We start from the raw sequence: 115,343 nt of genomic DNA, 5'->3' as shown, positions 1-115,343 counted from the left end.
TCCTCGAAGCTAACGAGCGAGACGTCACGGCGGGCGAGGAACTGCTCGCAGCGGGCGAGTACAGTCAGGCGCTCGTCGACCGGCTGAAGCTCTCCGCGTCGAAACTCGACAGTATCTCCGAGATGGTCAGGAGCGTCGCTCACCAGGACGACCCGCTCGAGAAGACGCTGGCCGCGCGGCGACTCGACGAGGGGCTCGATCTGTACAAGGTCGCCGTCCCCATCGGCGTCGTCGGGACCGTCTTCGAGTCGCGGCCCGACGCGCTAGTGCAGATCGCGGCGCTCTGTCTCAAATCCGGCAACGCCGTCATCCTGAAAGGCGGCAGCGAGGCGAGCCACTCCAACCGCGTCCTCTACGAACTCATCCGCGAGGCGACCGCCGAACTGCCCGACGGCTGGGCGCAGCTCGTCGAGGCACGCGAGGACGTCGACGCCCTGCTAGAGATGGACGACTCGATCGATCTCCTCATGCCACGGGGGAGCTCCGAGTTCGTCCGCTACATCCAGAACAACACGAGCATCCCCGTGCTCGGCCACACCGAAGGGATCTGTCACGTCTACGTCGACGAGGCGGCCGACCTCGAGATGGCGAGCGACGTCGCCTACGACGCGAAAGTGCAGTATCCGGCGGTCTGTAACGCCGTCGAGACGCTCCTGGTCCACGAAGACGTCGCCGAGGAGTTCCTCCCCGAGATCGCGGCGCGGTACGAACAGGCCGGCGTCGAACTGCGTGGCGACGACGCCACCCGCGAGATCGTCGAGGAGGCAGAGGCGGCCACAGAGGACGACTGGTCGACGGAATACGGCGATCTGGTCCTCTCGATCAAAGTCGTCGACTCGCTGGAAGCCGCGCTCGATCACATCACCACCTACGGCTCGAAGCACACGGAGTCGATCGTGACCGACGACGACGAGCGAGCCAGCCGGTTCATGCGCAGCCTCGACTCCGCGAGCGTCTTTCACAACGCCTCGACGCGCTTCAGCGACGGCTACCGCTTCGGTCTCGGCGCCGAGGTCGGCATCAGCACCGGAAAGATCCACGCTCGGGGTCCGGTCGGTCTCGAGGGGTTGACGACCTACAAATACCACCTCGAGGGCGATGGCCACGTCGTCGCCTCCTACGCCGGCGACGACGTGAAACCGTATCTCCACGAGGAGCTCGAAGCGGAGTGGACCCCCGGCGACCGCTCTGACGAGTAGGTCGTCCGAGCGGGCCGGGACGACCGACAGAGCCGGGCCGCGTCCTGCTGGAGTGGTCTCCGTACTCTCGTCGTCCGATCACGCTTCTCGACGAACGAGACGCGTGGGCCGCCACGCGGCTAGAAGGAGACTGCCGAGCCAAGTATTGTTCCGAGACGAGCATTGATGCCGTCGAACTGCCGAGATAGACGGTGTAGACGGGATCGAATCGCGTGGCACGCGGCAGGAAGCGTTCACCCGACGCTTCCTCCCTCCCGTCTACTGTGATCTCTCGTTCCTCGGACGCCATCGATGCTCGACTCGCCTCGACTGCAGACTCTTTGGCCTGTGAGTGCTAACGTCGTCCTATGGCCGACCTCCGTCTCGTCGTCGGACCGCAGGAACTGACTGCGACGTGGAGCGACTCGAACCCGACCGTCCGGAGTGCGATCGCCGACGCGCTCCCGATTACAGCGGATGCGACGCGGTGAGGTGACGAACTCTACTTCGAGACCCCAGTCGACGTCGCCGCCGAGGAGCCGCAGACGGTAGTTCCCGTCGGATCGGTCGCCTACTGGCCGCCGGGGAACGCACTCTGTCTGTTCTGGGGACCCACGCCCGCGAGCGACGACGACGAACCTCGTGCCGCCTCACCGGTGACCGTCGTCGCCACCGTCGACGACGTCGAACCACTGACGCGGGTCGACGGCGACGCAACCGTCTCTGTCAAACATCTCTAAACCGGTAGCCAACGACTGCACGGAGGTAGTAACCGGTGTTTTCGTCGCCGCTCACCGCGCGCTCTCGACGACAGCTTTCGATATGTTGTAAGAACGACCTCTCTCCGACAAGATCGAAAGCATCCGAGGAGAAAGCCAACGATTTCACTCGTAGGGGTAATCAGACCGTGTCTTCGGGATCGTGGTTCTCGGCCATGCGGGTCGCTTCGTTCGCGTACCGCTCTCGAGTCGCCGTCTCCTCGACGGCTTCGAGATCGTCGGTGGACACCTCCTCGGCGGCCGTCACCGACGACATGTCGAGCGCCTGTGGTGCGAGTTCGCGTCGGTAGACGCGGTCGCCCTCGAGCGTCGCATACTTGAGGATCACGAGGTCGCGGTTGTTGTAACCACGCTCGACGAGCCACACCCGAACCGTCTCCGAGGACATACCCGGCGATACGAACGGCACGCTGTTAGTGGTTCGGATCTCTCAGCCGTCCGTGCGTCCTCGTGTTCAGCCCGCGACGGACGTCCTCACTCGCGGAGGACCACGACGGGCCGGTCGGTCTCGTCAGCGACCAACTCGTAGGTTTTCCCGAAGACGCGCTGGGTGGTGGACTCTTCCGTCTCGCCCATGACGACGAGGTCGTGACTCTGGGCCGCTTCACCGATCTCGAAGGCTGGGTCGTCGGAGACGACGACGTTCGTATCGATCGCGAACTTCGAGAAGCCGGCGTCAACTAGTCTGTCGCGGAGCGACGAGAGGAGTGCCTCTTTCTCGTCTGTCTGCTCCGAATCGGTGACGTTCATGAGCGTCACATGGTGGATAACGTCTTCGTTCAGCGTCCCTACGAACTCTTCGACGGAGTCGGCGAACGTCTCGTCGCGGACGGCGATGAGCACGCGGCCGAGGTTGGTGATCGGGTTCGGAATCAACAACGCGTCCATATCTCGCTCCTCGGCGACGGTGGTCGGTGTCGTCTCGACGTCCTCGTCCATCACCAACTCGACCTCGGCGGAGGCACCGTGTTGGATGAACTGGTGTGCAAGCGAGTAGAGGACGTAGTTGGCTTCGACAGCTTGACGCTGTCGCTCTTCGGCATCCATCTCTCCCGGAGTCTTGTAGAGTCCGAGGAGGGTCACCTTACACGATGTGAACCCGCTGACGAAGGACGAAGGAAGAGGATCGGGATTGGGGAACTCGATGGGAATCAAGAGTGAGGGTGCAGACATTCTGGAAGTACCTACCGAGAGGTTCCACGTCGAACGTAAAAATAGCGACGGTTGTGCGGGTTCGACACGTGTCGGTCGCCGAGACTCACTGACGGAGGTCGTACCGACGGATGCGATCGCTTCGCACCCGTTCGGACGTCTCGCCGTGACTGTTCGGTGACGAGACCGAAGCGGATATGTCCAATTAGATCTGGATGAACTGTGAGACTTCGAAGAGTGCCCCTCTTCGCGTCGCTTGTCGCGATCTGTCGAACTAACTCTGGATGGGGCGTATCGCTAACGAGAGCATCAGTCCGTGACTCTCGGTCGAGTTACCCCACGACCGTGTGTCCGCTTACGACACTCGAGCTACTCAGGTCTGTTTCGATCGCACTCGCGCGGCGGCAGCATCGAGAGCGACACGGCGAGTAGACCGGTTTCGAGGCAATGAGGCGGCTTGGACGTGCGAACGAGGAGGGGACGTCCCTCTCCCTCGACGACGTCGTTCAGCTCTCTCACTGGTCCTCGATGTACTCAGAAATGATTGGATAAAGAGCCGAATAGAAATACGTTTCTTCTGACGAACAAGTTCACCTCGGGCGTTCGCTCGTATTAGATCGGTGATGTCAACACGAGCGGTCTCTCAGACAGTCTTTCATGAATCTTAATTAATAATATTTGCCCTGAGTGGCAGACAGCGCTACGCTTGTAATGAATGAATAGTTGACAAAAACTCGAGACGGAGAACCGAGAACGCGGATAGGTTTCGAGGGAGAGGTATACAGCTCCTACGTGCTTGTCCCGTCGAGAACTACTAAGACGGCGGAGGGCTACTATCGCTCATGTTCAACTTCGGGGTGTATCACTGGCGTCGTCGACTGCGACGTCTACTCGTCGCGACCGTCGCGGTCGCCTTCGGGGGAGTCGCGTGGCGACTCGGTCACGACCGACGGTTCGGACGTCTCGTCGCCCTCCTCTCGCTCGTGTGGGGTGTTGTCACGGGCGGACGAACGCTTCGATCGCTTCTCAGTCCGCCGCCGTGGCACGTCGACCGCACGAAGTACGAGGCGTTGGCGGCAGTGCTTCCGCTCGGGGACGCCGGTACGGTCGTCGACGTCGGGTGTGGGACGGGCCGGTCACTCGTCGGATTGGCTCCGGCGATCACCCCCGACACGACGGTCGTCGCGCTCGACGTGTACGACGACCGAATCATTCTCGGGAACGGACCGGCGCTCGCACGGCGGAACGCTGCCACGGCCGGACTGTCGGTGGTTCCCGTTCGTGGGGATGCAGTCGCCCTCCCGTTTCGTGACGGGTCGGTCGACGTACTCACTGCCTGTCGCGTCCTCCACGACCTCCCCAGATCCGGCGCACAAGCGGCGCTCCGGGACGCACACCGGGTACTCGCTCCGAACGGACGGCTGGGCGTCCTCGAACTTCCAATCCCGCACGACGAGGATGCCGACCCCGCACCGTACTGGCGAGAGTTACTCGTCGACGCCGGGTTCACCGTCACCGAGCAACGAACGTTCGAGACGGACTACCACGTGCTCGCGGCGACGCCGGATCAGAGCAGATAGGTCGCCCCCCAGTAGGCGGCGTAGCCCACGAGCAGGAGTGCACCGGCCGGACGATCCACGCGCCCCCGCGCCAACAGGGCGACGACAGCGACCAACAGCACCAACAGGAACGGCCAGTGGACGGAGACGACGCTCCCGCTGACGTCGATCGGTCGGACCAGCGCGATGACGCCTGCGTTCGCGGTGACGAAGAAGGCGGTGCTGCCGATGACGTTGCCCACGCCGAGATGCGGGTTGCCCTGCCGAACCGGTTCGACGGTGAGGAACAGCTCCTCCAGCGAGGCGACGAAGCTCACCACCGTCGCGCCGAACGCGAGCCCCGGGATGCCGAACGCCGCGAGCAGGTCTCGGGCACCGACGACGGCGAGCTCCGAACCGACCGTCATCCCGACGACCGCGAGTAGCGGGACGGCGACCGCGGCGAGACCCTCGAGGTCGAGGTCGTCGTCTTCGGTCGCCGCATCGAAACTCTCTGCCGCGAGGAACTGTGTGTCGGTGTCGCTTTCGAGCCAGTACACCGCACCGACGAACGGGAGGAACGCCACCACGAGCAGTGCCCCGTCGAGCCGCGAGAGCAGTCCGTCCGCGGAGAGGACGACCATGAGTGCGGGCGACCCGAGTGTCAGCAGTTGATAGATGCGGGGGACAGCGACCTCGAAGGGCCGCAGGAGCCCGGCGATCCCGACGGCCGCTCCGAGGACGAAGAGCGCCTCGCCGAACACCGTCCCCAGCGCCACGCCGGGCAAGCCGCCGGTGACTGCCGCTAGCCCCAGGATGGCGTTCTCGAGGTCCGTCCCCGCCAGCAGGACGGTGAGGAAGAACGCCGAGACACCTAGCCCGAGTGCGGCCTCCGCGACGCTCTCGACGAACGTCTCGACGCTCTCGACGACGAGGACGACGCCGACCAGGAACACGACGAGCGCAACGAGCGTCGACGGTAGTTCGAGCACTATCGGATCACGTACGCTCGCTGTGGACGGAGAACGACTTAACCTATTGGGCTGTCCCCTCGGCGGGATAGAACGACCAACCGAGCGTCCCGAGCACCGCTCACACCGTCTCGTCCGCCGGCGGACACGAACCTCTCACTCGCCGGGCGTGTCGGTGCCGGTGGCTCGCTTGGAGACCCGATCCGATCGTCCGTCGCGACCGCGTTCGACCTCGGCGATAGCCGTCTCGAAGTGAGCGCCGGTCAGGTAGATCTGTTTGGGGTCGGTGTCGTCTCCGTCGACGTACTCGCGGACGGCAGCCGACGCCGCCTCCCGGCAGACGGCCTCGATGTCGGCTCCGACGAACCCCGCCGTTCGGTCGGCGAGCGCGTCGAGGTCGACGTCGTCGTCGAGCGGGCGATCGCGAGTGTGGACGCGGAAGATCTTCCGACGCGCGGCCGCGTCGGGGGCACCGACGTGGACGTGTTGGTCGAACCGGCCGGGTCGTAACAGCGCGTCGTCGAGGAGATCTCGGCGGTTGGTCGTGGCGATGACGACGACGTCTTCCAGCTCTTCGAGGCCGTCGAGTTCCGTCAGGAGTTGGGAGACGACGCGCTCGCCGACGCCGGCGTCACTTCCTGCACCGCCACGTTCGGCGGCGAGTGCGTCGATCTCGTCGAAGAACACCACCGTCGGGGCGTTCGCCCGTGCCTTCTCGAACACTTCGCGGACGCCCTTCTCGGACTCGCCGACGTACTTGTTCAGCAGTTCGGGCCCCTTGATCGAGATGAAGTTCGACTGTGCCTCGTTGGCGACCACCTTCGCGAGCAGCGTCTTTCCCGTCCCCGGCGGACCGTACAGGAGCACGCCCGTCGCGGGCCGCATCGAGACGCGGTCGAACGCCTCGGGATACTCGAGCGGCCACTGGACCGTCTCGCGGAGACGGTCGACCGTCGCCTCGAGGCCGCCGACGTCGTCCCAGGTGACGTCCGGCACCTCGACGAACACCTCGCGGAGCGCCGAGGGGTCGGTGCTCCGGAGTGCCGCGTCGAAGTCCGCGTCCGTCACTTCCATGGCCGCCAGCGTGGCCTCGTCGACCGCCGCGTCGTCCGGATCGACGCCGTTCCGACGGAGAGTGTAGAGAACCGCCTCGCGGGTGAGGTTCTCGAGGTCCGCACCGACGAACCCGTGAGTCCGCTCGGCGAGCGCGTCGAGGTCGACGTCGTCGGCGAGCGGCATCGCCCGCGTGTGGATCCGAAGGATCTCTTCGCGGCCGTCGCGGTCCGGGACGCCGATCTCGATCTCGCGGTCGAACCGTCCGGGCCGTCGAAGCGCGGCGTCCACGGCGTCCGGGCGGTTCGTCGTCCCGACGACGACGATCCGGTTGTCGGCCACGATTCCGTCCATGAGCGACAGCAGCTGCCCGACCCCCCCGCTCCGGTCGGCGGTGTCGCGACCACCGGCGACGGCGTCGACTTCGTCGATGAAGACGATGGCGGGGCTGTTGGCGGCGGCGTTCTCGAACCGTTCCCGCAGACGCTCGCCGGTCTCACCCGGACGATCCGAGGCGACGACCGCACCCGAAATCGTCTCGAAGTGAACGTCGGTCTCGTTGGCCAGTGCCCGCGAGAGCAACGTCTTCCCCGTCCCCGACGGGCCGTACAGGAGCACCCCTCTCGGGGTCTCGGTTCCGAGTCGGCTGAACAGTTCGGGCACTCGCAACGGGAGTTCGACGGTCTCACGGAGCCGTGTGAGCTCACTCGCCACTCCACCGACGTCGGCGAAGGTGGCTGCCGTCGGCCCGCTTCCTGGGAGATCGACGGTCGAGGGGAGTCCCTCGGCCGGTTCGGGAGCGACCGAGACCCGTGTCCAGTCGCGGATCACGACCTCGTCGCTCGGTTCCGTCGCGACGATCTGGACGGGGACGGTCCGCTCGACCGCTGTACCCGACCCACGCGATCGGAGTGTGACCGGTACGATCTGTCCCGCGAGAACCGCTCGACTCACGAGCTCGTCGCGCAACGAGAGATCGAGATGCTCCTCCCCGGCGAACCCGTCCGGGAGTGCGACCGTCACGCTGTCGGCGGACTCCACCGTCACCGGTCTGACCGTCACCTGCTCGTCTACGTCAACGTTCGCCGTCCGTCGAAGTAGTTCGCTCGTTCGGATGCAGCCCGGTTCGACGTCGTCAGACGGGATGACTTGCGTGACCGCCGGATCCTCGTCCGGTCCGCGGAGGACGAGATAGCCTCCGCTGTCGACGCCGAGCTCTTCCAGTGTCTCGCGACCGAGTACCGAGAGGCCGTCGTCGGGGTCGAACTCCTCGAGTTGTCTGACAGTGAGTTCCATACGCTCCCTCTGCCGTACTGTCGCCCCCGTCGGCATAAATTCATGGGTGGTGAAACCACACCGCACGCTCTACCCTCTCCGAGAACGATTTTCACCGAGTCGTTCTCTGGGGGCCGCCCGAATCGAGACGGGCGACCCCCTGATTACAAAAAGTTGCCGTTCGAAACCGCCCGGCATATGTCAGTTCCGTTGGCAAAGTTATTTGTAAACTCGTCTGTCATTATCGACTGGTGCTCTCATGACACATGGTAACGGTGCACGCGTAGCTGCCGAGGAACGGGAACGGCTTGTCGAGAGGCTGGATATCGACGACTCCGTCGCCGACGAGGAGTTGACGCTGTCGACGCTGCGAGCGGCCGTCGACGGTGAGATCGACGACGAGTTCGTCTCCATGGGGGAGGCGATTCGGAGCGACCTCGAGGGGTCGCTCGACGTGGCGCTCTTGGAGTCCGTCATGGCAGATCTGGAGACGCAGATCGCTCGGCTTCCGGAGGTCCGGGAGGCGGGTATTCCCGACGGGGAGCGCGAGCCCGAACGGCTGTATCGTGAGCTGATCGAGCCGGCGTGGCGGATGTACGACCATCTCGTCGACGTCGGATTCTTCGAGAGCGTGGACGCGAACGCACCGCGGTTCTCCTCGGAGCACATCAGAAACACCAGCTACGGGCTGCTCGAAGCAGATCCTCTCACGTCGGAGCTCGAATCGATCGGTTTCGACGACGCAGAACAGCTCCGGCTGGTGACGAGTGTGGTCAACAGCGACAAGGAGCTCGCACGGTGGGTTCCGACCGAGCAGATCCCTCGCGACGTCGAGTTCAACGTGGACTTCGTCCCGCCGCTCCACCAGCGAGCAGCGGGCGGGTCACTGCTGTGGATTCGGACGCTCGACGTCCACCTGTGGCAGAAACAGGTGCTCATCACCGAGGAGATTCTCGACGACGGCTACTGGGACATCAAGGCGATGCTCGGTGGGTTGTATCTGCTGACGAGGGCAGCACGAGAGATCGGCGTCGGGGACGAGAGCGCTCTCACGGACGGACAGCTGATGGCGGCGCTGACGGCCAGTGCCGCGATCATGATCATCAACCAGCAGGAGATCTGCCGGGATATGTACTACATCACCGAAGAAATGCGGGCGCCACCGAAAGCGAGGTAATCCAGATGTCAATAGACCAAGACAGAGCGGTTCAGGCCGCACAGGACACAGTCGTACGGGAGACAGACAACGGCTATCGGGTTCTCGGTTCGCCCGACGAATCCGTCACACATCAGCACGACACCGACCGCATCCCCCGGTTCGACGTGACCCAGGAGATGCTGAGCAACTCCGGGCAGAACCCGGAGGCCTGGCTGATGTACGGCGGAAACTACGAACAACACCGCTACACGACCGCCGACGTCATCACGAAAGACAACGTCGACCAGCTCGAAGTCGAGTACGACCTGCGGGTCGGCGCGGGGTCGAGCATGGAGGGCTCTCCGGTCATCGTTCCCGGGGAACCGACGATCATGTACCAGTCGAACGGCCCGAACCACATCAAGGCCCTCGACACGACTACCGGGGACGTGCTGTGGAGCTACACGTACGCCGTCCCGTCGGACGTGGTGTTGTGCTGTGACGACAACAACCGCGGCCCTGCAGTCTACGAGGACAAGGTGTTCATGACGACCCTCGACTCGGGGGTCGTCGCGCTCGACCGCTACACCGGCGAGGAGGTCTGGTACGCCTCGACGGCCGACCACGAACGGGGCTACTCGGCGACGTGGGCACCCATCGTCTACGATGGTACCCTCTTCACCGGAAGTGCCGGCGGCGAGTACGGAGTGCGCGGGTTCCACACGGCGCTCGACGCCGAGACGGGCGAGGAGAAGTGGTTCACGCGGACCTGTCCGGAGGAGGAGTGGGTCGGCGACTCGATCAACCAGGCTGCCGGTACCAACTGGATGACCGCCACCTACGACGAGGAGCGCGACGTGCTCTATATGCCGGTGGGGAACCCCGGTCCGGACTTCGACGGCTCCGTCCGGCCGGGACCGAACCGCAACACCTGCGGGACGATGTGCATCGATGCCGAGACCGGAGAACGGCTCTGGTTCCACCAGGAGTCGCCCCACGACGTCTGGGACTACGACTCCGCGTCGCCGCGGATGCTCATCCGCGATCTCGAGTTCGACCACCGCGACGAGGTCAGAGACACCGTCGTCGACGCCGGCAAGACCGGGTGGGTGTACTCGGTGGACGCCGAGACCGGCCAACTCATCACCCGCTCCGATCCGGGCGTCCAACAGCTCAACATGTTCAGCATGATCCCGCACATCGATGACGGTCGGCGGGGGACGTTCATGCCCGGCGGGATGGGCGGCTGCGACTGGCATCCGGCGACGTACTGCGAGGAGACCGGGCTCGTGTACTACAAGATGCACAACAACGCCCAGGAGGCGTGGTGGCGCTTCGAGGAGTTCGAGGAAGGGCGCAAGTACTGGGGTGGTATCCTCGAAGACGAGACGGAAGCGATGCCCGACGACTACAACGGCCACATCAGTTCCATCTCCGCGTTCGACCCGGCGACCGGCAAGCGGATGTGGCGCGACTGGATCGACGGTGACACCTACATCTGGGGTGGCACGATGTCGACCACGACGGGACTGATGTTCGCCGGCACCCAGAACGGTCAGTTCATAGCCTACGACGGCGAGACGGGCGACCACCTCTGGGAGTTCGACACCGGCGAGGCCCCAATCTCGTCGAGCCCGGTCAGCTGGTACGACCCGAACACGGAGAAGCAGTACATTGCTGTCCAGCTCGGCGGCAGCGGGTGGCTTCGCCGTGGCAAGCGCGACGACCGACTCGTCGTGTTCTCGATGGCCGAGTAGGACGACTATCGAGACCCCCAATCTCGTGTTCTTTCGACACCGCTCTCCTCCAGCCGATGGAACTCTCTCAGAGGCATCACGGTTCGTCCGTCTCGTCTATCGGTTCGAGCGCATCTGTCGAACCACAGACGGGGCAGGCGAGCACCCCCTTGGTCGGCGTCGCTGCCTCCCCCCGTGGAAACGTCGCTCCACAGTCGCGACAGCGTGTGTTCGCTCGACTGCCGAGCGCCGTGTGTTGTGCCGGGATACCACGGATCCTCGTGTTCCCGCAGGCGGGACAGACGAGTCCACTCCCGTCGTGGCTCTCGGCGGCACTCCGCGGGAACGTCGCGCCGCAGTCGAGACAGCTGGCGTCGATCTCCTTCGCCATATTGTGTGTTACCACGCCACGTCATTTTACTCCGTCGCCGGCGACCGTCCCTCTGTCCGCCGTCCCTCGGACGCAGAGCTATCACTCGAGGGGCTGACCACGTAGTCGCATGCTAACAGAGCACAAAGTTATATTGTCTCTCGTCCTAACAGTTCGCTATGGCTCCGACGAAGCTACCCCGACAGACGCCTCGGACCGAAGACGACGCGAGCGAGGCCGAGACCGCGAAGGACGGTACGGGAAGCCTCGAAGAACAGTCGACATCGACGTCGACGATCGACACCCTCGTCGAGGAGATGGTCCAGTCCCACGTGGCCGACCTGCGAGAGGAGATCGAAGCGCTCGAACGGCAGATCGAAGAGGTAGACGACTTCGCCCGCATCAGCCTGAACGAACGGAAGGTGAAACAGAACGAGACGAGTCTCTCGGAGTTCTCGGATTCGCTCACGGCGTTCGCCGAGACGGCGTTCCACAACCTCAACGTTCTCGAAAATCGACTGGACACCCAGGCACTCCTGCTCGCGGCGATAGTCGAGTCGCTCGACGACGTCGATCTCGAGGAGGTACGGCGCTACCAGCACGGCAATCGGGTTCTGAGTTCGACGCCCGAAGAGCGGTTGGCCGGAGCGATCGACACCGCCGCCGACACCGAGTCGATCGAGTCGATCGAGGGTATCGGTCCGACCTACGCCGAACGACTCGCCGCGGCCGGAATCGACTCCGCCACCGCCCTCGCCGACGCCGACCCGAAGGAGGTCGCGTCGATCGCCGAGGTCTCGCCTGAGCAGGCGACCGAGTGGACCGATCGAGCGAGGTAGTAGCTGTTCGCTGTCAGTTGCGACACTCACTCGCCGTCGAAGCTGGGTCAGACTTCCCGCTGACCGACCACGTTCTGGAGGTACTCCGAGCGGCGTGCCTCGTAGACGACTTTGAGTTCGTCGCTGGTCGGTTTGGCGACGCAGGTCAACCGGATGTTCATCTCTTCGACCTCCTCGTCGGTGAGAAACAGGTCCATGTCCATCTCTAACTCCCCTTCGATGAGGTACGCACAGCAGTTCGCACAGGACGCGGCCCGACACTCGAACGGCCAGGACAGCCCGGCGTTCTCGGCTGCGTCCAGGAGATACTCGTTCCGCGGGACCTCTATGACTCCGTAGTGAGACTCGTCGAGGTCAGCCGCGGCCGCCTTCTCGAACAAGTCCTCGTCGTCCCGACTCCAGCCGTTCCGTTCGAGGACACCGTAACTCAGATACTCTACGGTGGCCGTCTCGACCTCTCCCGGTTTCTCCAGACTCCGCTCACCGCCCCGTCCAGCTTTGATGTTCGGAAGCTCTCGGTCGTCAGACATATGTTACCACTGGTCACGCTTCTATTTCAGTCTCACGGGTCTCCCACCCGAGCAGCGCACCCGCCACCGAATCGAGACCGCCGGTGTCGACGACCGCCGCGTCGGCGACGACTGCACCGCACCCCTCGCAGACCGACTCGGCGACGAGGTGAGGTCTCTGACAACACGGGTCGACCCGTCGCGTCTCGGCGACGAGGGTTGCGCCGCAGGCAGGACAGCTGTCGAGACGGAGTCGGAGCGCCTGGAGCGTCGTCCGGCGGCGGTCGCGGTCGTATTCGGTCCAGCCGACGCGCTCGGCCAGCAACTCCGCTCCGGCGACGTCTGCGGCGAGTGCGGCCGTCGACTCCCACCGGACGGAGGTGTCGCCGTCGAGGACGAACGACGCGTCGCCGAGCCGTGACACCGATTCGGCGTCGAACGCCGCAGCGACGTCGGCTTCGTTCGCACCCGTCGCATGTCGCGCCGCTGCACGCTCGGACCACGTCTCGCCGAACCGCGGTGTCAATACCGGTCCCTCGTCGGTCGCCCGGAGCACGCCCGCGGCCACCAGTGGACGGCCGGCGTCGCCACTGGCGGTCGGAACTGCTGCGACTGGTTCCTTCCCGAAGAGACGGAGGAGCCACGGCGGGAAGTACCGTCTCGTGAGCGCCGGTGTCCCCGGGACGAGGTAGCCTCTGAGATAGATGACGAGGGCGGCGGCCACGAACGAGAGCACACCGAGCCACGGTGCCGCGAACAGTGCCACGACGACGGCTGCGACCGCGGCGATCCCGCCGTTCGCGACCGTACAGGGGATGCAGCGGTTCTCCCCGGTGTACTCTGCTCGACGAAATCTGTTGACTAGCTCGGAGTCGGTCATCGACCGACTATCCGGGCCGAGAAGAATAAATGCTCGGGAGGGTCAGGACGGCGAACGGACCGGTGCAGCGTGGCCGACGCCCACTCGAGACGTCCGGGGGAGAGGGGAAACGTTCAATAGTGTTCACATGTCCTATGATACCATGTCACTCTTCGACGTGCTCGGGAGCAAACCGCGGTTACGCATCATCCAGGAACTCTCGTCGGAGCCCCGGTACGTGACCGAACTCGCCGAGACCGTCGGGATGGACGGGAAAAGTGCGGTCCACCACCTCGACGTGCTCGAGGAGTCGGGGATCGTCGAGAGCTACCGGACCAGTCGTCGCAAGTACTATCGACTCCGGCGAACGGTCGAACTTCGCGCGTCGCCGCCGCCGGAACGGTCGTTCTGTCTTCACACGGGCGACACCGACCGGGCGGTCGACGAAGACGTCTTCGCCGACTGACCCACACACGTCGGGCCGGATCACCACGCGTCGGTGGGTCCACCGAGGTCGGCCCGGCAGCCGTGACAGTACGTCTGCCCGGCCAGAGTCTCGGTTTCACAGACGAGACAGACGTCGCTTCGCTCCCCCTGTCGGTTCCGGAACCCACTCGCCAGGCTGAAGCCGGTGAGGGCGACGTAGCCGGCGACCAGCACCACGTCGACAGCCGATGGAGTCATACCAGCCACCGTGCGTCGCTACGGACGCCACGCGCATACATGTGAATGGTTCTCATGGAGTCGGTGTTCGACGGATTACAGTTAACTCTTTCTCCGTTCATCGCTCCGATTGGGGGTGAGACGGTGGTCTCTCGGGCGGAGATCGACCGACGGGGATTATTACCCCCGACGACATACGCCAGGTATGCCGGAACTGCCGAACGACGAGTCGAACAAACAGCGTGTCGTGACCGACGGCTACTTCGAACGGGAGGTCCGCCTCTCGCGCGAGATGACTGCCACGTTCCTCCGGGAGCTCGCCGATCAGCTCGAGGACGACAACGAACTCACCGTCTCCGGTGACGACTGGGAGATCCCGTTCCGGTTCGGCGAGCCGATCGAGGTGGAGGTGGAGTTCATTGGCGAGCGGAAACGCGAACTGGAGATCGAACTGGAGTTCGAGTGGGCGGAAGACGAGGGCCAGCTCAACGTCGAGTGAACGAACGGCAGGTGACCCCGACTTCTCCGTCGCCTCGGTCTGCACCACGGTCTCCGTATAAACCATCCGTCGAAAGTTATATCTCCCTTGTGGTGTAGTACCAACTAGCACATGGCAATCGAGAGACGTGAGTTCCTCGTGGTCTCGGGAACCGCGCTGGCGGCGGGGTGTACGGGGATGAACGCTTCCGACGGGACAGGGGGGTCGACCGACGGTGGGGCGACGGCCACCGACGCTCCGACGGGGACGGAGACGGCGACCGCGTCGCCCGAGCCGACACCGTCGGTGACGGACGTGTCGCTACTCCTCAACTGGAAGCCGAGCGGTCTCCACGTCCCGTACTACGCCGCGGCCGCACAGGGGTTCTACGAGGCAGAAGGACTGAACCTGCAGACGATCGAGGCCGGACAGGGATCCGACTTCTCCGCGAAGCAGACAGGGTTGGGGAACACCGAGTTCGCCATCACGAGCAGTGATCAGGTGCTCAACGTCAACAGTCGCGAGCTCTCGCCGCTGTCGGTCGGCGTCGTGATGCAGAAGAGCCCGGTCGTCGTGTTCAGCACCCGGGAGACGTTCGGGAGCGAACTGACCGACCCGGCGCAGCTCGCAGGGAAGACCGTCGGCACCGGTCCGGGGATGGTGCGGCTGCTGACGGAGCTGTATCTGGAGCAGACGGGGGTTCGATCGGACGTCGAGATGGTCGATACGGGATACGACACGGTCCAACAACTGCTCGCCGGGAAGATCGACGTCGCGGGAGGCGTGTTCGGCGACGCCATCGCCGCACGGGCACAGGGGGGGACGACCGACTCGTTGCAGGTCGCAAACCGAGTCCCGGCGTACGGGCACGTGGTCGCGACGAACGCCGACTTCGCCGACGAGCATCCGGCGACCGTCACGGCGTTCCTGCGGGCGACCGCACGCGGTGCCGTCTGGGGTCGTAACAACGTCGAGGCCGCGATGGACACGCTCGTCGACGCGAACGGTGCGCTGGCCGAGTCGCGCGACCAACAGCGCGAGAAGTGGCTGACGATGGCCGACGACCACATGCTGTCCGACACCGTTCGAGAGCAGGGGTGGGGCTGGAGCGAGGGAGACCCGTGGCAGACGACCGCCGAGGCGCTCCGGAGCGCCGAGCAACTCGGTGGCCAGGTGAACGCCGACGACGTCTGGACGAACGCCCACCTCGAGACCGAGTCGAAGTACATCGACGCCTACGCCGACCTCGTGTCGAACTGAGCGATGGGGTCGACCGTACCGACCCGAGCCGTCGAGTTCGTCGAACGGGGTGCCCCGGCGACCGTCGTGTTCGCGCTGCTCGTGGCTGGCTGGCAGACGGCCGTCGTCGTCTCGGACTTACCGACGGTGATCCTGCCGGCGCCCGCGACGGTGCTCAGCACCGGGATCGAGGCGTGGCCCCGCCTGCTCGAGGCGACGGTCGTCTCCGCAGCCACCGCAGGGTTAGGTCTCTCCGCAGGGATCGCGGTCGGTCTCTCGCTCGCGTTTCTGATGGTCGTCTCGCCCGGCGCACGTGCGATCGTCCAACCGTATCTCGTCGCACTCCGGATCGCACCACTGGTGGCCGTCGCGCCGCTCGTGTTCCTCTGGGCCGGATCGGGGCTCCCCTCGCGGGCACTGCTGGTCACCACGCTGACGGTGTTCCCGGTCGCGCTGGGCGGACTCGACGGGCTTCGATCGACACCGACCGCCTACCTCGAACTGATGCGATCGGTCGACGCGAGTGCCACGGCGACGTTCCTGCACGTCCGGGTGCCGGCGGCACTCCCCAGCGTGCTCGCGGGCGTGAAGCTCGCGGCCGCGCTGAGCGTCATCGGCACCGTCGTCGCGGAGTTCCTCACGCTCCGGGCTGGCCTCGGCTATCAGGTGTTCACGGCAGCCGACGCGCTGGACACGGCGCTGATGTTCGCGGCGCTGTTCGCACTCGTCGCACTCGGCCTCGCCTTTTACCTCGCGGCCGCCGGACTCGAACGGGTGCTGGGTCCAGCGGGCGGGACTCGCTAGTCGAGCGGGAGACGACGTGCGACCGCCCGCTGGGCGACGACGACCGTCCCGTACAGTCCGAGACCGATCGCGACGAGCACTGTCAGCGCCGCCAGCATCACGTCCGGTTGCACGTTCTCGGAGCCGACGAGGATGAGATAGCCGAGCCCCTTCGTCGCGACGATCCATTCGGAGATCGTCGCGCCGACGACGGCGAGCGTCACGGACTGTTTCAGCCCGGCGAACACGTCGGGGAGCGCGTACGGAAGTTCGACGGCGAGAAACGAGCGGACGCGGCCCGCGTCGACCGACCGAAGCAGGTCGCGTTGGACCTCGGGCGCTCGCTGGAGGCCGGCCACCGTGTTGACGACCATCGGGAAGAACGTGACGAGTGCCACGAACAGGAGGGCCGTCTCGAACCCCAGCCCGACGTACAGCAGTAGCAACGGTGCGACCGCGACTTTCGGAAGCACTCGCGCCGCGACGAGATACGGGTGCAGTGCACGCCGGAGCAGGCGATGCCACGAGATGGCGACTGCCAGCGTCGCGCCACCGACGATGCCGATAGTGCCGCCGACGAGCGTCTTCGCGAGTGTCGAGAGGGCGTTCGAGACGTACAACCCGGGACGCGTGAGCAACCGTTCGGCGACCGTCACCGGCGATGGAAGCACGAACGACGGCACGACTCCCGCGGCGGTCACCGTCCACCACCCCAGCAGGCCGACGACCAGTGCGGCTGCCGGGAGGCCGATGTCGGCTCCGGACACGCGGTCGGCGACGCTCATCGCTCTCCGTGAAAGAGCCGGCGGACGGCGGCGACCTGCTCTTGGAACGCTGCGGACTCGAAGACCCCACGGTCGCGTGGCCGCGGCAGATCGATGGATCGCTCCCACGCGATCTCCGCAGGCGGGCCGTGGAGTCCGAGACACCGGTCGCCCAACAACACCGCCTCCGGGATGGAGTGGGTCACGAACACGACGGTCTTCCGGTAGTTTCGCCAGATCCGGCAGATCTCGACGCTCATCTCCTCGCGGGTGAGTTCGTCGAGTTCGCCGAACGGCTCGTCCATCAACAACACGTCTGCACCGAGGTGGATCGCACGAGCGATGGCGACCCGTTGTTTCATCCCCCCGGACAGCGTTGCGGGTCGCGCGTCGACGAACTTCTCGAGACCCACCGTCGCGAGCACCTCTCTCGCTCCGGTCTCGTCGGCCGGCTTGCCGGCCATCCGCCGCAGGAACGTGACGTTCTCGAGTGCGGTCTTCCAGGGGAGGAGCGCGTGATCCTGGAACACGAACCCGACCCGACCGTCCCGACGGGCGGCCGCCGGCGACGCGCCGCCGACGCTGACGCTCCCCTCGGTCGGCTCCTCCAACCCGCCGAGCGTCCGCAGCAACGTCGTCTTCCCGCAGCCGGAGGGTCCGATCACCGTGACGAACCCGCCGTCGTCGACCTCGAGCGAGAGATCCCGCAGCGCCGTCAGGTCGTCGAACTCGACGGTCAGCCCCTCGGAGCTGATCATCCCGTCGCCTCCGATCGGAGTGCGGCCTCGAGGCGCTCCCACGCAGCGAGGGTCTGCCATCCCCACCCTCGTTCGCCGACCGACTGGTCACGGACGCGTTCGATCCGCCACCGCTCGCTCGCGACGTCGTCGTCGCTTCGGTCGGCCACTCGCCGTGCAGTCCGTTCGGGATGCGTCCGAGCGGCCGTCGCCCCCGCAACCGTACCCATCAGGAACCGGAGCACGGTCGCCGGCTCTCGACGGAGCTTCGCAGCTGTCGTCACGAGCGCGGGACCCGGAACCGGGAAGTGGTCCGCGACCGCCAGCGAGGAGACGTCGTAGCCGGCGGCCGCCAGTTCGCGTACGTCGATCGGCATCCCGGTGGCGACGGCCGCGTCGCCGTCGACGAGTGCCTCCCGCTCTTCGCCGGCGACGGCGACTATCTCCACGTCGTCCAACAGGCGCGACTGAGCGAGAAACAGCCGTGCCAGCCGACTCACCTCCGAGTCGGGTGAGACCGCGAGACGCCGGCCGCGCAGTTGCTCGACGGTCGTGAACGGTTCACCCAGCCGTTCCGTGGTCGTGTAGAGCACGGCCATCGACCGCTGGAAGAGCAACGCGAGTGGGACGAACGACTCCTCGGCGTCGCGACAGAAGCTCGCGGCCCCGACCACGGCGATATCTGCACTGCCTGTACGCAGTTGCTTGAGGGCGGACCCCGACCCACGCGCCGACTCGAGGGTGATCTCGACACCGTTGCGCTCGGCGAAGTCGGTAGCCGCGATGAGCGGTGCGTGTAGCCCGTTCGGTACCCAGTTCAGCACCACGGTTAGCTCCGCCGTGGTGTCGGATGCCGGTACGGTCGGTTCGACGTCGTCAAGCCAGTCGCTCGGCGGCGTCGCTCCGAGCCGTCTCGCCACCTCGTCGGCCCGTTCACACAGTCGATAGCTGTGGTGGCTGCGGATCCGAGTGGAGAGCGTCTCCCGGTCGGCCGCCGTCGTCCATCCCTTCGGCGGCCGACCTCTGCTGTCGCGGGCGACGGTCGTGCACCTCACGAGATCACGCGTCTCGAGCGTCGTGAGCGCCTCGATCGTGGCGTCCCGGCCCAGCCCCGTACCGACCCGAAGCTCGAGTCGGGTCGCCTCGTTCGACTCGACGTTGTCGCTCTCGCGTCGGCCGACCAGATACGCGAGTACTCGGGCAGCGTCGTCGTCGAGCCCGGTACGAAACGCCTCGAACCGAGCGTCGCCGTCCGGCAGTACTGGATACTCGCGCCAGCGCATACTGGATTGAGCGAGTGGGTGCTAATAAATACCATGGTGCGGAGAGTGCGGTCGCGTCACCGAGGGCTGACGGAACAGCACCGTCGGGACCGCGCTACTCGCCGTCGAGGGCGTCACCGCGACGGTCGATACGGGTCGCCGGCAACCCCGCTCTGTCGGCGTGTTCTCGGATCGCAGCCTCGTCCTCGGCCCGGTAGTGACAGAACGTCCCGGTGACCCGACCGTCCTCGTCGGTCATCACCTCGGACTCGACCCACTCGATGTCGACGCCCTCTTGGCGGAGCGACGCGAGTACGTCGCCGGAGGTGTCCGCTGCGTCCGCCAGTTCGTCCCGCGTGATGGGGTCGTCGAGTTCTCTGAGGATCAGGAAGTCGTGGAACTGTTGTGACGACATGCTTCGAGAGCTATGGACCCTGGCGACTTGGACGTTCGCCTCCGTGTATCGTTGTCACGGTGTCGGAGACAGGGGGTGAGCGACGAACACCGGCCGGCTCACCCGGAGATGGGCACGCCACCGCACACGAACACCGCGACGATCCAGTAGCCGACGTAGAGTCCACCGAGCAGCATCCCGTGTCGGCGTTCCATCCGGCCGGTCGAGAGGAAGTACGCTGCGATGGCCGTCATGACGACGACCGCAGGGAGATGGAACGTCAGTACCGACGACGCGATAGTGAGGTCGCTCAGCAGCATGATCACGCCGACGTTGCCGGTCACGGAGAACAGGACGCTCCCGATGACGTTGCCGACGCCGATCTCTGGCACGCCACGTCGAACCGGTTCGAGAGTCAGAACGATGTCCTCGAACGTGAGGATGAGCGTGAGAGCGGTCGCGCCGAAGACCGTCTCGCTGAGGCCGAACCCCTCGATTACGACCTCGGATCCGGCCTCCAGCAACATCGACGCGAACACGATACCGACGAGCGCGACGATCGACAGCCCGATCCACACCCAGCCGGACGTTGAGAACCGGCCGAGCAGGCGATCTTCGGGGATCTCTGAGAGCCCCGCCTGTATCTGTGCCCCACCGTCGGCGCGTATCCGCTCACCGAGGTCGCTGCTCCGGAACACCGGGGTATCTCGCTGGCGTTCGCGGAGGATGATGTAGCCGAACAGCAGCGCGCAGACCGCGATGAGGATGACACCGTGGACGAGCGTCAACGTCCCGAACGACGCGAACGGAACGAGTACGAGCGGTGTCAGTCCGAGCAGTAAGAGATAGTCCGACGGGATGTCGACGGGGAACGGTCGAATGACTGCGGCGAGCGCGAGCGTGATCCCGACGATCGCCAGCGCAGTTCCCAGCGCGGTTCCCAGCGCGGCCCCCTCGAGGTCGCCCGCAGAGAACACGAGTGCGACGGCCGTGTCGTCGAACTCGAACCCGGTGAACAGGATCGCGAGCGCGAACAGCGACATCCGTAACCCGAGCGACGCCCGGGTGAGATAGCTGATGAGCTTCTCGGTCGCGGCGGTGAGTAGCACCACTCCGACTACCAACACGGCCACTGCACCGGGCAGCCCCCAGCTCTCGGCGAACCCCTGGATCGCCCCCTCGATGCCGCCTTCCTCGGCTTCCTCCTCGCCGGCCTCCTCCTGTGCGCCCACGGTTCCGATCGGGCCGTCGATCCCTCCCACGACGCCGGCCGGTGTCGTCACGACGGTGGCGATGATAGCTACCAAGAGTACGCGCCCGAGTCGGGTCCGAAGTGTCTCCATATCTCTACAACGGCGAAATCTATCATGTTTGTTCGTACGCAGGTATTCGATTTCATTGAACAACACTACACGCAACGGTCCGAAGCGAAGGCTCCGAGTCCGAGCGTGGCGAACTCCGTTCGAGCGTCGAACGATAGACAGCACCGATTCGACGTCTCCGCGGCGTCGAGTGCTCGTCTCGGACCACCGTTCGGCGGGTCTGCCGGTCGGTCGACAGCGTCGCGTATCTATCGGAGCCCGTCGAACTGGCACGCGGCCGACGAGCTCAGAGAAGAGTTCGTGTTTTAGTATTGTAGATAATGTGCAATATTGGGGCACCAAATTCCCTCCTGAATATATCGTTCGACCGACATGAGTCTCCGCGTCGTGATTTCCATAAAAGCTGTGTAGGCCCGTATGTCGTGTAGGTTCTCTTCGCTGAGACAGATCGTATCGAGAGTAAGCTGTCTCCGGAGTGGGGATAGACGGCGGATTCGCAGCTTGTACAGTCTTGCTTCTATCTGAAATACTAACCCCCCGGAACCACACCGAGTGCTCGGTGAATGACAGCCGCACGCCGCGAACGTCGTGACGGAGATCTCTGAGTGACCCCGGACGGCTGGACGGCCGACCGGAGCGCTTTCGTCGCTTTGGGCCCAACCGTTCGTATGGACGAGGGAAACGTCTTGATCGAGTGTCGTGACTGTACGTTCCGCGACTCCTTCGCGAACTTGGGTCGTGCACGTGTCGCTCTCGCCGATCACGAGTCGGAGACAGGTCACGGAGTCGACTGGCAGATCAACCGCGTCGCCGACGGTGTCGAACGGGCGGGAGACGACGCCGGAATCTGTGGTGTCTCCGGCTGTACGAACACGGAATCGGCGCTTCTCGACTGGCCGCAGTCCGACGACGAGTCGTAACGTCACCAGCGGCACTCACACCGTTCGGACGGCTCGTGCGACGATCTGGGATCCTCACGGCCAGACAGTTCGCAGTTCGAGATGTACGAAAAACGGAGTGCGACGGTGTGGAGTTCCGACAACTCCGCTGGCTTCACCCGAGGGGGTCGTCGGTGACGACGAGGTCACCCCGGTCGGCCCGATTCTCGAGTTTTTCGGGCGAGATGTCGAACTCGAAGACGCCTTTCGGAACTGCGAGGGTCGAACACGCGTTGGGGATGTCGACGACGCCGCTCTGGCGGCCTTCGGCAGGGACTGTTCCGAGGATGTGCAGCGCCTGCTGTCCGGTGTAACCGAACTTTTTGAGGTAGTCGATCGCCTGTAGACACGCACGTCGGTAGGCCGTATGCGAATCGATGTAACGTTGTTCGCCGTCCTCTGTGACTGAGTATCCACAGAACGTGATGTAATCCTCGAAGTGAGGCCCCCGGTGGCCCGGTTCGAAGATCGGATGGTCGACGCCGTGTTTCTCCATCCCGTCTTTGACGAGGTCGAACTCGACGTCGACGTAGCCCGCCATCTCGATCGCCCCGCAGAACGTGATCTCACCGTCGCCCTGCGACGCGTGGAAGTCACCGACGGCGAACTTCGCGCCATCGACGTAGACGGGGAAGTAAACGGTAGAGCCGATCGAGAGGTCCTTTATGTCGTGGTTCCCCCCGTGTTCTCGTGGCGGGACGGTTCGCGCCGCGTCCCGTGCGGCTTCTTCGGCGGCGTCGGGGTCCATCTCTCCCATGAGAGCGCCCTCTGTCGTCGGTGGGTTTGCGACGGGTGGCTCGGACTCGCCGGTGGGATGGTTCGGGATCGACTCGGGGTCCTCCTCGAACTTATCGATCAGCTCCTGCTCTCGTTCGTTCCATTCTCGAAGCAGTTCTTGACTGGGTGCACACCCAGCGAGTCCGGGGTGGATCTTCCCTTCGTAGCGAACGTCGGGAACGTGACGTGACGAGACTGTGTACCCGTCGATATCCCAGATGGATTTCGCTGCGTGGGGGAAATGGTCGGTCAGGAACCCGCCACCGTTCTGTTGTGAGAACGTTCCGGTGAAACCGAACTCCGAGCGGTCGTTGAGCGGTCCCATGTCGTGGAACTCCACTTTCAACAGATCGCCGGGCTCGGCACCTTCGACGTGCACTGGTCCTGCGAGATAGTGGACCTGAGAGAGGTCAACGTCACGGACCTCGTTGGGATTGTCGTTGTCACCGATCTGACCTCCGGTCCAATCGAGCGCCTCTAAGCGAACTGTCTCACCGGGTTCGGTCTCGACGGCAGCGGGGATATCCGGATGCCATCGGTTGAACGGATTTGCTCCGGGTTGGTCGTCTGGCGGACTGTCGACGTCAACTTCGAATTTGACTTCGGGCATCTCCGGATAGTAGTTTTACATGATCGATGATTAATGATTGGATGATTATTGCAATATTTTGACCGTTTGTGGAAACGTCGTGCTCACCTGTTCTCAGTTCTCCTCACGGGCCCACACGTGGCGTCGTCGGGGGACACTCCTCTCGCTTCGGCGACCGGATCGACGATACGAGAACCGCACGACGATCGTTGTCCGTCTCTGATTGGTTCGATCGGCGTCGTGTGTGAGGGAGTTCGAAACCAAACTTCGAAGCGTGACCCAGGGAGACGAAGACACGTCGGGTTCTTAGTGACCGATCGCCCAAGGGTATCCCCCGGTGTGTTGGGAGCCGCTACGTTCGTGGTCGTGACGGTGATCGTCGCCAGTCTGTTCGACGGCGATGACGTCGTCGATACGGAGAATCGTCGTCGCTCCTTCGAGAGCGTTGCTGAGCGCGTAGCGTTTCACCGCCAGCGGTTCGAAGACGGCCTTCGCCTGCATATCTGCTAGCGATCTATCGATGACGTCGACTCCGACCGTCGTCTCACCGCGGTGATGGCGTGCACGGAGGTCGACGAGTGTGTCGAGCGGATCGAGTCCACTGCTAGCTGCGAGTGTCGCAGGAATCGTCTCCAGTGCATCGGCGAACGAGTCGATAGCGAGCTGCTCTCGACCATCGGTCTGAGCGGCATACGAACGGAGATGACATGCGAGCGAGAACTCGACTGCACCGCCACCAGGCACTACGGTCTGTCCTTGGAGCGCGAGCTGCACGACAGAGAGACAGTCTTCGAGCACTCGCTTCGTCTCCTCCGCGACGTGTTCGGTGCCACCCCGGAGAAGCAGAGACAGATGTGCCCCCGGAACTGCCGTCGAGACGACCAGAAGTTCGGTCGGACCGACAGTACGTCGTTCGAGGTGCGGTGCCCGACCCAGGGCGGCCGATGACACGTCATCGACTGAGCGCTCGAGCGTTGCATCGGTCACTCGGGCTACTTTGTACATCTCGTCTTGTCGCGTTCGCTCGATAGCTAAGACCCCCACTCTGGCGAGCCGGGACCGAATCTCGTCGTCGATACTCTTCTGACAGAACACGACGTCGACGCCGAGATCGACGAGCTTCTGGACCGCTTCGACGCGGATCGACTCCTCGTACGACTGTAACTCACGAAGTTGGGATGGGTTACTGATCGTCGCGTTAGACACGGCGTCCGCTTTCTCGATCGTGAGTTCGGCGTCGAGAAGTGCGACGGTTGCCGGTTCGTACGTGTCCTGGAGACGAGGTGAAAACGATTCGAGCGAGGTAGAGGAACTCCCGATATCGATACTGACTCCGTCGAGAACTGTCGACTCACGAAGCGACCCGCCCGGCACTGCTCGGAGGGTGAGATTTCGGACGTCGACTGATTCGCCCTCGGCGACTTCGGTGATCCCCCGAACGGCTAATCGGGAGAGATACTGAGCCGACTCGTCGTCCCACTTCCCTGTCACCGCAGTCGCACCGATCTGTCGTAACTCGTCTTCGTCTGTCGGATCGACGTCGATCGTCTCGGCCCGGAGACGATCGACAGCCACCTCACCAGCCCTCCGGTATCCGTTCACGATCGTCGTCGGGTGAACGCCCATCTCAAGGAGGTCTTCGGCCGCTTCGAGTAATGCACCCGCGAGCGTGACCGCTGTCGTCGACCCATCGCCGACAGACTGGTCCTGGCTCTGTGCGATCTCGACGAGCAGCTTGGCCGTTGGATCGGCGACATCCATTCGAGCGAGGATGCTTGTGCCGTCGTTCGTGACGACGACGGTCCCGTCACTCCCGACGATCATCTTGTCCATCCCCTCCGGCCCGAGCGTCGTTCGAACTGTCTCTGCGAGTGATTTCGCTGCCGCGACGTTCGCTGCTCGCGCCGTCGCACCTTCGGTCCGGTCGACTTCGTGGGTAACCCACAGCTCCGACTGGGGTTTGCGACGCTTTGTCATGACAACACGAACCAGTGTTCTCGGAGTGCATAAACTATTGTGCCAGATGACAGGTCTGGCAGAGACGAGGCTGAGACGTCGACTCGAGCCCCTCGTTATCGGTGTCGACATCTCGCTCACTAGAGCTCGACGAGTGTGCCGAACTCGCTGTCGACGTCCGGGACGAATTCGGGAGAGAGGGTTTCAGTAACAGCGAGTTCATGCGTGGGTTCCCAACCCGAGTCGCGGATCGGCCCCTCTCACAGAAGGTGTCGAGAGCGTCTCCATCTGCGTCCGGACGCTCCAAGATTCGCCTCGACTTTCGCGTTCACAGCGACGCGATTGTCGTTTACGCGCGTTATAATAAAGCACCTCGACCGTCACACGGACTGTATGTACGTTCGTCTCCCCACGCTCTTCACCGACCTCCTCTTCGCCCCCGTACCAATGCTGTCGAAGCGGCTTCTGACACCGACCGAAACTGTCGCTTCGGCGAACCACCGAATACTCCAGTCCGGCGACCTCCCACTCCAGACCGTCCCCGACGGGCAGGAGCGTCTCCTGATCGGCGCGGGGTTGATCCTCTTCTCACTGGTTCTCTTTGCAGTGTGGGGTATCTGGATGTTCGGTGGTGGTAGCGGTGCGGACGACGAGGCCGACGCCGACGCCGCCGACGGAGCCGTTCACACCGCCGGAGAGCGTACAGCCGCGTCATCGAGAGACACCGAGCACTCACCGACGTCCCGGACCGACACCGAGACCCGCGGTGAGACCGCCGGTTTCGAACGGACGTCCGGAAACGTGTTCTCGTGGTCCGAGACGGACGACAGTGACGACGAGTCAGTACGGGGTCCCGATGACGTCGACACCATCGGCGAGCCAACACAGACCGACGCAACCGGCTCTACCGCCGATAACGAACCAGTCTCCGACGAGACCGATGCAGTCGGGGCGACGGCGTCGCAGGTCGACGACCCCACGCCAGCTCGCTCTGACGAACAGCCGCTGGACGACGCCCGGACTGCACTCGCCGACGGAGCCTACGAGACAGCCGTCGACGACGCCTATACTATCACGTGTGAGGTGTTGCAGACACGCTACGATGTCGATTCGGCGGAGTCGCCGCAGCTGTTCTACGACCGGTGTGCGTCGAAACCAGCTATCGACGAGGCGACGACTCGCCGTCTCGAGCAGCTCACCGACGTCCACGACCGAGCAGTGTACGGCTACAAGGCCGCTACGAAGGACCAAGCCCAACAGGCGCTGTCGCATGCGACGGCGATCGTCGCAGGTGAGGCAGCAAACTCGTCCACGACGTAACAACGGGGCCACGCGTACTATGGGCGGTTACGGACTGGTCGGCAACTCCCGGAGAGTTGGACGGTAACTGTCTCGGTTTCGGGTACGGTGTAGCAGTCGTCGCCCCTCTCGTCGCCCAGCAGCACCGGAGACGACCTGTCTCGTCGGAGAGTCATCGCTCGGCGTCCGATGTGCTCTCGGATTCCTCGTTGGGGGGAAATAGGGCGGTCAGAATCTTCTGTTCGCCAGCACGGAGATGCTGGTGGAACGTCGACGCCGAAACGTTCCACGACGCTGCGATCTCCTCCCCGGTAGTGTTCCGCGGCCAGTCGAAGTACCCCGAGTAAACTGCCGATTCGACCGCCGCCCGCTGGCGCTCGGTGAGTTCGTCGAGGACGTTCGGGTAGAGACGGTCTTCCGAGCTCTGTTCGCTCGACGTCTGTCGCTGAGCGAGTACCTTCGTGTCCGGATACGACTCTCGAACGACGTCCACCAGTGCCCGTACGTCCGCGCCGTCGGGTAGCTGAACGATCAGTCGGTAGTCACCGTCTTCGATCCGAGCGGATTTGACCCGACCGCCGCGCGCAGCGACGGCCGAGATGACCGGCGGCTTCGTCAGTTGTAGTTCGAACCGTTTTTCGCTGCCACGTTCGCTGATCACTGTCAGTGAATCCCAGGTCGCGATATCCTCGACAGCCGTCCGCAGTTTTGCGATCCCGCGTTCGTCCGCTCCCCCATAGACGAGGTACTTCTCGTCGCCGACTGGAATCGTTCGCTCGAACGTGATCGGACGCGATTCGACGTCCGACGTCTCTTTCCAGTCGAAGACGTTCTGGATTCCGAACTCTATCTCGACGACAGTTTCGCTCATCAGCGTACGCTTGCGTTGGACGGCCGTGATAGCGTGACCGACGAGTTCTCCGAGCTTGCGGATCATCGTCCGCTCCTGGTTCGTGAACGCGTCGGGGCGGTGGGAGTAGATGTTCAGAACTCCGTAGAGGACCCCCTCGTGACCGATCGGAACGACGGCCCACGAGTCGAACCCGTTTTCCGTCGCTCGTTCGTGCCAGACCCCGTATTCGGGACTCTCTCGGAGGTTTCGGACGATCTGTACCGACTCCGTCCGAATCGCCTCTGCGATCGGCGAGTTCTGGTCTTCGGTGGTATCGTACGTGGCTCCCGACTCGTCGAACGGGTCGTCGAAGCCAGTCTTTACACGGGGGACCACTTGGTGATGTCGCTGGTCGATCGTCCCGAACCATGCACACGCGTAAGCGGACGCCTCTGCGAGACGAGTGCACGTCGCCGCCTCGATATCCTCGCGGTTCGTCTGTTCGATGACGCTACTGGTGATCGTACGGGTTACTTCGTACAGCTCGTTCGATATCGCCAACTGGTCGACGTACCGCTGTTGTTCGAGCTTCGTGCTCACCCACTTGCTGAAGAGTTCGACGAACGTCACTTCCCAGTCGGTGAACGACTCGTCCCGAGAGTCCAGACTGTAGAAACAGAACGTCCCGTAGGACTCCCCCTCGACCACGACAGGGGACCCCAGATAACACGAGATGCCCCACTCGGCGTTGCCTGCCCGATCGGCTAGTTCGGGGGCGTCGGCCTCGACGTCGTTGAGGACGAGTGTCTGGTTCGTCTCGACGACTCGCTCGCAGTTCGTCACCGCTAACGGGGCCGTGTCTCCAGCACGGAGGTCTGCCTCTGCCGGGGCATCGACGAACTCGAAGTGGTACTCGTCGCCGTCGATCCGCGAGAGGGTTGCGTACTCGGTTCCGACCTCCTCTCTCACGATACTCAGAAGCGAGTCGATCTGCTCGGAGAGCGACAACGAGTTGTCCGCGATGACTTTGTAGGCACGGTGGAGTGCGTGCTCGCGCTCTCGGAGCACGCTCTCCCGCTGAACGCGGTCGGTAACGTCTCTTACCTGTACTGTCACGCCAGACTCGGAGGGGTAGACGTGCACCGCTAACCAGGCGTCACTCGGTTGGTGATGGAAGTCGAACTCCACCGACCTCTGAGTCTCCAGCGCACGGTCGCAGTTCTCGCGTAAGACCGACACTGCACCTGGGAACACGTCCCAAGCGAGCGCTCCACGGAGGTCGTCGCCGTCACGCTGAAATAGCCGTTCTGCCCGCTCGTTGAGGAACGTGATCTTCCACTCTCGGTCGAGGGCGAAGACAGCATCGCTGATTCGTGCAAAAACGTCTGCGTCCGTACTGCCATCGGAGGAGGCGTCCGTCCCGTTTTGGTCGCCCATTACTTGCCAAGAGATAGCACTCAGGTATTAGTATTTGGGACCCGGTGGAACAGGAACTCCGGCGGACGAGCGCCTCGAGAGCGTCCCTGACGCTCACCCGTTCCCTAACCCCTCTCCGTGGGCGGGGAGCCCGATCGAACTCTCGACGGGGTCGGTCGGCACGACTGCCACGACTCGCCCGACTACAGAAACGCTACGCTCTTGTCCTCTGTGCGATTCGATCGACCCGCACTGATATCAGTAGAACGCGTCTTCCAGCGGCGGGACGACCTGCTTCTTTCGAGACATTACTCCCGGCAGGAACGCTTCTCGGTCCGAGAACATCGTGTCCAACCCGTCCTCGACGGTAGCGATCTCCGGACCGGCGACGAGCGCCGTCGAGTCCTCCTCGAGGAGGTCGGTCACGAGCAACAGAAACACCGCGTAGTCGCGTTCCGTGGCGATCTCTTCCATCGCTTCGAGGACGGCGTCTCGTTGGTCCAACACGACCGAGGGTTCGACCGTCTCGATCTGCCCGATCCCGACCTTCCGGGAGTCGAACTGGAACTCTTTGAAGTCACTGAGAACCATCTCCCGTGGGCTCTTCTCGCCGATCTTGCTCTTGTGCATCAGGAGCTCCTTTCCGTACGATTCGTAGTCGACGTCGGCGATCTCGGCGAGTCGCGCGGCGACGGTCCGGTCTCGCTCGGTCGTCGTAGGGGACCGAAGCACGACGGTGTCGCTGAGCAACCCACTGAGCAAGAGGCCCGCCGTCTGCGTGGTGATCGTCTCGTCGGCGTCGTCGAACAACTGCGTGAGGATGGTCGCCGTCGACCCGACCGGTTCGTTTCGGAACAGAATTGGGCTGCTGGTTTCGACGTCACCGATGCGGTGGTGATCGACGATCTCGACGACCTCCGCATCTCGGGCACCGGTCACCGTCTGGCTGTACTCGTTGTGATCGACGAGGATCAACTGCTCTCCTGCTGCATCCTCGAGCAGTTCGGGTGCGTCGACGTCCCACCGGTCTAAGACGAACTCCGTCTCCGGGTTGACGTCGCCTGCGCGGGCGGCGACTGCAGCCGTTCCTTGCTCCTGTTTCAACCGAGCGTACGCTAGCGCAGAGCAGATCGTATCCGTGTCGGGTTGCTGGTGACCAACGACGTAGGTCGGTTCGGTCATGGTCGTCCCAAGGTGACCTCGGTTCAAGAATACTCTCTTTTCTCCGCGTCTGGTGGGGTTGGCTGTGACTCCCGAAGACATCGACTGGAACGAAGATTCGGATCTCACCGCAAAGGCGAGGAGACGGACCAGCGACGGCACCGAAACGACGGACCCGGACGAAGGAAACGCTCGGCGAGGCGGTTCACAAACGAGTGCTTCGGGGTCACTTCTGGGAGCGGTACGAGAGAACGAATGTCCCTCTCTGAGAGACTACTCAAACGTCGCTCGAACTGTCGTACAGTCCGTCGAACTCCTGCTCGCCCCGAATCAGTTCGTCGACGCCTTCGGTGAGCGTCACCTCACCGAACACGGTCGCTCGGTAGTACGTGTACAGTCCATCTTGCCCGCGCTCGGTTCGTTGTCGTTTCTCGACGAGACCGACGTCGACGAGTTTGTTGAGGTGGTAGTGGAGAGTGCTGTCGTCGATATCGAGTGCAGTTTCGAGTTCCTTCGGACTCATGGCCCCGCCGTGGATGAGTCGGTAGAGGATCTCGTAGCGCGTTCGGTTACCGACGGCTGCGTGCATTGCGAGGTACTCGTCGAGAGTCAGTACGCTCTCTTCTGGGAGGAGGTCCGCCGGGTCGTCCGGGGCTCTATCGTCGATCCCTCGTCCGTGGTTCGTCGCCATCGTACTCGTGACTACGGGTGCACAACTCTTAGGACTTCTCGAGCCAACAATTCCCAAAAACACCGTCTTTTAAATATTGGCGACGAGCAAGGCTGCGTATGACTGTGGACATCACGCGCGATCTCGTCGTCGAACGGTTGGGCGACGTGAAGTACGATCGGTTCCTCTTTTACTTGATGGGGCCGTACAAATCGTTCAACCTCAACTACGTACTCAGCGAAGAGGAGCGCCAGGAGTTCGACTTGGATGATCTCCCGGGACCGTTGCGTCGTCTCTTCCGGAACAAAAACGAGATCGACGAGGCGCAAGCACTCTTGCGGCGAGTGCAAGGGGAACTCCGGGTAACACCGGGGGTGAACGCGTTTCTGGCTCTCGACGTGGACGTAGATACTTCCGACGTGGATGCGGCGACCCAGAGTATCGAGTACACGAGATGCAGTAACGCGACTGCGTTTGTGCTCCCGTTTCTCGGCCACAACTTCGGCGTCGGAGAGGAGGCTGGAAGCATCCTCGAGGCACTCTCCGAAACACACGGAGACCGGTTGCTCTTCGTCCACGAGAACGACGTGACGAGTGCGATGATTCGGTCGGCACGGGTTCGGTGGGATCTACGGGTCGAGACGTACGACACGGAAGCACAACTCGTCGAGAAACTCCGGTTCTTCGCCGGTAGTATCATGCAACAGGAACGTCGAGGCGAACTGAGTCGTCTGGGCTGACTAGCCACTCCCACCGGGGAGCGTCTCGCAGTCACGTTTTGAGTCCCCAGAGTGTCGCCCGAGACAGCTTTCGAGGGTACTCGACCCCGAAAGCTCTAAACCGCGTTCTCGAACCCGAAGAACTCGCTTGCATTTCCGTACAACACGTCCGGGTACTGGTCGGGAAACGTCTCCCGAACTCCGTCGAACGCTGCCTCGTAGGACTGTGGCCGAATGGGATAGTCAGTTCCGAACATGATCCGGTCGCCGTGCGATCTGAGCCGATCGACCGACAGGTCGGCGTCACGAAGCCCGATCAGGTCGTGTGTTTCATCGCCCAACGCGACCGCCGTGTCGAGATAGAGCTCGTACTCGTCGGCGAGATCGAGGAATGCCTCCGTCTCGAAGAGTCCGAGATGTGGAACGCAGACGCGGAGGGACGGGTAGCGTTCGAGCACGTCCTGCAGTGGAACCGCTCCCAGATCCTCCTCTCCTCGATAGAAGGGGTGGGTGGATGCGTGAATCACGAGCGGTGCGTCGCGGTCGACGAGCGCCTCGTACACTGAGTCGAGTCGAGCGTCGTCGGCGCGAAACCCCTGTACTGGACAGTGGATCTTGACACCGTGCAACCCTCGTTCGAAGAGATCGCTCACGACTTGCGCAGGAGCGTCGTCTGCGGCGTGGACTGTCCCGAGCCCGACGGCAGCGTCCGCCCGCGACTGCCAGTCGGCGGCGAACTCGTTCAACGAGGCTGCAACCCCCGGTCGGTGGGCGTACGGAAAGAACACGAACCCGTCGGTCCGCTGGGCTGTCCGCTCGACGACGGTCGCTGGCGACGGCGTCGGAATCGTCCAGTCGGTTTTCTCGGTGAACCACTCGCTGATCGCGCTCAGTAACTCGGTCGGCAAAACGTGAACGTGAGCGTCTATCACTGGACAGTCGGGACACGGGCCGTCTTCGTCGGACGACCCGGGAGAGTCTCGTTCGGATGTCATTTCTCACTCCGACCGTTCGGATGCGGGCGGGTTCAATCTTCACCCGATCGGTCTCGGGCATCACCTGTGGTCGGTCGCTCACTCTCGGAGATGGAGGCCTACGGGCATCGCTCGCGCTTCGTCCGCTCGCCGTAACCGAGAGACGACGTCCGCTCGTGCGGGATGTCTCGCGAACGAGACGTCTCCTCTCTCGGATCACTAAAATACGTGTTCCCGAGCCACAGACGGGTCTGAGACAACGGTCACAGTTCGATGACCCCGACCACCGGATCGTCTGCGCACTTGGGACACTCGAAGGCCGTCTCGTACGCCGTACATCCGTCGTGGACTGTGGTCTCACACAGCTCACAGACCACTGCATCGTCCGGTTCGATGTCCTGGTGACACACTGTACACCGTTCGTTGATGAGCATGGGTCGGTCACCTCCCCCGTTTGATGTTCGACGACCACCCGTGTTAAATCCTATTTCAGCATCCACGACTACTCAGAGAGCAATCAGGCGAACCCTCGCCAACACTACTCCTGCAGCGTCGTTCCCGATCCTGAGAACTCGCTCGAATCCGCAGTCTCATATACCCAGAGACGCTATGTTAAATGTTAACTATGAGCACAGATAGCGACCTCAGAGAGACCGACACCGAAGCGCGCTTCGATTTCAAGAAGAAACAGCAGGCGGCGTTTCGGACTGACAAAGGGTTGACCGAGGAGACGGTCAGAATGATCTCCGAGGACAAGGACGAACCCGAGTGGATGCTCCAGCGCCGCTTGCGCGCACTGAAGCAGTGGCAGGCGATGCCGATGCCCGGCTGGGGTCCCGATCTCTCGGAAGTCGATATCAACGAGATCATCCCCTACATCCGCCCCGATATCGAGACACGTGGTGGCGTCGACGACTGGACCGACCTGCCGGACGACATCAAGGACACGTTCGACAAACTCGGCATCCCGGAGGCCGAGAAGAACGCGCTCTCCGGTGTCGGCGCGCAGTACGAGTCGGAGATCGTCTATCAAAACATGCAGGAACGCTGGAGGGAGAAAGGCGTCCTCTTCTGTGACATGGACAAGGCCGTCCAAGAGCACGAAGACATCGTCAAGGAGTACTTCATGACGAACTGCGTCCCCCCGAGTGACAACAAGTTCGCCGCGCTCCACGGCGCCATCTGGTCCGGTGGGTCGTTCGTCTACATCCCCGAAGACGTGACGGTCGACATGCCCGTTCAGGCGTACTTCCGGATGAACTCCGAAGGGATGGGCCAGTTCGAGCACACGCTCATCGTCGCCGAGAAGGGCAGCGAAGTTCACTACATCGAGGGCTGTTCGGCACCCACGTACTCCAGTTTCAACCTCCATTCTGGGGCGGTCGAGGTCTTCGTCGGTGAGGACGCACACGTCCAATACTCGACTGTCCAGAACTGGTCGAAGAACACCTACAACCTCAACACCAAGCGTGCCATCGCCGAAAAGGGGGCGACGATGGAGTGGGTCTCCGGCAGCATGGGCTCGAAGGTGACGATGCTCTACCCCTCCACCGTTCTCAAGGGGCGCGGTGCGACGGACACTCACATCACTATCGCCTTCGCGGGCGAGGGACAGAACATCGACACCGGTGCGAAGGTCTACCACAACGCCCCGGAGACGAAGTCGACCATCGAGTCCAAAAGTATCAGTAAGGACGGCGGTCGGACGAACTACCGGGGCCTCGTCCACATCGCCAACGGCGCGAAGAACTCCTCGACGTCCGTCGAGTGTGACGCGCTCATGTTCGACAACGAGTCCACTTCAGACACGATGCCGTTCATGGAGATCAACGAGTCAACCGTCGACGTCGCTCACGAGGCGACTGTCGGAAAGATCGGCGACGAGGACGTCTTCTACCTCCAGAGCCGTGGCCTTGACGACGACGACGCCAAACAGATGATCGTCGCCGGATTCATCGAACCGATTACGGAGGAACTGCCCATCGAGTACGCGGTCGAACTCAATCGACTCATCGAACTCGAGATGGAGGGGAGCCTCGGATAGCGGCCAAGATGAGACAGGGGTCAGATTCCCCTGTGATCGGGTCTACGGAGAACCGTCGCGAAACATATCGAGAAGCGCGACGGGCTTCGTCGACCGGCGGGAGATAGCTGTCGTCTCCACGACGGACGAGTGTAGTCGCTGCGGACGAGCCCTCTAGTCGTCGAGGAGACCCGACGGAGCGATCACGTCGACGTCTTTCTGCTCGAGATGATTTAAGACGTTCTTGAAGTCCGCGGGCGAGGTTTCGTACTCTTCCCCCTCCCCGATCGAGTGCCAGGTGACGACGGCCAGCTGGTTGAACTCCTCGGCGATGTTGAGAATTCGGCGTGTCCCCTGTGGGTCCTTGCCCATCACGCGGGAGATGGCGTGCATGTTACTCGGCTGCTGGGCGTTGTTCGGACAGGCACCGAACATGAACCCCGTGTCGTGGAACTCGGAGACGATGTCGAGCGTCGTCTTGCTCACTCGGTTGTAGGGAGCGACGAAGTGACGCGCACCTTTCGGGAACCCCTTGAGATCGAGGTAGTTGTACGCCTGCTGAATCATCCGCTGTTGTTTCGCCTCCGAATACGCAGGCAATGGCTTTGGAGCCTGGGGGTGGGCCATCATATCCCAGCCCGCGTCGCGCATCTCGCGCATCTGTCCCGTGGTCAGATTCCCTTCGCTGTTGATGGCGTCGGGGATGACTGCGACCCCGCCCGGCCAGCCGCGCTTCTGCAGTTCCTTGAACGCGACCTCGTACTGAGACGTAACGGCGTCGTCGAACTGTAAGATAACTTTGCCCTTGTCGGGTTTCGGAATCTTCCGGAGGTCGTCGATGTGGACGTTGATCGGCTTGCCCTTCGGAGTCAAGACCATCAGCCGAAGTTCCTGAATCGACTTCATCACCGGCTTGCCAGTTTTCCCGGTGTAGCCCAGATCGATTCGGATCCAGTCGTTGAGCTCCTTGGGGATGAAGCGCTTGCTGACAAGCATGTCGCTGCGTGCCGGTGCGATGAGCTCGGCTGCGATTTTTCCGCGAACCGGTTTCTGGAGTTTGACTGCGAGCGACAGGTCGTGCTTTCGGAGGTCGAGCCCGTCCGGGAATGACTTGTATATACCGGCGGCGTCCCCGTTTTTGTTGGTCATATGGACCGACTGTGTGCCGGCGTACACGTCGTCAGTGTCGGCTTCGACCGTCCCGCCAACTGTCCCCCAGCGCGTGTCTTTCGTTCCGATATCCTCGAAGTCGTCGACGAGTTGACCGCGGGTGAACGGCTGCGACTGTTGCTGTGTGGACGTCTCAGTCCCCGTCGTCGTGGTCGATTCGTTGGCCGCCGTCGTCGAAGTCGGCGTTCCGTCTGCCTCTGCCTGACCGGAATCACCTAGACAACCAGCCACACCAGAGACACTAACAGCACCAACGGATGCGAGGACACTACGTCGGGTCGATGAGTCGTTCATTGCGCTCGGTTGGTGACATCTCTCTGGAGACACATTAGAATGGTGTTAGTAAGCGACACTTACCACCTCCCTAAAGACGGGATACGCCCGTTTCGGCGAGCACACGAGTCGGCGCATACCGCGGATGTCTCGGACGCCGAATACACACGGCCGTGCTGCTCCCTAGTGCTTCGCTCGTCGTTCAGAGGACAGAAAGCGGTGAAAACTCGAACTACAGCCAAACGACTTACCCGACGAGAGCGCGAAAGGCCGAGAGCGGACGGACCGACGACACAGCACACGGAGAGCGTTAGTTCGTCACCGACCACACGAAGCGACACAGTGCGGCGACCCTCGCGAGTAGTGGCTCTAAACGGAGTGAATTACATGACAACAAAAATATGCAATGGCTGTGGAGAGACGGTTCCAGCCGCTCGGTACTGCGAAGAGTGTCACGCACCGCTGACGGAGAACGTCGTCCCCCCATCGGAAGAGTACGAGCGCGACTTCACGACGCGAATGAACGATGCCGCAGTCGAAGCGACCCACGATAGTGTCTCGTTCGATACGCTACGGTCGGACCACGGCAGCTACGACCGTCCACTCGGTGGGTATCTCTTCGCGTCCGAACGACCGGCGGCTGTCTGCGAGCTCTCGTCCGTACGGCTTTCTGCGGACTCGACGTACAGCTCAGAGCTCGCGACGCCGTTCCTGACAGACGGCCACCTCGTCGTCACCCGCGACCGATTGGTGGCGGTGTTGCCTCGAGAGGGCGAAACACAGCTGTTCGACGTTTCGATGGCCGACATCGTCGACGTCGAGGCCGAATCGAAGCTTCTCGGTGGGGCGCTGGTCGTGTCGTTGGCGAGCGGCTTCACCGTGACGTACGATCTCGATGCGAGTGACGAACTGCTGACCGAGTTGACCGACGGTATCCAGAGGCTGGAAGCACGGGACGACTCGACGGAATCTCGGGCCGCGAAGTTCGTACAGACGGTCGACGACGAGATCGCCGCAGCGACCGATGCGGAGACGGCCCTCCGTAACGTGGCAGACAGATTCGCGACTCGAGACGAAGTGACCGCTTTCGATCACGCCGTTGCGAGTGCCGACTCGGTCGACGAGTTGCTGGATGCGATCGCTGAAGGCAGCGACGCCCCTGATGCATCAGCTAGTCGGCAGCGTCCGGAGCCAGCCACGAACTTACCCACCCCGAGTACGGGCCCGACGGCGGGAGCCCTCCGGACGCGTGTCGCAGGGGCGCTCCGCAATGCCGACCCCCAGGAGGTGGGAAAGTACACCTTGGCCGCGACGCTGGGCCTCGGTACGTACGCGATCTCTGCACCGTTCTCGACGACGCTCGGGCTCGCTGCACTCGCCGCTGGCGGCACTGCCACCGGACTCTACGCGACTGCGAACCCCGAGTCGGTCGTCGCGCAGGCCGACCCGATGGAACTCGTGATGAGTATGAACCACCGCGGTCGGCACGTCAGCCACAGCTCGATTGCCGGCACCGCGAACGCCGGTCGACTCCTGGGTGCAGCAGAGTATCTCGGCGACTTAGAGTACGATACAGCGTACGCCCAGTGGCTCGTCGAGGCCGACATCGACACCGTCGTCCGAGCCGCAGAAGTGGCTCAGCGCCACGCGAAACGGAACCCGGAGTTTGGAACCGAACGAGAGGCGTCGCTGCTCGGTGCTATCGGTGGCCTCGCCTACGGTTATACGGACGACGACGGTGGTGTGGAGTCGTTCTTCGACGAGGACGTCACAGCAATCGATGAGGACACCACAGCAATCGACGAGGACATCACAGCAGTCGACGAGGACGTCACAGCAGTCGACGAGGACGTCACAGCAGCCGACGAGGAGTGACGACTCGTTGCAACCAAGCGGCCGCGCCGTTCGACGGCGATCACCGCTCCCCGCCGTCCGGGGTAGGAGTCGGTCGACGACCGAAACGTCGTCCGGCCCAGCGAGACCGCCGAACGCTGCGGCGCCCACCGAGTTGACGGTCGTTCTCACACCTAGCAGTTGGGGACGGATGCGGTCGACTCGTGCAGCGAGGGAGGCGAGTCTCGCTTCGCCATCTGACGACCGGAACCGAGATCTCACACCGTTCTCGTCGGGAACGGTTCGCTATCTAGGTCCCCTCTCGAACGCAGTCGGTTTGCGTATTGAGGTACGTTCCTGAAGCGGTCTCACGACCTGGTTCCGCTATGCTCACAGCCCAGATCGGTGCGGGACCGACTGCCGTCGCGATCGTGCTGGGACTGCTCGATGCGACTGTGATCAGACTCCTCGGTGCGACCTTCGCGGTTCTCTTGGCTGTGTCTATCCTCTGGCTGCAGTTCTACGTCGGCGATCCCACATCCGTACGAGCCACCGCCGACTCGTCTACCGACGAGCTCGCCTCGCGACCGGGTGCGGACTGGGTAGCCGCGATGCTCGTCACGATAGCCACGGCAGGGGTCGGCTTCGTCGGAGTTCAGTTTCTGCTCGATACGTACCCGCTCGCAGTTACGGGCGATCTGGCGTTCCCGGTCGGGCTCACCAGCGCAACCGCCACCGGGACCAGTGTGTTCGCTGCGATGGCTCTGAACGCGATCCGGTATCTCGTCTTCGCGGGTGGGGTTCTCGTCGTGTTGGGGGCGAACGAACAGCAACGGACGCCCTGGCAACTCGCCGTCGTCGCGTTCGTCGCTGCAGCTCTCCTGCCGACTGGACTCCTGTTGGCCGTCGGCGTCGAGTTCGATCTCGGTCGCAGTGTTTCGATCGGTCGGGATGCAGTGTTCCCGACCGTGGCAGTCGTCGGATTTCAGCGTGCGTACGAACTCGTCGACGTCGACGGACCAGCCGACGCGGCCGGTTCGGACGGCCGGTCTCCCCTCGTCCGACGTGTGGCCGGTGTGTTTCTCGACTGTCAGCGGATATACGGGCGGCTCACCGGGGCTTCGATAGCGGTGTCGGATACAGCTCTGTGTCACACGATCGCGGCGCGGACGCTAGCGACGACCGGCGCCGGAGCGACGCTCGCCGGCGTCGTTTGGTTCGTCGAGACGCTGTCTCGGGGTTGGTGGGAGTACGTTCCGACTCCCGGCGGCGTGGTCGCAGTTCTCGTCGGCGACCTACTTCGCGTCGGGGTCGGTGTCGTCGTAACGACACTCGCACTGACGGCGCTGGTTCTGGCGACTCTCTGGTTGGTCGTTCCCCCGCTCGCCGCGTCTCGTATCGTCTTTGCCGTCGGAACGTTCTCGGTCTCGTGTGGCGCTCTCAACGTTCTCACGACGTTCGTCCTCCCTACGCCCGTCCACGTGATGGTCGGCCACGTCGTGAACTGGCGTCTCGTCGCGTCGCAACCTGGGTCGTCGCTCATCTGGCTCGCGGATCTGTTCAACGCACCAGCGGCAATCGTCCTCGTTGGATTCGCGTGTGGGGCGATCACTCTCCGTCGAACGGCAGTCGGACGAGCGTAGGCTGTCTCGGTCTCCGCTCGGATGGGCTCGTAGTGTTTGTGCTCTCTCGATTTCGACCGTTTCGGCCTATGTGTGGCTGTTCTGGTAGGGTGTCTTTAGCCGTCCTGGGACGGGAATCTCTGAGCCGACTCTCTCGAACGTCGTCCCGCAAGCTACTGGTGTGGATACGCTTGAGTGCCACCCGTCGAGTTGCGGGCGACGAGCGTCGCAACAGCCGACCGACGTCCGTCCGTGACTCTGGTCGCCTCTTCGTAGTGCAGCACGGTCAGATCCAGACACGCCCGCAGCAGGTCGTTCGACCGGAAGCGGTGGCGATCGTCGCTCGGGCCCCGCTCGGCGGGAGGGTCGGCACGTAAGTGGTGCTCGTACAGGAGGAACCCCCCCGGTGCGAGCGCCTCTTTGAGGTCGGGCAACAGATCGAGTGCGTGAAAGAACGTTACCACGATCACATCGTAGCGTTCCGTCGGTAGCGGATACGTCTCGAGGTCGGCTTGGACCCAGTTCACGGTGAGCGACTGTCGGGCGGCGTGCTCCCGTGCCTGTCTGAGCGCTTCGTCGGAGATGTCGACGGCGTCGACGTTGTATCCATGGTCGGCGAGAAAGCGGGCGTTCCGTCCCGTGCCGGTTGCGACGTCAAGTGCACGTCCGTCTGGGATCTGGTCGATCCACTCGGACAGGAGTGGCGTCGGCGTCGTCGGGAGACTGAAATCAGCGTCTCGGTAGCGCTCGTTCCACCGTCTGCGGTCGTTTCCCATAGTCGACGTTCGGAACCGACCACGAATAAGATGTGGTCCGACTTCCCCCTGTCTGTGGATTTCGTGGGTTGCTGTCGCGTCAGCACTACGAATCCCGTTTCGCAAACTGCGAGAGCGTGTCACAGCGTTCTCTTCGCGCTTCGAGCGTCTCCCTACTGTCCCTTGGCGGTGGGGAGAATCTCCTGGTCACTCCCAGAACTTCGGCACCGTCGCGTCGATCTGATTCCCCTCTTCGTGGATACTGTCGGACACGATCGTGCGGCGGTCGCCGTCCATCGACAGCGGGCCCATGACGTTCGAGAGGAGGATCTCTTTGGTCTCGGTGCGGTAGAGTTCGTACCACTCGGCCCCGTCGACGCTCGCGAGCACGACTGAATCACGCCCAGTGTCCATCCGGGAGTAGCCGAACGGCATGAGACAGAGTTCGCGCCCGTCGTCTTCCCGGATGTGCCACCGGCGACGTGCGTACATCTCCATCGTGTCGTCGGTCGGATCGCTCTCGATCTGCACGTACGGGTGAACGAGCTCGTCCACTCCCGACGGTGCGTCGTTCGGCCCCTCCCGCTTCCAGCGGATGATCCCCTCCGGATCGCCGTCGGTGCCGAAGCAGACAGAGTTCTCGAAGGCGGCGATCTGGGTTATCATGGGCGCGTCTCCTCTGTCGCCGATCGTCTCCCAGCTGCTGCCGAGGTCGTCGCTCCAGTACAGCTGTGTGTTGCGGTTGTCACCGACAGTCACCCAGATCCGCTCGGCGTGTGGATCGTACTCGACGTCGTGGACGTGGAGGTTCGGCGCGTCGGTCGTCTCGAGGGGCACTTCGAGAATCCGCTCGAACGACCTCCCGCCGTCGGTAGAGAGAATCACCTCGTTTGCGTGCCGACCCGCTTCGAAGTCCGAAGGGGCGTACGACGCGAGGACGACGATGTCCTCGTAGGCGACCTGGTTCAGGCTGGTCGGGACGCGACCGTAGTCGAACTGGTACAGTTTCTCCGCCCCAGAGAGGTCGTCGTGGAGGCGGTAGATCCGCCCTCCGACCTCGCCGTGGCCGCCAACTGCGACGACGACGTTCCCGCTGTCGGGGACGACGACCGCCTTGATGTTGTTGTCCTCGTATTCCTCGAAGGAGTACAGCTCCTCGGTCGTCTGCCACCAGTCGTCGCTGATCATCACTTCGCTGTTGTCACGACCGTACAGGCGTCCGTTCTGATCGATCCAGGTGGGATACCCGTTCGAGAACGTGTCGCGAACGTCGAGCTGGTAGTCCGTCAGTGCATAGCTTCCGGGCTCCATCTCCGTCTCGTCCGCTTGCTCGGCGGTCGTCGGCTCCTGTTGGGTCGCCGTCGGCGTGGACGTCTCGGAGGGTGTCGCCGTCTCGTTGCTGGCTGTCTCGGCCGACGTGTCGGCGTTACAGCCCGCCAGCGCCAGACTCGCGCCGGTTGCTGCGAGTGTCACAAACCGCCGTCTCGTTGACGATTCTTGATCTTCCATTGTCATCTCTCACTCATCAGTCTCGCTCGGGGATTAAAAAGCTGACACTTCACTATCCGTTCGCTTCGAAGGTGTAAACCGGGGCCCAGTCGCGGACACAGCGTAAGGAGTACTACGAGAGGACGTGATACTCAACTGACCACCGTCCCAATCTAGGTGGGTGGCTCCGCATCTTTCGGCCGTCCATCGAGTTCCCGACCACTCGACTGTGAGAGGCGAACCCGCTGCTCGTCACGTCAGGCGGGAACACGAACGTGTCTTCGGTTCGGACGCAGCCTCATCGACTGCTATCAGCAGATACGTCCTCTCAGTTCGGTTCGGGCGCACGCAGTGCCAGGAGAACTCCGACGAAGGCGACCCCTCCGGCGACGAGGAACGCCGGACCGTAGCCTGCACGGTCGATAATAGTGCCGGCGGCGATCGGTGCGACAAACGCGCCGAACAGGCCGACGCTCGTCAGCAGCGAGACGGCTGTGGCCCCGACTGCCGGTGGGACGAGTTCGGTGACGTAGGAGAAGAGCAGTCCGGTGACGAGCTGGATGGCGAAGCCGACGACGACTACCGCCCCACCGACGAGCCCGAGCCGCGAGACGAACGCGAAGGCGACGACCGCGGGTGTGGCGACGACGAACGACGTCACCACGACAGGGCGTCGTCTGCCGCCGAAAACTCGGTTGGAGACCACACCACTGCTCGATCGTCCGATGGCTCCTATCGCCGGGAACAGCGCGGTCAGTAGACCGCTCGCTGCCAACGAGATCCCGAACCCGTCGACGAGGTAGCTCGGCAGCCACGTGTTTACGAAGAGGTACAGCGAGTAGGCGAGAAAGCAGAGCACACAGACGATCCAGACCGCTTGACTGGTGAACAGCTCGCGTAGCGCCGTCCAGTCGGGCGCAGTCGCATCGACGCCGGGGACGTGGCGACGAGTCGCGAGCAAGAAGATAGCGACGCCGACGACGCCGAGGGCTGCGTACAGCGGGAGGATTGCGGGCCAGCTGGCGACGTTCGCGACGAGCGGGCTGCCGAACTGACCGAGTGCGAACCCGACTGGCGCACTCGCGGTGAACACGCCGACCGCGGTTGCCCGATAGTGAGGTGCGACGGCGCTGCCGACGACGTTTGCGCCCGCGTTCCAGAAGATGACGTACGCGATACCGCCGAGCACGCGCGAAGCGAGCAACCAGAGGTACGCGCCGGCGGTGGCTGCGTACCAACCCCACGCACCTGCCCCGACGAGCGCGACGGTACCGAAGACGATCACCCGGCGCACTGAAAAGCGGTCGAGGACGATTCCGGCCGGGACGCTGGTGACGACCGCGGTCGCGTACATGACGCTGACGAGCCAGCCCGCCGTACCTGCCGTGAGCCCGAGCGATCGTTGTATCACCGGTAGTACGCTCGCCGGCGCGATCTCGTAGGCCGCGGCCGCCGTCGAAAGTATGAACAACCCGGTGAGTAGCCCCAGCGTCTCGCGTCGAGAGCTACCTGTGTGTGGTCGGTTGGTCACGGTCTCTGTCCGCGATTCTCGGAGCCGTATTAAACCGTTTGCTGTTTCTTCACACGGCACTACCGGAGACGAGCGCTCTCTCAGCGCGCGGAAAATCACCGAACAGCGACGACGGCTTTAACAACGCCGTCGCCGAGCGACAGCTGACGACCGACGCCGAACTCGCTCAGTAGTGGGGAGTGGGCGTCTCCGGGGGGGTCCGTTTGTGTTTGCTCTGCTCGCACATCTCGACGATGTACTCGACGTCGTCGAGCGAGGCGTCTGCGAGTCGGGCGGTCGCCGTCGCCGGGACACCGCCGTCGACGTGGAGTGCGAGAACGGCGTCGAGCGTGTCGTAGTCGACACCGAACTCCTCCTCGTCCGTGTCGTAGTCAACCATCCCACCGGTGGGCGTTTTCTGGACCAGCTCCTCGTCGACGCCGAGAGACGCCGCGACTTGGCGGACCTGCTGCTTGTAGAGATTGCCCAGCGGGTTACAGTCCACGCCACCGTCACCGTATTTCGTCACGTACCCGGTCGCGAGTTCGGCGCGGTTCCCCGTCCCGAGGACGAGTTTGTCCTCGTAGTTGGCGACGAGGTAGTTGAGCGTCATCCGAACGCGAGCGCTCGTGTTTCCGACGTAGCGCCCCTCCCAGTCCCCCTCGGACTCGTCGTCGGAGTCTGCGTCGTAGGCGTTGAGCACCGCGTCGACGATGGGGTCGATCTCGAGTACGTCGTACGTAATCCCGAGATCCTCTGCCACCTGCTCGGCGTCGCTCATGTTCGCGTCCTCGTTGACCTCTTTCGGGAGGAGAATGCCGTGCACCGAGTCGGACCCGAGTGCCTCGACGGCGAGGTGAGCGATCGTCGTGCTGTCGATGCCTCCGGAGAGGGCGACGAGTGCGCCGTCGACGTCGGCCGTGTCGACTTGCGCTCGGATGAACTCGGCGAGATGGTTGACCTGCGCTTCGAGTTCGTCTGTCGAAAAGCGGAGGTCGAGTGGCTCGATCTCGTCTTGCGTCTGCTTGTAGAGCTGCGGCATCAGTAACAGTCGCTCGCCGCTTGACGTTAAAAAGTAGCACGAAGTCGACCCGATATCAGACGATACAGACCGTGATCTGTGTTTTCGCTTGCCCGTATCACTAGATATAAACCGGATTTTGGGACGCCCGGACTTCAAGGGTTTCGTCTCGATGCCGCCTCGGTTGGGTGTGACTGCATTGGTGTGGTCGTACGGGTACGTCGGTGGATCGAGGCTCGCCGCCACGTCACGACCGTCGTCGGCACCCGTTCGGTCGCAGTCCTCGCCTGCTTCGCGGTTGGTCCGCCACTGTCTCTCTCCAATCGACGGTCCGGCCGGGGTGTGGCAAGTGTCTGTCGGACCGTATCCGGCCGTCGGCTAGCGGGTGCGCGGTCTATCGACCGTCCCCGCCGGTGGCTCACAGGAACGTCCTCTCGGACTACAGTCACCGGTACGGTTCCACCGGCGGCGACCGTAGCGAGGAGGGGACGCCGTCGCATGCTCGGATCTCTCGAGTAGCGACACAGACGCTTTCTGGTCGATCAGGGGCTGTGTCGACCGTATTCGCGTTTCGACGACCAGGCCGTCCACACTGGCTCGTGGAACGGATGGTGGACAGGCGGCGATGGGAGTCAGAAGGCGTCGAGCGAAGTCTGGTTGTTCTTGAGCGACTGGGCAGCGACGTCACGTTCGGTGTCGAGATAGTTCGCGAACTCGTCGGCGAACCCGTGTTGGGTGTAGACCCGCGTCGGATCGAGACGGTCGACGGTCGCGACGAGTTCCGAGAAGTCACTGTGGTCGGACAGCACGAACGTCTCGTCGTAATCGCCGCGGTACTTGAACGAGTCTTCGACGGCCCACCCCGAAAAGCCCGTTTTCACGGCTCCCGTATTTCGGACGATATGGTCGACGAACGAGAGGTTGTTCGTCTGGGTGGGGAGGATCAAGGCGTCACCCGCGCCGAGCGTCACGTCCCGTCCGTAGCGTGCAGCGTCGAGGGTAACGTCACGGGCATCTGCGATGATCTCGTTCAATCGCTCGATCGCACCGGTGACGAACACCCGCTCACGGTCGGACCGACGGGCGAGTTGTGTCAGTTCCTGCGCCCGGCCGAGGGTGTAGCCGAAGAGCAAGACGGGTGTGTCGTGCATATCGGCTAACCAATCGACGATACGCCCCTCGAGGGTCGCTTGCTCCTCGAAGACGTAGTCCGGTTTGCCGTAGGTGGTCTCGGTGATGAGTACGTCGACGTCGTACTCAGCGGCGACGGCCGCAGCATCGAACCCCTCGAGCGTAAAACGGTCACGTGTCGAGAAGTCGCCGGTGTAGAGATAGGTCGTCCCATCGGCATCCTCGAGAATCGTCGCTCGCGATCCGGGAACGTGACCGGCGGCGACCTGTTCGACTGCCGGATGTGTGGTACGCGACAGCGACTCCTCGTCGTCGCGGCGGGCGGCAGCGAGACGGGCGGTGAGTGCCGAACAGATCACGTCGGACGGGGCCTCCGTGTAGAGGTGATCGCCGTGAGCGTGGCTCAGGGCGACGAGGTCGCCAGCCGGCTCTGTCGCGTCGGCCAGGAGCGTCTCCCCGGTTGCGAGATCGATCCGGATGCCGTCGCGCAGACTGACAGACCCGGCGCCCGTCATCGGTACTCCCCGCTGTATCGGGTTCTCGAAACGTGCTCGCTACTTGCAACGGCCATTAGTGTGTCCATTGGTCTTCGTACAGGCGTTCGACGCGCTCGAATCGATCGGCGTCCTCGGGGCCGAGGTCGTCACGGAAGCCACCGAACCGGGGAAATCGCAGCGCGTACCCGGAGTCGTACGTGGTCGATTCCTGAATCTCCTCGTACTCGACCTCGATCACGACCTCCGGGCGAAGCCTCGCCGTGCGGCCGTCGACCGACTGGATCAGCGGTTCGAGCTTCGCCGTGATCTCCCGGAGTTGGGCATCGGTGAGCCCGGAGAACAGTCGCCCGACCTCACGGAGTTCCTGCCGTTCGACGTCCCAACAGGCAAGTCGCAACCGGCCGAGCCAGTCGCTTTTCCGTCCCTCGCTCCACTTCGCGCGGACGACGACGAGATCGAGCGGCTCCATCGTCGGCTTCACTTTCAACATGTAGCCGACGCGTGACCCCGGCTGATAGGCTGCGTTCAGGTTCTTCACAATCACGCCTTCCTGTCCGGCCTCGAGAGCGTCTGCGTAAAACGACGCAGCGTCGTCTCCGGACGTCGGCCGTCGATGTGTCGCTCGGACGACCGTCTGTCCGCTCTGGCCGACGAGCTCCTCGAGACAGGTGAGCCGTTCTGAGAGGGGCGCGTCGATGAGCGACTGGCCATCGTGATACAGCAGGTCGAACGCGTGGACAGTGACGGGGTACTCAGCGGCCAGCTGTTCGATCTCGTTCGTCCGCTTGATGCGCTTCGAGAGTTTCTGGAAGGGAGTCGGGTCGCCCGTTTCGGAATCGTACGCGACGACCTCGGCTTCGATGATCGCGCTCTGTGTGGTGAGTTCGTCGTCGACGGCCCGGACGACGTCCGGAAACTGGGCCGTGACGTCTTCGAGTCGCCGCGTGAACACGCGGACGGTCTCCCCTCGAACGTGAATCTTGACTCGCATCCCATCGTATTTGTATTCGAGGAGCGGTCGTTCGGTTGCGTCGAGCGCATCGGAGACAGTTTCGGCTTTCTGTGCGAGCATCGCCTTTATCGGCCGAAACAGCTCGACGCTGAGGTCATCGAGTCCCGCAGCGCCCCGCTCGCGAGCAGTCTCGCCGACGGTCCGAAAGTCGTTCGTGACCTCGTAGGCTCGTTCGACGTCTCGGATGGCCGCCTCGGAGCCGTCCAGAAACGCCGTGGCAACTGCATCGCGAACCGTCCCTTCGCCGACCCCCAGTCGCATCGCACCGACGATGGTCCGAACGATGTATCGCGCTTCGTTCGGCTCCGCGTCGGCAAGCAGCTCCGCGATCGCGTCCGTACGGCGAGTCTGACTTCCGGTCCCTTCGTACGCTGCGAGACCCCGCAGAGTGGTATAGACGTCGCGAACGTCGAGCGTCTCCGAGACGAGAGTCGTCTGCGGACGGGCTTCGACAGCTGCCGCGGCGGCATCTCCGAGGTCACCCGTCTCGCGCCACCACTCGTCGATCCGGTCGTCGTCGACGCCGGTCGTGTCTGCGATCGCCCGAGCCGTGAGCGACGACGAGACGCCAAGCTCGTCGGACTCCCACGAAGCAAAGAGGTGACCGCGGGCGAGCTGCGTCAGCTCCGGGAGTAGCTCACCCGCATCTGCGAAGCTGTCGGCCAAAATGTCTGTCTTCTCGATCGTGGACGATGTTGCATCGAGGCGGTCGTAGACCGCCACGAGACGGCGGTATTCCATCGAAGGAACGGAGGGGGCGAGCTCCGAAAAGAGGTCGGCTTGTAATTTCAACCCTCTCTCGTCTGCCGGTGGTGACTGGAGCCCGCCTCGATGCGGCGCCGTCGAGTTGATGGGCCGACATCGCCTCGGTCTCTCGAACCCCTCTCGACTCGTTCGACCACTGCACGACTCCGCAACGGCCAGAACGATATCGAGGTGGGTCGTCCGGAAGTCGCTCGTACGTCCCCGGTATCGGATCGAACACTGTCCCGAGACATCTATCTGACGACCACGACAGGTACCGGTGCACGACGAACCACCGTTTCGGCCACTGACCCGAGAAGTACCCGAGCCACGAGAGAGCGTCCGTGACTGCCGATGACGATCGTGTCGATATCGTGGGTCTCGGTGTAGTCGAGGATCTCGCGGGCGGGCCTACCGACCCGAGTCGCCGTTACTACCTCCCGATCGCGTTTGCCGGCCACGGCTTTCGCGTCGGCGAGCAGTTCCGCCGATCGGTCGTGTGCTCGCTCGCGGAGCTCTTCAGAGCCGACCAACGCCTCCGCGACGTAGCTGTCGTCGACGTAGTCGATCACGTGGAGGACGGTGATCTCTGCGTCCGGATACGTCGTGAGAGCGTGCTCGAGAGCCTTCTCTGCGAGTGGGGTACCATCGAACGCCACGAGGAGCCGCTCAGTACGGGGCATAGACCGTCTTCGAGCTCTGGAGAGAAGTAGGAGCCGGGATGGACGACGTCGGGGCGACGAGTGAGTTGCCAGTCGGTGAGAGAGTGGCGGTGTCGACGCACGGCTCAGAGAGGGAGCAAAGCGATCGCAACCGGTACGACGACCAGCGAGACGAGGAAGGCGAGACGGAAGCGACTGTCCTCGACGAGACGAGTCTGGACCGTCTCGATGAGACGGAGGTACGGAGAGAACGCGAGCAGCACTCCCAGCGTGACGAGGGTCCCGATGGCGAGGAGTGCCACGACGAGCGTCACGCCGACCGGAGACTCCAGAATTACAGCGACCACAACCGTATCGAAGAGGGTGCCGATGTTTGCGCCCAGTATGTAAGGGACGACCTCTCGGCGCTCGAGATATCCGCGGTTGTAGAGGGGGACGATCACACCGAGCGAGAACGCGACACTGGTCGTGAGGCCGGTGACGAAGAGCCCTAACCCGAGGGCGACCCACCGGTTCCGGAACCGCCGAAAGAACCGCTCGCGGAGCCAGGTCGTATCTACTTGCTTGAGTACTCGGTCGAAGAGAGTGAGGCTAGCGACGAGCACGACGACGGCGAACACGAACCCGGGGACGACGCCGATGGCGGCGACGATGTCGGCCGTTACAGATTCAAGCACGACGAGCGGCTGGAAGGTTACCTCGAACCGCTCGCCGACGCTCCCGAACAGATCCTGGAGCCAGGGCAACAGGAGATACCCCAGGACGGTCGATGGCAGGTAGACAGAGTGCGTCAACAGAAACGTGAGTAAGCCCAGACTGATCGCTTCCCCCATCGAGTACCGCCGTTTCTGGAGGTAGTCTAATGCACCGATCAAGACCACGACGGCGGCAGCACCGAGACGTGACCCGGCGACCATCAGGAACAGCTGTGAAGTCGAGACGATCTCGGCCTCGAACAGCGAAACGGACAGGGCTGCAACCACGGAGCCGTTTGCCAGTGCGTACGTCGCAATCCAGCTGACGCCCAGAGCCCGTGCGTCGCTGGCGATGTAGCTCCTAAAGAGCTGTTCGAGGGGGGCTGCTGCCGCCTCTGTGGCTGTCCCCAGCAGTTGGATCCCGAAGACGAACAGTAGTAACGAGAGACCGCCGCCGAGCCAGAGCGGACCAGACGCGTCGACGCGCTCCAACATGCGGTTCACGAGGCTCATATCTCCAATGTGGGTTTCACGCACTCGGGCTGGGAACACAAAACTGTGTCCGTCCGGTGGGCGCTGCCGAGCAGACGTGAGCAACCATCTTCACTCAGTTGCGTCGCATGCCTTCGAGCATCGACCAGAGTGCTGGCGTTCCGACTCGCCGCCGGTACTCCCGCTCGAGTTGGCCGACCCCGAGCGGAATCAGACTCATCCCGAATACGAGCAGCCATCCATCCAGTCCGATGGGCGTCGTCCGCAACGCCAGCGAGATGCCGGGTAGGTAGACGGCTCCGAACAGGATCAGCGTCGAGAGACCGAGTGCACCCCACACGTACAGATTCTCCGTAACCTCGTTTCGGAAGATGCCGGACGCGATCTCTCGCATGTTGAACACGTGCCAGAGCTGAGCGAACGCCAGCGTGAGAAACGAGACCGTGACGGCTTCTTCGGTCTCCAAGCCGCCGGCGTACATCCCGCCAGCGGCTACGAATGCGCCGATAGTTGCGACTGAAACGAGTATCCCGTACAACCCTAGCTCGGTCCAGTGGGTTCGAGTCATGATCGGTTCCTGCGGATCTCTGGGGGGGCGATCCATGATCCCCTCGCTGCCCTCGCAGGCTCCGAGCGCAAACGCCGGGAAGATATCGGTCACGACGTTGAGGAAGAGTATCTGCAGAGGGAGCAAGGGGAGCGGAAACCCGAGCAGCGCGGCGATCAGGATAGTCAAAAGTTCGCTCAGGTTACACGACATGAGGTACAACACGAACTTTCGGATGTTGTTGAAGATGGTCCGCCCCTCTCTGACGGCGTGATAGATGCTCTCGAAGTTGTCGTCTCGCAGAATCATATCTGCGGCTTCTTGGGCGACTTGCGTCCCTCGCTGTCCCATGGCGACGCCGATGTCGGCCTTCTTTAACGCAGGTGCGTCGTTGACTCCGTCGCCGGTCATGGCAACGATGGCGCCGACCGTCTGATGAAGATCGATCAGGTCGAGTTTGTTTTCCGGATTGACTCGTGCGAAGACAGACGCGTTCACGAACCGGTCTTTCTCCTCCTGCGAGAGGTTCTCCGGGTCGTCGAGTTGACGTCCTTCGATCACGTCGACGTCGTCGGCCTCTACGAGTCCGACGCTGTGAGCGATGTTTCGTGCGGTTCCCGCATGATCGCCAGTCACCATGACGACTCGCATCCCGGCGTCCTGACACCGCTGGATGGTCGCCCTGACTTCCTCGCGCGGCGGGTCGATGAACCCCACCAGGCCGAGCAGCGACAGCTCCTCGTACGGCGGGTCGTCCGTGCTCTCGACTTCCTTCTGGGCGAGGGCGAGAACCCGTAGCCCGTCTTCGGCCATCCGGTCGCTCTTTCGGAGCCACTCCCCTCGGTCGCTTTCCGACAGCGCCTCGGTGCCGTCGTCGGTCGCGATCCGCGTGGACGAGTCGATGACGGCCTCCGGTGCACCTTTGACGGCGACCCTGTAACCCCCGTTCGACCCGTGATAGGTCGCCATCATCTTGACCGACGGATCGAAGGAGATCTCACGAGCTTCAGGCGTCGATTCGAGGAGCGCGTCCCGGTCGACTCCGGCCTTGAGTCCCGCGACGAGGAGTGCGACCTCCATCGGGTCACCCGCAGTTTCCGTCTCGCCCGCTTGCTCGGTCACGGACGCGTTGTTACACAGTACGCCCACCTCGAGCGCCTCTCGCACGACAGGGTCCTGCGGTTCGTCCCGCTCTTCCCCGCCGTGCTCGAACGTTCCCTCCGTCTCAAGGCCGGTTCCGGTCACCTCGACCGTGCCGTTCGCCAACTCGTACTCGGCGACTGTCATGCGATTCTCCGTCAGCGTCCCCGTCTTGTCGGTACAGATGATCGTGGTCGAGCCGAGCGTCTCGACGGAGGCGAGGTTGGTGACGAGCGCGTTCCGATCCGCCATCCGCCACATCCCTCTCGCCAGGACCAGCGTGGCGACGATCGGAAGCCCCTCGGGGACGGTTGCGATGGCCAGCGCGATCGCCGTCTCGATCATGAGGAATAGGTCCTGTCCTCTGAGCCACCCAGAGACGAGGACGATCGTCGCGACCACCAGAAGAAACGGAACGAGCTTCTGTCCCAGATCGTCGAGTTTCTCCTGTAGCGGCGTCTGCTCGTCGGCCGCTTCCTGAAGTGAGGCCGATATGTGTCCCAACTCCGTGTCCGGGCCGGTCGATACGACGACCGCCTCTACGGACCCTCGTGTCACGTACGTCCCTTTGTAGAGCATGTTCTCTCGCTCGGCGAGCGGAACGTCCTCGTCGAGCGGGTCGCTCGTCTTCCCGACGGGAACCGACTCGCCGGTGAGCGCCGACTCGTCAACCTGGAGTTTCGACGGTTCGACGATCCGCAGGTCGGCCGGGACGAGGTCGCCCGCCTGGAGTATCACGACGTCGCCGGGGACGAGGTCTTCGGCTGGCACCGCCGTCTCCTTCCCGTCTCGTCGGACCCGGGCTTCGATCTCCGTGATCTCCTGCAGACTCTCTATCGAACTGATCGCGCGCATCTCGGTGACGAAGCCGATGGCACCGTTGATGACGAGGACGGCGAAGATCGCGACGCCTTCGACGACGTCACCCATGACGATCGCTGCGATGCCCGCGACGGCGAGCAACAAGACGATGAAACTCTTGAACTGATCCGCCAGAACCTCCGCCCAGTGTCTTTGCTCGGCCTCGCGCAGTTCGTTCGGACCGAACCGTTCCAGTCTGCGCTCTACTTCGTCTGCCGATAGACCGTCGCCGAGCGACACGTCGGTCCGTTCTAAGACGGCGCTGACCGACTGCGACCACGGAGTCTCTCCGTCGGAGCTTTCGTCGACCATCGTTCAACGAGCTCGTCGGACGACTCGCTCGCTGGTACTACCGAGTCGAAACCGTTCGAGTCCCCGACGTCCGTGCGTTGGCATGACCACAAGGTCCAGTCCGTGCGTCTCGGCGTAGTCGACGATCTCGCAGTACGGTTCTCCCCGAACGACCTCGGCGACGGTATCTACCCCTCGTCCGTGTGCGCGCTCGGCTACCTCGCGGACAGCTCGCTCACCCTCTTGCTCGAGAACGTCGACGTCGTCACCTCGGATCTGCAGGAGACCGTTCTGAGTCGTCTCTGCGACGTTGAGGATGTGGACCGTCGCATCGTGGCGGACTGCGAGATCTAATACGTGCTCCAGAGCGAACTCTGCCCCGTCGCTTCCGTCCGTTGGAAAGAGAATCTGGTCGAACATAACTCCCATGACGGCACGAATACATAAAAACGCGAGCGCGGTGTCGTTGCTACGACGACCGACGGAGAGTACCGCCCGTAGGCTGAACAGTCACTTCACACTCCGTAGCGCGCAGGGCCCCTGTGACGAGACCGTTTGCAACACACTGGGCCGTCGACCGAGCCATCTGCTACGAGAGATCCGATCGTCGGTGACTAGTACACGGACTTCGCTCGAGCGTCCTCGACGGGGCGAACGGAAGACGGTACAACTGACGAGGTCGCACGGTTCGCATCGCGCCCACTGCTCTCGACTATCAGCGGCCGAGATCCAGTCCGACGGTCTCACGCTTCCGTCCGAATCTGACGGCGAGACGAACGTGACGGTGCGCCGTGATGTTCGGCCTGTGAAGGAGAGTCAGATGACGTCGTCGGGATCGTGGACCTGCTGCATTCGCCGGGCCTCTGTCGCGTACTGCTCTTTGAGATCCGGATCGTCGACTGTCCCGAGATTGTCCGGTTCGGCGGTGACAGCGGCTGTCGTGTCACGGACGTCGCTGAAGGACGTGAGAGCCCGTTCTTTCCGGTAGTACCGGTCGCCGTCGAGCGTCGCGTAGGTGAGGATGATGAGGTTCTGCTCGTCGTCGGAGTACGTTCGCTCGACGAGCCAGACACGAACGTCGTCAGTCGTCGGTTCGGATGACATCAGCGGATGTTCGCAGGCGAGCCAGAAAGGGCTACCGCGTGGGTCAGTGGGAGGAGAGAAAACGGCGTCGTTCCTGCTGGACAGCGGTCAACGGGTCGAAACAGTCAGTATCGCCGTACAAACGACGTGACTGTCACGCGTACTCGTCCGTCACGTCGATCAGGTCGACCACTCCCGACGGAACCCGATACGCGGCTACGACCGATCGGTCAGCAGTTGGCTCGTTCGTCGTCTTGTCGACAGCGTAGCCGACGTACGTACACGCGTCGCCAGTGAACTCGACGACGGAGTACCCCCAACTGTGGCCGTCGAAGAACTCGATGTGTGGGTTCATCAGCGGAACGAGCCACGAGAGCAGCGGTTCGGTGAGTCGTTTACGCCACCCGCGCGTGAGGTGGAGCGCCTCTGCAACGTTCAGTGACGTGATAGCGGGAGTCATGAACTCGACGCCGATACGGTCGCCCTGCGCGACGCCCTCACCGCCCGTCACGCGGCCGGGATACGACGCCTGCTGGTAGGCGGCAACGTAGCTGTGCATGTCGCCGGTCAACGTCACGAAGTTGTCGACGTCGGCCGCCGCGACCGCCTCGGTGATGCGCTGCCGTTCGCGCGTATATCCGTCCCAGCCACCCTGTACCGGATAGAGTGAGAACGGCCCTGACCCGATACGGAACGGGACGGTCAGAACTTCGTCGGCCCACACTGTCCATCTCGTCTCCGACTCGGTGAGTGTCTCGACGAGCCACTCGCGTTGTTCGTCGCCGAGCATCGTCCGACCGGGTGGTTCGCGGTGCGGGCCGACGTTGTCGGGGGTGGGGATCGCCTCGCGCGGCGGGTCACGGAAGAGGCGTTCGTCGGTCAGTGCCAGCGTCACGAGGTCACCGAACTCGAAGGTGCGCCAGAGGCGGAATCGCTCCTGGAGTGCGTCCCCGTTCGGATCGTACTCGACGCGCGCTGGCATGTACTCCCACCACGCGTGCATCGCGTCGGCGATCAGTTCGGTCATGAACGCCGGGTCGTCGCCGCGTGGATGATCGCCCGCCGGAGCGTTCGTCCGTCGGTCCCAGTAGACGTCGTTGACCATCTCGTGGTCGTCCCAGCCGGCGATGAGCGTGTGCGACTCCAGGGCCTCCTGGAGGAACCGGTCGCTGCGATAGGTGCGATAGAGATATCGGTAGTCCGCCAGGGACCAGACACGGTCGTGGCCGCTCGGCAGTGACTTCTCCCGGCCAGCGTAGTCGTACGAGCCGAATCCTTTGAACTGTCCGTTGTCGGACTCGTAGATGAAATCACCCACGTGGACGAGGAAGTCGACGTCTTCCTCGGCGACGTGATGAAACGCGGGAAAGTACCCGTTGAGGTAGTTCTGGCAGGCGAGCACCGCAAACCGAATCGAGTCTGGGGTCGCGTCCGAGTCGGGAAGTGTCCGACAGCGACCACGGCGGGAGGCGACTCCGCGATAAATGAACCGGTAGTAGTAGCTCTCGGCGGCGTCGAGATGCCCAGCGAGATCGATCTTCACGGTGTAATCGTGTGCCCGGATCTGGTCAGCGTCGGTGACAGCGCCCTCGTAGACGAGGTCGGTCATCGCTTCGTCGTGGGCGACTTGCACGCCCAGCGGTTCGGCGGGATCGAAGACCTCCGGGGCGATTCGCGTCCAGAGGATCACGCCGTCCGGAGTCGGCCCCCCACTCGCGACCGACTGGGGGAACGTCTGATCGGGGTCACTGTCCGCGTCGATCGTGAACACGTCTGTCTCGGGCGCTGTGACCGGACTAGATGCGATATAGATGTCGTGTGAGTCGAGTTCTGAGAGCAGTTCCGAATGGTCGTCCGGCCCACGGCTTGGTTCGTCCCGCCTGTGGACACCTCCACCAGACATGGAGTACGCGTTCGTGCCGCCGGTGCTTCGTAGTTCTGGTCCGCCTCGAGTACGCTGCGACGACCGGCGTCTTCTGAAGCGGTTATGTCGCTCGAGCAACGAGGTGCAGATATGCAGTGGTGCGACCAGGAGACGAACGTGTCCAGAACCGAGAGACGAGAGCCTCGGTATCGCGGTCGGATAGGGTCGATGGCATGACCGACGACCACCTCCCGGCCGAACATCTCTCGCCGCTCGCAGAACTCGTCGATCAGGTACTCGCACAGGTCGGGTACGAGGTGGTAGCCGCCATCGACGCCATCGACGACGCGATCACCGGCTATGGAGGGCTGTTCGACCCCGCGACCACCCCGGCTGAGCTGCGTCGCGCGCTCGAACAGCTGCTGGCGTCGGACCTCACCAAGCCACCGGTGGACGACCCGGCGGGCGAGCGCTTCGTCCTCTACGTCGACGGGAGTTCACGCGGCAATCCTGGCCCTGCGGGTGCGGGCGCTGTCATCGTGGACGCAGAGGAGAATCAGCTCGCCCGTCTCGGTCGTCCCGTCGGCTCTCGGACAGGGAACAACACCGCCGAGTACGCCGCCCTCCAGCTTGGCCTCTCCGAACTGGTAGCTCGCTACGAGCCACGCAGTTTGGAGGTACGTATCGACTCGATGACGGTCATCCGAGACGTCTGGGGCGACGACGATCCGACGGAACCAGGCGTCGAATCGTACAGCGAGGCCGTTGCGGCTGCGCTGGCAAGCGTTCCGAACCACGAGTACACGCATCTGGCCGACAGCGACCCGAACCCCGCCGACGCGTTGGCGACAGTAGGCGCCGACATCGCGGCGTTCGGTCCCGGGTAACGATACCCCGGCGACGAACGTGAAGCGGCCAGTGACCGGGCTGCAGCTGGGAACTTCGATGGTCGACGACCGCAGTACAGGTAGACGTCGGCGTCCTCTCTACCTGTGACTCCGTGACTGAGTCCGGTAGCACGTCCTGAAACTTGGTTTATTATTACATAGTTTTATACGTGTATAGAATAAAGCAACGAACGGCGTCAAAAGACGCACTGTCATCCATCGGGGCACCCATCTGACATACGCCCCCACCACTCCACGACCGGCGCTTTTCTCGCCGGTCGGTGTCCGATCGGAGAGCCCTGGCTTCGTATCTCCCACCATAGACCCGAGCTCGGAACTGCAACTCCGAGGCCGCTCTGTGTGTGCCAAGGCCTATCTCACTTCCGTGAGCGAGTGGTAGTCTACGTATGAGCAAAGAGGTAGCGACACGAGACGCGGCGATCGAAATCACGGAGGCGTTCGCCGACAGCGAGTGTGTGGGGCGCTTCGGTGAGATCACCGAGGTCGCAGAACGCGACACCGTCCGGCTTGTCGAGTTTCAGACACACACCCTCTCTGAGACGTATACGCATCGGATTCGGATCACCACATCCGTCGGAAACGTCGTTACGCACGATCGTTCGAGTCGATTCGATTGACGTGTCGTAGTCGTAGAGATCACGGACGTCTCGGTCCTCTCGGACCAGTTCTGCGTCTGCTCGGCCGTCACTACAGCGCTCGACCGTCGGAGAGATTCTCTCGCACGTATTAGCCGGTATTGTCCAACTCGACTCTCATTTATACTGTCCGTCGGACTTTTAAATGAGACGAAAAAGATAATGGTTCTTACTGGGATAGACTGATTGCCGATGAAGACGTTAACAACGTTAGTTTGACGAGTCGGAGACGCTATCTTCAGCGCGTGGGTTCGTTAGCCGCGCTCAAGTTCGGGACTACGAGCGCGGTCGCGAGGAGTACCAAGTACGTCCCCGTTCCGTATCGGAAGCAGAGCACTCGCTTACGCTCTCTGGAGAGCGACGTATTCCTCACACACGTCTCCGAGCTACCGACAGTACAAACCCGTATTTCGAGATACAACCGGAGTCGCGATACCAGATCCGTTCTCTCACCGCAACTCAGGGAGAGACTCGAGCGAAACTCGGCCGGGACGCTGGACCTCACCGTCAGCACGACCGGCGAACGAACCTCAGTCGCCACACGGGGTCAGTTCGGTCGCGAGATTCATGGCTGGCGACCGACTACCGAAGAGGTGACAACGCTGGCTACATCCGGCGATATCATCCACGTTCCAACGGTGAGCTCGACGAAAGTCGGGCTGAGTAGCGTCAGCGTCTCGGATGTCGCGAAAATCGCCTCACTCGACTTCGTCCTCGAAATCGGACACGATCCCGAGATCAGACCGGCAGTGAACGAGAGCGCCGGGAGTTCGCCGCAACCGAAGTCTCGCCCCACCCCTGCCGATCTCAGATCTTCCCGACATATGGACTTCGACTCGGTCGTCTGTGACTTGACGCCACGTACACAGATCGGCATCGTCGGTGGGGGCTATACGGGCGAGACGGACTGGAGGACGCCGTGGGCAGAGTCGATCGGGATCGACAGCGACAAAGCCACAGACTTCATCGGTGACGACTGGACGACAGGGACAACTCACGGGACGACTGTCACCGATACGATCGCAAACATGCTCGCCGATGGTAGCCATCATTCGAACCTGTTTGTCCCACTGCAGGTGTACGAACCCGACTACGGGTTAGTGAAGGGGAGCGTGATGCGGAAGGCCATCGAGTACGCGTTGGTGAACGATATTGCAGTCCTGAACATCTCGGTCGAGACAGCAGAACACGAACGTCGCTGTCCAGGCACTGTCTGTGAAGAGCTCTGTGCATACACGACTGCCGGCTACCTCGCTGTCGTCGCCGCAGGGAACGACGCACGTGAGACACAGGTCTGTCATCCCGCAACGTCCCACTTCAGTCTCACTGTCGGGGGATACGCACGACAGTGCACCGGTGGCTACCACCGACACGCTAACTCGAACTACGGGCAAATCACGTACGCTGACGAATCGTCGAACACCGTGTTCTGTCCGTGGTGCTACCAGGCTGCCGGCACAGACGAGTTCCAGCCGAACGTCTATGCGTGCTATCGGTTCAGCACTGACGCGGGTACGTCGATCGGTGGGACGTCGTTTTCGGCGCCGATCGTCGCTGCTGCCGGCGCGATTCGTCACGAAGTACGTGGTGTCGATCCCTTCGACGACAAACTCGTCGACTTCGAGAGTATGAACGAGAAACAGATCTGCGACGCGGACGCGTCCCGCCACGGAGATGTCCTCCACGTCCCAAGTCTGATCTGATACGGCAGCTCAGACACCCCCACCTCCGGCTTTGACGTAGTTAGGTTCGTCGAGAACTCTGCTGCATGGGGGATGTCGCGCTGAGGGCCCTGTCGAGAACGAACTCGTGACTGAAGATAGTTTTGCCCGTTCTAGTAGTCCGGTGAACTAACCTAGCGAAGACGACGATATCCGCGGGAGTTCACAGCGACTGTCTGGGGTCTCCCTTCGAATCGGGGTCGCTTCGATCCGACTCGAGATCGCTTCTGCTCGTTGCTGTTGAGTCTCCCTCGACGGGCGTTTCTCTCGGGGCCGATCGTCAAAATCGATGATCCGTCGACCTCACTGACGGTGTCGAAGCCATCCTCTCGAAGAAGTCGACGTCTCGCGAGTCGGCACTCCTACGACTGGATCTCGCAGATCCCCCATCCGAGCCCTCGTCGGAGACGTATCCTTGTGACTGACGTCTGGCGCAGCCGTCGACAACGTGCTCTATCGAAGAGGGATCTTCGGGCGAGTAAGAGTGTTCGACAGCCGCCGCCAAAATATCTTATTTCTATATATTTAGAATTCTAGAAAATGGATTTATCACCCGGTGTTGTACTCGTGCTGTACACGGGGTACGACAGTAGGGGGAATGCATGGACACAGTCACTGCAACTCATGAGTTGACGTTAGAGCTCCTCGTCCGATCGCAGTCCGGGACCGGTGCTCGAGACAAACAGCAGGCACTCATCGAGACGCTCGCCGAGCTCGAGGAAGACGGAGTGATCGACGAGTTTGTCGTCCGAGTCTGTGGGTCGGAGGTCTGCATGCAGATGCCTCCTGACCACGGACCGAACGGTGAGTCGGTCGTCTCGTTAGTCTCCCAGATCCAGGAGTGGGCAGCCGACCGGGGAGTGTCGATAGAGAGGGTCTTCAGAGAGAAAACCATTCGTTCGTCCATTCTCGAAGACGAACGTACTGTCGTCAGACTCCCTCAACTGTCGCTTCTCGTCTTCGAGGACGAGTCGCTTGAGGCCGTCTACCCGTGTCACCAGGGAGAGTCGTTCTATTCGGTCGGAGAGTGTGTGACGACACTTCGTGACCGCGAACAGTCTCCTGTCTCGAGCAACACCACTCTCCCCCCAGCTAAGTACTGATTCCGCAACGGACTGCTTGAGAGGTCCGTCGTGCCGGTTCTCGGTTCTGTACTGAACTCGGGGACGCGAACGAGAAGTCGAGAGAGTCTCCGAGACGGTGGTGGTATATTCATGGGATAGAGCTATATCTAAAACTGAGCAAGTACTATCTCCCGGGGAAAACGCTCTGGGTCAGAGAGCGTTTGAAACGGCCGGAATGCCTTGCACTCCACCCCACCCCGGGTCTCTGGTCACGGGGAGGAAGGAATGCAACTGGGTTGTTTGTGCTTCGTACAGTAATATATGACGGCTAGGAGGGGGACCGATCTCCCGACCCAAGTCGGACTGAGAGATATAATCGATCGAGTCTCTCGAAGTGACTCCGGCCCGAAGGCCGTGGCACGACGCCTGTTCAGCGTAGAAGTGCTGCTACCTCTGACCTCGCTAACGGCAAGATCCACCGGACATCCGTATCGTCATATATTAGCGTGTAATCGAGTCACTATGCGCGACGATACCCCCGATCGGTCGATCGCGACAGACTCTCTTCACGCTGGGCAAGAACCCGATCCCGCAACTGGGGCCCGAGCACCACCTCTCTATCAGACGACGTCGTACGTCTTTGAGGACTCTGCAGACGCAGCCGCACAGTTCGCACTCGAGGAACCGGGGTACATCTACTCCCGGCTGATGAATCCGACCCTCGAAACGCTCCAAGAGCGGTTAGCGACGCTGGAGGGAGGCGTCGGGGCTGCCGTAACGGCGTCTGGCATGGCTGCGCTCGATCTCACGACGTTCCTTCTCGCGGCGGCCGGCGACAACATCGTCAGCGCGTCCTCTCTGTACGGGGGAACGTACACGTACCTGACTCACTCAGTCGAGCGTCGTGGCGTCACGACGCGGTTCGTAGATACGTTAGACTACGACGCGTACGCGGACGCTATCGACGACGAGACTGCATACGTCCACCTCGAGACGATCGGCAACCCCGCACTCGACACCCCGGACATCGAGCGGATCGCAGATATCGCCCACGAGCACGGCGTACCTCTACTCGTCGACAACACGTTTGCCACTCCCGCCTTATGTCGCCCGCTCGAACACGGTGCCGACCTCGTCTGGAACTCGACTACCAAGTGGCTCCACGGGTCCGGCACGACCATCGGCGGGGTTGTCGTCGACGGTGGCTCCTTCCCGTGGGAGGACCACGCCGACAAGTATCCCGAGCTCGCGCAGGACAATCCGGCGTACCACGGCGTGAACTTCGCAGACATGTTTGGCGAGGCGGCGTTTACCTACGCCGCAATCGCTCGTGGCCTTCGTGACCTCGGCAACCAACAGTCGCCGTTCGACGCCTGGCAGACCATCCAAGGCCTCGAGACACTGCCACTCCGGATGGAACGCCACTGCGAGAACGCGATGGCAGTCGCCGAATTCCTCGAAGACCACACGGAGGTGTCGTGGGTCACCTACCCCGGTCTCTCGTCGCACCCAACACACGACAACGCGAGTCAGTACCTCGAAGGCGGCTACGGCGGCATGATCACCTTCGGCGTCGAAGGCGGCTACGAAGCCGCTCAAAAGACGGTCGAATCGACAGAGCTGGCGAGTATGCTCGCCAACGTCGGCGACGCAAAAACGCTCATAATCCACCCCGCCAGCACCACACACCAACAGCTGACCGAAGCCGAAAAGGAAGCCTCCGGCGTCACAGACGATCTCGTCCGTCTCTCTGTCGGGATCGAAGACCCCGCACAGATCATCGCAGATCTGGAAGCCGCGATCGACGCCGCGACGGCGGAACGAAGCTGAGGTGACGGCTGCCGCAGGTCTCCTGTCGGCCACGGACTGCATAATCGCTATCAATCAGTGCTGTCGGCGTACGACTCGAGTTCGGCCTCCCGAATCTGTGTCTGGGTACTGTCTACGCTGATGCCCTCCCAATCGTGGTCCGTGTGGAAGCCTTCTCGCTCTTGAGCACTGTGGGCGACGCGGATGAACTCCGCGTTCTCACGAGCCGCTTGGATAGTGTGGCCGCCACAGTACGACAGTCCGGAGCGAATACCAGCAGTGAACTCCGCTGCGACAGTCGACACAGGGCCCTTGTAGGGGGTCAACGCCTCGACCCCCTCGTCGGCGCTGACGTCCTCGGGCTTGTCGTCGCGGTCCTCTGCTGCAGCGGTCGTCGCCATCCCTCGTGACCGTTTGTACTGTTTCCCGTCGATCTCGATGAGCGCTCCTGGGGCTTCCGCTGTGCCGGCAAAGAGACTCCCGAGCATCACGGTATCGGCGCCCGCCATGAGTGCTTTCACCGCGTCGCCGGAGGTGCGAATCCCGCCGTCTGCACAGATCGTCACGCCCTGTTCAGCAGCCGCTGTCGCACAGTCGTCGACGGCGGTCAACTGGGGGACGCCGGCACCAGCGACTTTGCGAGTGGTACAGTGTGAGCCGGGCCCGATACCGACCTTTACACAGTCGGCACCAGCAGCGGCGAGATCAGCGACCCCGGCTGGCGTTGCCACGTTGCCGGCGATCAGGTCGACGTCCGGGAGCTCGGACGCGAGCGTGTCGACGGCTTCGAGTGCGCGTTCGAGATGTCCGTGAGCGACGTCGACAACGAGCGCGTCGACGCCCGCCGAAACCAACGCGGTACTGCGGGCGACGTAGTCCTCGTTGATCCCGACCGCCGCTCCGACCTGTTCGCCCGCAGCCGTGACGGCCTCTACCTGTCGGGCCTGTTCGTCAGGTGTGAGAAACCGATGCAGCACGCCGAACCCACCGGCGCGACTGAGCTCGGTTGCCAGCGCTGCTTCGGTGACGGTATCCATCGCTGCGGAGACCAACGGTGTTTCTAACTCGACGTTCGACGTCAGTCTCGTCGACAGGTCGACGTCGGTTCGACTGGCGACTGGTGAGCGCTGTGGGACCAACAAGACATCACCGTAGCTCAACCCCGTTCGTAAGTTATCCATGACCCTTACCATCGAAGTCGGTGCTCGCCAATAAACAACTCGGTCGCTCTCGGCTACGTCGCTGTCCTCCCAGCGACCGGCGTTGGTTCCGACAGCAGTTCGAGGAGAAAACTCTGAACTCGTGAGACCGATTCTCGGTGTGCTCTCCTGGCACGACGGCCATCGCGGATCTCACGACCCCCGTTCTCACGTACTCCACACTCGGCGACGGGCACCGACAGGGTCAGAGAACTGACTGTCCTGAATCTCTGTCGTGGTGCTGGTGTCGGTCCTGTTCGGCATCGCCAGCAACGCGTAGATCTGACAGGGCGCCTGCTATCTTGCGACTTGAGACTATAACCTTCTCTAGTCTGCTGTAACGGAGGTGAAAGCCGACGGAGTCGAGCTGTTGTACTCCTATTTGGACAGTTTTGACAGTTTTGCTAGTTTTGGGAGATTTGGCAATTTTGATAGTTTTGACGAGTTTGATATCACACGTATCTAAAGGGAATTGTCTAGTTAAGCCAGCTTGAGAAGCGAGCAGTTCACAGATCTAGTGCTTTGATTCATGTAGAACGGCTCAGAGAGACGTCGGAAACGGCGAACTGTGAATGTTGCGGCGGGAGCGAACGGCGACGTACACGAGAACTGTGTTCTCGTGTGCCAAGCGTTCCGGTGACGTCGACGAGACGCTTCGCGTTTCGTTCGCACACCAGAACCCCCATAATTCAAGCGGGAGACTTCTCCTCACCTCCGTGTGACTCGGTTAATGAAAAATCCGAGAGCCGTGAAATAGCTGTCTATTGATGAGGCCTGAATGGTTATGAGAGCACTGTGTCTCACACCGATCTCAACGAGCTCCACTCATTCGTTCTTGACCGACGCCTCTCAACCGACATCGATAGAGTGGCTCGTGGTGGGCGGTCTGAACAACTCGCGAAGATCGACTTGGATGCAGTGCCTGCACCCTCTGCTGAACGGTACCTACGGCAAACTGAACAGTTGGATCAAACGCAACTGGAATGGACAATCGATGAGCGACACCGCAGAATGGCAGCCCTCGTCCGCCTCTTCGACACCTACCAGGAGATTCAGCAAGCCGTTATCCAGAAACCCACCACGGAAGAGATCGATCAAGTCGTCTGTGAGTCACTGGTCGAATCAGACTGGTATGCGGTGGCGTGGGTCTGCAACGTCAGCCTCGCGAACGACGAAATCCACCCTCGAGCGGCCGCGGGCGGTTCGGGGGAGTTGATCGACGAGATGTCGTTCGATGCCGACGCCGAAGTCGGTGTACTCGGTAGGGCAACCATCGCTGCTGCTTCGAGCGGAGAGATCCGTGCCGTACACGTCGATCCGGGTTCCGACCAACTAGAAGCGCTTCCGGGATTCACTCGCGGGCAGGAATACCGCTGGGTAATCGCGATCCCGCTCACGTTCGAGGGAGTCCGATATGGAGTTCTCACGACGTGTTCGACCCGTGAGAACGTCTTCGAGGACCACGAGCGGACGGCTCTAAAAGGGCTTGGCCGGACAGTTGGGCACGCAATCAACGCCACTCGATGGAAGCAGGCGTTTGTTGGCGACAATTTTATCGGATTAGATATTTGGCTCCCCGATATGATCAACTTGCTTGGACTGTCTGACAATCATGGGAGTAGCGACTACGCGATCACCGTTGAGGGAATGATCCCGGTCGGCACCAGTAGAGTCGTCCAGTATCTCGCTGTCACTGGACTCTCCCCAGAGAGTTTTCGGGAGGCGATGACCGAGATGAACGGGGTAGAGACGGTTCGGCAGATCGATAACGATGGGGACAACACCCGTTTCGAGGTTACCTACGACGACTTCCCGATGACGTCGACGCTTACTTCGTACGGAGGACGAATCAAGACCGTTCACTTCGACGTTCCTGACCTCCACATCACGGTAGCACTTCCGTTGACTGTCGACGTCCGACAGCTCTTCGAGGCGCTCCAGTCTGACGTCCCTGACCTCAAACTCGGCGCTCAACGGACAGTGCACCGAGATCAGACGAATACAGCGTCGTGTCACAACGAGTTCGAGGAGGATCTCACAGACCGCCAACGGACGGCAGTGCTGACTGCCTTTCACGCAGGCTACTTCGAGTGGCCACGCGAGAGCACTGCAGAGGAAGTCGCCACAACGCTGAATATCTCGTCACCAACGTTTCACTATCATCTCCGTCTCGCTCAGCGAAAGATCTTGTCAAAGATCTTCGAGTGTGAACAGCAGTTTGAACAGTAATCGGCTCGCGGTCTGACTTCGCTTGACGACACAAGAGACACGGTTGCATCTGAAGGGTCACACTTCGTTCTTTCAGGAACAGAGCGCTCTCGTTACCGGGATTGTGGAGTAAGGCGAACAGACCTGTGAGTCATCAGTCGGTTGCGGTTGACTAGTCCCAATCGGCTGTCTCGAGTCGCCAAGTAAAAATTGCCTTGAGAACCACAGCCAGACTATTCGTCTCACCTTCCCCCCAAATGGCGGTCTCCGACCGCGAAGTAGCTTGGGTGGCGTCCTCGCCGTTCACTCGAACACTCACAAGCGTCTTGTCGCCATCGGTCATCATAAGCCGCCCTGCCGATGTATCTGACCAAACCCACAGTGACTCGAACATCACCGCACCCGGAATGTCGTTCTGAATGCGCTCTTGTACATCCGGGGAAATCCCCCCAAGCTTGATCGAAACGCCTCTGTCGGCGGCATCACTCAATCCGGCGATCAACTCGTCAGTGAGGAGGCTCTCGACCGTCATGTAGACAATTTCGTCCTTCGCGTTGTCGAAGCACTCGAGCACTCGTTCCGTGATTGCTAGCTCGCCATCGACTGTCCAGACACCTCGTTGTTCAGTTTTCCGCTCTACGGGCTCTAGTTCGCTCAGTGCTGTCTGCAGCAGTTCTATGCGGTGGGCGAACTCGTGTTCGAATGATCGACTCGCAGTTTCGGCAGAGATCGACCAGAACCGCTGGGGCGACGATTGGAGGATATTGACGAGGCCCTGGTCGTGTAATTCATCGATTGCGTCGTACACTCGTGTCCGTGGTACTTCCGCCACTTGACTTACGTCTCTGGCTGTTCCTGTACCGAGACTAGAGAGCGCAACGAACGTCCGTGCAGCGTAGGCACTTAACCCGAACCGTTTGAGCTGCTCGATTGCGACGGACTCAGGATCCTCAATAGGATTGCTGTTCATCGGTTTGGTGGATCTGGATCAGTAGGTTACCGGCCACAGGAAGTGGCCGGAAGGCACACAGCAGTCACGTGGTTGGGACACAGAACTGAACTGCGTGCCAGTATAGCGATAGTCCTTCACTCGGTATATTTCTTTTGTGATTAAACGGGTGACTGTATTCTGTCGCCTCTCTACATCTCTCTGCAGTAGATAGCCTAACCCGATGATCGTCACTCAAAAAGTAACAACAATGTGGAGGTGCTCGTAGGGAGATCCGTTTCAGAGTATCAGCGTAGACGTGTCACGCCGTATCGGCTAGCACCGTCATGCAAAGAGTGACAATACCTATCCGTGCAGGGAGCGAACCGTCCAGAGAATCCCGGACACCTCCGGGAGGTTGGGACACATGGATGAAACAGATAACTTAGAGGAAGCGATCGAAGTCCTCCAACAGCTTGGTTTAAAAGAGTACGAGGCACGATGTTTTGTTGGTTTGTCCCGTCTCCATACGGGAACAGCAAAACAACTGAGCGAGATGACGGAGGTTCCACGAACACGGGTTTACGATGCGATTCGCGTGCTAGAGGCTCAAGGGCTGGTCGAAATCCAGCATTCGAGCCCACAGCAGTTTCGAGCCGTCCCGATTGACGAAGCGGCCGAAACACTCCGTAATCAGTACGAAGCCCGTGTGGAGCGACTCCATAGTGCGTTAGACACGATCGAAATCGTCGACGGAGACGACGGAACCCCCGTTCAGGAGGTATGGGCAATGTCTGGACACAACGCGATCGAAAATCGGACAAATCAACTCATCGAGAAAGCGACTGTCGAGATCGTGTTAGTGGTTGGTGATGAGTCACTTCTGACCGAGAATCTCGCTGCGACCCTCAACGAAGTCGACAGCGAGGTCAACCTTCTGATCGGCGCATTGACGGAGTCTCTGCAAGCCCAAATCCAGACGGCCGTCCCAGAGGCCACGACGTTCATCTCTGGCTTAGAGTGGCTACGCGGCGAGAACGCCACCAAAGACGAAACAGCAATCGGTCGGCTCCTTCTGACTGACCGGTCGACAATTCTCGTGAGTTCGATTATCCCCGACACGGAAGAAGAACGAGCAGTGTTCGGTGAGGGGTTCGGGAACGGTCTCATCGTCGTTGCCCGCCGGCTCATGGCTCATGGGTTGTTGACTACTCGTGATCCCGGCCAGTGACTCCTTTTCACGACTCACCAAGAGGTGCCGACGTGGCTGAGTCGTCGTTTCTTCGTCGGTGACGGCACAGTCGTACACTCATCTCGACAGAGGCGGACAGCAGAATACCACCAAGCCAGCATCCCTACCGTCACCTATCACTGATTAGAAACATTCGGGGCCAGCCACAGAGAGGAAACCTAGCTCCAAACGATAGCGGAAAGTCCGGCGGCTCGCGAGCCGCCTGGAACGGGGAGGTTGGGTGGGGCGGCGGGAAGCGAGTGAACGAGGATTCAGAAAGGGCGAGACCGCCTCGGTCACAGGGAGACGACGTCTCCCGAGCACACGGCGCAAAGCGCCATGGACGTCTCTCGACTCGGCAAGCACCGCAGGCACGAGGAGTTCAGCGGGGTTTCCGTGAGCGAAGCGAGCGGGAGCCAGCGCCCCGAGGTTGTTGCACAGCACACCCCATGGCCGAGTGAATCACCTCACTCGTTTTCGACGTGTGGGTCCGTCATTTTCACCGTATAGACGCGTTCTCTGGGGATGTACGTGTACTCATCGTCGCCGTGATAGATCTGCCAGTGGTCTTCTTGATAGTTCAGTTTCTCATCGCCGATCTCTTCCGAAACGGTGTCGTCGTCGCCTTGATAGACAATCGTTGCCATGAACAACAGTAGGCGGGCCGCGTGCATAACGTGGTAGGTCCTCAAGAAGTGCTAAATTATTCTTCGACGCTGTCCTACAATCTAGAAAGTAACATGCACATCGTACTCTCACTCGGCGAGAGCATCCTCCGTGCCGACGCTTGACTCAGAGCATCTTCGAGAGTACGCAACCGTCATCCCAACACTCGCCCAGGAGCACGGCGTCTGTGTCGTCACCGGGGGCGGGTCTCCTTCGCGCGAATTCATCGATAGCGAGCTATCGGGGCGAACGAAATCGAACTTGAAACTCGGTATCGGGGTTACTCGGCTAAACGCCCGATTTCTCGTCGCGGCGACCGGTGACGATGCCGTCTTGACGCCATCAAAAGACTACGAAGCGGCGGGCAGAGCGCTCCGCTGCGGCGACATCGTCGTCATGGGTGGAATAGCACCCGATCAAATTACTGATGCGGTGAGCGCACTACTTGCTGAATACATCAACGCAGGATTTCTCATCTGTGCGACGAACGTGCCCTGGTCTGAGTCTGTCGCGTTACGGAGAGTCAAGGAGAAAGCCCTGCCCTTTAGGGCGGGGAGGATGTCCAGTGGCTTCCTTCGAGACTGACTAAAAACCGTTTTGTACGCCGCTCGGCGCACTCTGCAGCGAGTATACGATACCAGAAGAGTCATTAGTGTCCAAGAGGCTCAGACGACACAAGTGACCTCCTGGAGTCGTTCAAAACTCTCTGAGAGGCAGCGAAACGTCCTACAGCAGGCACGCTGACGATCACCTACGAACAATACGACGACGAATTTGAGAACTGATCTTGCAGGAACTCCGTCACCGAGGAGGCCATACAACCTCAACCTGCGATCCGCCAGCGCCCTCCGAGTTTCTTACGCTCACAATCATTATATTCCCCATCACGAAAGATTGTCACACGACCGTTCTCTTCGCTCAGAGTTACACTGGCAAGGACTTCTTCCCGGAGGGACACTTCTAACGCGCTGAGATGTTTGGTTCCCATCCAATCCGCATAGACGATGGGTGACTCTTCGACCACCTCAGTCGCATTTGGAGTCCGAACGCGAACCATCTGTTCTTGGATCGTCCTATCCGCAGCGACAACGACTGCCCCATCACAGGTGAATGCCACGTTGCGGGCTGCGTCGATGAACTCATCGGCTGAGATGGCGACTGACCGACACTGCTCGACGGGCCACGTGTTGTCTCCCAGTGGATCGGTGTATTTACCGAAATCGATGTCAGCGACGACAATAAAATAGAGGCTCGGTCCGGTCACATATGGTTCATCCCACCGGCTGAAGGAGAGACTCAAACTCTCCGCGACATATCTGAGGATGTCGATAGTTTCTGGGATTGTGGCATACTCCGCTTGACCGCCGTTACCTTCTATGATAACTCTCTCACCGGCATGTTCGATTTACGTGGAGAATCCGCTTGAATGCTCTGCCCATGATCGAGATTACCAGAACACTATCCGCATCCGGGACTGGTGGCATATCTCAGTCATCGAAGAAGAACAGGCGATTGTCGTCACCATGTCGATAGAAGGTGAGCTGTTGTCGTTCTTCCTTCGCACCGAAGACAGGCGTTCACTTCTCCCGAGTCGACCGACACGCACACGAAATAGACGCGAATGGAGCTACAAAGCCGGTGTTGCGTACACCGCCGCTACCGACCCATCCACACGTTGTACAAACACTCATTCGTCTTGCACCCCTTCTAAGGACCATGGCCGAGTTTCCAGACGAACGACAACTCGTACTACGGGCGCGTTCCCAGTTGGACCAGTGGACGAAAAGTGCCCGGATGGAGGCGTACACTGAACTGTTCGAAGGTGACGATCCCATCCTCTCCCCCGAAGAGGTGCGACTGCTCGATGCGCTCGACTCCGAACTTGAGCGAGAGGGAGACGATGGTGTCTGGGGAACCGATCAGTACGGAATCCACACAGCGGGGACCTCGAGTTCGGATACCTCACTCGGTGTGGTCTGCGTGTACCACCCACAGATCACCAAGGACTCCGTCCTTCGTGGGGCTGACGATCTCGACGACGAGACCGAAGAACGACTCAACGCAGCACTTTGGAAATACAGCGAGCGTGTCGCGGCGCTCATCGAGGCAAAACTCGACGACTTCGTCCGTCAAACCCAGCGGTAAGTCCCGCTCAGATCCGCTTTTTCATGGCGCTGTTGTCAGTTGATTGTACTGTCGATCATGAGTAGAGTCGAAATTCGAGCACTTGCCTATTTCGTCGGTTCGACGTTGTGGTTGAGCCGGAACAGGTTCTCCGGGTCCCACTCGTTTTTTATTTCGACCAAGCGGTCGTAGTTCTCGCCGTAGGCAGCCTGCTGATCACCTACTTCCTCAGGGACGAAGTTGGCGTAGACGCCGCCGGTCGAGTGGGGCGTCAGCGCCTCGTGCATGTCACGTGCCCACGCGATGCATTCCTCGTCCTGTTCGGGGTCTTCCCACTGGGTGTGGAGAACCATCGTGAACTCGAAGTTGCGGTGGGGGTAGGCCGTCGCGTCGACGGGTTTCTCGTTCATCGCCCCGCCGAGGTGTGGAATGGCGATCTCCGTCTCCGGAGTCGGGATTGTTTTCCCGTACTTGACGAACGTCTCTATCATTCCATCGGTCATCTCGTCGAAGTTGTGGGATTTCCAGTAGTGTCGGTTTCCGGCCGGGGCCAACCCGTCGAACGCCTGTTGCCAGCCGGTGTAGGGGTGCGGACCGACCGCATCGGCGATTGGATCGCCGACGTCACGGATCGGCTGAAGTACCTCTTCTCCCTCCTCCATATCGCCGGCGTAGAACGTCGCCAGGATGACGACCTTCCGGCCGTGCCACTCCTCGGGGATGAACGGCAGTGGAGGTGCGTGCCGGATGACGCACCAGACCGTCGCATCGTTGGGTGCACCAGCGGCGAAGTCACGATACCCCGAAAGGACCGCTTCGGCGTCGTCGAACGGATGGACGATCGGTCCGGACAGCACGGTCGGACCGACCTCGTGTAACTGGAATTCGAACGAGGTGACGATCCCGAAGTTACCACCGCCGCCTCGAATCCCCCAGAAGAGGTCCTCGTTTTGTTCCTCGCTGGCGTGTACTAGTTCGCCGTCTGCGGTGACGACGTCGGCCGAGATGAGATTGTCGACGGTCAACCCATGCTTTCGTGAGAGCCACCCCCATCCACCGCCGAGCGTCAGCCCGGCAATGCCGGTCGTGGAGTTGTACCCCACGGGCGTGGCTAGACCAAACGCCTGCGTTTCGTGGTCTAGCTCGTTGAGCACGACGCCCGGTTCGACGCGAGCCGTCTTCGCATCCGGATCGACCCGTACGGATTTCATCGGCGAGAGGTCGATCATGAGCGCGTCGTCCTTGACGGCTCTACCGGCGATGTTGTGTCCGCCGCCTTTCACCGAGATAGTGAGGTCGTGTTCCTTGGCGAACGTCACGGCGCTGATGACGTCAGCCACGCCAGCGCATCGAACGATGAACGCCGGGTGTTCGTCGATCATCGCGTTCCAGACCGTCCGAGCCTCGTCGTAGCCCTCGTCGTCTGGTCGGACAAGGGAACCACGCAGTGTCCCAGACAATTCGTCGAGTGCTTCGTCGCCTATTGTGGATATCTCTAGTGACATTCTCGAATCACGTTCCCCAGTGACTACGCCGTGTTGGGAAGTAACTGTGTGACATTTTCACAAGAGGGTCGTGTGAGGAGGAACCGAGTCACACACGACGTCGGGCATCGATCCGAACCATGACCTCTTTGCGCTGCTGGGACCCATCGATCCGTAACGCCGGTTATACCATTAGCAGATACTCAGGAAAGCCATCATTTTCAACGAGTTCACAGAGGAAAGACGACTGGTCGAATGTCACTTGTGGCTTACTCGGTCACTGGCTGTTCGCCTGCATATGCGTTGAACCAACCGTTCTCAGATCGCTCAAGCGCCCTGGTTCGGACTCTTGGGAGTTACCTGCTGGCCGCCGTCCACCAGCTGCCTTCTCGTTGACGTCGTCGACTCCGAATTCGGGGCCGCCGACCGGAACACTATCGCAGCTCGTGTAACTGGTCACTCACCTGATCGCACTCCGTCGTGCGGTCGGGTGAGCGATGACTTACACTCGTTACTATAGCTTCGACGGCGCTTGACCGGACTGTTTCCACCCTGTCCTGCTCTCTTGGGTCGATTTCAACAGGGTATCCCAGCTACCCCGAGAGCTCCAGCGCAACGTCTCTGGTAATAAACGTTGCTGCGAGGTCGTTCATCAACGCTTGACAGTCGATAGATGTCACTTCCGATGTGTACGGGTAATAGTTACTGCACAGGTGACGGAGACTGCGTTCACGATTCACGCAAGCCGCGACACGGAGGGGGACATCGATGCACCTGATAAATGATTCCGTACGGGAACACGACTCTCCTCGACAAAGCCGCCGCTCCCTACAAGACGTAATCCAGCTGCCACAACGACGAGCGTCCACACAGTTATCCGAATCGGGCGCCTACCTGGAAGGATGCCAGACGACAAACGAAGCCAAGACGAGAACGAAGACGACGAGCAGCCACAACAGCCGGAGCGAAAGCGAGAGGAGATGCGTGACCGCGCCCACGAAGACAGAGCGATGAGCGGCGACCTTGGTGGGCGACTTGGTGACCTCGATGGGGTACTGGATACCCATGATTATCCAGCCACGACGAACGAACTGGTCGAGGCCTACGGCGACTACGAGATCGAAACACAAGGCGGTACAGAATCCCTCGAAAAAGTGCTTGCTCCAACTGATAACCAAACGTACGACTCCGCCGATGATGTTCGAAGCCGGTTACTGGGACTGATACATCGCTAACCGCTGTTGTCTCGGTATCCACTCTTGCCCTCACCTCTCTGTGTACTCTCCACTAGCTCCCCACCTGACGATTCGGGTCTGGCCTCGGAAGTCGAGACGTTACTGCTCGAGGTGCTGTCCATGTTCATCATCGCGGCAGTCGTCGGAATCTTCGTCGCCAGGGTCCGGGAGTTCCCCTACACTGTTGCACTCTTGTTGGCCGGACTAGTCGTGTCAGTACTGGAGCCATCACCGCCCTACTAGCAATCGACATCTGACCCACCCACGTCACCATCTTCTTCGTTCTGCTGGAGGTCTCCATTACCGGGCCAATTCACGTGCTTCGCTCGCTCCGTGAGATTGTAACGTCCGCCGTGACTGTCTCGTGAGAGCCGGTTCTCACTGGAGATCGGGTTCGGAGGTCGACTGGCCGAGTGTCCGTGGTGGCCCGCCGCTCTGAATGACGTTGAACGCTCGCATCATGTCTGTCCGAGAAATGATTCCAACGAGATCACCGGCATCGTCGACGATCGGTAGGCGACCAACGCCGTTCTGCTGCATCTGCTGGAAGGCAGTCATTGCGTCGGCGTCGGGAGAGATCGTATGGAGGTCGGTTGACATCACGTCCTCGACGCGATATGCATCCCGTTCGACTTCTTCGACAGCACTCGCATCGTCCAGCGTCACCATCCCAACGAGATTGCCGTTTCGCAGTACTGGATACCCGATATGGCGCTCGGTAAACATCCGCGCGAGGAGATCAGAGATCGTAGTCTCCTCGGAAACCGTCTCGAGGTTCTCTTCGGGCGTCATGATGTCGCTTACGGTGATGTCTTCGAAAGCTGCCTTGATCGTGGTCTGTTGGGCCTCGCCGGACGCGGCGATGTAGATGAAAAACGCCAGTACGATGAGAAACCAGTTGGCGAACAACCCGAGAAGGCCCAGGCCGAACGCGAACACTTTCCCGACGGCAGCAGCCTGTTGGGTTGCCTTCGCGTGTGGCTGGTTCCGAGCGAGGAGTGCTCGGAGAATACGTCCGCCATCCATCGGAAAGCCAGGGAGCAGATTGAACGCAGCGAGCACTATGTTCAGGATTGCGAGATAGCCGAAGACGAACCGGACTGCGTCGACACTCGACGGGAGACTGGTAAATGCCACGTAAGAGCCCACGCCGAGGAGGACGCTCACGACGGGGCCAGCGATAGCGATCACCAGCTCGTGACGCCAGTCTTCGGGGAATTCGGTGAAGCTAGCCACGCCGCCGAGCAGCCAGAGTGTAATCGATTCGATCTCGTATCCGTATCGCAACGCGACCAACGAGTGGCCGAACTCGTGCAACAGGACGCCGGTAAACAGTCCCAGCGCCGAAGCCAGTCCGAGTACCCACGGGAGGTTCCCTTCGGTCAACTGGTCCGGGTCCATCGTGGCGCCGAACGTCTGGTTTATCACCACCACCAACTCAGCGATATCCCAGGCGATGAATACGGCGAAGAGCGGAAGGACGATCAAGAAGGTCCAGTTGAGCCGGACCGGAATTCCAAACGCCGAACCGATTCGGAGCCCTCTCATGTACGAGTGATTACACGCGAAGCAGGTTAAAACAACCCGGTAGCCGGAACAAGCGACAGCAGAAAGACAGTGAAACGCCACCCTCAACCTCGTTCACTCTCTTGACGAACAGGCGTACGGCGTCAGGACCGAAGCAGACGGAGTCTACACCGATGTGGGAGTCGCTCCGTCTCGTTACAGGAACTCTCCCGGGAGTTCGACAACAGCGCAGACACCGGGACTCGGGAAACCGTCACCTGTCTTTATTGTGTTCCCGGACTAACATTTAGTATGGCACTCGATGTAGAGGTTCCAGAACCGCCAGATCTTTCGAACCGAGGGATGCCACGCGAGTTCGAGTTGCAGGACGAGACGCTCGGGTCAGAGGACTTCTACCGCGAGGATCTCGAAGACCTGCTCCAAGAGGGTGCGTGGAAGGAGGGATTCAACGAGTGGGCCGAGTACACGGACCTTGACGAAGGGCACGTTCGAATCGTCAGCGACCTCGGCCTGTTCCAGGCGTTCGACTTCTATTGGGACCCGACCGAAGACAGGCTTCGCTTCGACGCCCCGACGATACCGAACGACTGGCGGGAGCGGGACGCGACCGAGCCGTTCGATTCGAGCACAGTTTCGATGATCGACGCCGCGCTACAGGATCTCGGTCGAGCCGTCCACGAGACGCTGGAGGACTACCTCGAACGGAACGACGAAGCCTCCGATTTTGGTTGGGGGAAAGAAACGTACGGCAACCGAGGCGAGTAACCCTCGCGTGAGTACTTGCGACCGCGAACAGTCGACTCGACAATGACCCCGTCATTCAAAATCTCGTACAGCTATCACGAAGTGTTACTCTTCGGACGTGACGACTCGATCGGTCACTGTCGCTGACTGAGGACCACACACGGTCTAAGACGGCTCACTAACTGACACGTTAACAAGCAAATAACGGGACCGGTAGAGGCACACACGCGGGTTCCGTCAGTTGTCGGGCGTTACACCTTTACTGCCGTCATATCGAAATGTCGTCACTTCCGAACTTCGAAGACGGCTCTCCGTGTCGAGGTAGCACGCTTACAGTCGCTAAGCGTTCGGGAACCGCGGTGAGAGATTTCCAGAAGGAACTGCAATGGTCGGTAGTTCACGAGAGTCCGACGAAGAAGAGACTAGACACAGACGCCCCGCGTCATCCGACGCGGGGTACTTCACTCAAACAGATATATCGGTCGAGGTCAGATCGTCTTTCGGATCGCCGATCCCGGACAACTTTTCCCTGCGAAAGTCGAATGTCAGGATGCCGATTGTTCGTTACGACACTGGGTTGCTGACTCGTCGTCATCTGGTGCCAATAGACCTCCGTAGACCCAAGTCGGAACCTGACCGTGTGATCGACGACGCTATTTCAACATCGTAGACTGTGTTCGTAATGAGGAGTCGTTCCTCCATCGAATGTGGCCTCCATACACGTTGTTCGAGGTGTGTTCGAGATACGCCGACAGCCAACGGAAACCGATCATACGACAGACAACCGCTCCGTCGCGAACTCCGATTACGATGCCTCTCAAACCACGTATGATATCTGCCGGTTGGCAGACGTAACTAGTTCGATCCAGCTTCTGTCCGTGGTCGATCTCTTCACTCCGAGTACAGAGCGATCCTCCTTATCGACAGATCTCGTGCAGATCGTCCAGCGAGTCGATATCCCAGGTGGGCCACACGTTGAGCTCCCAGTCGCTGCGGTGGGGACGACGAATGAAGGCCGAGTCGATGCCAGCGTTTTCGGCAGCCTTGATGTCGGATTCGTTGTCACCGACGTACAGCGCAGACTCTGCATCGAGGTCGGCGAGCGCCCGATCGAGGTAGTGTGGATTCGGCTTTCGGAGTGTGAGGCTCTCGATCGTCGCCTCGCGGCCATACGCAGTGTCGAACAGCTCCGTGAGATCGAAATGTTCGAGCAGGAACTCGACGGTCTCATGCTGGTTCGAGCTGACGATACCCATTGCGACGTCGAGATCCGCCAGTGTGTCGACGTCGTCGTAGGGGGTCTTTCGACCTGCGCGAGCTTCGCTTTGCTGTGCCGCAGACAGCGTGCTGTCGCGAGTGCGCCAGAACTGCTCCGGCTCGAAGTCGTAGACGTCACTCACGGTAGCGACGTCACTGGGAGTCGCACCGATGGTCATCTCTTCGACGTGCTCGGACGTCGGATCGGTCACACCGAACTGTGCAAACGTGTCTTTAGTCGCCTCTCGGAGAACGTCAAAACGCGTCCGACCGACGAGAACACCGTCGTTGTCGAAAACGACGGTATCGTAATTCATACCCCCCTTTTGGCTGTCGGCGTGATAAGGGTTTCAATCGAGATCGGACATCGACGACCGAGCCAGACGTCGGTACCTGTCTGCCCCACTGTTCGAGACAGATTCAGTGACAGTCCCCCTCGACTGCGTCAGGACGTCTCGTTCCGGAGGAATCTGTATTCTCCTCAACCCGTCGTACGCGCAGTGAATAGCTCTCGAACTGACGACAATCCGTCGTTCGGGACCAGTTTCTCTGCCACTGATAGAGAGTCAGAATCTCATCACACCATCCTCCGTGACGACCGTCTCGAGGAGTCGCGTTGGTGTCGAGTCGTACGCAGGATTCCCGATATCGAACCCTTCGGCCGGTTCGAGCAGTACTTCGGAAGCGAGACCGAACTCGTTGCTGAACTCGAAGCCGCTCCCGATAAACTTGGACGCCGGCCCGACGACGGTCACCGGAACCCCTTCGGATGCGGCCGTTGCGACGAGTGGGTAGGTCCCGACGTGGTTGTACACGGTTTCGCCGATAACACAGTTCATGCCGACGACGACGCGGTCAGCCTCGGACAGGTAGTATCCGACGGCGCCGTCGACGATGAGTGTCACGTCGATGCCGTCTCTGTTCGCAAACCGACGGGCCATCTTCCGACCGAGATACTGCGGTCGCGATTCGGTGACGTACAACTCGAACTGCTTCCCCGACTCGAGCGCACAGTTGAGTGTCGCCACCACCGTCGAGGAATATCCGTGGGTCAAGAGTACGTCACCGTCCTCGATGAGTGTAGCTGCTGTCTCGGCCGCTTGCTCCTTGCTCGACTTAATCCCAATGACAATCTCTCGCACGACAGCCTCCAGCCGCTCTTGTGCCGCATCCACTGTCTCAGGGTCGAATTCGTTGACTTCGGCGATGATCCGTTGCTGGGTCGTGTACAGCATCGCATGTGACTGATTCGCTTGCCGGAGTGCTCGACTGTTACGAACTAGCGACCGCATGAAATCCTCGACAGTGTGGTACTCTCGCGTCACTAATTCACGGAGCGCTTCAGCGGCTTTCACAGCGGCAATCGAGGTACTCTGAATCTGTTCTTCTCGAATCTGCTCCACTGTATCGTCGATCATGAGAGTATCTGTCTCGCCCACTGCTAAGGCTGTTCGCCCTCGGCTTGCCGCCACACGCGTCTCTGCCTACACGGACGAGATCTCGCGACCGTCTACGCTGCTGTGAACCGACGCGTCGTATTCGAAATTCAACAGAGTTCCAGGGTCAGTGGAGTCGTCTTCTTGGCGGCCCCTCACGTCTACGTCGACTCCGCTGCACCGTTAGCGTACACTGATGCGAGTACGTGTCGCTGGACGCCCTGGGTGTATCGGGGACGCGCCTCGTCGGAGTCCTCTACGTACTGATCACTCTCGACGAGCTGCTACGCGAGTAACGTTCGGAGCACCGTCGACCACGGGATCGGACGAACGGGGTGATCCGGCTTCAGGCGGCTGCCGTAGACCGGTCGGTGTTCGTCTCGGCGCCGATCCGCCGTTCAGCGAGCGCGAGCGCCCCGTCGAGAGTGACAGCGAGCAACGCGCCGGTAATCGCGCCGGCGAGCAGTTGCGGTCGATTGAACAGCTGGATGCCGCCGACCACCCAGACGCCGAGTCCGCCGCCGCCGATGAAGAACGCGAGGTAAGCGGTTCCGACGTTGAGCACCGTACTCGTCCGAATGCCCGCGAATATCACGGGCATCGCGAGGGGAAGTCGAACTTTCCGCAAAATCTCCCACTCGGTCATCCCCATCCCACGGGCTGCCTCCACCGTTTTCTCGTCGACGTCCTCCAAGCCGGTGATCCTCGTCTTTACGGCGGCCAACCATCGAGGGCGTGATCCTCGACGGTGGGTCGTCGGTGCGGTCGTCGTCTGTGGCGTGCTCTGGGAAATGTGTGAATATTTCGTTCACGCTCTCGCTGATCGCCTCGGGATAGAACCGATTCTCGTTGTCTACAGTAAAAGAGATACTGTCCTCGACCTCGGCTTCGATCTCGTTGGTGCGCTTCTCGTCCTCGTATTGGGCGACCACCATCTCCGTAATCTCTTGCAGCCCGACAATTGAGAGGGGTCGTGGTGACGTTGCGTTCCGTTCAGCGTAAACCGTCGCTGACAGTACCGGTAGCAGAGTGTACGGACTAAGCAGTCGGTCACCCAGAGACTGCGTGTCTCGCCTGCGTGCGGCCAACGAACATTCGCGAGCAACCGGACGGACTCCGCAGCACGCTCCGGCGGCCGTATCGAATTCGGGGTGCCAGTCGGTCGGGCTGACGGGGCCGATCGAAAAGGCGTGCCGTGGACGGGAGACAAAGTGGTCGAAGTATATCAGAATAATTATAATATGCGCGTTATAACAAATAAATTATGTATAGAGCGACGAAGCCAGATCGTCGAACTGGATAGCTCGGGCGTTTCGAGCTGTGGGCTACACACGGAACCAAAGTCGAAGTGAGAGAGCGAGTCCGATGTCACGGGACACCACCCCCGAGTAGTGTCGATTACGTGCGGGCCAGTTTGGGTTACAGACAGTCGATACTGCCTACACCGTCGCGCGACGACGAAGACATCGGTGACTGCCGACGGAGTCGGCGGTCCCCCCGTCGAAACTGATCGAGAAGTCGGCGGACTCATCACCGAGAGACGAGCCTCGCCGAGCTGCGGACATATCTCCGCCCAGAGCGTAGCCTGACCCAGTCGTCTGCCGGCGTCGACGAAGAGCCCGTCTGCGGTCGCTGGCCGGGTACGTGTCTCGACTGGAGATCCATCGACGCTCGTCAGGATCTCGACTACGAGTCCCTCGATTCGGAAGGGGGCTCGTACAGGCCGTGGCTCTACTCGGCGTCGCAGCCGCCGTTGCGGTCCTGGTCTCGACTTGACTCCTCGCTCAGAGTCGGCTCCGGAGTCGGAGCCGGAGACGGTTCACTTACCCATATATTACATTTTGATTAGTATTATGTGTGAATAGTATGATCGGGGTATCTCGCTGGACCGACGCTCCTCCACTGGGCGTCCGACGTGGTCGGAGAAAACGATAGTGACGGACGAGAACCAGCAGTCGCCGCGGGCGATCGACTGGCAACCCACCCCCGACCCGGCCGTCCACTCGCAGTCGACAGACTGCAGTCCGGTCCCGAACTGGTCCGTAGAGATACCGCTCGTTGGCGGTCGTGTCTCTCGGTACGTCCACACAGAGTCACTCGAACGACGAGCCCTCGAGATTCCTTATAGCCGAGTTAGACTGCGAGGTACGACCACGACTGACTGCCACCCGCGACGACGCAGCATTCGTTACGCGCATAATACTGTAATGAACAACCTTACGTGTGAGATGTTAGGTCACTCGTGACGGGTAGCACGGGCCTGCGGAGTGGTCGGAACGCAGAACGATACCGACCAGAACCCGACCTATGTCGCTCTGGTCTCGAACCCTTTCGCCGGTCTGCGGTGGCGTCACGCGCTCTCGATGGCGAACCCCCGGAGACGCCATACACCGGAGAGCGATCGATCTCACGGACCTCCGAGTGCTTCGTCACACCCTGTCGTCAGATTCAGTTAGTTCGATCTCTCGCTCAATCATCTATTGGACGGACAAATGTTATACGTGCTCATCACTCAGTCCAACTGTAATGTCGGATTACAATCGACGGAGATTCCTCCAGCTCACAGGGGCGACAGTCAGTGCGGCGACTCTCGGAGCTGGTCAGGTGACGGCACAGAACTCCGATTCGCGGTTCTTCATCAACCTCCGGGACGTTGACCGTTCGGAGATACCGGACGACGTCGAGATCGTCCACGACCTCTCGCAGGCGGACGTGTTGGTCGCCCGCGGTGACCAAGACCGCGTAGACGGGACGACGGTCAGCGACCTCACGATCGACCTGAGCGCGGACGGGACTGGTGCCGTCAGGTCTCACGACGGACCCAGTACTACCGGGGAGGGGGAGGGCCACAACCACGACGGACCCGCGACGAACTCCGAGTATCAGTGGGATAAGCGCGAACAGGACCTCGCCAACGAGCTCACCGACAAGCCCGGCGGCGGCAAGTCGATCCACGACATTGCGACCGGTGAAGGGACCCGCGTCGCCGTCGTCGACAGCGGCGTCGACGACAGCCATCCCGACCTCGCGGGCGTCGTCAACGACGACCTCTCCGAGAACGTCTCCGAGGATGACTACGACTGGCGGCCCAACGGCGCCGGGAACCACGGTACTCACGTCGCTGGTATCATCGCGGCGACGAACAGCAACGACGGTCCCGCGGGCGGCGTCCTCGGGACCGCACCTGAGACGGAGCTCGTCTCTTATCGGATGTTCTCCGGCGTCGAGGGCAAACAGGGCGACGGTTACGCCGGCTGGGTGAAGGCCGCCGAGGCCGGTTGTGATGCGATCAACTACAGCGTCGGCTTCCCCGCGCCGTACGTCTATCCCGACGAGTATCCGGAACTCCTGCAGGAACTCCGCATCGCCGAGCAGGTCGCGGAGTACGTCCGGTCGAAGGGAACGGTCATCGTCAACTCCGCCGGGAACGACGGGCTCGACATGACTCCAAGAAGTACCCTGAGCCTTCCGACGGAAGCCGAGGGGGTCTTCGGCGTGAGCGCGACGGGTCCGATCGGCTACGGCTGGGGCGGCAAACACAGCGACAACGAGGCTAAGTGGCTCACAGGCAACCGACTGGAGGAGCCGACGACCCAGCCCGCGTTCTACACGAACTACGGGAGTCCGGTGGATATCAGTGCTGCCGGCGGGAACGCGGACTTGGAGGCGCTGGATAGCGGTATCGAGGGAGCCGCGAACGATCTCGTCTACTCGACCGTTCAGGGCGGTTACGGGTGGAAGGCCGGCACCTCGATGGCCGCGCCACAGGTCTCGGGTGCCGTGGCACTGGTCCGTTCGCTCCGTCCCGACGCCTCCGTCGAGGAGGTGGAGAAGCTCATCCAAGACACCGCCAGCATGCCTGCAGGGGGGGAGAGCTACCACGGCGCCGGCCACCTCGACCTAGAAGCACTGGTCAAAGCCGCCCGATAGAGCGTTACTCGACGTCTCAGAACGCGTGGAGGAGGGTTCGAACACCGTCCTTCGACACCCGCCGTATCCTGCTCGACGGACGACCGAGACCCACAGCGCCGACCCGTTCGGTCCTACTACCGCTCCGACTCGGTCCGGTTCCGGACACCGACGAGGACGTAACGTTTGCCTCTGTTCGGCGACCACGTTTCGACAGCAGAGTGGCGGGTTTCGGGGGCTGTGCCGAAACGTTACTCGTACACGTGGACGCTTCCGGTGCTGTTCGCTTCGATGTAATCCCAGTCGTACTCCACTCCGAGTCCGGGGCCGTCGGGGACGCTTACCGTTCCGTTCTCGTCGATCGTGTCGAACATGTCCGAGTATCCACCCTTGTAGACGGGGGGTTGGGTGTTCTGGCACTCGGGGTGGACGAGAGCTAGCTCGTAATAGTTCGCATTTCGGCAGGCAGCGATACAGTGGCGCTGGGCCGGGCCTGGCGCGTGGAACTCTACGTCGAGGCCGAACCCTTCCGCAACGCGCGCGATCTTCATCGCGCCAGTAATGCCCGCGTCGTACTCCGGATCCGCACGGACGAAGTCCGTAGCGCCGTTTGCTATGAAGTCCGTGTGTGGCTCGAGACCGCGAACGTGTTCGGTCTGGAGGATGGGGGTATCTATCTGCTCGCGGAGTTTTTTGTGTGCGTGCTGGGAGATTCCGCCGTCCCGGTACGGGTCCTCGTACCAGAGGTAGTCGTACTCGTCGCAGGCGCGACCGACCTTCAACGCGTCCGCGAACGTCTCGAGTTCACAGGCGGGATCCACCATCAAGTCCATCTTGTCACCGACCCGTTTCCCAACCGTCCGTACCGTTTCCACCTCACGTTGGACGTCACGGGCCTCGTCGCTTCCGCCCCAGCCGTGGATCTTGAATCCGGGATACCCCGCCTCGAGACACTCTTCGGCGAAATCGGCGTACGCTTCCGGGGAGTCCAACCCACCGTTGTCGTCCGCGTGGTACGTTGAGGCGTACGTCGGGAGACGGGTGCGGTAAGTTCCGAGGAGTTCGTGAACAGGTGCGTCGTAGTACTTTCCAGCGAGGTCCCAGAGAGCGATGTCGATGGGTCCGATTCCCATCCGGTCGTACTTTCGGAGCGCCCGTTTTACCTCGCTCCAGTGCCGCTCGCGTTCGAGCGGGTTCTTCCCGACGAGATAGTCCGCGAACGTGTGTATCTGAGCTGCCCCCGGTGAATTCCCGCCGACGTACTCGCCGGTGATACCCTCGTCCGTGTGTATCTCCAGCGCGAACAGCTTTCGTTCCGTTGTCGTCCCTGGTTCGTAAGCGAGATTGAACCCGTTTCCGTCGGTGCCAACGTCCTCGAGGGGGTACCGGAACTCGGTGCTCTCGATCCGCGTGATCGTTGGTGGCATAGTTCAGCCGATACGGTGGAGGATAATAAATCCCGGCTCGAACCGAACGACGGTGTTTGATTAACGACGAAGGACTGTCGAACACCGTCTCGTTGCTCGCAGAGTTGGGTGTCGAACGTTCGCGAAAATCCGTTCACGAGCGGGTCCAGAAGGCTGATCTACAGCCAACCGACGGTCGAAGTCCGAATCACGCTGCGCTTGACGAGACCGCGATTCGGATCAGTTCTTGGCTGTGTGCCGCTGCCGATGCCGAGCGTCGGGGGTGTTTCCTCCCCGCTGTTCAAGCGCAGTGGTGGTGGCAAGTATCGGATTCCTTCCACCCCTCAGGGGAGGAGTTTTCTCCTCGCATCTCTCTGATCGGCTTCGGTGGTTGTGCTGAATACAACGCGCGAGCCGCTGTGGGCTCGTGAACTTCAGCCGTAATCGCGTGTCTTCCCTCGATCTGAAAACAGATGTATTTGAAATTCTGAACTGATATTCAATGACAACCCGACTGAAGTCTCTTGCGACGAGCAGTCACGGAAGGACGACGTTGTGGATTTCAATCGTCTAGGCGTACACCATCATTTTACGACAGTCGTTCATTGGCGCTTTCGACGACGACACCAAGCGCTCGATAGACGAACACCAGCTCAGAGGGGTAACGAAGCAGTTCTCACCAAAAGTATTGGTAGAATATCTAGCTGTCTTTCACCTCAGATGCCCAAGGGTTCCATAAAGACCATTCGACGCAGTTTCTTGCCCACCACCCGGCAACAGATGTATAATTACTTCTGATCACCACCGATACGTTTCGCCGATCAATTCATAGAGAAAAGTACGCTGAACTACCTTTTCTCTCCTGTCTCAGCTCACTCGGCAGGTGTCGAACACTACGTTCGGTTAGTTCGCGTCTCTCGTGACGAACGGTGGATCTTGATCCAACAGTCTCATGAACAACCCACCAACCACAGACCGATGCTGGAATCTGGTCCGTTCGGCAGTCTTCGTGTCGTACCAGTCGGCGAGAGGGACCCGATGAGGCGTTTCATCCAAGAATCGCCACAGCGAGTCGACTAACTGCTCGAAGTCCGAGTCATCCTCCGCGAGCGTTGCTGCCCAGAGTACCCAATCGGCTTTCGTGTACGACGCTCGGCAGTCCAGCGGAGTTCCGTACCGGTTCTGTTCCTCAAGATACTTTTCAACTTCTGTCTCTGCAACAGTGTCGTCGAACAGATCCAAGTCGAACAAGTGATCCCACACAAGGTTGTATTTGAGACTCCACGTCCCTGGTTTGTCGAACGCCAATCTGAAGTGCTCGCCATCGTCCGCATCTCGTGTCCACTCCTCGGCCATCTCGCGTGCAATCTCCACGTATTCTTCCCGGCGGTCGGTCTCTCTTCGAAGCCCACACAGCAGTCCGTAACTCGCAATCCCAAAAATCGTTTTCAAGGAGAGATTCACGTTGTGAGCGAGATGGCCAGCGAAGTCGTCGGTACAGAGTTGCTCACCCGGGTCGTAGCCGTTTTTGAGGAGGTACTCAGCCCATTGGGTCAGCAACTTCCAGTGGTCGTCTGCGAACGCCGACTCGCCATCGCGGAGACAGACTGCGGCAGTCGCGATGAGCATATTCCCACACTCTTCGATCGGCATCTGGTTCTCGAGGACCAGTTCACCATCGACTGTGCGGTACGTTTGCCCGTTCGCCTTCGGATACGTTCCAACGTCGTGCGGGGCAAACTCGTACGGCCAGTCGGCGGTCCGAGCGTAGCGGAAGATCGGCCGGAGCATCCCTTTGACGAGTTCGGGGGCGTACAACAAGAAGAGTGGAATCGAGGGATAGGTCACGTCGACCGTCGCGATACAGCCGTTGCTGAAACACTCCTTCGAGAAGAACAACGGCCGTCCCTCGTACTCGACGAGCGTATGGGAGGCGATTGCCTGCCGGTACGCGAGCGAGGTGATGTCTGCGTACGACTCGCCGCCCGCCTCGAGGCTCCGTTGTCGTAATTCTTCGTCGAACGCTGTACAGCGCGCGCGAACTGCCGAATACGCTTCGACCGCTGTCGCGAGCATTTCTTCGGGTGTCGTCCCATCACGTCGCCAGTAGGGTTCGAGGTGCTCGCCGAAATACTCGATCGCTTTCCGTTCGTCGTAGGCCACCGTGAGGAACGTCTCTTGTTCGGACTCACCATCGACATCCATCTCGAATGCGCAGGCTAACACGGACAGGTCGTCGTCCGCGTCGGCCGACGCCGCCTCAGCATCCAACTGCGGGAGCTGAGCCGTCGCAACGAATTCGTCGCGGACGGCTGCTCCCGCGATAACACGCTCCGTTGGCACGCTAGTCGGTGCGAGGAGATACAGGTACCCCCAATCGATGCGGACGTCGTCACCGCTGTGACCGAGGATATCCTGAGTCTCCGTCCCGACCCGGAGTGCCTGGCCATAGCCCTGAACAGAGACGCGGTCCGGCTCAGTCGACTGCTCCGGCGTATCCACACACCACTCCGCAGTCACGTCGAAGTAGATCGAGATATCGTGATCCTCGCCGTCGACTGCCCGTGTACGGAAGGTAACGTAGGTGGTCGGCCGCGAAAGGAGGTCGAAGTCGTCGAGCAAGAGTGGAGAGGTGAACTCGACCTCGAGTTCGATACCAGCTGCCCGGAAGGTGTAGCCGGTCGTGGTCGGGTGCACGATCAGATTCGTCTGTTCCATCGCCGGAACATCACCATGCTCGCCCGCGAATCGATAGGATTCGCCATCGATGACTGCAAACCCAGTGAGGCCATGCTCCGATTCAGTCCAGTGTATCGGTGTCGACTCGGCTAGGTGGGTGGTCGGAGACCAGACACTGAAGTAGGGGTGGTGTGTGACGAGTGGCACTGCTGGCGGTCGGAGCGAACTCATACTTTCGTATCTGAGAGAACCAGTATAAGTGTACGGACTGGTGTGTACGCGAGCACTGTCCACTGACGTGTGCGTTCCCATCGTCAGGTTCTCCGCGGTAGTTCAGAGGTGACTAATGGTGCCAGCATCACCCGAAGTTATGTGCATCCACTCGGTGTAGACACGTAGACGCATGAGTAAGAGTGACGTCCGTCAGCGGATCGTAGATTCAGGTGTTATCGCAATCCTTCGCGGTGTTTCAGTGGAGGCCGTCGGTGATGTCGTCGACGCCATTGCAGCCGGCGGCGTCGAAGCCATCGAAATCACGGTCGACACGCCGGGCGCGGTCGACATGATTCGACAGGTCTCCCGGGAGCATGGCGACGACATCGCTATCGGAGCAGGGACCGTTCTCGACCCTGAAACTGCGCGTGCAGTCCAACTCGCCGGGGCGGAGTTCGTCGTCACGCCGACGGTCAATACCGAGGTCATCGAGACGTGTAACCGGTACGGCACACCCATTGCGACGGGTGTTATGACGCCGACAGAAGCACTCACCGCGACGGAAGTAGGCGCAGATCTCTGCAAGCTGTTCCCCGCATCGACGACTGGCCCCGGGCAGGTGAGCGCGATCAACGGTCCGCTTCCACAAGTCCCGCTCGTTCCGACAGGTGGCGTGTCGTTGGACAACGCCGCTGAATTCTTCGAGGCGGGGGCGGTTGCCGTTGGCGTCGGAAGCGCACTCGCCGACACTGACGCGATCGACGCCGGAGACTACCAGACACTGACCGAGACCGCAGCACAGTTCACCGCGCTCGCCGAGGAACACCGATGACGCCCGACCTCGTCACGTTCGGTGAGACGATGCTTCGCTTGAGCCCACCGTCGGGAGAGCGGCTGGAGACGGCCACTTCACTCGACTTCCGGACGGCGGGTGCAGAGAGTAACGTCGCCGTCGCAGCGTCCCGACTTGGGAGCTCGACGACGTGGCTCTCGAAGCTCCCAGACTCCCCGCTCGGACGCCGTGTTACGAACGAACTCCAGCGTCACGGTGTCGATCCACGGATCTGCTGGGACGAGACTGCGCGACAGGGAGCGTACTACATCGAGCAAGGTGCGACACCACGACCAACGACAGTTATCTACGACCGCGCGGACGCGGCGATTACCACTGCTCGTCCGGCTGACCTCGACCTCGACGCCGTCCGTGACGCATCGGTTTTCTACACGAGCGGCATCACACCGGCACTCTCCGAGACGCTCGCAGAGACGACGGCTTATGTCCTCGCCACTGCGAGGGAGACAGGAACGACCACCGCGTTCGATCTGAACTATCGGTCGAAACTGTGGACTCTGGCGGAGGCGCGTGCGATGTACGAGTCGCTGTTTCCGGACGTCGACATCCTCGTCGCCGCCGAGCGAGACGTCCGGACGGTCCTCGACCGCACCGGAGACGCCGAAGCACTCGCAGCGGGACTGGCGAGGGATTTCGACTTCGAGACGGTCATCATCACTCGTGGCGACGAGGGGGCGCTCGCGGTTCACGAAGGGACGGTCCACGAGCAGCCAGCGTTCGAGACAGAGACCGTCGACGCAATCGGAACCGGGGACGCCTTCGTCGGAGCATACCTCGCCCGACACGTCGCTGGCGACAGTGTCGCCGAGGCACTCGCGTACGCCGCAGCGACCGCCGCGCTCAAGCGAACGATGGCTGGCGACCTCGCCGTCGTGACGCCAGAAGAAGTGGATCTGGTGCTGAAAACCGGTGACGCAGGCATCGAACGGTAACCTCCTGCGACCTAGTCGACACCGAAGCTACTCGAGACTGTTCTTGTACTCGACGAAAGTATGATCCTGCATGACGGCAGTCCGCCCGCCGTCGACGAGGAGACTCGTTCCGGTGATGAACGACGCCTCATCACTCGTCAGGAACGCCGAGGCCGCTGCGACATCATCAGGAGTCCCGATACGCCCGAGCGGATGCATCGATTCGACGTGCTCGCGGTCGTCAGCGCTCAGTTCCTCTCGCGTTCGTTCGACCTCGACCCACCCGGGGTTGATGGTGTTCACCCGAATACCGAGTGGACCGAGTTCGAGCGCGAGTGCACGCGTCATTCCGTTGATCCCCGCCTTCACCGCATTGTACGGGAACAACCCGGGCATCGTCAGGAACGCGTGGTTCGAGGACATGTTCAGGATGGCGCTTCCCTCGGACATGTATTCGACTGCATGCTTGACGCACAGCCAGAAGGAACGAAAGTCCGTCTCGAGGACGAACTCCCAGTCGTCCATCGTTGCTTGGGTCGCCGTCGTCTCTGTCTGCACGCCGGCGTTGTTCACGAGCACGTCGATTCGACCGAATCGGTCGGCTGTCTCCTCGACGAGCGCCTCGATGGCGGTAGGGTCGCGCATGTCTGCTTCGATGAACGTCGCCTCCCCGCCCTCCGAGCGAATCGACTCGACGATCTCCTCGCCGTCAGCTGCTGATCGGCCGTTAACGACGACGGTCGCGCCCTCGCGACCGAGGCGTTTTGCAATCCCAGCGCCGATACCTTTCGTCGACCCGGTGACGATTGCGACGTGTCCTTCGTGGCGCGAGCTCATCTCAGTCGCCTCCGACCCCTGGGACGTCCGACAGCTCTCCCCGGCCAGTGTACTCACAGAGCAGTTCGACCTCTTCTTGGCGGTAGGGAGTTCCGTCTTCGTGGAGGAGATCGTGGAACCAAGTGTCCGTATCCTCGTCTTCAACGGCTTCGGCGATGGAGGTCTGTGCGGTACTCCACGGGAGGTGCGTCTGAATCTTCCCGTTGACGAACCCCCACGTGTAACAGCCGATGTTCTTCTCCTTGTAGTACGGCAGATGCGTGCGAACGTGGTTATCTCGCGTGCGCGCAAGCCACTCCGTACAGAGCAACGGTCGGTCGTACGCTTCGAGGTCCTCGAGGCGCTCTTTCGTGAACGAGAGTTCGCTGTAGTCGTGGAACGAGACGACGTCTGCGTGCTTGCTCCCGATTCGGTTCTGCTCCGTCCGGTTCGGATCCCAGTTGACGCCTGCGGTAACTGGCTGGGTCGGGTTCGCCTCGCGGACCCAATCAAAGGACTCGCGGAGAAGTGGGAGCGTCTTTTGCTCCATCTCGCTGTTTCCGGGCTCGTTGTAGACGTCCCAAATGAGAACACGGTCGTCGTCGCGGAACGCACCGACGATGTCGCGGACGTACTCGGCGAGCTGTGGCCACGTCGAACGGTCGACCGCCCGTTCGTGGCCGGGGCTGGGTGTCCACTGGCTGTTGTGGGTGTTCGGGAGCGGGTCTTTCTGTGGACCGAGATACGGTTCGTCTCCGGAGAACCCGACGTCGTCGAAGAAGACGAACATCGTCGAGAGGCCGTGGCTGTCGGCGATGTCGAGATAGCGGTCCATCCGTTGTTTCAGTCCCTCGGGGTCGTCCTCCCAGACGACGTACTGAAGGAACACTCGGGCGGTGTTCATGCCGACCGCGCTCGCCCACCGGAGTTCGCGGTCGATCGTCTCGGGGTCGAACGACTCGGCGAGCCACATCTCAGTCGGGTTCACCGCCGTACTGGGGAGGTAGTTACACCCGACGAGCCAGTCTTGTTCGTCGTACCAGTTCCATGCTTTCTCGGAGCTCCAGCGTTCTACTGTCATGATTTGTCTTGTTCTGTCTGTCGTCAAAGGTCAGTTCGCAAGCGGTCCATCAGCGGTCGGTTAGGTTGCGCTCACCATTCGGCGACACTCCCGTCGTCGTGTCGCCAGACGGGGTTGTGCCAGTCGACGTCGAGTTCCGCACGCTCACGGACGTAGTCGACGTCGATGTCGACGCCGAGGCCCGGTCCGTCCGGAAGGTCGACGTAGCCGTCGTCGTAGTCGAACACCGAGGGGTCTTCGAGGTAGTCGAGGACGTCGTTGCTCTCGTTGTAGTGGATATCGAGGCTCTGCTCTTGGATGAGCGCGTTCGGCGCGACGGCGTCGACCTGGAGACACGATGCGAGCGCGAGCGGCCCGAGCGGGCAGTGTGGGGCCATCGCCACGTCGTACGCCTCGGCCATCGCAGCAATCTTCTTCACCTCGGTGATGCCGCCGGCGTGCGAGAGGTCTGGCTGGATGAGGTCGACCGACTGGTTCTCGAAGACCTCTTTGAAATCCCACCGGGAGTACATCCGTTCGCCCGTCGCGATGGGCGTCGACGTCTGCGCGGCGATTTCGGGCAGTGCGTCGTTGTGTTCCGGCAACACCGGCTCTTCGATGAAGAACGGTTCGTGCGGTTCGAGCGCTTTCACCAGTCGCTTGGCCATCGGCTTGGTGACCCGCCCGTGGAAGTCGACGCCGATGTCAACCTCGGGGCCGACGGCCTCGCGGACGGTCCGGAGTCGGTCGACGGCGTCTGCGACGGCACTCGGGTTGTCGATGCGGCGAATCTCCGGAGTGGCGTTCATCTTCAGCGCAGTGAACCCCGCGTCGACTTTCTCAGCGGCGGCCTCACCGACGTCGGCCGGGCGGTCGCCGCCGACCCACTGGTAGACGCGGACGCGGTCCCGAACCGGGCCACCCAGGAGCTCGTAGACGGGCGCACCGAACTGCTTGCCCTTGATGTCCCACAGCGCCTGGTCGATACCGGCGATGGCCGACATGAGAACCGGCCCACCGCGGTAGAACCCACCGCGGTACATCGACTGCCAGTGGTCTTCGATTCGTGAGGGGTCCTCTCCGAGGAGATACGTCTCGACGAGCTCCTCGACCGCCCCGCGGACGGTGTGTGAGCGGCCTTCGACGACCGGTTCGCCCCAGCCAACGGTGCCGTCGCTAGTCTCGAGTCGGAGGAACAGCCATCGCGGCGGCACCTCGAACAGTTCGTAGTCAGTGATTCGTGTCATAGACAGATGTGTGAGGTCGTGTGTGGTGTTGTTTTCGGATGTCGAAGGTCAGTCACGGGCGAGATGGGTGATGAGTCGGTCCAGTAGGAGCGTGGCGACGGGATGCTCACCGTATCCCTCCCCGAGCGCGAAGGTCGACGTACTGACCTCCCCCTCACTGACAGTGCGCGTCACGAGCGGACTCCCCCAGTTGGCAATCCACCCTTCGACGTATTCGATGTGAATCTCGTCGCGGTCGGTGTCTAGCCCTGTCGCCAGTGCGTTCGGGTAGAGCCCCTCGAAGGCCCAGTCGAGTCGCTTGCTCCCGGTCGCATCCGAGATGAGCGGACAGTCGTGAGCGAACAGCGCAGAACACAGATTCCAGTTCTCTCCCGGCGGGAGTTCGCGGTAATCGAACAGGTCGTCTGTCGGTGCAGGTTCGTGCGCCGGTGGCACGAGCAAGACTCTCCCGCCGGCCTCGGCGAAGCCACGAGCCGCCGCATCGAAGGTCGAGACGACTGCAAGGTCGACCTCGTCGCTCAGCTCTCGCGTCACGTCGTGACAGGAACCGATGAGGCGATCGGCGACGTAGTTCTCCTGGACGAAGACCGTGAGCTCACGATTCGGAGCCCGCGCTGCGCTCACGACGGTCACCGGTTCGTCGTTCGTCGCTGTCGCCGTCTCGGTGGTGAACGTGACCTGCAGTGAACAGCGCTCGCACACGTCGACAGTCGGTGCTGTCACCGTAACCGTTCGCGTCCGAGACTTGGCATGCGCATCGACACCGACGTCGAGGCTTCCACCGTCGACGACCTCCTCGGTCTCTTCGGTGACGAGCGACCACTCGACCGTCCCGGTGTGGGCTTCACGCCCGTCGTTGACGACCGTGATTTCGACGTCGGTGTCGTCGCCACTCCAGGCGACGTGAGACGCAGGCTCTGCGGTAATCAACAGCTCGTTGTTGATGGCCGCGAAGTCGTCGTGGAACGCCTTCTCCTCGCGGCGGTAGTCGAGGATGCCGTTGAACTCCCACTCGATGTCGCTGAACTCGGTGATGATGTAGCCCGAGATGCCGTCGTGGACCCGCATCTGTTCGATGAGATCCTTCACAGAGAGATACTCCCGCCACTGCCACGCCTCGGCGAGGTCGGTGACGTCGTCGAAGGTATCGAGCAGCGTCGTCTCCTCGAGACGCTTCTTGAAGCCGGCGGGTGAACGGAGGTTCGATTCGAGATGGACCTGTCGTTCGCTCACCTCCTCGTCCGATGCGGTCAGGAACGGGTGGGTGTACCAGTCCGGCTCGCCGCCGTAGAACTCTTCGAGCGCCTCGGTATCGGAGAGCCCCCACGTGCCGAACTCCGAAACGACAATGGGTGTCGACTCGGGGTCGGTGTACTCCGCGGCGTAGTTCCCCGCGGGATCCGCCGTCATGGCGTCGAGGTCGTCTCCCCAGGCAGCAGCGCGGTCGGGACTGGCGAAGTAGCGGTGGTAGTCGTTGATGTCCGTCGCGACGTGAGCCCACCCTGAGTTGTCACAGATCGGCCGCGTGGAGTCCCAGCGTTTCGCCGTCTCGTACAGTTCGCCGAGGTAGGCCTGTTTCTCCTCGTCTTCCCAGATGAACTGTTCGTCTTCTTGATGGCCAATCCCCCATTCTTCGTTGTAGAGACTCCAGATGATGACGCTCGGCCGATTGAAGTCACGCTCGATGAGCGCCTGTAACTGCTCGCGAACCTCGCGCTTAGAGCGCTCGGTGTAGCGAGCGGGGTTCGCAGGCTCCTCCCAGACGAGCATCCCCAGGCGGTCTGCGAGTTCGAGGAAGTCGGGGTGGGCAGGTTTGATGTGTTTCCGAAGGAGGTTGAACCCGAGTTCCTTCGCAGTGCGAATCTCGCGCTCGAACAACCCTTCTTCGAACGGTCGGTACAGCGTCTTGGGGTAGTACCCCTGGTCGAGCGCTCCACGGATGTAGAGCGGTTCGCCGTTCAGTTTGAACGTGCCATCTTCGACCGCGATAGACCGCATGCCGAAGTAGTCTTCGTACACGTCGACGGCACCGGACTCGTCTTCGAGTTGAATCTCGAAGTCGTAGATGACGGGGGTCTCGGGGGTCCAGTACTCGGCGTCCGGAATCGGCACGGACACGGTGGTCGTGTCGTCGGGAGAGACGTCGGCTTCGACGCTGGTGACGACAGAGCCGTCCCGTTCGACACTGATGGTCGCCGTGAGCGAAGTGGAATCGGTCGACGAGTCGCCAACGGTGGTGAGTTCGACCGTTGCCGTGTCCGTGTCGAGATTGGGGGTGACTGCAGCGTTCTCGACGTACGTTGTCGGGCGGGTTTCGAGCGTGACCTCTTGCCAGATACCGCTGACCCGCTTGTACCACGGTTCTCCCTGCTTGCCGTGCGGGATTTCACTGATATCTTCGGGGTCTTCGACCCGGACGGTGACAACGTTCTCGCCGGCTCCGATGGCGTCCGTGACGTCGACCTCGAAGGGGAGATAGCCGCCACGGTGATCGCCACATTCGGTCCCATTCACGTAGACAGTCGCGTGATAGTCGACGGCACCGAACCGGAGAAACGCTCGCTGGCCGTCGGGGAGCGAGTCGAGCGACACTGTGCGTCGGTACCAGGCGACGCCAGTGTAGTCTGCGAGCTCGTCGTGTTCCTGCCACGCGTGGGGGACCGAGACCGTCAGGAGATCGTCGGTCGCCCACGGGGCGGTACGGTGCCACTCTTCGGTTGTGCCGACGTCGCCATCATCGAGACGGAGAGACCACTCCCCGTTCAGTGAACGAGATGTGCGACCTACTGTTGTGTTCTGTGCGTTGTTGAGCTTCATTCGTTGTATTGTGTGTACTCTTGTCCGCGATGTTCGCTCTGTTTCTGCCAAGTCGGTATGAGTCTTCGTATTGATACAGGTACGAGGCGAGGTGGAGTCAGGCGAGCGCTTCCGGTCTTCCCGTAGGTGTGTCGGCTCCCTGACCCTCGGCTGGCTCGTCTGCTAGCACCTCGACGTGGTAGGAGATCGTCAGTGCTGGGAACAGCAGGACGAACCCGACCGTCATCAGTGCCGTCACGACGAACAGCGTCCCGGTGACGAGTGCCAGCGTGACCGTCGATGTGGGTTTCGTGGCAACCCACACGTACCCCTGCTTGAGCGATGCGAGCGGTGTTTCTCCGTCGGCCAGGGCGTAGAACGTCGGGATCAGCGCCACGCCGAGGTAGCCGCCGACGTAGATGCCGACGACCGCTGCAACGTTCTCGAAGCCACCGAGTCCGCCACCGCTGCCGAGATAGAGCGTCGCCGACACGACGAACGCGAGCGGGAGGAAGCTCAGCAGGGCTGCGTGGATGCCGTTCATGCCGAGTGCTCGCGCGACGTACGCGCGATCGACGTGACCCGTCTGCCGAAGCGACCGGACTGCGGCGTACGCGCCGAGCGTTGCCGGTCCGAGTGTCACTACCGGAAGCGAGGCGACGAACCACATGACGCTGACAGCCACGAGTTCCAAACTGTGGCGGTAGACGAAGCGGAAGGTCCGCTTGTGTGCCGACTGGGCTGTCTCGGTGGGAGGCTGTTCGTCCATCATTATCCTGTGGTCCCCTGCATCTGGACGGCGTTCACGAGGTGCTCCTGCAGGATGAGGAACACGATGAACAGCGGCGCAGCCGCCAAGAGCGTTCCTGCCATCTCTGCGCCGGGCTGGAAGACCTGCGTCGGTTGCATCGTCACGATACCCACGGGTAGGGTGAACGACGACTCACCCTGCAAGACGATGAGCGGCCAGAGGAACTGATTCCACGTGTACACGAAGGTGTACAGCGAGAGCGCAGCGATGGCTGGCTTCATCAACGGGAGGACGATGCGCGCGTAGATCTGGAACGTGTTGAACCCGTCGAGCTTCGCCGCTTCGATCACGGAGTCCGGGAGATCCCTGAAGAACTGCGTGAACAGGAACACGCCGATCGGCATCGCACTGAACGGGAGAATGACCGCCAGTGGACTGTTGACGAGTCCGAAGTCCGAGATGATGGTGAACAGTGGGACCATGTTCGCGTAGATCGGCACCATGAAGCTCGCGATGATCACGGTGAAGACGACGCGCTTACCCGGCCAATCGAGTTTGGTGAGCGAGAAGGCGATCATCGAATCGAGGATGACCACCAAGAGCGTCGTCGTCGCTGCGATGATGAACGTGTTCACCAGCCACTGCACCATCGGCGCTTCTCGTAGGACGATCAGATACCACTCGAAGGAGACCTCTGGGGGTATCCAGTACGGCTGTTGTGAGAACGCGAACTGCGCGGTCTTCAGCGACGTCGACAGCATGTAGAGGTACGGGACGACGAAGAGGAACGCAGCACCGTACAGTGCCACGTACAGCCCAGCAGTTCTGAGGCGTTGCGAACCCAACTGTTTCGAGGATGTTGTACTCATTGGTTATCATTTCCGATGAATTTGTAGTTGACGATGGACACTGCCACGAGTACGAAGAACAGGAAGTACCCGATAGCAGCGCCGTACCCGAACTCCTGTTCGCGGAACGCCATCCGGAACAGGTACATGACGAGCGTCTGCGTGGAGTTACCCGGCCCCCCGTTGGTCATGATGTACACCTGACCGAAGATCTGGAATGAGGCGATGAACTGCACGGTCGTCACGAACATGATGGCCGACCGCATCTGCGGGAGCGTGATATCCTTGAACGCCCGCCAGGTACTCGCTCCGTCGATGCGTGCAGCTTCGTACAGTCGCTCCGGAACGCCTTGTCGGGCGGCCAGCAGAATGACGAAGTTGAAGCCGACGGTCCACCAGATGGTCGCGAGCGCGACAGCCGGCATGGCGAAGGTGAAACTGTTCAACCACGACGGCGGGTTGCTCACGAGGAACTCCAGATAGTAGTTTATCGGACCGTAATCGGGCGCGTACAGTTCGGCCCAGACGAGTGCGACGACCGACACGGTCAGGACGTACGGGCTGAAGAACACGGTCCGAAGGAACCGTTTACCCTTGACGTCTCGGTTGACGCCGAGTGCGATGGCGAGTCCGAGCACGACGAGCGTTGGAACCGTCAGCACCACGAAGAACACCGTAGCACGGACGGCCTTCCAGAACGTCGGGTCTTGGAGCATCCTGAGGTAGTTGTCGAAGAGGATGAACTCGGACTGTGAGGGGGCGAAGGCGTTCCAGTCGTAGAGACTCATGTAGAACCCCTTCAATAACGGGTACAGCAGGAACACCGAGAACACCAGGAGGTACGGGAGAGCGAACAACACACCGTCACGCGTCTCCTTGTCGGTGAAGTCGACTTCTTGAAGCCGACTCAACACGCTTTGTGTATCTTTCGTTGCCATGGTTAGCTCCGTCCCGTCACCCCTGCAGGTTCTTCGTCACTTCGTTGGCCGCTTGTTTCATCGCTTTCGCTGGATCGAGCTGACCGGAGTAGACCTGTGATATCGCCTGGTTCACGGGTCGCTTGTAGTTCTCGTTGTTCTTCGTGCTCGGCATGTACGAGAGTTGGCCGTCCTGCGCCATCTCCGAGAACGTCGAGAGCGTCTTGTTCCAGACAGTCGCACTCTGTAGTTCGTCGGAGTTGAGAGTCTGCTTCGCAGCGGGGAGGTGACCGGCGTCCGTCCCCCAGGTGAGACTGTTCTGCGTCAGCCACTCGGCTGCTTTCACGGCGGCTTCCTTGTTCTTCCCGCTGTTCGGAACACCGAGCGTGTGACTGTTCGCCCACGTCCGCTTCTGGGTCTGTTCGGGAGCGACGAACGGTTTCGTCATGCCCCAGTCGTAGTCTTGCTGCTGGAGCACGCCGAAGTACCACGTCCCGTTGATGGTCATCGCCATGTCACCAGTGCGGAACGCTTTGGTGCCTCGGTCCATCGTCGCGTCGGCTTTGTCCCAACCCCACTTGTTGGTGATGTCGTGGTAGAACTGCGCTAACGCGGTTCCGTCCTCGCCGCCGAACATCGCCTTCGTCTTGTCTTCGTTGAGGAACTGTCCACCACGTCCCTGTTGCCACGCGATGAACTGCCGGACGTAGTACGCGTTGTACGGGTCGGGGCTGAACGCTAGTTTGTCGGTCTCTGACTCGATTGTATTCGCTACCTGCTTCAACTCCTCGAAGGACGTCGGCGGACTCTCCGGGTCCAAGCCGGCTTCCCTGAAGATATCCTTGTTGTAGTAGAGACCGTTCGGATGCGTGTCCAGTGGGAGTGCGAGTCGGTCGCCGTCGAACTCCGTTTCCTTCCAGATCGACTCGACGTACGCGCTGGACGTGCCGTCGCTGACGAGGTCGCCGAGCGGTTGCAGCGCGTCGACGAACCGTTGAATCTCGGTCGTGTGGAACACCGCGAGGTCCGGCGCGTTCCCTCCGGTCATCGAGGTGAACAGCTTGTCGTAGTACTCCTCGAACGGTTGCCGCTGGCGCTTGATCTGGATGCTGTCGTGTTCCTCGTTGAACTGGTCGACGAGGCTTTTCATCGCTTCACCGTCGCCTCCGGAGAAGAGCGTCCAGTACTGAAGCGTGGTCGTGCCGTCAGATCCACCGCCTGCGCTCGTGCCGTTACCGGATCCACCGTCACCCCCAGTACAGCCTGCGAGTCCAGCAATCCCTGCCGCGCCAGCTAGTTTCATGAAACTACGTCTACTCGACGGAGTCACTGCTTGCTGCTTGCGAGCCATCAACAGATACCACTGTGAACCACGTTCTTAATAGTTTTTGTCACTGTTTGTCATGTTTTCACTCTCCGCTGTGATAGCCAAGTGACCACGAATTACGCCGCCGCAACCGACATCTCCGCAAATATCATAATCATTAGGGAAAAGCATATATGGGATATGATGAAAACATGACTCGGTAGCACATGAGCAGAGTAACCTTTAACGACGTGAAGAAGATGTACGGGGACGTCCTCGCCGTCGAAGACGTCAACTTAGAGATCGACGACGGTGAGTTCGTCTCACTCCTCGGGCCGTCCGGGTCGGGGAAATCGACGGTCCTGCGGATGATTGCCGGACTCGAGAGCATCTCCAGTGGTGAGATTAGTATCGGTGACCGCGTCATCAACGACGTACAGCCACAGAATCGTGGTATCGCCATGGTGTTCCAGAACTACGCGCTCTACCCCCACATGACGGTCCGTGACAACATGTCGTACGGACTGCGACTGACGACGGACCTCTCGAAGGACGCTATCCAGCAACGTGTCGAGGAAGCAGCGACCATGCTCGGAATCGAAGACCATCTGGACAAGAAGCCGGCGAACCTTTCTGGTGGCCAACAACAACGTGTCGCCACCGGTCGCGCCATCGTTCGCGAACCCGAGGTCTTCCTGATGGACGAGCCGCTGTCGAACCTCGACGCGAAACTCAAGATGCACATGCGAACCGAACTCCAGCGGATTCACGACGACCTCGGTACGACCACGATTTACGTCACGCACGATCAAGAGGAGGCGATGACGATGTCCGACCGAATCGTCATCCTCGCCGAGGGGCATATCCAGCAGGTAGGAGCCCCCGAAGAGATCTACAACCAACCGACGAACTTGTTCGTCGCGGAGTTCATCGGAAGCCCTGCGATGAACCTCTTCGATGTCGTCTTGGAGGGGTCATCACTCAGTGGAGACGGGTTCGAGTACGCCATTTCGAAGAAACTGGGCGACGAGGTACGCCAATCGACGACCTCGTCGAATCTTGTTCTCGGTGTTCGTCCTGAAGACATCAGCATCACAGACACTCGAAGCGAAGATTCGATCGAAGCGATGGTCGACGTCGTCGAACCTGTCGGGAGCGACAACTACATCTACGCCACCGTTCAGGGCCAAGAGGTCACGGTTCGCGTCCCTGCGAGCGTAAAACCGACCGTCGGGGAGACAGTGTACATCACCTTCGACGAGGCCGATATGCACCTATTCGACGCAGAGTCGGGCCAAAACGTATTCGATCACGTGGCACAGGCCGACAGTCCTGTAGTCGAGTCAACGTCGTAGTTCCGCGAGAATACCGTAGTTCTTCTATTCGACGTATATCGAGTTGAGTTCGATGACGTTCGCCGTCCCTTTGACGAGCTCTGGTATCTGGTGTTCGAATCGTTCCCCCTGCATCCGACTCTTCGGAGCCGCCACGCTGACCGAACCGTAGAGTGGGCTGTTCTCGCTGGTGACCGATGCAGCGATACATCGCATCCCTGGTTTGGCCTCTTCCAGGTCGACGGCGTATCCTCGCTCTCGGGTTTCGTCCAGTTCAGCGAGGAGTTCGTCTAGGTCGGTGATCGTGTGCTCTGTGTACTGTTCGAGTCCGTGTCGCTCTACGATTACCCGGACACGCTCGTCCGGAAGTTCGGCGAGAATCGACTTCCCGAGGCCGCTGCAGTGCATCGGTTCGCGTAGACCTGTCTCGTGGGACGTCCGAATGGCTTCGTCCCCGTGAGCCTTGTAGAGAAGCACGTTCTGTCCGTGCTCCATCACGCTGAAAAGGGCGAGTTCGCCGCTTTCGGCAGCCAGTTTGTCCAACTCTTCAGCGACGATGTCGAAGATGCCCGTGTTGTACTTCACTCGCTCTCCGATGTCGAGGAACTTCAGACCGTTCTGGTACTGATTATCCCGTTTGACGACGTACTTCGCCTGTTCAAGTTTGTCAAGGTAAGCAGCAACCGTCACACTCGAGTGGCTGGTCTCCGCTGCGATTTCTTCGGGCGTCGCGGTCTTCATTTCGTTCAGGGCCTCGATTACGTCCACGGTCGGCTCGATGCCGTGAGCACCCTGTGAAACTGAGCGGTAGTACCCGTCGACGTTCACCACACGATCCTGGTTGACCAACGTCGTGAGATGCCGGTGAACGGCGCTCTTCGAGATGTCCAGAGTCTCTGCCAGTTCGGTGACGCCGACCTCGTCACGCTCTTCGAGATAGTCGAGGATCTCGAACGACGTCTCAACTGTTTTCACCGTCCGAGGTTCGTTCCCATCGTCGGGGTCTGTGTCCATGCGTTCACAATGTGTGATTCTCTCACTAATATTTTCTGCTGTCGAGAACAGAGAATCGGCTTATTCACACTAGCGGAACAACCTACACCATTGTTGTGCAGGAGAACGGCAAACTCGAGATTAGTTAGCATTAGTGACAGACAACGAGCGACTCACAGCTTTAGACCTGTAACGTCCTCTTCGGAAGAGGAGCTATTCCACGACCGAATCAAGGGCCAGCAAGGCATCTGCGACGCGCTCGGGTGTGATTTCGAGGGGTTCGTTCTCCATCGGCCCGTCAGGATTACACGCGATGCGACCGGCCCGAAGTAAGTCCTCTCGAGTGGGGGACGTGACACCGATCGCTGCAAGCGAGACTGGCAGACCTACCGACCGCGCAAAGGACACGAGGTCGCGAACGGTGTCATCGGGCTCTCCTTCGAGCAGTAACTGCGTCAAGAGACCAATCATCACTTTCTCGCCGTGTGTCGCCCCGGATGCCGCTGAGAGACGAGTTAATCCGTCATGAATTGCGTGAGCTGCTGCCAACCCCCCGTTTTCGAAGCCGAGACCACTTAACAGGATGATCGCCTCGATGACTGCTTCAACACTTTCGGTGACGGTATCAGCCTTGACGGCGCGAACAGCCCCTTCGGCGTGGTCTCGGAGCAGTCTGTGACAGGTTTCTGCAAGTGCCTTCCCCGTGTAGGTGGGGCGGTCACCGAAGACAGTCGTACCCCCACTCTCCCACGCCGTCTTGGCTTCATACCACGTTGCGAGGGCATCACCAATTCCCGAAACGAACCATCGCGTCGGTGCTTGGGCGATGATTCGAGAGTCGACCAGGACGAAATCCGGATGGAACTCGTGCTGTTCTGCCGTTTCCCAGACGCCGTCGTTCCCGTACACGATAGAGAGACTGCTCGTGGGTGAATCAGTCGACGCAACCGTCGGAACAGAGCCGAACGCGACCCCGCTCCGAGCACAGACCGACTTCGCGGTGTCGATCGTTTTCCCACCCCCGACGCCGACGACGATTTCGACACCTGATTCTGATGCGATTTCGGTGAGTCGGTCGATCTCTTCGGTCGTACACTCACCACTGAAAAACGCGTGCTGGAACGTCCCGTCGACGGCGTCGAAACTGGACTGAATCTGTTCTCCCACGATATCCCAGACGTCACTATCAGCGACGACGAGCGTCGAGTCACCGTGCTGTTTCGACAACCGGCCGAGGTCTCCGAGAGCACCTGCCGCCTGGATATATCGGGCGGGTGAGGCAAACGTTCGAGGCATACAATCTGGTATCGATGCTAACCTGAATAAACTTTCCAAATAATTACTGGCTGCGGTCAACTGATGCTGAGTCGAACTGTCGCCACAGATCGAAGCACTGACTCGGATCATCACCATGTGGACAGACACACGAGCCATTGTCGGCTATGTTCTGCTCGCCACGGTCGCGTGGTTCCGTCGATGGCGTCCGTGGTGATTTCACATTCGCTCGGTTCAGCTCTAACTCGTTCGGTCAAATTCAAACCCGGCTTTCACCCCTGGAGGTTTGCAGTGACCTTATCAGCGGCCTGTGTGACTGCCTCCTCGGGATCGAGCTGATGTGAGTACACCTGCTCCATCGCCGATGTGACCGGTCGTTTCCAGTCCTCGTTGTTTTCGAGGGACGGTTCGAACAGCAGTTGGTCGTCCTGTGCGATCTCGTAGAACGTGCTGAGCGTCCGGTCCCAAACGGGGGCCGATTCGAGCGCCCCCGAGTCGTACACCGACTGACTTGCAGGCAGGTGACCGGCCTTCGTCCCCCAAATCTCTCCCTGTTGCGTCAACCACTGTGCCGCTTCGAGCGCAGCCTGGAACTTCGCATCCGACTGCTTCTGTTGTTGCGGCAAGACGAGCTGGTGGCTTCCTGCGCGGGTGAACTTGGCTGTCGCCTCCGGGTTGACGAACGGTTTCGTGAGTCCCCACTCGAAGTCGAGACTGTTAACGACGCCGTAGAACCACGTGCCGTTGATAATCATCGCAACGTCACCGGCGCGGAAGCCTTTGATTCCTCGATTGTCGGAGGAATCGGGTTTGTCCCAGCCGTACTTTCCGGGGACGTCAGCGTGGAACTGCGAGACGAGACGACCGACGTCAGAGTCGAATGCAGCGGCCGACCTGTCGTCCGTGAGGAGGTTTCCACCGCTCGATTTGAGGAACGCGTAGAACGATCGGTAGTACAATCGCCCATACGGTTCAGGGTTGAACGCCAGCTTGTCGGTGTTCTCGGTGATGGCGTTTGCCGCCTCTTTGAGTTCGCTAAAGTTTGTCGGCGGTTTTTCCGGGTCGAGACTCGCTTCTTTGAAGATGTCTTTGTTGTAGTACATTCCATTGACGAACGTATCCAATGGAAGTCCGTACTTCTTCCCGTCGAGCTTCGTCCGATCCCAGATCGAGGACACGTACTTCTCGTTAGCTCCCCCATCTAGGTGCTCTTCGATTGGCACGATTGCGTCTTGGAACCGCCGCTGTTGGCTCGCGTGCATCACAGCGAGGTCGGGGGCGTCACCACTTGTCGCGGAAGTGAACAATTTGTCGTAGTACTCGTCGTAGGGTTGTCGTTCCCGCTGAATCTGAATACTGTCGTGTTCCTCGTTGAATTTCCCGACCAGCGTCTTCATCGCTGCGCCGTCGCCGCCGGAGAAGAGCGTCCAGTAGGTGAGCTTCGTCGGTTCCGAGTTTGACGAGCCTCCGGTCGTTGCGCCGCCGGTACCCTCACCACTCGGTTGACCACCGGTACAGCCCGCAAGTCCGACGATGCCTGCTGCCCCCGCTGCCTTCAGAAAGCGACGTCTATTCACCGACTCTTGGCTGTGAGACTCACAACCGTGGTTGTTGCTAACCATCGTTAGCCTCATTCTAGCGCCCCATGATAAGTGTTTTCATACCCTGCATTACTTGTTCCAGTGGATGAGATCCGACCGCTCACCCTTCCGCCCCCAGTAATCGACCGTTCGAACGCTGTAGTACAGGTCTTCTACTCCCGCTGGTACAGTCGTGTCGAGGAACGCAGAACAGAGCGTGTCTCCGTAGTTCACACGCTCGAACGGGCCGTCAGGAGACTCACTACGCAGTACCTCGTACGTTCGGATGTTCCGAGATTCGACGCCCTCCCACGAGACCATCACCTGCCCTCCGACCGAATTCAACCCGCGGTAGGCGTTGGTCCGAAGCCCATTCACGGTGGGTGGTTCGCTCGTCGGCTTTTGAGTTAGCAAGACGAGGCTCACTCCTGGGAGCGGCAGGTCGAACGAAAGGTCAACGGTCCCGTCTTCGACGACGAGCTGTTGAGGAGTCTCGACGAGTGGGAGTTCGTGATGCTTCCGCAGCTGGCCGAGTTCCTCGTCTGTCGGTATCTCGCGATCACGGTTGACCTCTTCGCTGACCTGGTAGTGGTCACAGAAAGTCTCCTCCCACACTCGATACGGGTTTCCGTGGTCTTCGTCCAGACGGTACTGGACGAGTGCCGCTTCCTCGAAGGGGACTCCGTCGAGCGTGAGGTCGATGGACGCTGTGCCCGAAGAAGACGGACGATCTCGACCGTGTGAGGCCAAGACTGCGACTTGTTCCCCGTCGCGCGCTGTCGCGATGACGTCGACGTCGTCGTGCACGTCATCCCGGGCCACTGAGAGTCTCTCGTCACCGAGCAGCGAGAGAAGGACCATCGTGTTGTAGATGGGTTTCTTGACGAACTCGAACGTGTCGAGCCGTGGTCTGACTTGAGCTCGGTTCGGGTCAGTCTCCGCGTGAGACGCACCAAACCGCGTTAGCAGTGTCCGTTGTCCCCAGGTACCGATGAAGCCATGGTCGTTACTCAGGAGCTCGTAGCGGTAGTCGGTCCCGTCGATGATGTGGTCGAGATGCTGGGAGATCATCTTACAGGCAATCGCCGGGTACTGTGGTTGTGCACGCCAGGTGTGTGTGTCGGCCCAGCCGACCTGCGGGTCACATTCGTTGTTCATGAACGGCTTCGTGGCGAGCTCGGGATGGTGCTCTTCGACGTACTCCATCGTGTGAATCTCACGTTCGCAGATTCCCTCCGTATCGGGCGTGAAATCCTCGGGGTGGTGTGTCGCCCCCTTCTCGTGCACCGAGATAAAATCGATCCGGACACCCTCTTCGCCAGTGAAGTAGTTCGTCCCCTCATCACAGTGTGCGACGAGGTCTTTGAACACACGGGACAGCAGTTTCGCGGTCCCGGGACCACCGAACCGCAACGCATCGTTGGCTTCATTGAGGCCCTCCGAACAGGCGTCGTAGTAGTTACAGAATGCATCCGTGTTCCGAGCGAACCCGAACTGGTCCCAGCCACTGATGTGAGAGAGGTCAGGTTCGTTCCACGTCTCGAAGCACCACGTCTCCACCTCGCTTTCACCGTATCTGTCCATCAAGTGGTCCGCTAAATCTCGCACCATCCGCTTCCACGCGTGAAGCTGGTCGTCGTCACAGAAATCGGTGAACCAGTTCGACGGATTACCCATCAGCTCGAAGAACGGCTTCAGCCCGTTCCCTACCAGCACGTCGAGTGCATCGTCCAGGTCCGTCCAGTCGTAAGTCGGTTCGGTGAGCATTGGATCGTCAACCCGAACGAGATCGAGCAAGTAGTGGACGCGGACGTGAGTGACGCCATCGTGGGGAATCGCCCCGACGTACGTCATCGCCTGAACCGTGTCGTCGTTGAGGAGAAGCCTCGCGGGCGTAAACCCGGTACTTTGCCAGAAGTGGGGAAACGACCCCACCGAGCTATCACAGTCTATTGAGATGTGCATGAGTGTCTGTAGCCCTCTTACAGCAATTCTCGATTGGGGTTTCTATAGTTACCGGTCAGGGAAATTGTTCTGGGGCAACGCGGTTTCGAATTCCTACGCAACGGCGCGCACGGCCGACACGCCAGCAGAACGAAGTGCCTTATCCGGTCACTCGTAGTGGAACTCCGTCCACGGTCCGTCGATGAACGAATACTCTTCGACGACAGCGAGGTCGATCTCTACGCCGAGACCTGGCCCATCGGGGACCGAAAATCGCCCACCGGAAAGATCGAGGTCATCTTTGAGAATCTCAGTCGCCAACGGGTACGAGTACGAAGCAGAGCTCTCATCGATCAGAAACGTGGGGCATTGGAAGTACATCTCGTTCGGAGTCGCGGCGAGGAGGTGAGCGTTCGTGACGAGCCCGAGGAGCGAACCGAAATTGTGTGTCGTGAAGGCGAGGTCCAACTCGGCACACCGCTTGGCCACCCGCAGACAACCGGTATAGCCCTCGTGGTACGGCGTGTCGACCTGTACAAAATCAACGGCGCCAGATTCGGCGAGTGCTATCAGCGACTGTACCGACTCTTCGTTTTCGCCTCCCGCGAGTGGGGCGTTTGTCGTCTCGGCCAGTATCTTGTATTCTTCGTACCTCCCCGGTGCCACGGGTTCCTCAACCCAGTACACACCGTGGTCCTGGAAGTCCGCGACGAGATCCTGTACCGTCGCTACGTCGTAGGATTCGCCTCCCTCCCACCAGAGGTGACAGTCGACCATGATATCCATCTCGTCTCCGACTGTCTCGACGAGTTCCGCCAAGACGTGGCGATCAGTCTCTACGCCGAATCCAGCACGGTACTTGAAGGCACCAAACCCTAGTTCGCTCATCCGCGTTGCCTGCTCGACTAGTTCGTCAGGGGGGAGGTACTGCCCACCGCTTGCATACAACGAAAGGTCAGGAGTCACGCCCTCTTCTTCTGTCAACAGTTCGTAGATCGGAGCACCCGCACGCTTCCCGGCGATATCGTACAGTGCGACGTCGATCGCCGCGACGAGCTGTGACTTCAGGAACCCGGGAAGGGTGATGTCCGAGAGCGACTCCCGTGCACCCTCGATGTCGTCGGGATTCGCGCCTCGAAGCGTCGGCGCTACTACCGTGTTGATCAGGTTGACGACGTGCTCCAAGGTCGGTTCTTCGTAATGCTGGCCCAGCATAGACGGACTAGCCCCAGCAGGAGCGTATCCCACTTCTCCGTCCGCTGTCTCGAATTTAACGAGCACCATATCCCGCTTGATCGTCCGCTGGTAGCCGTCTGGAAACTGGCGCTCCAGAGGAGGATCCAACGGCGATGAGAGACCGTAAGCCGTTATTTCACGAATATCCGTCATCGGCAGTATCATCGATTGGGTGGAATAAATAGGTTTGTTCGGACAGAGAAATGAATCGTCTCCAAACATTCAGTACTGCGATGGCTTCGTTGGAACTGCTGGGAGCGTTGACAAGCCGCCCTAACAGTTCTCGGAGGTACAGACCGAGTCACACAGTAGCCGTTCGCGAGACGTGGATGGCGTCAGGAGAATTTGACGTTGACCTCGATGACGTTCGCAGACCGCTGAAGCACCGCGAGCAGTTCCTCTCGGATCCGTTCGTCCGTCATCCTACTCGATGGTCCCGTGATACTCAGTGCTCCGAGTATCGTATCTCCTTTCCCCTCGATCGGGACACCGATGCATCGGACGCCGGTGATGTTTTCCTCGTCGTCGATGGTGTACCCTCGCTCACGCACCTGAACCAACTCCTCATGGAAGCGCTCTCGGTCGGTGATCGTGTTCGGGGTTTTCCGGGGGAGCCCGTAGACGTCGAGGATCGAATCGACCTTGTCCCGCGGCATCTCGCTGAGAATCGCTTTCCCGAGAGATGTAGAATGCATGTCTCCCCGTCGCCCGATGGAAGAACTGGTGCGGACGGCGTTCTTCCCTTCCGCTTTTGCGAGGTAGATAATCTTCCCGTGCTCGTCCGTCGCGAACTGTGCGATTTCACCAGTCTCGTCGGCCAGACGGGTGAGTTCCTCTTCGATAACGTCGTACTGTCCGAACGTATCCTTGACATGTTCGGCGATTTCGAGAAACTGCAAACTGAGCCTGTACTGACCAGCGTCGCTGACGACGTATCCACAGTCGGCCAGCGTCACGAGATGAGCGTGGACCGCACTCTTCGACATCTCGAGTTCATTCGCGAGTGCCGTAACGCCGATCGAGTTCACCTCCCGGAGTGCATCGATGATGGAGCAAGCCGTCTGGACGGCCTCCACGCGTCTCGTTTCACTCGGTAGCATAGGTAAGTAGTTCCTGCATTCAAAGATAAGCTTTGTCCTCGTCTCACGGACAGAGCGTCACGCCGAGTCGAGCTACGCAACCAACGGGTCTCAATTGGTTCTGGAACGGATCCGAACCGCAGTCGAACTGCTGAAAACTCACTGGACCGAGATCAGCCACTCGTCCACGCCTCGCGAACGCTTGCGATACTCCCCGTCGTCCACGCCCGATACTCAGGAAAAATCCGTAAGAACGAGTCGTCCGACATCTCTCGAATGTGGACAGCCGAGCAGAAATGTGGGCATACGCATACGAGCGGATAGAGAGAAGAAGCATAGGAATCGAAGCGGGACTTTGTAGCCCGGTGTGGGATCCCATTACAGTCATAGAGGTGTAATCTTTCGAGTGCTATTTCGAGCAAGATCGTTACACCAATAGCTATGTAACGATACTCTACGACAGAGTCTGCTGTCGTGGAGGCGGTCAGAGATCTACTGTCCTTGTCTCGCGAACAGTGTTATTTGGTGTACCGGGTAGTCCAATGCCTCTCGCGATGGCGGCAACTCTGGAATGTGAAAAGGCAACACCAGCCGCACCTGTGAGGTTACAACCCCTTCGACAACTACCGACACCGGACGGCTACGTCTCGTGTGGAGTCGGGGCGGTGAAGTCTCCGGCTTCGAAGTCGATCGGCTTCGGGTCACTGAGAACTCGCAGGTCGTCACGGGTTCGTGCTTCATCGACCAAAGCCTCGGAAGCGTAGAGTCGGTCCAGTCGCATGGTGTCTGTCACCCGAAGGACGCGCGCATCGGCCGCCCCGACAACCCCGAGCGTCGAGAGAGCGGCGACGAGCCCGGCACGGTCGGACTCGACGACAGGAGGGAGTCGAACCCCTCGAATCGTACTCGCTGTAATCGCGTTTATTACCGTCGTCGAACTGTCAAGCGCAGCCGCGACGTCCCGGTGGACGAAGTCGGCCGAGCCCATCCCCATCGCGTTTCCGTGGGTTGTTGCCGTCAGACTCCGGGTGAAGATGCGCTTGATTCTCGGAGACTCCGGTTCGGGCTCGTTGATCGCGAATGGGCGACGGCCGATGACGTTCGTATCCAGCCCTTGGCCGCTGATGTCCTTCCCCTGTCGGTCGACGACGAGCACGTCGAGTTCCTCGTAGGGGAGCGTTGGCATGATATCGTAGGCGAGGTCGAGGAGTTCGGCTTCACGGCTCAGAAAGCCCTCCGGCGAGATTCCCTCGATGTGGTGGGTGTCGTCGTACTGGTCCTCGACGATCGCGACGCCGCCGACGATGGGGAGTTCCGCCAGCAACTGTTCGGTAATTTCCGGGATCATGTTCCGAAAGCTCCAGTCGACTGCCCACTCGTGGGCGACCTTTGCCCCCCGTTGCTTCCCCATCCCGATGACGAGCATCTTCGAAAGGCCGCTTTCGACCGTGCCATCGAAGTCCGTGTGGGGTTTGATACGGTTGACGACCACGATGCCATCGGCGGCGACGGCGTTGGCATCAGCCACGACCGGGACATTCTGGTCAGCGGTCGTACCCACTTCGACGACATCCATGCTCGACCGAATCTCACAGCCGATCGCCTCCTCGTCGACTCCGAGTTCTGCTAACATCTCCCGTTGACCCTCGCCAGTTGCACCACCGTGGCTCCCCATCGCGGGGAAGACGAAGGGCTCGTATCCCAGGTGCCGGAGCTGCTCGACGACACTGCTGACGATGGCTTGGAGATTGGCGATTCCACGACTGCCCACTCCGACAGCCACTTCCCCGCTGTCTGGAACCTCGTCGAACGAAAGGCTCTGTACCGCATCTCTCGTCCGCTTGGAGATGACATCTGCTGGGATTGGATCAGTGTCCCATACCTGTTCGATGAGCCCCATCGCGGGCAAGTCGACCGTACCACAGGCTTCGAGAACTGTTTCTTCATCGACAACGAGCTCTGTGAGAGAGTCCATAGCGAGAGAGAACCGGTATCAGGCGATATAATTTGGGGTCTGACCGGGGGAGAGGGGTAGTGACGAATTCGTCGATTTCGGTGAGTTGTCTCCAGCACAAGCTTTGTATCATAGCATTGTGAACGGTAGTCGTACATGGCCACAGAGTACGCCAATTACATCAACGGTGAGTGGGTCGAATCAGCAACCGGTGCGTCGTTCGCTGTCACGAACCCCGCGAGTGTCGACGAGATCGTTAGCTATCACCCAGCATCGACGAAAGCTGACGTCGAGGACGCAGTCGACGCGTCGGTTGCTGCACAGGACGAGTGGGCACACACACCGGGACCGAGCCGTGGTTCGGTGCTCCGTGAGACGGGAGAGCTCCTCGCTGCCCGTAAAGGAGAGGCGACGGAAACACTCGTCCGCGAAGAAGGGAAGACTCGCTCAGAGGCCGCTGGGGAGGTTCAGCGGGCGATTGACATCTTCCACTACTACGCAGAGAAGTGTCGTGACCTCGGTGGGACTGTCAAACCGGCGAGTGCTTCCGAGATGGACCTGTATACGAAGCGCGAGCCACTCGGAACCGTCGCGCTGATCACGCCGTGGAACTACCCTATTGCAATCCCCGCTTGGAAGCTTGCACCAGCCCTCGCTGCGGGTAATACGGTAGTCCTCAAGCCCGCATCCGAAGCACCGAACGCTTCACGAATCCTGCTGGAATGTCTCGATGAAGCAGGCCTTCCGAAGGGTGTCGCGAACCTCGTGACGGGCTCCGGCTCCGAGGTCGGCGCACCGCTCACCGAATCTGACGACATCGACGGCCTCTCGTTCACCGGGAGCACGGGGGTCGGAACTGCCGTCGCACAGACTGCCGCCGAAGACCTGACCCGCGTTCAGTGCGAGATGGGCGGGAAGAACCCGACCATCGTGATGCCAAGTGCCGACATCGAGCAAGCCGCTGAACTGGTCGGTGCGGGCGCGTTCGGAACTACGGGACAGTCCTGCACTGCAACCTCCCGAGCGATCGTGCACGAATCAGTATACGATGAGTTCGTCGACGCCATCACCGGCTACGCAGAGTCACTCGAAGTCGGTCCTGGCCTCGAAGACCCGGACGTGGGACCACACGTCTCCGACAGTGAACTCGCCTCGACGCTTGAGTACGTCACGATTGGCCAAGACGAAGGTGCGACGCTCGAAACTGGTGGGATCCGACTCACGGGCAACGATTACGAGAGGGGCAACTACGTGCCACCAACGGTCTTTGTCGACGTGAAAAACGATATGCGTATCGCACAAGAGGAGATTTTCGGGCCGGTGCTCGCCGTCATCGAGGCCAGAGACTTCGAGGATGCGATTTCGACGGCCAACGACGTCGACTTCGGACTCGCTGCGAGCATTGTCACGCAGAATCTGAGCGAAGCAAACCGCTTCGTCGACGAGATCGACGCCGGTGTCGCAAAGGTGAACGACAAGACGACAGGATTGGAGCTCCACGTCCCGTTCGGTGGCTACAAGGGGTCGTCGACGAACACCTATCGCGAGCAGGGTGACGCGGGACTCGACTTCTTCTCGTCGATTAAAACGGTGTACAAGAGTTACTGAGCGTCTGAAACCTCCCTCGACTCTAGTCGTGCTATAGCAATTGAGCGGGAAGGAGAGCCACTTACCGCACGAACGCCGAAAGATTCGGTGACGAGAACTGCACTATTACTGAGGTGGGCTGTCCCACTCTTCGCCGTCATCTTGCGGGTCGTAGCCGATGCGTGCTCGCGCATGCTCTAAGTCGAACCAGCGACGGTGATTGTCGCTGACCCCACTGAAGATGCCGAACTCGACGTTATCGTCGGCGAGACAGCAGTCGATCTGATGCGCGAAGTCGCGGCGCGATTGCCACATTCCTTTCATTCTGGCGACCTGCTCGGCGTACTCCTCACTGCCTCGTTTGAACTCACCCGCTTCGACTCCCAGCTCTGCATCTCCATACGGATGGTCGTACTCGGGCATCCGCACGCTACAGACTCGGAGTGCGTAGAACTGCTTGGGATACTCATAGCTCTCGACGTAGTACCGTCCGATATCTTCTCCGAAGCTCTTCGAGGTCCCGTAGAAGGAATCTGGACGAACAGGGTCGGTGTGGTCGAGGACCAGCTCGTGGTCTGGGTAGTAAATGTCCGGTGCGAACTCCTCTTCGTACATACCCATCACGTGATTCGAGGAGATGAAGACGAACGTCTCGACCTCTGCCCGACGAGCCGCCTCCAGTGCATTGTACATCCCGATGATGTTGGACTCGAAGATTTCGGGCCACGTTCCGTCCGTGTACGGATATGCGGCCATGTGGACCACCGCATCTTGTCCTTCTGATGCGGCCGACAGCGTACCGAACTCCCCAATATCAGCGACAATCGTGTCGTAGCCACCATAGGTGTGTTCGTCCGGGCGGTCAGACCGATCGTAGTACGTGAAGTCGTACTCTTGACGGTCGTGAAGGTGGTCGATAACTGCAGTTCCGCACCGGCCGTATACGCCGGTCATTAACACATCCATACGCAGCCACTGCACAGGTCATCTATTTAACTGTGATTTCAGAGTGGTTGTCACTAACTAACACTGAACGTGCGGCTCTCGACACTGTACCCGGAGATGTTCTTCCGATGGCACTCGAGAGATGTAATCTTCAGCTGATGCAGGACGCAATCCGCTAACAGGAGAAACGAGAAGAAAGAAAGCCGGGTCAGCGATCGGCTCGGTATTTCTCGATGGCCGCTTCGTCGACTGTGATACCCAGTCCAGGCTCTTGCGGGACGTCCAGCGAACCGTCACTTGGGTCGAAGGGGTCGACCAAGATTTCGTGTCTGAGTGGGTTGTCGCTCTGATCGAATTCGACCATCATCGGCTCCGGTACGTGCCGGGTGTGAGGGTAGTCGGAGACGCTTGCGGCGAACTGAATCGCTGCTGCGAGGCCGACACCGCTGTTCCAGATGTGCGGTCTAACACCCACGTTCTCGGTCGTCGCCAGCTTGGCAATCGCCCGTGCCTCGGAGAACCCTCCACACCGCGCGAGGTTCGGCTGGACGATGTCGACCAGACGGTCGTCGATGAGTCGTTTGAACGCGAAGCGACCAAAGTGGGCCTCTCCGGCGGCGATGGGGACGTTCACACGCTCTTTCAACTCTCGATATCCCGTGAGGTTCTCGGGGGGAACCGGTTCCTCGACCCAGGTGATGTCGTACTCCTCTATTGCGTTCACCGTCCGAACTGCCTGGTCAGGACGGTAGTTCCCGTTGATGTCGACCATCAGGTCGGCGTCGTCGCCGAGAATTTCACGAGCCACCCGAACCCGCTCGATGTCCGCTTCGACACCGCTACCGATCTTGATTTTCGCGGCGGTGAACCCCGCCTGAACAGCCTCGCGGATGGGTTCCTCGATGCTTCGACCGTCCTCCCTGAAATACATCGTGGATGCGTAGGGTGTGAGCGAAGAACGAGTCGTGCCTCCCAAGAGTTTGTACACCGGTTGGTCGACAGTCTTACCGATGATGTCCCAGCAGGCGATGTCGATGGCGCTGACAGCGCACTGCACGAACACACTGCCGCCGAAGTGGTAGGGGTCGGTGTACGACTGGACCGCCAACGATTCGACGTCGAACGGGTCCATTCCAACGACTTCGTCGTGGAATAGCTCCTCGATCGTCGCTTCGGCGATGGGACCAGGGGCGAACGCCTCGCCCCACCCAACTACTCCCGTGTCGGTTTCGAGTCGGAGGAGCGTCGTTCCATGGGTGTGACCGAAACCCCTGGCGTCACCTACTCCGTCTCCATTGGGTAGTGTATGCACTACCGGAATCGTCTCGAGATCTACGATTTCCATGCACTGACGCTTCACGTCCCAACTATTATAATTTGTGTTGCTCACAGTCCGTGCCCCCGAGAGCCACTTTGTACCGATTGAACCCCGATATTGACCCGAGCGATAGGTTTTAATACTGTGACAGAGATCCTCATCCAATGCCACTGTCAGCAGCTGATGTCCAGGCACGTCTACGTGACGTTGCGGTTGGATTATTGACACCGTTCGACGACGAGTTGGCAGTCGAACACTGGAAGATCGCCGAGAACGCCCAACGCCTCTACGACGACGGTATCCGCACGTTCCTCGCAGCGGCGAATATCAGCGAATACCATTCTCTCTCACAACAAGAGCGAATCGAAGTGACCAAAACGAGCGTCGGGGCACTCCCTTCAGACGCGTGTGTTCTCGCCGGTGTCGGCGGAAGTACACCTGAAGCGAAAACGCTTCTCCGGGCGTACGACGAGATCGGGGTGGACGCGATGATGGTTATGCCGCCAGATCACACGTACGTCCACGAACAGGGGATTCTCGACTACTACAGAAAGCTCGATACTGCCACAGAGACTCCACTCGTTCCATACGTTCGTGGGTTCGACCCATCCGTGGAGTTTCTCGCAGACCTCACACGCATCGACGGCGTCGTCGGGGTCAAATACGCACTCGAAGACGGGGTGAAACTGGGTCAGGGAATTGCCGCCGGTGACGACGACGTGGTGTGGATCAACGGGCTCGCGGAACCGCTCGCCGTCTCGTTCTGGAACGAGGGAATCGAGGGATTCTCCGCAGGAGTGAGCAATTTCCGTCCTGAAATCGGAATCGAACTCTTCGATGCACTGTCTGCAGAGGATTGGGAACGTGCTCGGAAACTGCGTAACGCCTGTCTGCCGTTTCAGAACTTCCGCGAGGGTACCGGTGAGCACAACGACCTCGGCGGAGCAGTAAGTGTCCCGGCCGTCAAGAAAGGGCTTGAATTAGCAGGACTCCACGGTGGGGAGGTCCGAGAACCGATTCGTCCACTCTCGGAAGCGGACGAAGAGCGTGCCATCGCGCTGTACGAGCAACTCGACGACGACATTCACCAGTTGATTAGATGACGGTAGAGCCGAGGACAGAGCGACCTGCAGTTCTCAGTTCTGTTAGTCGGTTGACCGAGCACGAAGCCGTACTCACCGTGATTCCGTGTCGTAGTGGAACTCTGTCCACGGGTCCTCGATAAACGGATAGTCGGAAATCACGTCGAAGTTCACGTCGATGCCGAGCCCGGATCGGTTCGAGAGCGTGAGGACGCCATCATCGAGGTCGGTTCGCTCTCGATGAGATCGAACGCGAGGTCGAACGGATACATCCCTGGATCCCTGTCAACGTGAGAGGTGAGGAGTGGGTCGCGTTCGAAGACGGGGTACTCCAGCAGCTCCACTTCTGGGGCGGCGGCAACGAGCTGGGCGTTCGCCACCAGTCCAACCCACGTCCCGAAGTTGTGCGGAACGAATTCGATATCGCGACCGCGGCAGTACTTATAATCGATTTAAATAGCTAAACTGGATCCTAATACTCCCTAACCCGTAATCGCCCCCGGCTACTCCTCAAAGAATCACCGAGTTTATTGTAGCTACACCGTGTCAATTGAGACGACAGAAAATCTAAGAAAATATGTCTAATTAGACTCATTCGGGCTGCAAGCGATCCAAAGAACATACTGCTGAGTTACAAACTCACCATCCGCGAGTCCTTCTTTGGGTGTCCCGAGTAGACGAACGTACAGCTAGTACGTGCGGCCGCGACAGCGATTGAAAGTTCAAAAAAGAGCGCCAACGAACTCGGACCACTCGAATCAGGCTACGCGTTGAGATGCTTGTTAACAGTCGACGTAGCCATTGCCACCGATCCCGACGTAGCTGTTCCGGTGATAGTGACGTTCAAGGCCGGACAGGCTGCATCGCCGAGTGTGAATACTTCTGCGATTGAGTCTACTACATACCCTTCTAAGTGCAGCACGCAAATCCTGTCGCCTTCTCCCACTTACAGATGGGCGCTCAGCTGGCGAGCGTACCAGCAGCAGCAAGCCTTCGAATAAATGGGATTAATGATGAGCACGTCGATGGAGGCGGTTTGCGGAATGAACCCGGTCTGGGACGTCCTCGGGACTCTCCTCGCCTCGGCTGTCATCGCTGAGGGGTATCTCGCCGTTCGGGACGACCTCACCAGCACAGAGGTTAACGACAACTCACAGGATGAGATGGCGAGTCCGACCGACCCTGAGAGCTCCAAACCACCGGCGGAAGTCCCACACTCAGTCGGGGTCACCAATCCAGAGCCTCAGCCGCAGGCTCGCGTATTGGACCACCGCGAGCGCTAGGGCCGAACGTATCGGACCTATCCGAGTGACGATTTGCAGCAGAATCAAGCGTACTGACGACCGGGACGGTAGAGCCAGAATTATTTGGAACCGTGGTCGTGGTACGAGACCTATACTCGATGACCGAAAACGAGGGCTACCGTCCGCTACTCGATGAAGCGTTACACGATCTGGTTGAAGAGCGACATTTTCTACAGTTGTGATTGAGCCTCCAAAGCGCGTCGCATCACTCTTGTCGCCCCCGACCGCCACACGAGATTACGCGGGGGTAGCTCAACACCGACGAATTCGGCGCGGATGAACGGTCCTCATCATGGAAAACGATTAGATCGGTCTATACACGCTCTCGAACGCTCTCCCGTGCGGATTCACACCCATGGTGATAACTTCCGAGCAGTCTTACGACTAACCGAGGAGAAAGACAATGACCAACTTTCGCTAGTTGTCCGCTCTGGCTCAACAGCCCAGTAGCTGACACGGTGTAGGAATGAAGCGGATGAATCAGGTCACTGATTCACCCGCTGTCCGGATATACTCGTGATGAACGTCCCCTTGCTCAAGGAAGTTCTCACAGATCCGGACGAATTCCTTTCGAACGCCCAGTTGAAGTCTCTTGCCCTGGAGGTACTGGAGTTGATTCCGATGGGAGGGATCGAGGGCTCCGGCCTCGATCCCGAGGAGATCATGGAAGTCGTGCTTCGGGCAGCTGTTGGAACAACATCGGTCAACGGGGTCACGACGAATACGAGTGACACACCGAA

Annotated in this window: 94 protein-coding genes and 6 pseudogenes (1 of these 100 running past the window's edge); 38 read left to right on the top strand and 62 right to left on the bottom strand. The window is 60.9% G+C overall.

Going from position 1 to position 115,343, the window contains the following annotated elements; all coding sequences use genetic code 11:
* The 3 genes and pseudogenes from BSG17_RS14355 to BSG17_RS28610 form a co-directional block, all read left to right on the top strand.
* On the top strand, positions 1 to 1,199 hold the 3' portion of the coding sequence (locus tag BSG17_RS14355) for a glutamate-5-semialdehyde dehydrogenase (protein ID WP_089825271.1). Its footprint begins 136 nt before the window's first position; 1,199 of the gene's 1,335 nt are visible here — the last part of the coding sequence; its start codon lies off the left edge, out of view; the stop codon is at positions 1,197 to 1,199.
* 347 nt (positions 1,200 to 1,546) lie between these two features.
* Complete coding sequence (locus tag BSG17_RS28275; RefSeq protein WP_280141178.1) at positions 1,547 to 1,669, top strand: hypothetical protein; 123 nt, start codon at positions 1,547 to 1,549, stop codon at positions 1,667 to 1,669.
* 12 nt (positions 1,670 to 1,681) lie between these two features.
* Positions 1,682 to 1,918, top strand: a pseudogene (locus BSG17_RS28610) (cyclophilin-like family protein); the annotation flags it as partial.
* Between the two features lie 160 nt (positions 1,919 to 2,078).
* Here BSG17_RS28610 and BSG17_RS14345 read toward each other — a convergent pair.
* Positions 2,079 to 2,345 (bottom strand): DUF7967 family protein, encoded by a 267-nt coding sequence (locus BSG17_RS14345; protein ID WP_089825269.1) that lies wholly within the window; start codon positions 2,343 to 2,345, stop codon positions 2,079 to 2,081.
* 86 nt (positions 2,346 to 2,431) lie between these two features.
* Positions 2,432 to 3,130, bottom strand: coding sequence for a universal stress protein (locus BSG17_RS14340; RefSeq protein WP_139246615.1), 699 nt, complete (start codon positions 3,128 to 3,130; stop codon positions 2,432 to 2,434).
* Positions 3,131 to 3,951: 821 nt separating this feature from the next.
* Between BSG17_RS14340 and BSG17_RS14335 the strand changes: the two genes are divergently transcribed.
* Positions 3,952 to 4,689, top strand: a complete 738-nt coding sequence (locus tag BSG17_RS14335; protein ID WP_089825265.1) for a class I SAM-dependent methyltransferase — start codon at positions 3,952 to 3,954, stop codon at positions 4,687 to 4,689.
* On the opposite strand, the gene BSG17_RS14330 is transcribed toward BSG17_RS14335, so the two are convergent.
* On the bottom strand, positions 4,677 to 5,639 hold the full coding sequence (locus BSG17_RS14330; protein ID WP_211609149.1) for a sodium:calcium antiporter: 963 nt from the start codon (positions 5,637 to 5,639) through the stop codon (positions 4,677 to 4,679). The genes BSG17_RS14335 and BSG17_RS14330 overlap by 13 nt on opposite strands.
* A 135-nt stretch (positions 5,640 to 5,774) precedes the next feature.
* The gene (locus BSG17_RS14325; protein ID WP_089825261.1) at positions 5,775 to 7,967 is read right to left on the bottom strand and encodes an AAA family ATPase; all 2,193 of its coding nucleotides are present in this window, start codon (positions 7,965 to 7,967) and stop codon (positions 5,775 to 5,777) included.
* 238 nt (positions 7,968 to 8,205) lie between these two features.
* Between BSG17_RS14325 and BSG17_RS14320 the strand changes: the two genes are divergently transcribed.
* Together BSG17_RS14320 and BSG17_RS14315 are read left to right on the top strand one after the other, a co-directional pair.
* Positions 8,206 to 9,123 (top strand): hypothetical protein, encoded by a 918-nt coding sequence (locus BSG17_RS14320; protein WP_211609147.1) that lies wholly within the window; start codon positions 8,206 to 8,208, stop codon positions 9,121 to 9,123.
* A gap of 5 nt (positions 9,124 to 9,128) precedes the next feature.
* Positions 9,129 to 10,841 carry a pyrroloquinoline quinone-dependent dehydrogenase gene (locus BSG17_RS14315; RefSeq protein WP_089825259.1) on the top strand — a complete coding sequence of 571 codons (1,713 nt, stop codon included), beginning with the start codon at positions 9,129 to 9,131 and terminating at the stop codon, positions 10,839 to 10,841.
* A gap of 76 nt (positions 10,842 to 10,917) precedes the next feature.
* Here BSG17_RS14315 and BSG17_RS27515 read toward each other — a convergent pair whose 3' ends face one another.
* Entirely contained in the window at positions 10,918 to 11,211 is a 294-nt protein-coding gene (locus BSG17_RS27515; RefSeq protein WP_089825257.1) for a hypothetical protein, read from the bottom strand.
* 158 nt (positions 11,212 to 11,369) lie between these two features.
* Between BSG17_RS27515 and BSG17_RS14305 the strand changes: the two genes are divergently transcribed.
* Positions 11,370 to 12,029 (top strand): helix-hairpin-helix domain-containing protein, encoded by a 660-nt coding sequence (locus BSG17_RS14305; RefSeq protein ID WP_089825255.1) that lies wholly within the window; start codon positions 11,370 to 11,372, stop codon positions 12,027 to 12,029.
* Positions 12,030 to 12,076: 47 nt separating this feature from the next.
* On the opposite strand, the gene fer is transcribed toward BSG17_RS14305, so the two are convergent.
* Complete coding sequence (gene fer, locus BSG17_RS14300) at positions 12,077 to 12,559, bottom strand: ferredoxin Fer (protein ID WP_089825253.1); 483 nt, start codon at positions 12,557 to 12,559, stop codon at positions 12,077 to 12,079.
* Between the two features lie 13 nt (positions 12,560 to 12,572).
* Positions 12,573 to 13,418 carry a DUF8054 domain-containing protein gene (locus BSG17_RS14295; RefSeq protein WP_089825251.1) on the bottom strand — a complete coding sequence of 282 codons (846 nt, stop codon included), beginning with the start codon at positions 13,416 to 13,418 and terminating at the stop codon, positions 12,573 to 12,575.
* Positions 13,419 to 13,560: 142 nt separating this feature from the next.
* Here BSG17_RS14295 and BSG17_RS14290 point away from each other — a divergent pair, with 142 nt between their 5' ends.
* On the top strand, positions 13,561 to 13,863 hold the full coding sequence (locus BSG17_RS14290; protein WP_089825249.1) for an ArsR/SmtB family transcription factor: 303 nt from the start codon (positions 13,561 to 13,563) through the stop codon (positions 13,861 to 13,863).
* A 20-nt stretch (positions 13,864 to 13,883) separates the two neighbouring features.
* On the opposite strand, the gene BSG17_RS14285 is transcribed toward BSG17_RS14290, so the two are convergent.
* Positions 13,884 to 14,081: a hypothetical protein gene (locus tag BSG17_RS14285; RefSeq protein ID WP_089825247.1), complete on the bottom strand. Its 198-nt coding sequence runs from the start codon at positions 14,079 to 14,081 to the stop codon at positions 13,884 to 13,886.
* Between the two features lie 184 nt (positions 14,082 to 14,265).
* Between BSG17_RS14285 and BSG17_RS14280 the strand changes: the two genes are divergently transcribed.
* The 3 genes from BSG17_RS14280 to BSG17_RS14270 all read left to right on the top strand — a co-directional run bounded on the left by BSG17_RS14280 (position 14,266) and on the right by BSG17_RS14270 (position 16,581).
* Entirely contained in the window at positions 14,266 to 14,559 is a 294-nt protein-coding gene (locus BSG17_RS14280; protein WP_089825245.1) for an amphi-Trp domain-containing protein, read from the top strand.
* A gap of 111 nt (positions 14,560 to 14,670) precedes the next feature.
* Complete coding sequence (locus tag BSG17_RS14275; RefSeq protein ID WP_089825243.1) at positions 14,671 to 15,798, top strand: ABC transporter substrate-binding protein; 1,128 nt, start codon at positions 14,671 to 14,673, stop codon at positions 15,796 to 15,798.
* A 3-nt stretch (positions 15,799 to 15,801) separates the two neighbouring features.
* A complete protein-coding gene (locus tag BSG17_RS14270) occupies positions 15,802 to 16,581 on the top strand; it encodes an ABC transporter permease (protein WP_089825241.1) in 780 nt (259 codons plus the stop codon).
* Here BSG17_RS14270 and BSG17_RS14265 read toward each other — a convergent pair.
* The 5 genes from BSG17_RS14265 to BSG17_RS14245 form a co-directional block, all read right to left on the bottom strand.
* On the bottom strand, positions 16,578 to 17,345 hold the full coding sequence (locus tag BSG17_RS14265) for an ABC transporter permease (protein WP_089825239.1): 768 nt from the start codon (positions 17,343 to 17,345) through the stop codon (positions 16,578 to 16,580). The two genes, BSG17_RS14270 and BSG17_RS14265, sit on opposite strands and share 4 nt — an antisense overlap.
* A complete protein-coding gene (locus BSG17_RS14260) occupies positions 17,342 to 18,082 on the bottom strand; it encodes an ABC transporter ATP-binding protein (protein ID WP_089825237.1) in 741 nt (246 codons plus the stop codon). Before BSG17_RS14260 ends, BSG17_RS14265 begins: the two co-directional genes overlap by 4 nt.
* The gene (locus BSG17_RS14255) at positions 18,079 to 19,344 is read right to left on the bottom strand and encodes an ABC transporter substrate-binding protein (RefSeq protein WP_089825235.1); all 1,266 of its coding nucleotides are present in this window, start codon (positions 19,342 to 19,344) and stop codon (positions 18,079 to 18,081) included. Before BSG17_RS14255 ends, BSG17_RS14260 begins: the two co-directional genes overlap by 4 nt.
* A 94-nt stretch (positions 19,345 to 19,438) precedes the next feature.
* Positions 19,439 to 19,738 carry a DUF4242 domain-containing protein gene (locus BSG17_RS14250; protein WP_089825233.1) on the bottom strand — a complete coding sequence of 100 codons (300 nt, stop codon included), beginning with the start codon at positions 19,736 to 19,738 and terminating at the stop codon, positions 19,439 to 19,441.
* Positions 19,739 to 19,836: 98 nt separating this feature from the next.
* Positions 19,837 to 21,060, bottom strand: coding sequence for a sodium:calcium antiporter (locus BSG17_RS14245; RefSeq protein ID WP_089825231.1), 1,224 nt, complete (start codon positions 21,058 to 21,060; stop codon positions 19,837 to 19,839).
* A gap of 647 nt (positions 21,061 to 21,707) precedes the next feature.
* Between BSG17_RS14245 and BSG17_RS14235 the strand changes: the two genes are divergently transcribed.
* On the top strand, positions 21,708 to 21,959 hold the full coding sequence (locus BSG17_RS14235; protein WP_089825227.1) for a DUF7542 family protein: 252 nt from the start codon (positions 21,708 to 21,710) through the stop codon (positions 21,957 to 21,959).
* A gap of 133 nt (positions 21,960 to 22,092) precedes the next feature.
* On the opposite strand, the gene fmdA is transcribed toward BSG17_RS14235, so the two are convergent.
* Together fmdA and thsA are read right to left on the bottom strand one after the other, a co-directional pair.
* The gene (fmdA, locus tag BSG17_RS14230) at positions 22,093 to 23,364 is read right to left on the bottom strand and encodes a formamidase (RefSeq protein WP_089825225.1); all 1,272 of its coding nucleotides are present in this window, start codon (positions 23,362 to 23,364) and stop codon (positions 22,093 to 22,095) included.
* Between the two features lie 285 nt (positions 23,365 to 23,649).
* On the bottom strand, positions 23,650 to 25,320 hold the full coding sequence (gene thsA / locus BSG17_RS14225; RefSeq protein ID WP_170864813.1) for a thermosome subunit alpha: 1,671 nt from the start codon (positions 25,318 to 25,320) through the stop codon (positions 23,650 to 23,652).
* A gap of 372 nt (positions 25,321 to 25,692) precedes the next feature.
* Between thsA and BSG17_RS14220 the strand changes: the two genes are divergently transcribed.
* A complete protein-coding gene (locus tag BSG17_RS14220) occupies positions 25,693 to 26,619 on the top strand; it encodes a hypothetical protein (protein ID WP_089825221.1) in 927 nt (308 codons plus the stop codon).
* Positions 26,620 to 26,770: 151 nt separating this feature from the next.
* On the opposite strand, the gene BSG17_RS14215 is transcribed toward BSG17_RS14220, so the two are convergent.
* The 3 genes from BSG17_RS14215 to BSG17_RS14205 all read right to left on the bottom strand — a co-directional run bounded on the left by BSG17_RS14215 (position 26,771) and on the right by BSG17_RS14205 (position 30,698).
* Positions 26,771 to 28,867: a bacterio-opsin activator domain-containing protein gene (locus tag BSG17_RS14215; protein ID WP_089825219.1), complete on the bottom strand. Its 2,097-nt coding sequence runs from the start codon at positions 28,865 to 28,867 to the stop codon at positions 26,771 to 26,773.
* A gap of 237 nt (positions 28,868 to 29,104) precedes the next feature.
* Entirely contained in the window at positions 29,105 to 30,028 is a 924-nt protein-coding gene (locus BSG17_RS14210; RefSeq protein ID WP_089825217.1) for a manganese-dependent inorganic pyrophosphatase, read from the bottom strand.
* Between the two features lie 256 nt (positions 30,029 to 30,284).
* Positions 30,285 to 30,698 carry an ArsR/SmtB family transcription factor gene (locus tag BSG17_RS14205; RefSeq protein ID WP_089825215.1) on the bottom strand — a complete coding sequence of 138 codons (414 nt, stop codon included), beginning with the start codon at positions 30,696 to 30,698 and terminating at the stop codon, positions 30,285 to 30,287.
* A 98-nt stretch (positions 30,699 to 30,796) separates the two neighbouring features.
* On the opposite strand from BSG17_RS14205, the gene BSG17_RS14200 reads away from it, so the two are divergent.
* Positions 30,797 to 31,417 (top strand): DUF7509 family protein, encoded by a 621-nt coding sequence (locus BSG17_RS14200; RefSeq protein ID WP_089825213.1) that lies wholly within the window; start codon positions 30,797 to 30,799, stop codon positions 31,415 to 31,417.
* Positions 31,418 to 31,512: 95 nt separating this feature from the next.
* Here BSG17_RS14200 and BSG17_RS14195 read toward each other — a convergent pair whose 3' ends face one another.
* Positions 31,513 to 32,391 carry an amidohydrolase family protein gene (locus BSG17_RS14195; protein ID WP_089825211.1) on the bottom strand — a complete coding sequence of 293 codons (879 nt, stop codon included), beginning with the start codon at positions 32,389 to 32,391 and terminating at the stop codon, positions 31,513 to 31,515.
* A 242-nt stretch (positions 32,392 to 32,633) separates the two neighbouring features.
* The gene (locus tag BSG17_RS27070; RefSeq protein ID WP_170864812.1) at positions 32,634 to 32,804 is read right to left on the bottom strand and encodes a hypothetical protein; all 171 of its coding nucleotides are present in this window, start codon (positions 32,802 to 32,804) and stop codon (positions 32,634 to 32,636) included.
* 191 nt (positions 32,805 to 32,995) lie between these two features.
* On the opposite strand from BSG17_RS27070, the gene sufB reads away from it, so the two are divergent.
* Positions 32,996 to 34,414, top strand: coding sequence for a Fe-S cluster assembly protein SufB (sufB, locus tag BSG17_RS14190; protein ID WP_089825208.1), 1,419 nt, complete (start codon positions 32,996 to 32,998; stop codon positions 34,412 to 34,414).
* Positions 34,415 to 34,567: 153 nt separating this feature from the next.
* Here the strand turns inward: sufB and BSG17_RS14185 are convergent, their stop codons facing one another.
* Positions 34,568 to 35,794 carry a polysaccharide deacetylase family protein gene (locus tag BSG17_RS14185; RefSeq protein WP_244531544.1) on the bottom strand — a complete coding sequence of 409 codons (1,227 nt, stop codon included), beginning with the start codon at positions 35,792 to 35,794 and terminating at the stop codon, positions 34,568 to 34,570.
* A 429-nt stretch (positions 35,795 to 36,223) separates the two neighbouring features.
* Here BSG17_RS14185 and BSG17_RS14180 point away from each other — a divergent pair, with 429 nt between their 5' ends.
* Positions 36,224 to 37,711, top strand: coding sequence for a B-box zinc finger protein (locus tag BSG17_RS14180; protein ID WP_139246614.1), 1,488 nt, complete (start codon positions 36,224 to 36,226; stop codon positions 37,709 to 37,711).
* A 344-nt stretch (positions 37,712 to 38,055) separates the two neighbouring features.
* A complete protein-coding gene (locus BSG17_RS14175; protein ID WP_089825203.1) occupies positions 38,056 to 39,312 on the top strand; it encodes a hypothetical protein in 1,257 nt (418 codons plus the stop codon).
* A 152-nt stretch (positions 39,313 to 39,464) separates the two neighbouring features.
* Here the strand turns inward: BSG17_RS14175 and BSG17_RS14170 are convergent, their stop codons facing one another.
* The 12 genes and pseudogenes from BSG17_RS14170 to BSG17_RS14115 all read right to left on the bottom strand — a co-directional run bounded on the left by BSG17_RS14170 (position 39,465) and on the right by BSG17_RS14115 (position 54,991).
* Entirely contained in the window at positions 39,465 to 40,067 is a 603-nt protein-coding gene (locus tag BSG17_RS14170; protein WP_089825201.1) for a class I SAM-dependent methyltransferase, read from the bottom strand.
* Between the two features lie 186 nt (positions 40,068 to 40,253).
* Entirely contained in the window at positions 40,254 to 41,519 is a 1,266-nt protein-coding gene (locus BSG17_RS14165; protein WP_211609146.1) for a beta propeller repeat protein, read from the bottom strand.
* Positions 41,520 to 41,862: 343 nt separating this feature from the next.
* On the bottom strand, positions 41,863 to 43,065 hold the full coding sequence (locus tag BSG17_RS14160; RefSeq protein ID WP_089825195.1) for an MFS transporter: 1,203 nt from the start codon (positions 43,063 to 43,065) through the stop codon (positions 41,863 to 41,865).
* Positions 43,066 to 43,231: 166 nt separating this feature from the next.
* Entirely contained in the window at positions 43,232 to 44,086 is an 855-nt protein-coding gene (locus tag BSG17_RS14155; RefSeq protein ID WP_089825193.1) for an NAD+ synthase, read from the bottom strand.
* A 611-nt stretch (positions 44,087 to 44,697) separates the two neighbouring features.
* Positions 44,698 to 45,711, bottom strand: coding sequence for an mRNA 3'-end processing factor (locus BSG17_RS14150; RefSeq protein WP_089825191.1), 1,014 nt, complete (start codon positions 45,709 to 45,711; stop codon positions 44,698 to 44,700).
* Between the two features lie 55 nt (positions 45,712 to 45,766).
* Positions 45,767 to 47,446, bottom strand: coding sequence for an ATP-dependent DNA ligase (locus BSG17_RS14145; protein ID WP_089825189.1), 1,680 nt, complete (start codon positions 47,444 to 47,446; stop codon positions 45,767 to 45,769).
* Positions 47,447 to 47,703: 257 nt separating this feature from the next.
* Positions 47,704 to 48,132, bottom strand: a complete 429-nt coding sequence (locus BSG17_RS14140; protein ID WP_089825187.1) for a universal stress protein — start codon at positions 48,130 to 48,132, stop codon at positions 47,704 to 47,706.
* Positions 48,133 to 48,236: 104 nt separating this feature from the next.
* Complete coding sequence (locus BSG17_RS14135; RefSeq protein WP_089825185.1) at positions 48,237 to 49,319, bottom strand: sodium:phosphate symporter; 1,083 nt, start codon at positions 49,317 to 49,319, stop codon at positions 48,237 to 48,239.
* Positions 49,320 to 49,413: 94 nt separating this feature from the next.
* Positions 49,414 to 52,158, bottom strand: coding sequence for a cation-translocating P-type ATPase (locus tag BSG17_RS14130; protein ID WP_089825183.1), 2,745 nt, complete (start codon positions 52,156 to 52,158; stop codon positions 49,414 to 49,416).
* Positions 52,159 to 52,167: 9 nt separating this feature from the next.
* Positions 52,168 to 52,557, bottom strand: a pseudogene (locus BSG17_RS14125) (universal stress protein); the annotation flags it as partial.
* 396 nt (positions 52,558 to 52,953) lie between these two features.
* On the bottom strand, positions 52,954 to 53,241 hold the full coding sequence (locus BSG17_RS14120; protein ID WP_089825180.1) for a DUF7967 family protein: 288 nt from the start codon (positions 53,239 to 53,241) through the stop codon (positions 52,954 to 52,956).
* 133 nt (positions 53,242 to 53,374) lie between these two features.
* Positions 53,375 to 54,991 carry an alkaline phosphatase D family protein gene (locus tag BSG17_RS14115; RefSeq protein ID WP_244531543.1) on the bottom strand — a complete coding sequence of 539 codons (1,617 nt, stop codon included), beginning with the start codon at positions 54,989 to 54,991 and terminating at the stop codon, positions 53,375 to 53,377.
* Positions 54,992 to 55,317: 326 nt separating this feature from the next.
* Between BSG17_RS14115 and BSG17_RS14110 the strand changes: the two genes are divergently transcribed.
* The 5 genes from BSG17_RS14110 (at position 55,318) to BSG17_RS14090 (ending at position 61,242) form a co-directional block, all read left to right on the top strand.
* Positions 55,318 to 55,971: a ribonuclease HI family protein gene (locus BSG17_RS14110; RefSeq protein ID WP_089825176.1), complete on the top strand. Its 654-nt coding sequence runs from the start codon at positions 55,318 to 55,320 to the stop codon at positions 55,969 to 55,971.
* Between the two features lie 407 nt (positions 55,972 to 56,378).
* Positions 56,379 to 56,609, top strand: a complete 231-nt coding sequence (locus BSG17_RS14105) for a hypothetical protein (protein WP_089825174.1) — start codon at positions 56,379 to 56,381, stop codon at positions 56,607 to 56,609.
* 842 nt (positions 56,610 to 57,451) lie between these two features.
* Positions 57,452 to 58,330 carry a S8 family serine peptidase gene (locus BSG17_RS14100; protein ID WP_139246613.1) on the top strand — a complete coding sequence of 293 codons (879 nt, stop codon included), beginning with the start codon at positions 57,452 to 57,454 and terminating at the stop codon, positions 58,328 to 58,330.
* A 620-nt stretch (positions 58,331 to 58,950) separates the two neighbouring features.
* Positions 58,951 to 59,451 carry an HTH domain-containing protein gene (locus BSG17_RS14095; RefSeq protein WP_089825170.1) on the top strand — a complete coding sequence of 167 codons (501 nt, stop codon included), beginning with the start codon at positions 58,951 to 58,953 and terminating at the stop codon, positions 59,449 to 59,451.
* 483 nt (positions 59,452 to 59,934) lie between these two features.
* The gene (locus BSG17_RS14090; protein WP_089825168.1) at positions 59,935 to 61,242 is read left to right on the top strand and encodes an O-acetylhomoserine aminocarboxypropyltransferase/cysteine synthase family protein; all 1,308 of its coding nucleotides are present in this window, start codon (positions 59,935 to 59,937) and stop codon (positions 61,240 to 61,242) included.
* A gap of 50 nt (positions 61,243 to 61,292) precedes the next feature.
* On the opposite strand, the gene BSG17_RS14085 is transcribed toward BSG17_RS14090, so the two are convergent.
* Positions 61,293 to 62,402, bottom strand: coding sequence for a guanosine monophosphate reductase (locus BSG17_RS14085; protein WP_089825166.1), 1,110 nt, complete (start codon positions 62,400 to 62,402; stop codon positions 61,293 to 61,295).
* Between the two features lie 1,029 nt (positions 62,403 to 63,431).
* Between BSG17_RS14085 and BSG17_RS14080 the strand changes: the two genes are divergently transcribed.
* A complete protein-coding gene (locus tag BSG17_RS14080) occupies positions 63,432 to 64,649 on the top strand; it encodes a bacterio-opsin activator domain-containing protein (protein WP_089825164.1) in 1,218 nt (405 codons plus the stop codon).
* Positions 64,650 to 64,800: 151 nt separating this feature from the next.
* Here the strand turns inward: BSG17_RS14080 and BSG17_RS14075 are convergent, their stop codons facing one another.
* Positions 64,801 to 65,598 (bottom strand): TrmB family transcriptional regulator, encoded by a 798-nt coding sequence (locus BSG17_RS14075; RefSeq protein ID WP_089825162.1) that lies wholly within the window; start codon positions 65,596 to 65,598, stop codon positions 64,801 to 64,803.
* Positions 65,599 to 65,983: 385 nt separating this feature from the next.
* Here BSG17_RS14075 and BSG17_RS14070 point away from each other — a divergent pair, with 385 nt between their 5' ends.
* Positions 65,984 to 66,787, top strand: coding sequence for a TrmB family transcriptional regulator (locus BSG17_RS14070; protein WP_089825160.1), 804 nt, complete (start codon positions 65,984 to 65,986; stop codon positions 66,785 to 66,787).
* Positions 66,788 to 67,254: 467 nt separating this feature from the next.
* Here the strand turns inward: BSG17_RS14070 and BSG17_RS14065 are convergent, their stop codons facing one another.
* Positions 67,255 to 67,434, bottom strand: a complete 180-nt coding sequence (locus tag BSG17_RS14065) for a hypothetical protein (RefSeq protein WP_139246612.1) — start codon at positions 67,432 to 67,434, stop codon at positions 67,255 to 67,257.
* Between the two features lie 130 nt (positions 67,435 to 67,564).
* Here BSG17_RS14065 and BSG17_RS14060 point away from each other — a divergent pair, with 130 nt between their 5' ends.
* Positions 67,565 to 68,038: an amino acid kinase family protein gene (locus BSG17_RS14060; RefSeq protein ID WP_089825156.1), complete on the top strand. Its 474-nt coding sequence runs from the start codon at positions 67,565 to 67,567 to the stop codon at positions 68,036 to 68,038.
* 238 nt (positions 68,039 to 68,276) lie between these two features.
* Here the strand turns inward: BSG17_RS14060 and BSG17_RS14050 are convergent, their stop codons facing one another.
* Positions 68,277 to 68,717: a diadenylate cyclase gene (locus BSG17_RS14050; RefSeq protein WP_394327971.1), complete on the bottom strand. Its 441-nt coding sequence runs from the start codon at positions 68,715 to 68,717 to the stop codon at positions 68,277 to 68,279.
* A gap of 452 nt (positions 68,718 to 69,169) precedes the next feature.
* On the opposite strand from BSG17_RS14050, the gene BSG17_RS14045 reads away from it, so the two are divergent.
* Positions 69,170 to 69,598 carry a DUF7539 family protein gene (locus BSG17_RS14045; protein ID WP_089825151.1) on the top strand — a complete coding sequence of 143 codons (429 nt, stop codon included), beginning with the start codon at positions 69,170 to 69,172 and terminating at the stop codon, positions 69,596 to 69,598.
* 86 nt (positions 69,599 to 69,684) lie between these two features.
* On the opposite strand, the gene BSG17_RS14040 is transcribed toward BSG17_RS14045, so the two are convergent.
* Positions 69,685 to 71,082: an FAD-binding oxidoreductase gene (locus BSG17_RS14040; protein WP_089825149.1), complete on the bottom strand. Its 1,398-nt coding sequence runs from the start codon at positions 71,080 to 71,082 to the stop codon at positions 69,685 to 69,687.
* A gap of 881 nt (positions 71,083 to 71,963) precedes the next feature.
* Here BSG17_RS14040 and BSG17_RS14035 point away from each other — a divergent pair.
* Positions 71,964 to 72,296, top strand: coding sequence for a DUF5789 family protein (locus tag BSG17_RS14035; protein ID WP_089825147.1), 333 nt, complete (start codon positions 71,964 to 71,966; stop codon positions 72,294 to 72,296).
* 120 nt (positions 72,297 to 72,416) lie between these two features.
* On the top strand, positions 72,417 to 72,539 hold the full coding sequence (locus BSG17_RS28270; protein ID WP_280141177.1) for a hypothetical protein: 123 nt from the start codon (positions 72,417 to 72,419) through the stop codon (positions 72,537 to 72,539).
* Positions 72,540 to 72,674: 135 nt separating this feature from the next.
* Here BSG17_RS28270 and BSG17_RS14030 read toward each other — a convergent pair whose 3' ends face one another.
* The gene (locus tag BSG17_RS14030; RefSeq protein ID WP_089825145.1) at positions 72,675 to 73,844 is read right to left on the bottom strand and encodes a M50 family metallopeptidase; all 1,170 of its coding nucleotides are present in this window, start codon (positions 73,842 to 73,844) and stop codon (positions 72,675 to 72,677) included.
* Between the two features lie 321 nt (positions 73,845 to 74,165).
* Here BSG17_RS14030 and BSG17_RS14025 point away from each other — a divergent pair, with 321 nt between their 5' ends.
* Positions 74,166 to 74,588: a DUF7992 family protein gene (locus BSG17_RS14025; RefSeq protein ID WP_089825143.1), complete on the top strand. Its 423-nt coding sequence runs from the start codon at positions 74,166 to 74,168 to the stop codon at positions 74,586 to 74,588.
* Between the two features lie 896 nt (positions 74,589 to 75,484).
* On the opposite strand, the gene BSG17_RS14020 is transcribed toward BSG17_RS14025, so the two are convergent.
* From BSG17_RS14020 to BSG17_RS14010, 3 genes and pseudogenes are all read right to left on the bottom strand, one after another.
* Positions 75,485 to 76,141, bottom strand: a complete 657-nt coding sequence (locus tag BSG17_RS14020; protein WP_089825141.1) for an HAD family hydrolase — start codon at positions 76,139 to 76,141, stop codon at positions 75,485 to 75,487.
* A gap of 249 nt (positions 76,142 to 76,390) precedes the next feature.
* Entirely contained in the window at positions 76,391 to 77,242 is an 852-nt protein-coding gene (locus tag BSG17_RS14015; RefSeq protein ID WP_089825138.1) for an eIF2B alpha/beta/delta subunit family protein, read from the bottom strand.
* A gap of 364 nt (positions 77,243 to 77,606) precedes the next feature.
* A pseudogene (locus tag BSG17_RS14010) lies at positions 77,607 to 77,963 on the bottom strand (ABC transporter permease); the annotation flags it as partial.
* 1,823 nt (positions 77,964 to 79,786) lie between these two features.
* Here BSG17_RS14010 and BSG17_RS14000 point away from each other — a divergent pair.
* A complete protein-coding gene (locus BSG17_RS14000) occupies positions 79,787 to 81,190 on the top strand; it encodes a S8 family peptidase (RefSeq protein ID WP_089825134.1) in 1,404 nt (467 codons plus the stop codon).
* Between the two features lie 230 nt (positions 81,191 to 81,420).
* Here BSG17_RS14000 and BSG17_RS13995 read toward each other — a convergent pair whose 3' ends face one another.
* Positions 81,421 to 82,596, bottom strand: a complete 1,176-nt coding sequence (locus BSG17_RS13995; protein WP_089825132.1) for a mandelate racemase family protein — start codon at positions 82,594 to 82,596, stop codon at positions 81,421 to 81,423.
* A gap of 74 nt (positions 82,597 to 82,670) precedes the next feature.
* On the opposite strand from BSG17_RS13995, the pseudogene BSG17_RS27810 reads away from it, so the two are divergent.
* Positions 82,671 to 82,850, top strand: a pseudogene (locus BSG17_RS27810) (IS6 family transposase); the annotation flags it as partial.
* A gap of 628 nt (positions 82,851 to 83,478) precedes the next feature.
* On the opposite strand, the gene BSG17_RS13985 reads toward BSG17_RS27810, so the two are convergent.
* Positions 83,479 to 85,485, bottom strand: coding sequence for a glutaminase domain-containing protein (locus tag BSG17_RS13985; RefSeq protein ID WP_089825130.1), 2,007 nt, complete (start codon positions 85,483 to 85,485; stop codon positions 83,479 to 83,481).
* Between the two features lie 172 nt (positions 85,486 to 85,657).
* On the opposite strand from BSG17_RS13985, the gene BSG17_RS13980 reads away from it, so the two are divergent.
* Positions 85,658 to 86,299: a bifunctional 4-hydroxy-2-oxoglutarate aldolase/2-dehydro-3-deoxy-phosphogluconate aldolase gene (locus BSG17_RS13980; RefSeq protein WP_089825128.1), complete on the top strand. Its 642-nt coding sequence runs from the start codon at positions 85,658 to 85,660 to the stop codon at positions 86,297 to 86,299.
* Positions 86,296 to 87,252, top strand: coding sequence for a bifunctional 2-dehydro-3-deoxygluconokinase/2-dehydro-3-deoxygalactonokinase (kdgK1, locus tag BSG17_RS13975; protein ID WP_089825126.1), 957 nt, complete (start codon positions 86,296 to 86,298; stop codon positions 87,250 to 87,252). The genes BSG17_RS13980 and kdgK1 overlap by 4 nt, the downstream gene beginning before the upstream one ends.
* Before the next feature lie 27 nt (positions 87,253 to 87,279).
* On the opposite strand, the gene BSG17_RS13970 is transcribed toward kdgK1, so the two are convergent.
* The 8 genes from BSG17_RS13970 to BSG17_RS13935 form a co-directional block, all read right to left on the bottom strand.
* On the bottom strand, positions 87,280 to 88,068 hold the full coding sequence (locus BSG17_RS13970; protein WP_089825124.1) for an SDR family NAD(P)-dependent oxidoreductase: 789 nt from the start codon (positions 88,066 to 88,068) through the stop codon (positions 87,280 to 87,282).
* Position 88,069: 1 nt separating this feature from the next.
* Positions 88,070 to 89,128, bottom strand: coding sequence for a cellulase family glycosylhydrolase (locus BSG17_RS13965; protein WP_089825122.1), 1,059 nt, complete (start codon positions 89,126 to 89,128; stop codon positions 88,070 to 88,072).
* Positions 89,129 to 89,199: 71 nt separating this feature from the next.
* On the bottom strand, positions 89,200 to 90,354 hold the full coding sequence (gene dgoD, locus BSG17_RS13960) for a galactonate dehydratase (protein WP_089825120.1): 1,155 nt from the start codon (positions 90,352 to 90,354) through the stop codon (positions 89,200 to 89,202).
* A 48-nt stretch (positions 90,355 to 90,402) separates the two neighbouring features.
* Positions 90,403 to 93,171: a glycoside hydrolase family 2 protein gene (locus BSG17_RS13955; protein ID WP_089825118.1), complete on the bottom strand. Its 2,769-nt coding sequence runs from the start codon at positions 93,169 to 93,171 to the stop codon at positions 90,403 to 90,405.
* A 97-nt stretch (positions 93,172 to 93,268) separates the two neighbouring features.
* Positions 93,269 to 93,922, bottom strand: a complete 654-nt coding sequence (locus BSG17_RS13950; protein WP_139246611.1) for a hypothetical protein — start codon at positions 93,920 to 93,922, stop codon at positions 93,269 to 93,271.
* Positions 93,922 to 94,770: a carbohydrate ABC transporter permease gene (locus BSG17_RS13945; protein WP_089825115.1), complete on the bottom strand. Its 849-nt coding sequence runs from the start codon at positions 94,768 to 94,770 to the stop codon at positions 93,922 to 93,924. The genes BSG17_RS13950 and BSG17_RS13945 overlap by 1 nt, the downstream gene beginning before the upstream one ends.
* Positions 94,767 to 95,687, bottom strand: coding sequence for a carbohydrate ABC transporter permease (locus BSG17_RS13940; protein ID WP_089825113.1), 921 nt, complete (start codon positions 95,685 to 95,687; stop codon positions 94,767 to 94,769). Before BSG17_RS13940 ends, BSG17_RS13945 begins: the two co-directional genes overlap by 4 nt.
* 16 nt (positions 95,688 to 95,703) lie before the next feature.
* Positions 95,704 to 97,017, bottom strand: a complete 1,314-nt coding sequence (locus BSG17_RS13935) for an ABC transporter substrate-binding protein (RefSeq protein ID WP_089825111.1) — start codon at positions 97,015 to 97,017, stop codon at positions 95,704 to 95,706.
* Between the two features lie 182 nt (positions 97,018 to 97,199).
* Here BSG17_RS13935 and BSG17_RS13930 point away from each other — a divergent pair, with 182 nt between their 5' ends.
* The gene (locus BSG17_RS13930; protein WP_089825109.1) at positions 97,200 to 98,327 is read left to right on the top strand and encodes an ABC transporter ATP-binding protein; all 1,128 of its coding nucleotides are present in this window, start codon (positions 97,200 to 97,202) and stop codon (positions 98,325 to 98,327) included.
* 24 nt (positions 98,328 to 98,351) lie between these two features.
* Here the strand turns inward: BSG17_RS13930 and BSG17_RS13925 are convergent, their stop codons facing one another.
* From BSG17_RS13925 to BSG17_RS13895, 7 genes are all read right to left on the bottom strand, one after another.
* Positions 98,352 to 99,320, bottom strand: coding sequence for an IclR family transcriptional regulator domain-containing protein (locus tag BSG17_RS13925; protein ID WP_089825107.1), 969 nt, complete (start codon positions 99,318 to 99,320; stop codon positions 98,352 to 98,354).
* A gap of 192 nt (positions 99,321 to 99,512) precedes the next feature.
* Complete coding sequence (locus BSG17_RS13920) at positions 99,513 to 100,595, bottom strand: glycerol dehydrogenase (protein ID WP_089825339.1); 1,083 nt, start codon at positions 100,593 to 100,595, stop codon at positions 99,513 to 99,515.
* A gap of 251 nt (positions 100,596 to 100,846) precedes the next feature.
* On the bottom strand, positions 100,847 to 102,196 hold the full coding sequence (locus BSG17_RS13915; RefSeq protein WP_170864811.1) for an ABC transporter substrate-binding protein: 1,350 nt from the start codon (positions 102,194 to 102,196) through the stop codon (positions 100,847 to 100,849).
* Positions 102,197 to 102,244: 48 nt separating this feature from the next.
* Complete coding sequence (locus tag BSG17_RS13910; protein ID WP_089825103.1) at positions 102,245 to 104,119, bottom strand: GH39 family glycosyl hydrolase; 1,875 nt, start codon at positions 104,117 to 104,119, stop codon at positions 102,245 to 102,247.
* A 147-nt stretch (positions 104,120 to 104,266) separates the two neighbouring features.
* Entirely contained in the window at positions 104,267 to 105,487 is a 1,221-nt protein-coding gene (locus BSG17_RS13905; RefSeq protein ID WP_089825337.1) for a mandelate racemase/muconate lactonizing enzyme family protein, read from the bottom strand.
* A gap of 182 nt (positions 105,488 to 105,669) precedes the next feature.
* Positions 105,670 to 106,434: an IclR family transcriptional regulator gene (locus BSG17_RS13900; protein ID WP_089825101.1), complete on the bottom strand. Its 765-nt coding sequence runs from the start codon at positions 106,432 to 106,434 to the stop codon at positions 105,670 to 105,672.
* 619 nt (positions 106,435 to 107,053) lie between these two features.
* Positions 107,054 to 108,388, bottom strand: a complete 1,335-nt coding sequence (locus BSG17_RS13895) for a nickel pincer cofactor-dependent isomerase, group 22 (RefSeq protein WP_089825099.1) — start codon at positions 108,386 to 108,388, stop codon at positions 107,054 to 107,056.
* Between the two features lie 135 nt (positions 108,389 to 108,523).
* Here BSG17_RS13895 and xacF point away from each other — a divergent pair, with 135 nt between their 5' ends.
* Positions 108,524 to 109,975, top strand: coding sequence for a 2,5-dioxovalerate dehydrogenase (xacF, locus tag BSG17_RS13890; RefSeq protein ID WP_089825097.1), 1,452 nt, complete (start codon positions 108,524 to 108,526; stop codon positions 109,973 to 109,975).
* A gap of 105 nt (positions 109,976 to 110,080) precedes the next feature.
* Here the strand turns inward: xacF and BSG17_RS13885 are convergent, their stop codons facing one another.
* Both BSG17_RS13885 and BSG17_RS13880 read right to left on the bottom strand, forming a co-directional pair.
* The gene (locus tag BSG17_RS13885; RefSeq protein WP_089825095.1) at positions 110,081 to 110,920 is read right to left on the bottom strand and encodes an NAD-dependent epimerase/dehydratase family protein; all 840 of its coding nucleotides are present in this window, start codon (positions 110,918 to 110,920) and stop codon (positions 110,081 to 110,083) included.
* Positions 110,921 to 111,107: 187 nt separating this feature from the next.
* The gene (locus BSG17_RS13880) at positions 111,108 to 112,244 is read right to left on the bottom strand and encodes a mandelate racemase/muconate lactonizing enzyme family protein (RefSeq protein WP_089825093.1); all 1,137 of its coding nucleotides are present in this window, start codon (positions 112,242 to 112,244) and stop codon (positions 111,108 to 111,110) included.
* A 137-nt stretch (positions 112,245 to 112,381) separates the two neighbouring features.
* On the opposite strand from BSG17_RS13880, the gene BSG17_RS13875 reads away from it, so the two are divergent.
* Positions 112,382 to 113,320, top strand: coding sequence for a dihydrodipicolinate synthase family protein (locus BSG17_RS13875; protein WP_089825091.1), 939 nt, complete (start codon positions 112,382 to 112,384; stop codon positions 113,318 to 113,320).
* A 72-nt stretch (positions 113,321 to 113,392) separates the two neighbouring features.
* On the opposite strand, the pseudogene BSG17_RS28605 reads toward BSG17_RS13875, so the two are convergent.
* Positions 113,393 to 113,736 (bottom strand): annotated as a pseudogene (locus BSG17_RS28605) (enolase C-terminal domain-like protein); the annotation flags it as partial.
* A 606-nt stretch (positions 113,737 to 114,342) separates the two neighbouring features.
* Here BSG17_RS28605 and BSG17_RS13865 point away from each other — a divergent pair.
* Together BSG17_RS13865 and BSG17_RS13860 are read left to right on the top strand one after the other, a co-directional pair.
* Positions 114,343 to 114,582, top strand: coding sequence for a hypothetical protein (locus BSG17_RS13865; protein ID WP_211609144.1), 240 nt, complete (start codon positions 114,343 to 114,345; stop codon positions 114,580 to 114,582).
* A 540-nt stretch (positions 114,583 to 115,122) separates the two neighbouring features.
* Positions 115,123 to 115,343 (top strand): annotated as a pseudogene (locus tag BSG17_RS13860) (ISH3 family transposase); the annotation flags it as partial.

The sequence above is a fragment of the Halogranum amylolyticum genome (genome assembly GCF_900110465.1).
Taxonomy (GTDB): domain Archaea; phylum Halobacteriota; class Halobacteria; order Halobacteriales; family Haloferacaceae; genus Halogranum; species Halogranum amylolyticum.
This window is presented reverse-complemented; position numbering and strand designations above follow the sequence as displayed.

Excerpts from the sequence above, each read along its gene's own strand:
- BSG17_RS14095 (WP_089825170.1), top strand. The coding sequence starts at position 58,951 with ATGGACACAGTCACTGCAACTCATGAGTTGACGTTAGAGCTCCTCGTC.
- BSG17_RS14280 (WP_089825245.1), top strand. The coding sequence starts at position 14,266 with ATGCCGGAACTGCCGAACGACGAGTCGAACAAACAGCGTGTCGTGACC.
- BSG17_RS14235 (WP_089825227.1), top strand. The coding sequence starts at position 21,708 with ATGGACGAGGGAAACGTCTTGATCGAGTGTCGTGACTGTACGTTCCGC.
- BSG17_RS14195 (WP_089825211.1), bottom strand. The coding sequence starts at position 32,391 with ATGACATCCGAACGAGACTCTCCCGGGTCGTCCGACGAAGACGGCCCG.
- BSG17_RS14200 (WP_089825213.1), top strand. The coding sequence starts at position 30,797 with ATGACTGTGGACATCACGCGCGATCTCGTCGTCGAACGGTTGGGCGAC.
- BSG17_RS14085 (WP_089825166.1), bottom strand. The coding sequence starts at position 62,402 with ATGGATAACTTACGAACGGGGTTGAGCTACGGTGATGTCTTGTTGGTC.
- BSG17_RS14260 (WP_089825237.1), bottom strand. The coding sequence starts at position 18,082 with ATGATCAGCTCCGAGGGGCTGACCGTCGAGTTCGACGACCTGACGGCG.
- BSG17_RS14015 (WP_089825138.1), bottom strand. The coding sequence starts at position 77,242 with ATGATCGACGATACAGTGGAGCAGATTCGAGAAGAACAGATTCAGAGT.
- BSG17_RS14340 (WP_139246615.1), bottom strand. The coding sequence starts at position 3,130 with ATGTCTGCACCCTCACTCTTGATTCCCATCGAGTTCCCCAATCCCGAT.
- BSG17_RS14020 (WP_089825141.1), bottom strand. The coding sequence starts at position 76,141 with ATGAATTACGATACCGTCGTTTTCGACAACGACGGTGTTCTCGTCGGT.
- fer (WP_089825253.1), bottom strand. The coding sequence starts at position 12,559 with ATGTCTGACGACCGAGAGCTTCCGAACATCAAAGCTGGACGGGGCGGT.
- BSG17_RS14320 (WP_211609147.1), top strand. The coding sequence starts at position 8,206 with ATGACACATGGTAACGGTGCACGCGTAGCTGCCGAGGAACGGGAACGG.
- BSG17_RS14030 (WP_089825145.1), bottom strand. The coding sequence starts at position 73,844 with ATGAGAGGGCTCCGAATCGGTTCGGCGTTTGGAATTCCGGTCCGGCTC.
- BSG17_RS14105 (WP_089825174.1), top strand. The coding sequence starts at position 56,379 with ATGAGCAAAGAGGTAGCGACACGAGACGCGGCGATCGAAATCACGGAG.
- BSG17_RS14130 (WP_089825183.1), bottom strand. The coding sequence starts at position 52,158 with ATGGTCGACGAAAGCTCCGACGGAGAGACTCCGTGGTCGCAGTCGGTC.
- BSG17_RS14245 (WP_089825231.1), bottom strand. The coding sequence starts at position 21,060 with ATGGAGACACTTCGGACCCGACTCGGGCGCGTACTCTTGGTAGCTATC.
- kdgK1 (WP_089825126.1), top strand. The coding sequence starts at position 86,296 with ATGACGCCCGACCTCGTCACGTTCGGTGAGACGATGCTTCGCTTGAGC.
- BSG17_RS14275 (WP_089825243.1), top strand. The coding sequence starts at position 14,671 with ATGGCAATCGAGAGACGTGAGTTCCTCGTGGTCTCGGGAACCGCGCTG.
- thsA (WP_170864813.1), bottom strand. The coding sequence starts at position 25,320 with ATGACAAAGCGTCGCAAACCCCAGTCGGAGCTGTGGGTTACCCACGAA.
- BSG17_RS14265 (WP_089825239.1), bottom strand. The coding sequence starts at position 17,345 with ATGAGCGTCGCCGACCGCGTGTCCGGAGCCGACATCGGCCTCCCGGCA.
- BSG17_RS13980 (WP_089825128.1), top strand. The coding sequence starts at position 85,658 with ATGAGTAAGAGTGACGTCCGTCAGCGGATCGTAGATTCAGGTGTTATC.
- BSG17_RS14325 (WP_089825261.1), bottom strand. The coding sequence starts at position 7,967 with ATGGAACTCACTGTCAGACAACTCGAGGAGTTCGACCCCGACGACGGC.
- BSG17_RS13910 (WP_089825103.1), bottom strand. The coding sequence starts at position 104,119 with ATGCACATCTCAATAGACTGTGATAGCTCGGTGGGGTCGTTTCCCCAC.
- BSG17_RS14180 (WP_139246614.1), top strand. The coding sequence starts at position 36,224 with ATGACAACAAAAATATGCAATGGCTGTGGAGAGACGGTTCCAGCCGCT.
- BSG17_RS14155 (WP_089825193.1), bottom strand. The coding sequence starts at position 44,086 with ATGCCGCAGCTCTACAAGCAGACGCAAGACGAGATCGAGCCACTCGAC.
- BSG17_RS14045 (WP_089825151.1), top strand. The coding sequence starts at position 69,170 with ATGGCCGAGTTTCCAGACGAACGACAACTCGTACTACGGGCGCGTTCC.
- BSG17_RS13920 (WP_089825339.1), bottom strand. The coding sequence starts at position 100,595 with ATGCCTCGAACGTTTGCCTCACCCGCCCGATATATCCAGGCGGCAGGT.
- BSG17_RS14120 (WP_089825180.1), bottom strand. The coding sequence starts at position 53,241 with ATGTCATCCGAACCGACGACTGACGACGTTCGTGTCTGGCTCGTCGAG.
- BSG17_RS14070 (WP_089825160.1), top strand. The coding sequence starts at position 65,984 with ATGGATGAAACAGATAACTTAGAGGAAGCGATCGAAGTCCTCCAACAG.
- BSG17_RS14040 (WP_089825149.1), bottom strand. The coding sequence starts at position 71,082 with ATGTCACTAGAGATATCCACAATAGGCGACGAAGCACTCGACGAATTG.
- BSG17_RS14110 (WP_089825176.1), top strand. The coding sequence starts at position 55,318 with ATGACCGACGACCACCTCCCGGCCGAACATCTCTCGCCGCTCGCAGAA.
- BSG17_RS14145 (WP_089825189.1), bottom strand. The coding sequence starts at position 47,446 with ATGGAATACCGCCGTCTCGTGGCGGTCTACGACCGCCTCGATGCAACA.
- BSG17_RS13965 (WP_089825122.1), bottom strand. The coding sequence starts at position 89,128 with ATGACAGTAGAACGCTGGAGCTCCGAGAAAGCATGGAACTGGTACGAC.
- BSG17_RS14000 (WP_089825134.1), top strand. The coding sequence starts at position 79,787 with ATGTCGGATTACAATCGACGGAGATTCCTCCAGCTCACAGGGGCGACA.
- BSG17_RS14250 (WP_089825233.1), bottom strand. The coding sequence starts at position 19,738 with ATGTCGTCACAACAGTTCCACGACTTCCTGATCCTCAGAGAACTCGAC.
- BSG17_RS13935 (WP_089825111.1), bottom strand. The coding sequence starts at position 97,017 with ATGGCTCGCAAGCAGCAAGCAGTGACTCCGTCGAGTAGACGTAGTTTC.
- BSG17_RS14315 (WP_089825259.1), top strand. The coding sequence starts at position 9,129 with ATGTCAATAGACCAAGACAGAGCGGTTCAGGCCGCACAGGACACAGTC.
- BSG17_RS14295 (WP_089825251.1), bottom strand. The coding sequence starts at position 13,418 with ATGACCGACTCCGAGCTAGTCAACAGATTTCGTCGAGCAGAGTACACC.
- BSG17_RS13900 (WP_089825101.1), bottom strand. The coding sequence starts at position 106,434 with ATGCTACCGAGTGAAACGAGACGCGTGGAGGCCGTCCAGACGGCTTGC.
- BSG17_RS13940 (WP_089825113.1), bottom strand. The coding sequence starts at position 95,687 with ATGGCAACGAAAGATACACAAAGCGTGTTGAGTCGGCTTCAAGAAGTC.
- BSG17_RS13915 (WP_170864811.1), bottom strand. The coding sequence starts at position 102,196 with ATGGTTAGCAACAACCACGGTTGTGAGTCTCACAGCCAAGAGTCGGTG.
- BSG17_RS13930 (WP_089825109.1), top strand. The coding sequence starts at position 97,200 with ATGAGCAGAGTAACCTTTAACGACGTGAAGAAGATGTACGGGGACGTC.
- xacF (WP_089825097.1), top strand. The coding sequence starts at position 108,524 with ATGGCCACAGAGTACGCCAATTACATCAACGGTGAGTGGGTCGAATCA.
- BSG17_RS13970 (WP_089825124.1), bottom strand. The coding sequence starts at position 88,068 with ATGAGCTCGCGCCACGAAGGACACGTCGCAATCGTCACCGGGTCGACG.
- BSG17_RS13865 (WP_211609144.1), top strand. The coding sequence starts at position 114,343 with ATGAACCCGGTCTGGGACGTCCTCGGGACTCTCCTCGCCTCGGCTGTC.
- BSG17_RS28275 (WP_280141178.1), top strand. The coding sequence starts at position 1,547 with ATGGCCGACCTCCGTCTCGTCGTCGGACCGCAGGAACTGACTGCGACG.
- BSG17_RS13875 (WP_089825091.1), top strand. The coding sequence starts at position 112,382 with ATGCCACTGTCAGCAGCTGATGTCCAGGCACGTCTACGTGACGTTGCG.
- BSG17_RS14080 (WP_089825164.1), top strand. The coding sequence starts at position 63,432 with ATGGCAGCCCTCGTCCGCCTCTTCGACACCTACCAGGAGATTCAGCAA.
- BSG17_RS14345 (WP_089825269.1), bottom strand. The coding sequence starts at position 2,345 with ATGTCCTCGGAGACGGTTCGGGTGTGGCTCGTCGAGCGTGGTTACAAC.
- BSG17_RS14035 (WP_089825147.1), top strand. The coding sequence starts at position 71,964 with ATGCCAGACGACAAACGAAGCCAAGACGAGAACGAAGACGACGAGCAG.
- BSG17_RS14220 (WP_089825221.1), top strand. The coding sequence starts at position 25,693 with ATGTACGTTCGTCTCCCCACGCTCTTCACCGACCTCCTCTTCGCCCCC.
- BSG17_RS14335 (WP_089825265.1), top strand. The coding sequence starts at position 3,952 with ATGTTCAACTTCGGGGTGTATCACTGGCGTCGTCGACTGCGACGTCTA.
- BSG17_RS14075 (WP_089825162.1), bottom strand. The coding sequence starts at position 65,598 with ATGAACAGCAATCCTATTGAGGATCCTGAGTCCGTCGCAATCGAGCAG.
- BSG17_RS13995 (WP_089825132.1), bottom strand. The coding sequence starts at position 82,596 with ATGCCACCAACGATCACGCGGATCGAGAGCACCGAGTTCCGGTACCCC.
- BSG17_RS14090 (WP_089825168.1), top strand. The coding sequence starts at position 59,935 with ATGCGCGACGATACCCCCGATCGGTCGATCGCGACAGACTCTCTTCAC.
- BSG17_RS13905 (WP_089825337.1), bottom strand. The coding sequence starts at position 105,487 with ATGACGGATATTCGTGAAATAACGGCTTACGGTCTCTCATCGCCGTTG.
- BSG17_RS14210 (WP_089825217.1), bottom strand. The coding sequence starts at position 30,028 with ATGACCGAACCGACCTACGTCGTTGGTCACCAGCAACCCGACACGGAT.
- fmdA (WP_089825225.1), bottom strand. The coding sequence starts at position 23,364 with ATGCCCGAAGTCAAATTCGAAGTTGACGTCGACAGTCCGCCAGACGAC.
- BSG17_RS14305 (WP_089825255.1), top strand. The coding sequence starts at position 11,370 with ATGGCTCCGACGAAGCTACCCCGACAGACGCCTCGGACCGAAGACGAC.
- BSG17_RS14215 (WP_089825219.1), bottom strand. The coding sequence starts at position 28,867 with ATGGGCGACCAAAACGGGACGGACGCCTCCTCCGATGGCAGTACGGAC.
- BSG17_RS13880 (WP_089825093.1), bottom strand. The coding sequence starts at position 112,244 with ATGGAAATCGTAGATCTCGAGACGATTCCGGTAGTGCATACACTACCC.
- BSG17_RS14140 (WP_089825187.1), bottom strand. The coding sequence starts at position 48,132 with ATGCCCCGTACTGAGCGGCTCCTCGTGGCGTTCGATGGTACCCCACTC.
- BSG17_RS14150 (WP_089825191.1), bottom strand. The coding sequence starts at position 45,711 with ATGACGGGCGCCGGGTCTGTCAGTCTGCGCGACGGCATCCGGATCGAT.
- BSG17_RS14025 (WP_089825143.1), top strand. The coding sequence starts at position 74,166 with ATGCCACGCGAGTTCGAGTTGCAGGACGAGACGCTCGGGTCAGAGGAC.
- BSG17_RS14290 (WP_089825249.1), top strand. The coding sequence starts at position 13,561 with ATGTCACTCTTCGACGTGCTCGGGAGCAAACCGCGGTTACGCATCATC.
- BSG17_RS14135 (WP_089825185.1), bottom strand. The coding sequence starts at position 49,319 with ATGAGCCTCGTGAACCGCATGTTGGAGCGCGTCGACGCGTCTGGTCCG.
- BSG17_RS13950 (WP_139246611.1), bottom strand. The coding sequence starts at position 93,922 with ATGATGGACGAACAGCCTCCCACCGAGACAGCCCAGTCGGCACACAAG.
- BSG17_RS14285 (WP_089825247.1), bottom strand. The coding sequence starts at position 14,081 with ATGACTCCATCGGCTGTCGACGTGGTGCTGGTCGCCGGCTACGTCGCC.
- BSG17_RS13895 (WP_089825099.1), bottom strand. The coding sequence starts at position 108,388 with ATGGACTCTCTCACAGAGCTCGTTGTCGATGAAGAAACAGTTCTCGAA.
- BSG17_RS14270 (WP_089825241.1), top strand. The coding sequence starts at position 15,802 with ATGGGGTCGACCGTACCGACCCGAGCCGTCGAGTTCGTCGAACGGGGT.
- dgoD (WP_089825120.1), bottom strand. The coding sequence starts at position 90,354 with ATGACACGAATCACTGACTACGAACTGTTCGAGGTGCCGCCGCGATGG.
- BSG17_RS28270 (WP_280141177.1), top strand. The coding sequence starts at position 72,417 with ATGTTCATCATCGCGGCAGTCGTCGGAATCTTCGTCGCCAGGGTCCGG.
- BSG17_RS13885 (WP_089825095.1), bottom strand. The coding sequence starts at position 110,920 with ATGGATGTGTTAATGACCGGCGTATACGGCCGGTGCGGAACTGCAGTT.
- BSG17_RS13925 (WP_089825107.1), bottom strand. The coding sequence starts at position 99,320 with ATGGACACAGACCCCGACGATGGGAACGAACCTCGGACGGTGAAAACA.
- BSG17_RS13985 (WP_089825130.1), bottom strand. The coding sequence starts at position 85,485 with ATGAGTTCGCTCCGACCGCCAGCAGTGCCACTCGTCACACACCACCCC.
- BSG17_RS13945 (WP_089825115.1), bottom strand. The coding sequence starts at position 94,770 with ATGAGTACAACATCCTCGAAACAGTTGGGTTCGCAACGCCTCAGAACT.
- BSG17_RS14065 (WP_139246612.1), bottom strand. The coding sequence starts at position 67,434 with ATGGCAACGATTGTCTATCAAGGCGACGACGACACCGTTTCGGAAGAG.
- BSG17_RS14100 (WP_139246613.1), top strand. The coding sequence starts at position 57,452 with ATGGACTTCGACTCGGTCGTCTGTGACTTGACGCCACGTACACAGATC.
- BSG17_RS27070 (WP_170864812.1), bottom strand. The coding sequence starts at position 32,804 with ATGCTCATCAACGAACGGTGTACAGTGTGTCACCAGGACATCGAACCG.
- BSG17_RS13955 (WP_089825118.1), bottom strand. The coding sequence starts at position 93,171 with ATGAAGCTCAACAACGCACAGAACACAACAGTAGGTCGCACATCTCGT.
- sufB (WP_089825208.1), top strand. The coding sequence starts at position 32,996 with ATGAGCACAGATAGCGACCTCAGAGAGACCGACACCGAAGCGCGCTTC.
- BSG17_RS14170 (WP_089825201.1), bottom strand. The coding sequence starts at position 40,067 with ATGGGAAACGACCGCAGACGGTGGAACGAGCGCTACCGAGACGCTGAT.
- BSG17_RS14175 (WP_089825203.1), top strand. The coding sequence starts at position 38,056 with ATGCTCACAGCCCAGATCGGTGCGGGACCGACTGCCGTCGCGATCGTG.
- BSG17_RS14255 (WP_089825235.1), bottom strand. The coding sequence starts at position 19,344 with ATGCGCTGGCGCGAGTATCCAGTACTGCCGGACGGCGACGCTCGGTTC.
- BSG17_RS14205 (WP_089825215.1), bottom strand. The coding sequence starts at position 30,698 with ATGGCGACGAACCACGGACGAGGGATCGACGATAGAGCCCCGGACGAC.
- BSG17_RS27515 (WP_089825257.1), bottom strand. The coding sequence starts at position 11,211 with ATGGCGAAGGAGATCGACGCCAGCTGTCTCGACTGCGGCGCGACGTTC.